General features: G+C 36.2%; 109 protein-coding genes and 1 other annotated feature (2 of these 110 running past the window's edge). Of the genes, 43 read left to right on the top strand and 66 right to left on the bottom strand.

The window, feature by feature from the left end:
- Positions 1-688: the 3' portion of a cystathionine beta-lyase gene (gene metC / locus ACQCPR_RS02840; RefSeq protein WP_427138109.1), read on the top strand. The gene continues 500 nt to the left of window position 1, outside the view; 688 of the gene's 1188 nt are visible here — the last part of the coding sequence; its start codon lies off the left edge, out of view; its stop codon occupies positions 686-688.
- A 151-nt stretch (positions 689-839) separates the two neighbouring features.
- Here the strand turns inward: metC and ACQCPR_RS02835 are convergent, their stop codons facing one another.
- Genes ACQCPR_RS02835 through ACQCPR_RS02825 form a run of 3 tightly spaced genes read right to left on the bottom strand, consistent with a single transcriptional unit; the run spans position 840 to position 4668 of the window.
- Complete coding sequence (locus ACQCPR_RS02835) at positions 840-1430, bottom strand: class D sortase (RefSeq protein WP_427138108.1); 591 nt, start codon at positions 1428-1430, stop codon at positions 840-842.
- Positions 1431-1443: 13 nt separating this feature from the next.
- Positions 1444-3543 (bottom strand): hypothetical protein, encoded by a 2100-nt coding sequence (locus ACQCPR_RS02830; protein ID WP_427138107.1) that lies wholly within the window; start codon positions 3541-3543, stop codon positions 1444-1446.
- A 27-nt stretch (positions 3544-3570) separates the two neighbouring features.
- Positions 3571-4668, bottom strand: coding sequence for a hypothetical protein (locus ACQCPR_RS02825; protein ID WP_427138106.1), 1098 nt, complete (start codon positions 4666-4668; stop codon positions 3571-3573).
- Positions 4669-4826: 158 nt separating this feature from the next.
- On the opposite strand from ACQCPR_RS02825, the gene ACQCPR_RS02820 reads away from it, so the two are divergent.
- Positions 4827-5132 (top strand): hypothetical protein, encoded by a 306-nt coding sequence (locus ACQCPR_RS02820; protein ID WP_090564696.1) that lies wholly within the window; start codon positions 4827-4829, stop codon positions 5130-5132.
- Between the two features lie 103 nt (positions 5133-5235).
- Here ACQCPR_RS02820 and ACQCPR_RS02815 read toward each other — a convergent pair whose 3' ends face one another.
- The 4 genes from ACQCPR_RS02815 to ACQCPR_RS02800 form a co-directional block, all read right to left on the bottom strand.
- Positions 5236-6384, bottom strand: coding sequence for an acyl-CoA dehydrogenase family protein (locus ACQCPR_RS02815; RefSeq protein WP_427138105.1), 1149 nt, complete (start codon positions 6382-6384; stop codon positions 5236-5238).
- 11 nt (positions 6385-6395) lie between these two features.
- On the bottom strand, positions 6396-7547 hold the full coding sequence (locus tag ACQCPR_RS02810; RefSeq protein ID WP_427138104.1) for a thiolase family protein: 1152 nt from the start codon (positions 7545-7547) through the stop codon (positions 6396-6398).
- A 392-nt stretch (positions 7548-7939) separates the two neighbouring features.
- The gene (locus tag ACQCPR_RS02805; protein ID WP_269922201.1) at positions 7940-8710 is read right to left on the bottom strand and encodes a 3-hydroxyacyl-CoA dehydrogenase; all 771 of its coding nucleotides are present in this window, start codon (positions 8708-8710) and stop codon (positions 7940-7942) included.
- A 136-nt stretch (positions 8711-8846) separates the two neighbouring features.
- Positions 8847-9413 carry an NADPH-dependent FMN reductase gene (locus tag ACQCPR_RS02800; RefSeq protein WP_090564706.1) on the bottom strand — a complete coding sequence of 189 codons (567 nt, stop codon included), beginning with the start codon at positions 9411-9413 and terminating at the stop codon, positions 8847-8849.
- Positions 9414-9588: 175 nt separating this feature from the next.
- Here ACQCPR_RS02800 and ACQCPR_RS02795 point away from each other — a divergent pair, with 175 nt between their 5' ends.
- The 4 genes from ACQCPR_RS02795 to ACQCPR_RS02780 all read left to right on the top strand — a co-directional run bounded on the left by ACQCPR_RS02795 (position 9589) and on the right by ACQCPR_RS02780 (position 11688).
- Positions 9589-10497: an AEC family transporter gene (locus ACQCPR_RS02795; RefSeq protein WP_427138103.1), complete on the top strand. Its 909-nt coding sequence runs from the start codon at positions 9589-9591 to the stop codon at positions 10495-10497.
- Positions 10498-10621: 124 nt separating this feature from the next.
- Positions 10622-10840 (top strand): spore coat associated protein CotJA, encoded by a 219-nt coding sequence (locus tag ACQCPR_RS02790; RefSeq protein ID WP_093493636.1) that lies wholly within the window; start codon positions 10622-10624, stop codon positions 10838-10840.
- A complete protein-coding gene (locus tag ACQCPR_RS02785) occupies positions 10837-11103 on the top strand; it encodes a spore coat protein CotJB (RefSeq protein ID WP_090564712.1) in 267 nt (88 codons plus the stop codon). Before ACQCPR_RS02790 ends, ACQCPR_RS02785 begins: the two co-directional genes overlap by 4 nt.
- Positions 11104-11118: 15 nt before the next feature.
- Positions 11119-11688 (top strand): manganese catalase family protein, encoded by a 570-nt coding sequence (locus tag ACQCPR_RS02780; protein WP_090564714.1) that lies wholly within the window; start codon positions 11119-11121, stop codon positions 11686-11688.
- 49 nt (positions 11689-11737) lie between these two features.
- On the opposite strand, the gene ACQCPR_RS02775 is transcribed toward ACQCPR_RS02780, so the two are convergent.
- The 3 genes from ACQCPR_RS02775 to dacB all read right to left on the bottom strand — a co-directional run bounded on the left by ACQCPR_RS02775 (position 11738) and on the right by dacB (position 16311).
- Positions 11738-13828, bottom strand: coding sequence for an MMPL family transporter (locus ACQCPR_RS02775; RefSeq protein ID WP_427138102.1), 2091 nt, complete (start codon positions 13826-13828; stop codon positions 11738-11740).
- Between the two features lie 100 nt (positions 13829-13928).
- Positions 13929-14504, bottom strand: coding sequence for a TetR/AcrR family transcriptional regulator (locus tag ACQCPR_RS02770; protein WP_241597273.1), 576 nt, complete (start codon positions 14502-14504; stop codon positions 13929-13931).
- Positions 14505-14826: 322 nt separating this feature from the next.
- Positions 14827-16311, bottom strand: coding sequence for a D-alanyl-D-alanine carboxypeptidase/D-alanyl-D-alanine endopeptidase (gene dacB, locus ACQCPR_RS02765; RefSeq protein WP_427138101.1), 1485 nt, complete (start codon positions 16309-16311; stop codon positions 14827-14829).
- 217 nt (positions 16312-16528) lie between these two features.
- Here dacB and ACQCPR_RS02760 point away from each other — a divergent pair, with 217 nt between their 5' ends.
- Both ACQCPR_RS02760 and ACQCPR_RS02755 read left to right on the top strand, forming a co-directional pair.
- Positions 16529-16873, top strand: coding sequence for a PadR family transcriptional regulator (locus ACQCPR_RS02760; RefSeq protein WP_090564722.1), 345 nt, complete (start codon positions 16529-16531; stop codon positions 16871-16873).
- On the top strand, positions 16860-17525 hold the full coding sequence (locus tag ACQCPR_RS02755) for a DUF1129 family protein (protein ID WP_427138100.1): 666 nt from the start codon (positions 16860-16862) through the stop codon (positions 17523-17525). The genes ACQCPR_RS02760 and ACQCPR_RS02755 overlap by 14 nt, the downstream gene beginning before the upstream one ends.
- 60 nt (positions 17526-17585) lie before the next feature.
- Here the strand turns inward: ACQCPR_RS02755 and ACQCPR_RS02750 are convergent, their stop codons facing one another.
- Positions 17586-18839 (bottom strand): erythromycin esterase family protein, encoded by a 1254-nt coding sequence (locus ACQCPR_RS02750; protein ID WP_427138896.1) that lies wholly within the window; start codon positions 18837-18839, stop codon positions 17586-17588.
- 317 nt (positions 18840-19156) lie between these two features.
- Positions 19157-19417, top strand: a binding site (T-box leader).
- A 61-nt stretch (positions 19418-19478) separates the two neighbouring features.
- Between ACQCPR_RS02750 and ACQCPR_RS02745 the strand changes: the two genes are divergently transcribed.
- The 3 genes from ACQCPR_RS02745 to ACQCPR_RS02735 all read left to right on the top strand — a co-directional run bounded on the left by ACQCPR_RS02745 (position 19479) and on the right by ACQCPR_RS02735 (position 22253).
- Positions 19479-20684: an MFS transporter gene (locus ACQCPR_RS02745; protein ID WP_090564728.1), complete on the top strand. Its 1206-nt coding sequence runs from the start codon at positions 19479-19481 to the stop codon at positions 20682-20684.
- Positions 20685-20815: 131 nt separating this feature from the next.
- Positions 20816-21502, top strand: coding sequence for a TVP38/TMEM64 family protein (locus tag ACQCPR_RS02740; protein ID WP_093493621.1), 687 nt, complete (start codon positions 20816-20818; stop codon positions 21500-21502).
- Between the two features lie 19 nt (positions 21503-21521).
- Complete coding sequence (locus ACQCPR_RS02735; RefSeq protein WP_427138099.1) at positions 21522-22253, top strand: metallophosphoesterase family protein; 732 nt, start codon at positions 21522-21524, stop codon at positions 22251-22253.
- Positions 22254-22473: 220 nt separating this feature from the next.
- Here the strand turns inward: ACQCPR_RS02735 and ACQCPR_RS02730 are convergent, their stop codons facing one another.
- Positions 22474-22971 carry a flavin reductase family protein gene (locus ACQCPR_RS02730; protein WP_427138098.1) on the bottom strand — a complete coding sequence of 166 codons (498 nt, stop codon included), beginning with the start codon at positions 22969-22971 and terminating at the stop codon, positions 22474-22476.
- Positions 22972-23125: 154 nt separating this feature from the next.
- Here ACQCPR_RS02730 and ACQCPR_RS02725 point away from each other — a divergent pair, with 154 nt between their 5' ends.
- Entirely contained in the window at positions 23126-23446 is a 321-nt protein-coding gene (locus ACQCPR_RS02725; protein WP_090564743.1) for a general stress protein, read from the top strand.
- 954 nt (positions 23447-24400) lie between these two features.
- On the opposite strand, the gene ACQCPR_RS02720 is transcribed toward ACQCPR_RS02725, so the two are convergent.
- The 4 genes from ACQCPR_RS02720 to ACQCPR_RS02705 form a co-directional block, all read right to left on the bottom strand.
- Positions 24401-25096, bottom strand: coding sequence for an ABC transporter permease (locus tag ACQCPR_RS02720; protein WP_427138097.1), 696 nt, complete (start codon positions 25094-25096; stop codon positions 24401-24403).
- Positions 25089-26012 carry an ABC transporter ATP-binding protein gene (locus ACQCPR_RS02715; RefSeq protein ID WP_427138096.1) on the bottom strand — a complete coding sequence of 308 codons (924 nt, stop codon included), beginning with the start codon at positions 26010-26012 and terminating at the stop codon, positions 25089-25091. Before ACQCPR_RS02715 ends, ACQCPR_RS02720 begins: the two co-directional genes overlap by 8 nt.
- A gap of 624 nt (positions 26013-26636) precedes the next feature.
- Positions 26637-27578, bottom strand: coding sequence for a sensor histidine kinase (locus ACQCPR_RS02710; RefSeq protein ID WP_427138095.1), 942 nt, complete (start codon positions 27576-27578; stop codon positions 26637-26639).
- A gap of 1 nt (position 27579) precedes the next feature.
- The gene (locus ACQCPR_RS02705; protein WP_427138094.1) at positions 27580-28275 is read right to left on the bottom strand and encodes a response regulator transcription factor; all 696 of its coding nucleotides are present in this window, start codon (positions 28273-28275) and stop codon (positions 27580-27582) included.
- 465 nt (positions 28276-28740) lie between these two features.
- On the opposite strand from ACQCPR_RS02705, the gene topB reads away from it, so the two are divergent.
- Positions 28741-30870 carry a DNA topoisomerase III gene (topB, locus tag ACQCPR_RS02700; RefSeq protein ID WP_427138093.1) on the top strand — a complete coding sequence of 710 codons (2130 nt, stop codon included), beginning with the start codon at positions 28741-28743 and terminating at the stop codon, positions 30868-30870.
- A 14-nt stretch (positions 30871-30884) separates the two neighbouring features.
- On the opposite strand, the gene ACQCPR_RS02695 is transcribed toward topB, so the two are convergent.
- From ACQCPR_RS02695 to ACQCPR_RS02685, 3 genes are all read right to left on the bottom strand, one after another.
- A complete protein-coding gene (locus tag ACQCPR_RS02695) occupies positions 30885-31427 on the bottom strand; it encodes a hypothetical protein (RefSeq protein WP_427138092.1) in 543 nt (180 codons plus the stop codon).
- Between the two features lie 119 nt (positions 31428-31546).
- On the bottom strand, positions 31547-32596 hold the full coding sequence (locus tag ACQCPR_RS02690; protein WP_090564762.1) for a P1 family peptidase: 1050 nt from the start codon (positions 32594-32596) through the stop codon (positions 31547-31549).
- Positions 32597-32601: 5 nt separating this feature from the next.
- Positions 32602-33990, bottom strand: coding sequence for a bifunctional metallophosphatase/5'-nucleotidase (locus ACQCPR_RS02685; RefSeq protein WP_427138091.1), 1389 nt, complete (start codon positions 33988-33990; stop codon positions 32602-32604).
- A gap of 135 nt (positions 33991-34125) precedes the next feature.
- Here ACQCPR_RS02685 and ACQCPR_RS02680 point away from each other — a divergent pair, with 135 nt between their 5' ends.
- The 6 genes from ACQCPR_RS02680 (at position 34126) to ACQCPR_RS02655 (ending at position 39925) form a co-directional block, all read left to right on the top strand.
- Complete coding sequence (locus tag ACQCPR_RS02680; protein WP_427138090.1) at positions 34126-34614, top strand: TspO/MBR family protein; 489 nt, start codon at positions 34126-34128, stop codon at positions 34612-34614.
- A 539-nt stretch (positions 34615-35153) separates the two neighbouring features.
- Positions 35154-35717 (top strand): helix-turn-helix domain-containing protein, encoded by a 564-nt coding sequence (locus tag ACQCPR_RS02675; RefSeq protein WP_090564767.1) that lies wholly within the window; start codon positions 35154-35156, stop codon positions 35715-35717.
- Positions 35718-35928: 211 nt separating this feature from the next.
- Positions 35929-37197 carry a hydroxymethylglutaryl-CoA reductase, degradative gene (locus ACQCPR_RS02670; RefSeq protein ID WP_090564769.1) on the top strand — a complete coding sequence of 423 codons (1269 nt, stop codon included), beginning with the start codon at positions 35929-35931 and terminating at the stop codon, positions 37195-37197.
- Position 37198: 1 nt separating this feature from the next.
- Positions 37199-37645 (top strand): hypothetical protein, encoded by a 447-nt coding sequence (locus ACQCPR_RS02665; protein ID WP_090564771.1) that lies wholly within the window; start codon positions 37199-37201, stop codon positions 37643-37645.
- Positions 37642-38997, top strand: a complete 1356-nt coding sequence (locus ACQCPR_RS02660) for a tripartite tricarboxylate transporter permease (RefSeq protein WP_427138089.1) — start codon at positions 37642-37644, stop codon at positions 38995-38997. The genes ACQCPR_RS02665 and ACQCPR_RS02660 overlap by 4 nt, the downstream gene beginning before the upstream one ends.
- A gap of 16 nt (positions 38998-39013) precedes the next feature.
- A complete protein-coding gene (locus tag ACQCPR_RS02655; RefSeq protein WP_427138088.1) occupies positions 39014-39925 on the top strand; it encodes a hydroxymethylglutaryl-CoA lyase in 912 nt (303 codons plus the stop codon).
- Between the two features lie 63 nt (positions 39926-39988).
- Here ACQCPR_RS02655 and ACQCPR_RS02650 read toward each other — a convergent pair whose 3' ends face one another.
- The gene (locus ACQCPR_RS02650) at positions 39989-40939 is read right to left on the bottom strand and encodes a methyl-accepting chemotaxis protein (protein ID WP_427138087.1); all 951 of its coding nucleotides are present in this window, start codon (positions 40937-40939) and stop codon (positions 39989-39991) included.
- A gap of 265 nt (positions 40940-41204) precedes the next feature.
- Between ACQCPR_RS02650 and ACQCPR_RS02645 the strand changes: the two genes are divergently transcribed.
- A complete protein-coding gene (locus ACQCPR_RS02645) occupies positions 41205-44933 on the top strand; it encodes a DUF6359 domain-containing protein (RefSeq protein ID WP_427138086.1) in 3729 nt (1242 codons plus the stop codon).
- Positions 44934-45114: 181 nt separating this feature from the next.
- Here ACQCPR_RS02645 and ACQCPR_RS02640 read toward each other — a convergent pair whose 3' ends face one another.
- From ACQCPR_RS02640 to ACQCPR_RS02615, 6 genes are all read right to left on the bottom strand, one after another.
- The gene (locus ACQCPR_RS02640; RefSeq protein WP_090564779.1) at positions 45115-45960 is read right to left on the bottom strand and encodes a DUF1028 domain-containing protein; all 846 of its coding nucleotides are present in this window, start codon (positions 45958-45960) and stop codon (positions 45115-45117) included.
- A gap of 99 nt (positions 45961-46059) precedes the next feature.
- Positions 46060-46917 (bottom strand): MBL fold metallo-hydrolase, encoded by an 858-nt coding sequence (locus ACQCPR_RS02635; RefSeq protein ID WP_090564781.1) that lies wholly within the window; start codon positions 46915-46917, stop codon positions 46060-46062.
- Between the two features lie 135 nt (positions 46918-47052).
- Positions 47053-47973 carry an exonuclease domain-containing protein gene (locus tag ACQCPR_RS02630; RefSeq protein WP_427138085.1) on the bottom strand — a complete coding sequence of 307 codons (921 nt, stop codon included), beginning with the start codon at positions 47971-47973 and terminating at the stop codon, positions 47053-47055.
- Between the two features lie 478 nt (positions 47974-48451).
- Complete coding sequence (locus ACQCPR_RS02625; protein ID WP_340878899.1) at positions 48452-49291, bottom strand: general stress protein; 840 nt, start codon at positions 49289-49291, stop codon at positions 48452-48454.
- Positions 49292-50166: 875 nt separating this feature from the next.
- The gene (locus tag ACQCPR_RS02620) at positions 50167-50604 is read right to left on the bottom strand and encodes a YusW family protein (protein ID WP_090564787.1); all 438 of its coding nucleotides are present in this window, start codon (positions 50602-50604) and stop codon (positions 50167-50169) included.
- A gap of 75 nt (positions 50605-50679) precedes the next feature.
- Positions 50680-50904, bottom strand: coding sequence for a hypothetical protein (locus ACQCPR_RS02615; RefSeq protein ID WP_090564790.1), 225 nt, complete (start codon positions 50902-50904; stop codon positions 50680-50682).
- A 132-nt stretch (positions 50905-51036) separates the two neighbouring features.
- Between ACQCPR_RS02615 and ACQCPR_RS02610 the strand changes: the two genes are divergently transcribed.
- Complete coding sequence (locus ACQCPR_RS02610; protein WP_090564792.1) at positions 51037-51231, top strand: hypothetical protein; 195 nt, start codon at positions 51037-51039, stop codon at positions 51229-51231.
- 79 nt (positions 51232-51310) lie between these two features.
- Here the strand turns inward: ACQCPR_RS02610 and ACQCPR_RS02605 are convergent, their stop codons facing one another.
- A complete protein-coding gene (locus tag ACQCPR_RS02605; protein WP_427138084.1) occupies positions 51311-52297 on the bottom strand; it encodes a YecA family protein in 987 nt (328 codons plus the stop codon).
- A gap of 248 nt (positions 52298-52545) precedes the next feature.
- On the opposite strand from ACQCPR_RS02605, the gene ACQCPR_RS02600 reads away from it, so the two are divergent.
- The 3 genes from ACQCPR_RS02600 (at position 52546) to ACQCPR_RS02590 (ending at position 54782) form a co-directional block, all read left to right on the top strand.
- Complete coding sequence (locus tag ACQCPR_RS02600) at positions 52546-53652, top strand: hypothetical protein (RefSeq protein WP_427138083.1); 1107 nt, start codon at positions 52546-52548, stop codon at positions 53650-53652.
- A 317-nt stretch (positions 53653-53969) separates the two neighbouring features.
- On the top strand, positions 53970-54401 hold the full coding sequence (locus tag ACQCPR_RS02595) for a hypothetical protein (RefSeq protein WP_090564797.1): 432 nt from the start codon (positions 53970-53972) through the stop codon (positions 54399-54401).
- 225 nt (positions 54402-54626) lie between these two features.
- The gene (locus ACQCPR_RS02590) at positions 54627-54782 is read left to right on the top strand and encodes a YfhD family protein (RefSeq protein ID WP_427138082.1); all 156 of its coding nucleotides are present in this window, start codon (positions 54627-54629) and stop codon (positions 54780-54782) included.
- Between the two features lie 66 nt (positions 54783-54848).
- Here ACQCPR_RS02590 and ptsP read toward each other — a convergent pair whose 3' ends face one another.
- The 9 genes from ptsP to ACQCPR_RS02545 form a co-directional block, all read right to left on the bottom strand.
- A complete protein-coding gene (gene ptsP / locus ACQCPR_RS02585) occupies positions 54849-56567 on the bottom strand; it encodes a phosphoenolpyruvate--protein phosphotransferase (protein WP_090564799.1) in 1719 nt (572 codons plus the stop codon).
- Positions 56567-56833: a phosphocarrier protein HPr gene (locus ACQCPR_RS02580; RefSeq protein WP_090564801.1), complete on the bottom strand. Its 267-nt coding sequence runs from the start codon at positions 56831-56833 to the stop codon at positions 56567-56569. The genes ptsP and ACQCPR_RS02580 overlap by 1 nt, the downstream gene beginning before the upstream one ends.
- Before the next feature lie 25 nt (positions 56834-56858).
- Positions 56859-58022: a mannitol-1-phosphate 5-dehydrogenase gene (locus ACQCPR_RS02575; protein WP_090564802.1), complete on the bottom strand. Its 1164-nt coding sequence runs from the start codon at positions 58020-58022 to the stop codon at positions 56859-56861.
- 1 nt (position 58023) lies between these two features.
- Positions 58024-58461, bottom strand: a complete 438-nt coding sequence (locus ACQCPR_RS02570) for a PTS sugar transporter subunit IIA (protein WP_427138081.1) — start codon at positions 58459-58461, stop codon at positions 58024-58026.
- A 15-nt stretch (positions 58462-58476) separates the two neighbouring features.
- Positions 58477-60582: a BglG family transcription antiterminator gene (locus tag ACQCPR_RS02565; RefSeq protein ID WP_427138080.1), complete on the bottom strand. Its 2106-nt coding sequence runs from the start codon at positions 60580-60582 to the stop codon at positions 58477-58479.
- 70 nt (positions 60583-60652) lie between these two features.
- On the bottom strand, positions 60653-62089 hold the full coding sequence (locus ACQCPR_RS02560; protein ID WP_427138079.1) for a PTS mannitol transporter subunit IICB: 1437 nt from the start codon (positions 62087-62089) through the stop codon (positions 60653-60655).
- A gap of 154 nt (positions 62090-62243) precedes the next feature.
- Positions 62244-63344, bottom strand: coding sequence for a Ger(x)C family spore germination protein (locus ACQCPR_RS02555; protein WP_427138078.1), 1101 nt, complete (start codon positions 63342-63344; stop codon positions 62244-62246).
- Positions 63341-64423, bottom strand: coding sequence for a GerAB/ArcD/ProY family transporter (locus ACQCPR_RS02550; protein ID WP_427138077.1), 1083 nt, complete (start codon positions 64421-64423; stop codon positions 63341-63343). Before ACQCPR_RS02550 ends, ACQCPR_RS02555 begins: the two co-directional genes overlap by 4 nt.
- Positions 64424-64447: 24 nt before the next feature.
- Positions 64448-65932 carry a spore germination protein gene (locus ACQCPR_RS02545; RefSeq protein ID WP_427138076.1) on the bottom strand — a complete coding sequence of 495 codons (1485 nt, stop codon included), beginning with the start codon at positions 65930-65932 and terminating at the stop codon, positions 64448-64450.
- Between the two features lie 132 nt (positions 65933-66064).
- On the opposite strand from ACQCPR_RS02545, the gene ACQCPR_RS02540 reads away from it, so the two are divergent.
- On the top strand, positions 66065-66916 hold the full coding sequence (locus tag ACQCPR_RS02540; protein ID WP_427138075.1) for an EcsC family protein: 852 nt from the start codon (positions 66065-66067) through the stop codon (positions 66914-66916).
- Between the two features lie 34 nt (positions 66917-66950).
- On the opposite strand, the gene ACQCPR_RS02535 is transcribed toward ACQCPR_RS02540, so the two are convergent.
- From ACQCPR_RS02535 to ACQCPR_RS02515, 5 genes are all read right to left on the bottom strand, one after another.
- Entirely contained in the window at positions 66951-67370 is a 420-nt protein-coding gene (locus ACQCPR_RS02535; protein WP_093493554.1) for a pyridoxamine 5'-phosphate oxidase family protein, read from the bottom strand.
- Between the two features lie 70 nt (positions 67371-67440).
- Positions 67441-68313: a patatin-like phospholipase family protein gene (locus ACQCPR_RS02530; RefSeq protein WP_090564817.1), complete on the bottom strand. Its 873-nt coding sequence runs from the start codon at positions 68311-68313 to the stop codon at positions 67441-67443.
- A gap of 185 nt (positions 68314-68498) precedes the next feature.
- Positions 68499-68678 carry a hypothetical protein gene (locus ACQCPR_RS02525; RefSeq protein WP_090564819.1) on the bottom strand — a complete coding sequence of 60 codons (180 nt, stop codon included), beginning with the start codon at positions 68676-68678 and terminating at the stop codon, positions 68499-68501.
- Between the two features lie 56 nt (positions 68679-68734).
- A complete protein-coding gene (locus ACQCPR_RS02520; RefSeq protein ID WP_427138074.1) occupies positions 68735-69820 on the bottom strand; it encodes a threonine aldolase family protein in 1086 nt (361 codons plus the stop codon).
- 68 nt (positions 69821-69888) lie between these two features.
- On the bottom strand, positions 69889-70605 hold the full coding sequence (locus ACQCPR_RS02515; RefSeq protein WP_090564823.1) for a gamma-glutamyl-gamma-aminobutyrate hydrolase family protein: 717 nt from the start codon (positions 70603-70605) through the stop codon (positions 69889-69891).
- A gap of 164 nt (positions 70606-70769) precedes the next feature.
- On the opposite strand from ACQCPR_RS02515, the gene ACQCPR_RS02510 reads away from it, so the two are divergent.
- Positions 70770-71648 carry an SDR family oxidoreductase gene (locus ACQCPR_RS02510; protein WP_427138073.1) on the top strand — a complete coding sequence of 293 codons (879 nt, stop codon included), beginning with the start codon at positions 70770-70772 and terminating at the stop codon, positions 71646-71648.
- A gap of 211 nt (positions 71649-71859) precedes the next feature.
- On the top strand, positions 71860-71979 hold the full coding sequence (locus ACQCPR_RS02505; RefSeq protein WP_139175966.1) for a YjcZ family sporulation protein: 120 nt from the start codon (positions 71860-71862) through the stop codon (positions 71977-71979).
- A gap of 206 nt (positions 71980-72185) precedes the next feature.
- Here ACQCPR_RS02505 and ACQCPR_RS02500 read toward each other — a convergent pair whose 3' ends face one another.
- Together ACQCPR_RS02500 and ACQCPR_RS02495 are read right to left on the bottom strand one after the other, a co-directional pair.
- On the bottom strand, positions 72186-73025 hold the full coding sequence (locus ACQCPR_RS02500) for an aldo/keto reductase (protein WP_427138072.1): 840 nt from the start codon (positions 73023-73025) through the stop codon (positions 72186-72188).
- Between the two features lie 17 nt (positions 73026-73042).
- Entirely contained in the window at positions 73043-74233 is a 1191-nt protein-coding gene (locus ACQCPR_RS02495) for an MFS transporter (protein WP_427138071.1), read from the bottom strand.
- A 185-nt stretch (positions 74234-74418) separates the two neighbouring features.
- Here ACQCPR_RS02495 and ACQCPR_RS02490 point away from each other — a divergent pair, with 185 nt between their 5' ends.
- On the top strand, positions 74419-74790 hold the full coding sequence (locus ACQCPR_RS02490) for a winged helix-turn-helix transcriptional regulator (protein WP_090564834.1): 372 nt from the start codon (positions 74419-74421) through the stop codon (positions 74788-74790).
- 151 nt (positions 74791-74941) lie between these two features.
- Here ACQCPR_RS02490 and ACQCPR_RS02485 read toward each other — a convergent pair whose 3' ends face one another.
- From ACQCPR_RS02485 to ACQCPR_RS02465, 5 genes are all read right to left on the bottom strand, one after another.
- Entirely contained in the window at positions 74942-76336 is a 1395-nt protein-coding gene (locus ACQCPR_RS02485; RefSeq protein ID WP_090564836.1) for a SpoVR family protein, read from the bottom strand.
- Positions 76336-77493 (bottom strand): sporulation protein YhbH, encoded by a 1158-nt coding sequence (yhbH, locus tag ACQCPR_RS02480; protein WP_340878888.1) that lies wholly within the window; start codon positions 77491-77493, stop codon positions 76336-76338. Before yhbH ends, ACQCPR_RS02485 begins: the two co-directional genes overlap by 1 nt.
- Before the next feature lie 1087 nt (positions 77494-78580).
- Entirely contained in the window at positions 78581-80476 is a 1896-nt protein-coding gene (locus ACQCPR_RS02475; protein WP_090564841.1) for a PrkA family serine protein kinase, read from the bottom strand.
- A gap of 115 nt (positions 80477-80591) precedes the next feature.
- Positions 80592-82514, bottom strand: a complete 1923-nt coding sequence (locus ACQCPR_RS02470) for an ABC transporter permease (RefSeq protein WP_427138070.1) — start codon at positions 82512-82514, stop codon at positions 80592-80594.
- Entirely contained in the window at positions 82501-83268 is a 768-nt protein-coding gene (locus ACQCPR_RS02465; RefSeq protein ID WP_427138069.1) for an ABC transporter ATP-binding protein, read from the bottom strand. Before ACQCPR_RS02465 ends, ACQCPR_RS02470 begins: the two co-directional genes overlap by 14 nt.
- Before the next feature lie 175 nt (positions 83269-83443).
- Here ACQCPR_RS02465 and ACQCPR_RS02460 point away from each other — a divergent pair, with 175 nt between their 5' ends.
- Positions 83444-84115 (top strand): response regulator transcription factor, encoded by a 672-nt coding sequence (locus ACQCPR_RS02460; protein WP_090564847.1) that lies wholly within the window; start codon positions 83444-83446, stop codon positions 84113-84115.
- Positions 84112-85137 carry a sensor histidine kinase gene (locus ACQCPR_RS02455; protein ID WP_427138068.1) on the top strand — a complete coding sequence of 342 codons (1026 nt, stop codon included), beginning with the start codon at positions 84112-84114 and terminating at the stop codon, positions 85135-85137. The genes ACQCPR_RS02460 and ACQCPR_RS02455 overlap by 4 nt, the downstream gene beginning before the upstream one ends.
- Positions 85138-85616: 479 nt before the next feature.
- Here the strand turns inward: ACQCPR_RS02455 and ACQCPR_RS02450 are convergent, their stop codons facing one another.
- Entirely contained in the window at positions 85617-86495 is an 879-nt protein-coding gene (locus ACQCPR_RS02450; protein ID WP_427138067.1) for a DUF4349 domain-containing protein, read from the bottom strand.
- Positions 86496-86691: 196 nt separating this feature from the next.
- Here ACQCPR_RS02450 and hutU point away from each other — a divergent pair, with 196 nt between their 5' ends.
- The 6 genes from hutU (at position 86692) to ACQCPR_RS02420 (ending at position 92763) form a co-directional block, all read left to right on the top strand.
- On the top strand, positions 86692-88359 hold the full coding sequence (hutU, locus tag ACQCPR_RS02445) for a urocanate hydratase (protein WP_427138066.1): 1668 nt from the start codon (positions 86692-86694) through the stop codon (positions 88357-88359).
- 5 nt (positions 88360-88364) lie between these two features.
- Positions 88365-89624, top strand: coding sequence for an imidazolonepropionase (hutI, locus tag ACQCPR_RS02440; protein ID WP_427138065.1), 1260 nt, complete (start codon positions 88365-88367; stop codon positions 89622-89624).
- A 49-nt stretch (positions 89625-89673) separates the two neighbouring features.
- Complete coding sequence (gene hutH / locus ACQCPR_RS02435) at positions 89674-91200, top strand: histidine ammonia-lyase (protein ID WP_427138064.1); 1527 nt, start codon at positions 89674-89676, stop codon at positions 91198-91200.
- A 226-nt stretch (positions 91201-91426) separates the two neighbouring features.
- Complete coding sequence (locus ACQCPR_RS02430; protein WP_340878879.1) at positions 91427-91600, top strand: hypothetical protein; 174 nt, start codon at positions 91427-91429, stop codon at positions 91598-91600.
- Between the two features lie 25 nt (positions 91601-91625).
- Entirely contained in the window at positions 91626-91841 is a 216-nt protein-coding gene (locus ACQCPR_RS02425; RefSeq protein ID WP_090564861.1) for a hypothetical protein, read from the top strand.
- A 787-nt stretch (positions 91842-92628) separates the two neighbouring features.
- The gene (locus ACQCPR_RS02420; RefSeq protein ID WP_090564863.1) at positions 92629-92763 is read left to right on the top strand and encodes a sporulation histidine kinase inhibitor Sda; all 135 of its coding nucleotides are present in this window, start codon (positions 92629-92631) and stop codon (positions 92761-92763) included.
- Positions 92764-92879: 116 nt separating this feature from the next.
- Here the strand turns inward: ACQCPR_RS02420 and ACQCPR_RS02415 are convergent, their stop codons facing one another.
- The 11 genes from ACQCPR_RS02415 to ACQCPR_RS02365 all read right to left on the bottom strand — a co-directional run bounded on the left by ACQCPR_RS02415 (position 92880) and on the right by ACQCPR_RS02365 (position 101655).
- A complete protein-coding gene (locus ACQCPR_RS02415; protein ID WP_090564865.1) occupies positions 92880-93083 on the bottom strand; it encodes an alpha/beta-type small acid-soluble spore protein in 204 nt (67 codons plus the stop codon).
- Positions 93084-93182: 99 nt separating this feature from the next.
- Complete coding sequence (locus tag ACQCPR_RS02410) at positions 93183-93977, bottom strand: VLRF1 family aeRF1-type release factor (protein ID WP_427138063.1); 795 nt, start codon at positions 93975-93977, stop codon at positions 93183-93185.
- 183 nt (positions 93978-94160) lie between these two features.
- A complete protein-coding gene (locus ACQCPR_RS02405) occupies positions 94161-95255 on the bottom strand; it encodes a DUF871 domain-containing protein (protein ID WP_427138062.1) in 1095 nt (364 codons plus the stop codon).
- Positions 95256-95286: 31 nt separating this feature from the next.
- Positions 95287-96564, bottom strand: a complete 1278-nt coding sequence (locus tag ACQCPR_RS02400) for a PTS sugar transporter subunit IIC (RefSeq protein WP_427138061.1) — start codon at positions 96562-96564, stop codon at positions 95287-95289.
- 49 nt (positions 96565-96613) lie between these two features.
- Positions 96614-96934 carry a PTS lactose/cellobiose transporter subunit IIA gene (locus tag ACQCPR_RS02395; RefSeq protein ID WP_427138060.1) on the bottom strand — a complete coding sequence of 107 codons (321 nt, stop codon included), beginning with the start codon at positions 96932-96934 and terminating at the stop codon, positions 96614-96616.
- A gap of 12 nt (positions 96935-96946) precedes the next feature.
- Complete coding sequence (locus ACQCPR_RS02390) at positions 96947-97258, bottom strand: PTS sugar transporter subunit IIB (protein WP_093494135.1); 312 nt, start codon at positions 97256-97258, stop codon at positions 96947-96949.
- A 212-nt stretch (positions 97259-97470) separates the two neighbouring features.
- Positions 97471-98646: a GNAT family N-acetyltransferase gene (locus ACQCPR_RS02385; RefSeq protein ID WP_427138059.1), complete on the bottom strand. Its 1176-nt coding sequence runs from the start codon at positions 98644-98646 to the stop codon at positions 97471-97473.
- 61 nt (positions 98647-98707) lie between these two features.
- Positions 98708-98977: an HPr family phosphocarrier protein gene (locus ACQCPR_RS02380; protein WP_427138058.1), complete on the bottom strand. Its 270-nt coding sequence runs from the start codon at positions 98975-98977 to the stop codon at positions 98708-98710.
- Positions 98978-99154: 177 nt separating this feature from the next.
- On the bottom strand, positions 99155-99877 hold the full coding sequence (locus tag ACQCPR_RS02375) for a GntR family transcriptional regulator (RefSeq protein ID WP_090564879.1): 723 nt from the start codon (positions 99875-99877) through the stop codon (positions 99155-99157).
- Between the two features lie 369 nt (positions 99878-100246).
- Entirely contained in the window at positions 100247-101197 is a 951-nt protein-coding gene (locus ACQCPR_RS02370; RefSeq protein ID WP_090564881.1) for an MBL fold metallo-hydrolase, read from the bottom strand.
- Between the two features lie 200 nt (positions 101198-101397).
- A complete protein-coding gene (locus ACQCPR_RS02365) occupies positions 101398-101655 on the bottom strand; it encodes a hypothetical protein (RefSeq protein WP_090564883.1) in 258 nt (85 codons plus the stop codon).
- A 158-nt stretch (positions 101656-101813) separates the two neighbouring features.
- Here ACQCPR_RS02365 and ACQCPR_RS02360 point away from each other — a divergent pair, with 158 nt between their 5' ends.
- The 7 genes from ACQCPR_RS02360 (at position 101814) to qoxD (ending at position 107617) form a co-directional block, all read left to right on the top strand.
- Positions 101814-102035 carry a small, acid-soluble spore protein tlp gene (locus ACQCPR_RS02360; protein WP_090564885.1) on the top strand — a complete coding sequence of 74 codons (222 nt, stop codon included), beginning with the start codon at positions 101814-101816 and terminating at the stop codon, positions 102033-102035.
- A gap of 601 nt (positions 102036-102636) precedes the next feature.
- Positions 102637-102993: a hypothetical protein gene (locus ACQCPR_RS02355; protein ID WP_427138057.1), complete on the top strand. Its 357-nt coding sequence runs from the start codon at positions 102637-102639 to the stop codon at positions 102991-102993.
- A gap of 107 nt (positions 102994-103100) precedes the next feature.
- On the top strand, positions 103101-103403 hold the full coding sequence (locus ACQCPR_RS02350; protein WP_090564889.1) for a YunC family protein: 303 nt from the start codon (positions 103101-103103) through the stop codon (positions 103401-103403).
- 420 nt (positions 103404-103823) lie between these two features.
- A complete protein-coding gene (gene qoxA, locus ACQCPR_RS02345; protein ID WP_090564891.1) occupies positions 103824-104756 on the top strand; it encodes a cytochrome aa3 quinol oxidase subunit II in 933 nt (310 codons plus the stop codon).
- Positions 104757-104791: 35 nt separating this feature from the next.
- Positions 104792-106741: a cytochrome aa3 quinol oxidase subunit I gene (gene qoxB / locus ACQCPR_RS02340; RefSeq protein WP_090564893.1), complete on the top strand. Its 1950-nt coding sequence runs from the start codon at positions 104792-104794 to the stop codon at positions 106739-106741.
- Positions 106738-107334, top strand: coding sequence for a cytochrome aa3 quinol oxidase subunit III (gene qoxC, locus ACQCPR_RS02335; RefSeq protein WP_090564895.1), 597 nt, complete (start codon positions 106738-106740; stop codon positions 107332-107334). The genes qoxB and qoxC overlap by 4 nt, the downstream gene beginning before the upstream one ends.
- 1 nt (position 107335) lies before the next feature.
- The gene (qoxD, locus tag ACQCPR_RS02330) at positions 107336-107617 is read left to right on the top strand and encodes a cytochrome aa3 quinol oxidase subunit IV (protein WP_090564897.1); all 282 of its coding nucleotides are present in this window, start codon (positions 107336-107338) and stop codon (positions 107615-107617) included.
- 96 nt (positions 107618-107713) lie between these two features.
- Here qoxD and ACQCPR_RS02325 read toward each other — a convergent pair whose 3' ends face one another.
- The 6 genes from ACQCPR_RS02325 to ACQCPR_RS02300 form a co-directional block, all read right to left on the bottom strand.
- Positions 107714-107947 carry a hypothetical protein gene (locus ACQCPR_RS02325; RefSeq protein ID WP_090564900.1) on the bottom strand — a complete coding sequence of 78 codons (234 nt, stop codon included), beginning with the start codon at positions 107945-107947 and terminating at the stop codon, positions 107714-107716.
- A 238-nt stretch (positions 107948-108185) separates the two neighbouring features.
- Entirely contained in the window at positions 108186-108401 is a 216-nt protein-coding gene (locus ACQCPR_RS02320; RefSeq protein ID WP_427138056.1) for a cupin domain-containing protein, read from the bottom strand.
- A 192-nt stretch (positions 108402-108593) separates the two neighbouring features.
- Complete coding sequence (locus tag ACQCPR_RS02315; protein ID WP_427138055.1) at positions 108594-109697, bottom strand: DUF2812 domain-containing protein; 1104 nt, start codon at positions 109695-109697, stop codon at positions 108594-108596.
- The gene (locus tag ACQCPR_RS02310; RefSeq protein ID WP_427138895.1) at positions 109694-109987 is read right to left on the bottom strand and encodes a PadR family transcriptional regulator; all 294 of its coding nucleotides are present in this window, start codon (positions 109985-109987) and stop codon (positions 109694-109696) included. Before ACQCPR_RS02310 ends, ACQCPR_RS02315 begins: the two co-directional genes overlap by 4 nt.
- 703 nt (positions 109988-110690) lie before the next feature.
- Entirely contained in the window at positions 110691-112154 is a 1464-nt protein-coding gene (locus ACQCPR_RS02305) for a hypothetical protein (protein WP_427138054.1), read from the bottom strand.
- 127 nt (positions 112155-112281) lie between these two features.
- On the bottom strand, positions 112282-115343 hold the 3' portion of the coding sequence (locus ACQCPR_RS02300) for a S8 family serine peptidase (RefSeq protein ID WP_427138053.1). 1390 nt of this gene lie beyond the right edge of the window; the window shows 3062 of its 4452 coding nt (coding positions 1391-4452); its start codon lies beyond the right edge, outside the window — the gene reads right to left on this strand; its stop codon occupies positions 112282-112284.

The raw sequence follows: 115343 nt of genomic DNA, 5'->3' as shown, positions 1-115343 counted from the left end.
AAAATCCAATGCTTGTTTAACCTTCTTAGACAATACATTTATGACACCGTTATATCAGCGTCCATTAGATTTAGGAATTGATATCGTCTTACATAGTGCAACAAAATTTTTATCTGGGCATAGCGATATTATTGCAGGACTTGCGGTTACAAAAGACGAGGAGTTAGGTAAGCGTTTAGCATTTATCCAAAACTCATTTGGTGCTATTTTAGGTGCGCAAGATTCATTTTCTCTCATTCAAGGTATCAAAACATTAAATGTCCGTTTTGAAAAATCCGCTCAGTCTGCCCAAAAAATAGCAAACTATCTAAATGGGCATGATTTGGTGGAGAATGTCTTTTTCCCTGGACTTTCCACTCATCCAGGATACGAAACGCATAACAGACAGTCGAGTAGTGCTGGTGCTGTCCTTTCCTTCTGTTTACCGAATAAATCCACCGCTAAGGCATTTGTTGAAAACGTTAAAATTCCTGTATTTGCGGTAAGTCTAGGCGGAGTTGAATCCATTCTCTCCCATCCAGCTCAAATGTCTCACGCCGCGATGCCCAAGTCGGAACGAGATAAACGCGGAATAACAGATGGTTTACTACGTTTTTCAGTTGGATTAGAGAATGTTAATGATTTAATAGCTGACTTTGAACAAGCGCTAGAAATAGCATCAAGACAAAAGGAGATAGTAAGTATATAAATCTCAAAAGCCCTATTCATAAATACATTAAAGGTTTGGCTCGCACAGTCAAAGTTTAAACAACTCTTTCAAAATGCTAGAAGAATTGGAAATATACTAAAATTAATAAAAGTGTGCATCTAGTAGATAAAACTAGACGCACACTTTTAGTTTATTGATGTTCAACCTGTTTTGCTTGTACCACTAACCGATATTTATTTGACTTTTCTGGATAACAGGTTATAAGAGACAGCATAGTTATTCCTTCCTGACGATTTAATATTTCCACATTGTTTGGTTTAACTATTTGAATATCAAATACTTCGTAAACTAGTGTGTCTGTACTTACATCTAATTCAAATTTATCTCCTAATTGTAATTCGTTTAAACGATTAAAAAAATATCCAAACTGATGCGACTGATGCCCAGCAATAGCGGAACTTCCATTTGGAGTGCCAGGTGCATCCAGATTCTCTATCATTCCTAGAGCACGATTTAACTTATCCGAAGTTGCTCCATCAATTACAGGTGATTCCAATTGGATAGAAGGTATTCTTAAGATACTCGTAGCTATCGAATCCTTTTTGGTTGGTGTGTTCTCCACCTCTACATCTGAAGCCAATGCTGTTTCGTTTTGTATAGCACTAAAGGATTCAATTAACTCTTTTTGGTGTATTTTATTTTCAATCATTCCATAACAAACAGTGATAAATAAGACACATCCAATAATCATTAACATATTCCCTACACTTTTTTTCATCATTTGTAGGTCTCCTTTATGCAAGTTTACGTATAGCCGAACCACTACCTAGTAAACCAAGCGCTATAATTAACAACATCATTCCTGTAAAAAATCCTCCCGTTTGTGGTAACGAAGAACCAGTGAAAAAGTTGTCATCGGTATTATTGAAATTGCCACCAATTCCAGATACATTTTCTTCCTCCGTTACACTTTCATTATCACTCGTTAAAGTAGGATTTTCTATCATAGTATCTTTTGAATCTGACTCATTACCATCAGCGACAATAATTTCTTCATCTGGATAAGGAGTGAGTTCTTCCAGTGCATTTCCTTCATCAACATTGCCATCATTTTGAGCAACTGAATTATCAGTTGTTATATCCTCGTCATTATTAACGTTATCTGTACCAGGAATTAACGTATTGTTTTTCGACGATAATCCCTCTTCTTCCTCGTTAATGTCTAGGTTTTCTATAACTACCTCCTCAGACTCATTGCCGGGTATTGGTGTCACTGGATTGCTTGAAAGTGCTTCGAAGGTTTCTGTCGGAAGAATATCAATGATAGTTTCTCCTAATATATCATTTACCACACCAATAGTTATTGTTTGTCTGTTTCGATAAATTCCCTCTTCGTTTACATACTCATCATTTGCTAGAATATCAGCACTTATTTCATCTGTTAAATCTGATAAAATATCTAACTGTAATACGCCATTAGAAATATAACTTCCCTCGCCCTCTACTTCTTCATGACGATCTAATATCCCTAAGTGAATATCCTCCAGCAAAGGTAAATCTTCTGTATTAAGCTCCACTAGTCCACTACTATTAGAAATATAGTCATCACTATTTACAAATTCAGATAACATAACATCTACAGTAAAATCACCTAAGTTGCTATCATAAAATCCAAGAGAAACAGCAGCATTTTTCTCTTCATTTGAATCATCGCTCCAAGATTGTTCATTCTCTAATAAATTTAATTCCACTTCGTCTAATAGTGAATTTGTTGGGAATGTTTCTGCATCTCCTAGTCCCACAGTAAGTAGCTGAGAAGAATCTTTTAAATTATTTATTTGATCAATAGATTGATTTTCTAATACACCTACATGTAAGGTTTCGAGCAAAGGAATATCATTTAGACTTAGATGTATTCCTTGATACAATTCCATCTGTTCTTGATCACTTTCTGATTCATCATCAGTAAAAAAGTTAAGCTCTAATTGATCCGCAATAACCTCAATTGTTGCTTCAACAACACCCTCATTACTAAACGAACCATTAGCTGAAGTGTTTTTCTCTTGCTTTAACACCTCTACATCTACATCATCAGTTACAATCAGATTTTCTACCGCAGCATCTACTAATGCTGACTCATCTGACTTGGAATGGTCTGAACTGTTTTCCTCTTGTTTTAACACCTCTACGTCTACATCATCAGTTACAATCAGATCTTCTACCGCAACATCTACTAATGCTGACTCATCTGACTTGGAATGATCTGATCTGTTTTCTTCTTGTTTTAACAATTCCACATCTACATCACCTGTTGTCATCAAATCTTCTAGCGCTACATCTACTAATGACGATTCACTGACCTTGGAATGGTCTAAACTATTTTCCTCTTGTTTTAACAATTCTACATCTACATCATTTGTCACAATCAGATCTTCTACCGCAACATCTATTAATGCTGACTCATCTGACTTGGAATGATCTGAAGTGTTTTCTTCATTATTAAGTACTTCAACTGTAACATTGTTAACACTTGGGACATCTTTAATCGCAATGTCCACAACAGCCTGTTCCTTTGATAATACTGTTTCAGTACTAGTCAAAATACCAGCATCTATATCACCACTATCATTATCAGTAATGGAAATACTCGTAATTTCTTCTGTATTTCTATCAATGTTGGGAATCTTCACCTGAATGCTATCAATTCCTAACAAATCGTTAACTTCTGCATCTAAAACTTCTGCATTTTGGGAGTTTTCATCTAAAATATTTATGGCGAGCGACATAGGCGTATCCGAATCTTTCTCCTCTGCAGCTACAAATGTTGGCGCTATCAAAAGAAACGTCCATAGACCGAGTGCAGAACAAACTACTTTCAAACTATTATTTTTCATCACTTTTTCTCTCCTTTTTTATATAAGTTAAATCACGTATAAAAAAGGAGTTGCTTCTGGCGGTTTCCTCAAAGGAGTATGAATCCACTGCACTATCGCATAGCTATTTTGGTGATACCACTTTTTCTTTGTTAATTCCTTCAACATTTCATCAGAGGGTAGGAACCCTTGTAAAACATCGTTTCCAGAGTTCAGAAAAGATAGACCTGTGGAAGATACATTTTTTTGCCCACTCCAAGCTGCTCCCGAGTTAATAATCATTTTTTGTTCAGGACCTAATGGAATTGCAGGAATTACAGGAACTTTTACAGTCTGTTTTTTTGCATCTTTTTCTATTAATTTTATTTCTTTTTCATTTGAATCTGTAAGCTCGCGCGGATAAAAAGTTTCATCATCTTCTACTCTCAACGGAACTGACCTGCTAGCTGACTCATTTTCGGATACTATTGTATCTATGATTGGTTGTGCAGATACTGGTACTTCTACTACCTTCGCATCTATAACTTGTTCCTTAGAGGGTTGCTTTGCTTCCTCTGACACTTCTTGTTCAGAATTATTGCTTGAAGGTTTTTCTCCCGTAGTAGTGCTAATGGTTGTAGGTTTAATATCTGGCTTTGTAACTAGAACAGGAGTTTCCTCTAGTTTCTCTTCTACCACTATATTCACTATGTTTCCAACCGTTTCTTCACTTGTATCAACTATTGTTTGAACGTCAGACGTTACAGCATCTAACGTTTCGGTTGTTTTGTTAAGAACAGGTGTTACAACTGGAATCTCAGGTAGTCTATTGAAAGTTTTTCCGACTCCTTCAACTACACCTGAAAGAGTACTATCGGTTGCTTCTGTTACTCCCGTCACTACATCATGCACTACTGGCAAAGTAACTTTCTCGACTTCTGATACAACATTTGTTACTGGTTTTAAGACTGGAACAGATTTCTCAACCTCAGTCACAGTCTCTTGAACAGAGTCAACAATTTCCTCAGTTGTTCCAAGTAAGTTATTAACAGTATTACTTAACAAACCACTGCGCTTTTCCTCTTGTTCCGTATCTTCCGCCTCCACTTGAAATGGAATGATAGTTAGTAATAAAAAAAACATTAAAGTTACCTTCGTTTTTGACAAGTTTTCACCCCCTTATACATGAGAAATAGCATTCATTATATATTTCCATTACCTAATTGTCTGAATATTAAACATTTTCGACGGACCTCCCATGTTTTAGACATTGAGCTATGGGTATACATTTAGCAGAGGGTACAAATATGAAGGAGGTATTTAAAATGGGAAATCAGCAGTACGAACATGCAACAGATGAGGTAGTAGAAGAAAGTGGAGCCTATACATGTGAGGCCGGAATTACTAAAAGATTAAATAAGGGCGATAAATTCCCTTCTTGTCCAGAATCGGAAGTAGCAACTTATTGGAAACACGCAGAAGGACATCATCACAATTCTGGTGAACCAGTAACTGAATCTGGCACATATATAGATGAGGATGGCGATGAAATGGAGTTAGAAGAAGGAGCTACATTCCCTAATTGTCCAAAAGCAGGAACACCTACACAATGGAGACATGCCGGGAACTAAGCACACATACTTGAGATGAATCTAATAAAGCGTGACACATTGAAATAATCATTCAATGTGTCACGCTTTATTTTTGATGTAATCTCCTTTTGTCAAACAAACCTTATAAACCTAGGTTCTTAGAAATAATCACTTTCATTATTTCATTTGTCCCGGCGTAAATAGAAGCCACTGGAATGTCCCGATATCTTCTTGCAATCTTATATTCTTCCATATAACCATATCCACCATGCAATTGCATGCATTCAATCGAAATTTCTCTTGCAGTTTCGGTAAGCCAATATTTGGCCATCGATACTTTAGTAACTACTTCTTTACCTGCAATATGCTCCTCAATTAATGACTCCAAAAATGATTTTCCAAGCTCGATTTTTGTTGCCATTTCGGCTATTTTAAATTGGGTATTTTGAAAGGATGATATGGGCCTTCCAAAAGCTTTACGAGACTTTATATACTCCATTGTCATTTCTAGCATATCCTCTGAAGCAATTTGGGCGGAAATTGCTACTACTAATCTTTCTTGTTGTAGTTTCTCCATCAAATAACTGAAGCCTTTTCCCTCTTCTCCGATTAAATTAGAAATAGGAATACGACAATCCTCGAAGTATAGCTCTGCAGTGTCTTGAGCATGTAATCCTACCTTTTCTAACTTACGGCCTCTGTTAAATCCTGAAGTCCCCTCTTCCACAATAACTAAACTAATTCCTTGGTATCTTGGTTCTGCTGTAGGATTAGTTTTCACTACTACTAAAAACAAGTTACCATTAACTCCATTAGTTATAAATGTCTTTTGCCCATTTAAAACGTAATCATCTCCATCGCGAATTGCTGTTGTTTGTATATTAGCCAAATCTGAACCTGCTCCAGGCTCCGTCATAGCAATTCCAGTGATATAATCTGAAGTTATACACCCTGGCAGCCATCGTTGCTTTTGCTCTTGCGTGCCAAAAGACTCTATATAAGGAACGACGATATCATTATGCAATCCAATACCTACAAGACTTGAACCGATTCTTTCTAATTCCTCTGAAATAATTACACCAAAACTAAAGTCTAAACCGAGACCACCATATTCTTCCTCTACCTGGGGACACAAATACCCCATCTCTGCTAGTTTCCGCCAAAAACTCTTTGGAATCAGGCGTTCCTTTTCCCATGAATCATAACTAGGGGCAGCTTCTTTTTGAAGAAAATTTTGTAAAGATTTTCGAAATATCACATGCTCATCTGTCTCAAATCTATATCTTCCCACTGCTAAACCTCCTATTCAATTCTTTCAATAATTGTGGCATTTGCCATCCCCATACCCTCGCAAATAGCAAGAAGACCATAACGCCCACCAATCCGTTCTAGTCTGTGAAGCATCGTTACTAATAGCTTTGTTCCTGTAGCTCCTAACGGATGACCTAAAGCTATTGCTCCTCCATCTGGATTTAACTTTTCCGGATTAGCACCTGTCTCTTTAAGCCATACTAATGGTACCTGCGCAAATGCTTCATTGACTTCATATGTGTCCATATCTTCAATTGTAAGACCAGCTTTTAAAAGTACTTTTTTCGTTGCTTCTATTGGACCAGTTAACATTAACGTCGGGTCAGATCCCGTCACACTGCGAGCTATTATACGGGCTTTTGGTTTTAGTCCTAGCTCATCTGCCTTTTTACGAGACATCAAAAGAACTGCAGAAGCTCCGTCACTCATTTGACTGGCATTTCCAGCAGTAATCACCCCATTTTCATCAAATACAGGTTTTAACCCACCCAGTACTTCAACGGTAGAGCCTTCACGGGGGCCTTCATCGGTTGTAAAGCTTTTTAACGAGCCATCTTCTTGCTGCACTTCTACTGGGACAATTTCTTTTTCAAAATGACCTTTTTCTATTGCATCCAAAGCTTTTGCATGGCTTTCAGAAGAATACTTATCTAGTTCCTCACGTGTTAAACTCCATTTCTGTACCATTCGCTCGGACGATAGTCCTTGATTGATAATTTCATATTTTTCTCTCAGTTTTGTACTTACCTTTGTATTTCTTACATTTGAAAACATGGGCTCACGCGTCATACTCTCTACTCCTCCAGCTATGACTATATCCATATCCCCAGAGGCAATTGCTTGCGCAGCAAAATGCACCGCTTGCTGGCTTGAACCGCATTGGCGATCGATAGTAACCCCTGGTACATGTATCGGAAATTCTGCAATTAATGCTGCAGTTCGGGCAATATTCGCACTTTGTTCTCCTATCTGTGTGACACAACCTAAAATAACATCATCTATATCTGCTTTATCCACACCAGCTCGATTCACTAACTCGTCTAAAACAACCGCTGCAAGTTCGTCTGCTCGATACTCTGCAAGAGCCCCTTTTCTTCTTCCTATTGCTGTTCGTACCCCTTCTACTATTACAACCTCTATCATGTTCATCTCCACCCTTCGTTTTTCTTTTTGGTCGCTACTCGTACCAGACTCTCGAGTCGCTTCAGAATTTCGGGAAAGGCAAAGGACGCCTTTTCTCGAAACCCTTCCAGCGATTTTCGAGGCTAGATGGTGCCCTCCGCTTTTCTGTCTGTCCAGCTTCAGCGCCTAGCCCCTCGAGACGTTTCAGAATGTCGGGAAAGGCAAAGAACGCCTTTTCCGTCATTCTTCCAACGTTTTTCGGGGCTTGCATAGGCGTTTCCGCTTTTCTACCTGTCCAGCTCCGGGCACCAGCCTCTCGAGTCGCTTCAGATTTTCGGTAAAGGCAAAGGACGCCTTTTCTCGAAACCCTTCCAGCGCTTTTCGAGGCTAGATGGTGCCCTCCGCTTTTCTGTCTACCTCGGTTGCATTCGAATTGCTCCGTCTAAGCGAATTACTTCTCCGTTGATATATTCGTTTTCAATTATAAAAGCTACTAATGAAGCAAATTCTTCTGGACGACCTAATCGCTTAGGAAATTCCACTATGGATTCTAACTTTTCTATCACCTTTTCATCTAAGCCTGCTGCCATTGGTGTACGGAACAATCCTGGAGCTATTGCATTTATGCGTATTCCAAAAGAAGAAAGATCTCTTGCAATTGGTAGAGTCATCCCTACTATTCCAGCCTTACTGGCACTATAAGCTGCCTGCCCCATTTGTCCCTCAAATGCTGCAACTGACGCTGTATTAATAATGATGCCTCTCTCACTGGATTCGGTTGACATATCATTTTTTGTCATAGCCACAGCTGCTAATCTCAACGTATTAAACGTTCCTATTAAGTTTACATCTATTACTTTTTTGAAATTTTCCAACGGCATTGCTCCAGATTTTCCAACTGTTTTTTGTGGAGGAGCTATACCTGCACAATTTACACAAATATGTAATGCTCCAAGTTTTTCTACTGTTTGCTGAATTGCTTTATTGACAGAGTTTTCATCTGTCACGTTAACTATTTGGTAGGCTACATTTTCTCCGAATTCCTGAATTGCCTTTTTTGCTAATTCTTCATTTACATCAAAAATTACTACCCTTGCCCCTTTTTGTAATAAATGTGCAACAGTTGCAAGCCCCAACCCAGATGCTCCACCTGTTACAATTGCCACTTTGTTATTAATATCCATTGCTCCACCCCATGTTTCACTTTCATTTTCTAAAAATTTATAATATTTAATTTTAATTATAACGCAAAAAATTCAAGGGAAAAGTAAATTCCCCTTGAATTCAATTTCTTTTCTATTGTTACTTAATACATTTATATTAGCGAAGTTTTTTTAAAGCCCCACTCCATGCAAGTATTTGGTCAAGCATTGTATTTGCATTTCCTTCATGATACTCAGCAGGCTTGAATACACTCATATTTTCAAAATCAGTCATTAGCGAGAATGTTACCGCAGTACGAACAACTGCAACCTGTAATTCCCCTAAGATCAAACGCATATTCTCATGTGCACGCACTCCACCTAAACTACCATATCCTACAAAACCAGCTGCCTTATTGTTTAACTCAGGATTTAAGTAATCTAATGCATTTTTTAGCGCACCACCTACTGCGTGATTATACTCTGGAGTCACGAAAATATAGCCGTCATATTTAGCCATACTCTCAGACCAACTTTTGATAGCAAAATTTGCTTCTTCTTTTTGTTCTGAAGGAATCTCTTGCCCAAGAAGAGGTAATTTATAATTTATCAAATCAACTAATTCATATTCTGCATCATTTCTCTTTGTAGCAAAATTATACATCCAGTGTGAAACAGCATCTGCATTACGTCCTTTTCTTACACTTCCAACTACAATCCCAATTTTTAATTTTTCCACTGACATTATTGTTCCTCCTTCTATCACTTTATCAAAGGTTTAGATTTTATAATCTGCCACTACCTTCTCCATCATTTCCATTTGTCAGATTTCTACACACAGGTTGACATTATCTATACAATTAATATGTTATATTGATTTAAATAGTTGGAACAATGAATTACAGAATGAAGGTGTTAAAGTGGAACTGGTTTTAATTATTTTGCCGGTTTTTATTATTTTTTTTATTGGGTTTGTTGGACAAAAGTTAATTGGTTTCGATATTAAATCTATCTCAACCGTAGCGCTTTACTTAATGTCTCCATTTTTAGCTTTCCGGACATTTTATACAAATGCATTAACGATGGAATATTTTTATATCGTTTTATTTTGTCTTATTCTAGCCTTTATTTTACTTATAATCACTTGGGTTGTTGGAACCTTTATGAAGACTACACGCTCAGAACTCTCTGCCATGATTTTAGGTGGAATGTTCATGAATAGTGGAAATTATGGAGCTCCGGTAGTGTTGTTTGCCTTAGGTGCTACCGGATTTGATTATGCTGTAATGATTATGGTTCTACATGGCTTATTCATTAATACATTTGGGATATTTTTTGCATCTCTTGGTGGCGGGGAGAAGGCTACATGGAAGCAGTCCTTGCACCGTGTTATTAGGATGCCTGTCGTGTATGCTGCTGCAATTGGGATTCTTTTACAAGAAACGCAAGTGACTGTCCCACAGGCGGTAATCAACGGAGTTGGACTTGTTGCAGATGCTTCGATACCAACTGTAATGCTCGTTCTCGGAATGCAATTAGCTGTTATTTCGCGTAAAAAGGTTGCCTATCGATATGTTGCTACCGTTTCTGTTATTCGGATAATTGTATCTTCCCTTCTAGCCGTTGGAATTTTATATTTCTTACCGGTTAATGATACGGTCAAACAGGTTGCGATTATTTTAGCCGCTATGCCAACAGCAGCTAATACAACGATGTTAGCATTGCAATTTAATACTGAACCGGATCTTGTTTCGTTTACAACTCTAGTGACAACACTTGTCAGTATCTTCTCAATTCCTTTAGTTCTATTTTTCTTAGGTATTTCCTAAAATAATAAAAGATAAATACTAGGCTAACTCTTATTAGTTTTCATCACTGATAAGGGTTTTTATGTTACCCTCATGAATTAGACAAGTTCTTACTTCATAGGATGGGGAGAAGGAGTGATGACATTTGGAACGTCCAAGTTATCGAGGAAGTTATAAGCCTTTTGTTTCACCACGGGATCCCTGCCCTCCGATTACCGTGAAGTATTTTGTGTTACCTCCGCAAATCTTCACAAATTTCCAGCAGCCCGGTCTACCACAAAATTCTCCCGAGGAGGCACTAATGCAAGGTTCGCTCTGGCCCAAGTTTGTGGATGGATTCTTCAGAGAGGAAGGAATTTCATGAGTGCTTTTGATGAAAGAATGAATCTATTAAAAAAAGTACAACAAATGGATTTTGTTGTTGTCGAATGGACTTTATACACCGACACACATCCAGATGATGAAGATGCTTTAGAACAATGGAGAGAAGCGATTAAAGATGCTGCGGCTGTACGTAAACAATACGAAAATAAATTTGGACCTTTATCTCTTAAATCTATTCCCTCTAGACAGGCACTAGAAGTAGGTTGGCGTTGGAACCAAGATCCTTGGCCATGGCAATTATGAGAAAGGAGAAATCAGATGTGGGTTTATGAAAAAAAGTTGCTTTATCCTGTTGAAGTAACCACCTGTAATCCAATGCTAGCAAAATATCTTATGGAGCAATACGGAGGCGCTGACGGTGAGCTGGCCGCTGCACTCAGATATATGAACCAGCGTTATACCGTTCCGGATAAAGTAATCGGACTACTTACGGATATTTCCACTGAGGAATTCTCACATCTCGAAATGCTTGCGACGATGATTTATAAATTGACTAAAGATGCTACCCCTGAACAATTAGAAAAAGCAGGTTTAGGTGCACATTTTGTAAATCATGGACATTCATTATTTTATGAGAATGCAGGAGGCGTTCCATTTACAGCTACTTATATTCAGTCTAAAGGAGATCCCATCGCCGATTTATATGAGGATATTGCTGCAGAGGAAAAAGCACGAGCTACCTATCAATGGTTAATCGATATTTCAGATGATCCCGGTATCAATGATGCTTTACGGTTCTTAAGAGAACGAGAGAATATTCATTCACTTCGTTTCCGTGAGGCTGTTGAATTGCTTAAAGATGAAAGAGACCGAAAGAAGATTTTCTAAAAAAAACGCATGGTAATTTGGAATAATTCCAAAAGACCATGCGTTTATCTTATTTTTTATCTTTTTCAAATAGAACAATCAATGCAGGTAATAGAATTCCACGAATTAAGAATGTATCCAAGATAATTCCCACCGCTACGATAAATCCAAAAACAAATAGCAGTTGGATTGGCTGTGTCATCAGTACAGCGAATGTTGCAGCAAGTAAGATACCAGCAGAAGAAATAACTCCACCTGTGTGAGATACTGCAATTTGAACTGCTTCTTTAACAGAATGTTTTTCACGTTCCTCTAAATATCTAGATATAAGAATAATATTATAATCGATTCCTAGTGCTACTAAGAACACAAACGAATATAGTGGAACACGATTACTAATCGTATCAATATCGAAGAATAAATTAGTTAAGAACATACCTAGACCTAGTGCAGCCAAGAAGGATAATAGAATAGTACCCATCATGTATATTGGCATTTTAATAGATTTCGTTAATACAATTAATAAGATAAGGATTAATATTGTTTCCAGAACAACAATGAGAATTAGATCTCGACTATTTACTGACCGATCATCCACTTGTGAAGCTGTTTCGCCTGCAAAGTATAGCTCACCCTCTGCATTGCTATTTTTAACAATACTTTTCTTTTCTTCTATCATTTTTTCAAGAGCATTCATCGACTCCGTTGAATACGGACTTTCCTTGAATGTTAATTGGAATTGCACCGCAAGGCCATCATCTGAAATTCCTGTAGCTCTAACAGTACTAACTAAATCTTGCAGTAGCAACTGTTCGACTATGCTTGCTTGCATTTCTTCCGTAATTTTACTTCCAGATTCAAACAAGACATTTGTAGGAGCTAAATCACCTTTTGCAAATTCATTTTCAATAATTTCATAACCTTCACGAGAAGGCATATCATCCGGGAAAGACTTCATGGTATCGAATTCATAATTCAAATTAAATAGATTCAATGCGGAAACAACTAAAACCACTAATATAGAAACAGCAGCAATTTTAGGTTTATTGACAACAATTTCTGCAATTTTGCTCCATAAAGAGTTGGCTTTTACTTCTTTTTCACCATACTTTGGAACACGTGGCCAAAATGATTTTCGACCGAAAAGTGTGAATAGTGCTGGGATTAATGTAACAGAAGCGAACATAATGACAAGCATAGTTGTACCAAAAATTGGTGCGAAATTTCGATAATCTCCAAATGATGCAAAGAATAGTACTAGCATCGCAGCTAAAACTGTACCACCTGCAAAGAATACAGGAATTCCAGTCTCACGCATTGCATACTTCATAGCATCAAATTTAGTTTCGTAATTCTTTAATTCTTCTCTATATCGAGAAAAAACAAACAATGAATAATCAATCGTTGCGGCAAATAATAGAATCGACATTATCGATAACGATTGAGTGGCTAAATCCAAACCATTGGCACCAATCATACCAAGTATCTGATTTACGACTTGATAAACAATCCCTGCTGCCAATAGTGGAATTAATGCTAATAATGGAGAACGGTAAATGACAATTAGCAGAATCAGAATAATTCCTACGGTCGATAAAATTAAAACAAGATCTGCACGTTCAAATAGATTCGTTGTATCTACAGCTATTCCAGCTGGTCCTGTCATATAAGCGGTTGAACCGGTTTCCTCAGTTACAATTTCACTCACCTTATCCAAGCTTTCTTCTAAATCAGAAGTTTCCAAAGAAGTGATAAAACTTATAGGAATAACAGAGGTTTTCTTATCTTCTGAGAAAAAACCTTCCAGCGCTTGGGGTGGTAAACTACTAAAAGGAATCATTTCCTTCAAACCGTTTATATTTGCCGATGCCACTTTATCTAAAGCTGCTCCAAGCGTTTCAATATCTATTACTTCCTTCGACTGAAGCACTAGAATTCCAGGCAAACTTTCTGCATCTTTAAAATGCTCATCAATATTTTCCTGGGCTATAATTGACTGGGCATCCTCAGGTAACGAGGCTACACTAGAAACTTTATAATCGCTTGAACTTGGAGCAAATATTGTCAGAACTGTAGTTAGAGCTATCCAAATACTTAACGTAATCCACATACCTTTGCGAGTTGTAACAAAATCAGTTACCTTGCCTAGTATCTTTTTCACTAAGTCCACTTCCTCTATTTTATTAATGACACAAGTGTCACTTTGACTAAAAAAACACACCTGTCATTTACATTATGTGTAAAAGTGACCTGTATGTCAATTATTCTCTCTGAAACATCCCTTCACTTAAAATTTCTCTAATAGAAGCTACCCATTCGTCCTGAGGAATTCCAAAATGATTAGGAATAGCAATAGTTTGAAATGTCATCCCCAGAATTATAGCATCAGATAGATGACTCTTAATAACTCGCTCCTTCTTTCCCTGCTCGATTAAACTTTGAAATTGTTTATACATATCAGTGTGGTATGTATTTAATTGTGTCTGATTGGATGAAACTCGATTGGAAGACTTTTTAGGAATTTGGTTAATAATCTCCAATATTTGATGAATCTCACTATGTTGAAAAATAAAATCAATAACTAAATAAAACTGCGTTTGGAAATCTCCACTTTTATCTAGTTCATTAAAACCTTTAAGAAATAGATTCATTTCGTACATTAGAAACTCTGAAATCAACTCATCTTTGTTCTCATAATATTTATATATACTCCCACGAGAAACCTCCATTATCGAGGCTAACTTGCTAAATGTAAAGGCATCATAGCCTTCCTCAATTAGCAATGACTTCGTTGCTTTAAATAACTCGTCATCTGTAAATTTACGTTCACGTGCCACTTCTCTCACCTCACTACACCAATAGTATAGTACATAGATGAAAAAAGTTAAACAACACCGTAAATTCACCATTAATCATATTAAATAGGTAAATCAACTGAATGCATAATACACGGAGTCGATGTTCATTTTCGCATTTGGCCCGCATGTTTAATTGCAGCAAACTCAACCGCTTTATCTACTAGTTTACTCATTCCAATCAACCCCCTCAATAAAACTTCTAATGCTATAGTTGCGTATAATTTATCTACGCTAACTGTATACCTGTTTTACTGATAAAAGCGCCACCAATGCTTTTAGCAAAGGTGACGCTTTCCAAATATTAATGATTAGCAATTGTTGTAGCAATTCTATCTATTACGGGAATTGTGCTAGATTTATTTTTTTCTGTTAACACTGTAATTATAAGTGTCTCACCACTTCTAGTTTTTGCGTATCCAGCGAGGGATTTTATATTTTTTAGACTGCCTGTTTTTGCAGTTATATTACCTTTAGCGGGAGCTGTTTTTAATCTATTTTTTAGAGTACCGCCAACAAGTCGGTCTGATGAACCTGCTACAGGTAGACTCTTATTAAATGTCGAGTACCACGGTTCTGAACGAACTAAATATAAGAGCTCAGAAAGCTGACTAGAACTAATTTTATTGGAATATGACATTCCAGAGGCATCCTCGAATTTCCATTTCGTAGCGTCCAGACCAATCGACAATACGTATTCCTGCATAACAAGAAGACCTGCTTCCCAGCTTCCTTCATCATGTACTACTTTTCCCATTTCCTTCGCTAAAACTTCTGCAATAGTGTTGTTACTGAGTTTCATAAATGGAATCATGAGATCCTTTAGTTTCATCGATTTTCTAGATGCTAGAGCTTTCACATTTGCCGGTGTCTTCCCTTGCACAACTTTAGAGCCTGCAGAAAATGTGATGCCTTTTTCGGCTAACGACTTTTTAAATATATCTAGCGTATAGGCTGTTGGATCGGTGACTGAAATCCATTCTTTTTTACCCGAAGTTCCTAATGGAGAATTCCCACTAATAATAACTTTATTAGTACCTACTTTCCGCGTTATTTTCAGGGTGTTTTTATATCCTTTAGGTACGGTTTTTGAGTTATTAACTACTTGTAAAACAGCTGTATCAGGTGTCAATGTAATATTTGTTGCTCGACCATTCTTGCCTGGTCTTGCTGTTACAATAACTGATCCAGCATCATAATCTCCGTTTGGTGAAAGTGTTAACGCCGAGATAGGTGCAGCATAATAGTAGGGCTCGTCCTCAGCTAAAATACCAGCAGAAAGACGAACATTGTCATACCAAGTATCATCTCCTACTAAATTTCCACTAACCTTTTTGATGCCTTGTTTTGCCAATGTTGCAGCAAAACTATCCAAATGTTTTTTTAGTAATGTCGGATCACCTTGGCCTTTTAAATAGAGATTCCCGTTTAATGTACCTTTTTTCACTTTACCTTCAGTTAAAACCGACGTAGAGAAACGATAATTCTCACCAAGTGTTTGCAATGCAGCTGCACCCGTTAATAATTTCATTGTAGAAGCTGGAGTAACCGACTTGTCTGCATAATGTTCATATACGATTTCTCCAGTAGTAGCCTTCCTTACTGTGACACTTGTAGACGCACTTTTCATGCGGTCATCCGCCATGATGCTGTTGATATTTCTTTTTAGGCTACTATACGAATTAGCTGCTGCCTCAACGGTATTTTGTTCACCTTTAGAAATAAAAACAGAACTACTAATCATCACGATTGAAACGACAGAAACTAATAATTTCCTCCAAATCCTCACAATATTCCTCCTAACTAGTCATTTAAGTTACTGTTAGTTTAACATGAAATTGTCAGATAATAAGGGTCTTTTTTAAACCTCACAAGAAATTAGACCATTTACCTACTAGACATTACTTCAAATTATATTTATAATTATTTTAACTACTTTGCAAAGCAAGGTAGTATGTTTTTAAATTACTACTTTGTTTTACAAAATAGTAAAAAGGAGACGACATATGACTATTAGAAGTCAACTGCTTAAAGGTATTCTTGATGGCTGTGTGCTTGCCGTTATCGAAAAAGAGCCAGTATACGGTTATGAATTATCCAAAAAGCTACAAAAAGTTGGTTTAGAGGATGTGAGCGAAGGAACTATTTATCCTGTTTTATTAAGACTTCAAAAAAACAAGCTAATTTCAGGTGAAATAAGGCCTTCAGAATCTGGACCTAATCGTAAATATTATTCATTAACTTCTGCAGGAAAAGAAACCCTTGAAACAATTTCCTTAGAGTGGAATCAGCTATCAGTACCTATAAATGCATTATTATCGAAAGGGGATGAGACCATTGAAAGCAAGTGAGTTAATAGAACAAAATAACCAAAAAAGAGCGTTACTGACAGAAGGAAATGAGAAATATTACACAAATTTACTGCTCTATATCCGAACCAAGTTAACCTTATCTGAGCAACAATCAGAGGAAGTCTTGATGGAAATGTTAGACCATCTTATAGAAGGTCAACAAGAGGGAAAAACTGCGAAAGAAATCTTTGGAAATGACCCTAAGGGTTACGCAGATGAGATTGTAAGTCAATTGCCTCGAGAAAATAAACGTAATAGCCTTATATTTATGGGTGAAATAGCTGTAAATATTATTGGATGGTTTTTAATAATGCGAAGTATAATTATCCCCATAATAGGTGGTAAGGCTTCGGAAAAAGTGTATGTCATATCCTCTCTACTGCTCATCATTTTAATAATGATTATGACAGCATTTGGAGTAAAAATGATTTTTGGATTGATAAGTCAATCTTCCTTTGATGAGAAAGCTACAGACAAAAAAATGATGTTTAAGGCTGGTTTATACGGGGCAGGCGGTTTTTTAATTATTGCTATAATTAGTTTTTTTGTAAAGGAAGTCGGTCCATCCTTCACATTGCCATGGCAAATTTCTTTTGGTATAGGATCCCTATTGTTATTAGTTTCATGGCTAATTAAAAAGTCTAGAATCTAGATAATATAGACAGATGGAGAAATTATTAGCCGCCTCCATCTGTTCATAATTTTCATTCATTTACTTAAAAATTGGTGACAATGCATTAGTTTTGTCTATATAAATAAAGGCATCATATCTGCTTCCTAATCTAGAAGGAACATAATTTCCATAGGCTTCAAACTCTGGATTATATACAACTCCTATAGCCCGATGCCCAATCCAATTATTATTAAAAAATATTCGATTCTCCTCGTCAAAAATCAGAATTTTATTTGTAGCTTCTAAACTATGCAGCATATCTTCCCATGAACCCAATCTTGCAGGTGGCACAGTCATTTTTTTAGGATTAGTCCCCCACTCATCTGCAGCAATAACCTCTCCACTATGGGTACCAAATCCGACTGAAAACACATTTTCTTTCTTGTTCTGTAGACGAAGAATCTCTCCAACGTTTGTTAGACCTTCTTCTTTCATATCCGTTGCGGATGCATCTCCAATATGGGTGTTATGTGCCCAAATTATTATCTTCGCGTCTTTTCCATGATAGTCCATTATTTCATTAATCGCTTCGACCATATGTTCATCACGAACATTCCATGAAAGTTCATCACTCCGAACCATAGCTCGGTAGTATTCTTCTGCATTATGAGCAACTAAAGCATTTATCTTTAAATTTAAATCTGCTTCCTGACCATTCTCATATTGCTTTTCATTTTTACGAATGGAAGAAACTAACTTCGCCACCTCATCCACACAAGCATCCGAAATGTGTATGGATGAAAAAGCATAGGTTTCAGGATGACGATTAAAGGGCTCAAAACAGCTAATTGCTTTCTTTGCAAACGCCATATCTGTTCCTTCCGGATTCGTTTTACGTAAATAGCTTACCACCTCATCAAGAGACTCCCATAAACTATACACATCTACTCCATAAAACCCTATTTTCCTTTTATCTTCTACTTGCTTATTATGTTTTTCTAACCACTTAACCAATTCAGATATCTCTTCATTTGCCCACATCCATGTCGGCCAACGTTCGAACGCATTTAGTACCTTTTGTTTATTTTCCTCTGTATCATATCCTTTTATAAATCTATTTACTCGCTGAGTGGATGGCCAATCTCCTTCTACCGCAATTAGAGTAAATCCTTTTTCTACTATTAGGCGCTTTGATAACTCCGCTCGTACTTTATAAAATTCCGATGTCCCGTGACTAGCTTCCCCTAAAAGAACAATTTTGGCATCTCCAATAGCTTCTAATAGTGGAGTCAAATCCTCTGAAGTATTAAATGGTAGTGCAAACTTTTTTATAGCTTCTATTACAGATTTTATCGTAAACACTCCTTTTCCTTAAAAGTTTGCGTTTCACTAGGACTCTTTATACCGTTTTAATATGTGGAACTGCTAAAGCTTATTGCCTAAGGTAAAAAAAGACTAAGGAGTTGCACATATATTTGTTTTTTATGATCTTCTTGTGTTTTACTTACTAAATGATTTTCCGCAATTGCTTGGTTTTCATTTACCGAGACTTCAGCGAAATAGTGTTATCCTAAGAACCCATTGAAGCATAACTACTAGGATGCTTGCCCATGTCATAAGTTAAATTATGATGTAGCATATGATTAAAAATATGGTATAATAGGAAAAATTAAAAAGCAATGAAGAGAAGAGTAGGTATTCGAATTTCTTAACAGAGAACCCTATTAGCTGCGAATGGGTAAGAATGAAGTTACCGAAACAAGCCTCTGAGCTTCACGTAGGACTTGTACAGTACAAGGTATTATGTGACAGTAGCTCCTGTTATCGAGCTAGGGTATAAGCATGGATACATGCCGTACTTGAAAAGGCCACTAATGGTGACATTAGGGCAAACTAGGGTGGCACCACGACATATTAATCTCGTCCCTAAGACAATAGTCTTGGGGGTGGGATTTTTTTTATTGTTCAAAAAAATATGTCGGAGGTTTTAGCATGAATTCACTTAATTTGAAATTTCCTATTATATATCTGTTCACAGTGGGTATTGCCAATATTGGAGGATGGATATACTTATTAGCGATCAACTTAATGGTACTGGAGGAAACAGGATCGGCATTAGCAGTTTCAGCACTATACATTATTAAACCAATCACTCAATTATTAGTTGGACCTTGGGCAGGTAGTGTCATTGACCGAGTTTCTACAAAGCATATGATGGTGACTTTAGATGTGATTAGAGCAATGTTAATCTTATTTATCCCTTTTTCTGATTCCATTCTAATCATTTATATACTAGTTTTTTTCATCCAAATGGCTGGTGCAATATTTGAGCCTGCATCCTTTACGTATATGACACTATTGTTACCTGAAAATATACGAAATCGTTTTAACGCAATTCTAAGTTTTGTTCATTCCGGTGCATTTGTGACTGGTCCATTAATTGCAGGTGTTTTATTTATGATTGGTTCTCTTAAGGAAGCATTATTTGTAAATGTCATTATTTTTCTAGTTTGCGCTGCTATTACACTTCTCCTCCCAAAGCAAATGTCTACTGTTACTATTGAAAATTCAAAAATAACATGGATGAACATCAGAGATGATTGGCATCTAGTTGTACATTTCAGTAAGAAGGCCATCCCTTTTTTCGTCATATATATGATGTTTCAAACAGTAATGTTACTGACTGCTGCATTAGATTCCATGGAAGTGACATTTGCCAAGAAAGTTCTTCATTTATCCGATACTGCTTACGGATCTCTTGTCACTATTGCTGGAATTGGATTCTTAATGGGTGCTGTCTTCACCAACATATTAGTAAGATTCGCTCCAGCTAAATTATTGATGGGCCTTGGAACACTTTTAGTCTCTGTCGGGTATGTGATTTATAGTTTCTCTTCAACCTACTTATTAGCTAGTATCGGATTTTTTGTCCTATCATTTTTTCTTTCTATCTCGAACACTGGATATATGACGTACATTCAATCCAATATCCCTACCGAAATGATGGGTAGAATCTCTAGCCTATATGAGATGCTATCAAGTTCTATACAAATTGTAGTAATTCTTTTTTTAGGATTGGCCACCCATTGGTTTTCTGTAAAAGAGGTAGTCATTAGCGGCTCTATTCTAATGTTTTGTGTAGCGTTCTACTTAACCTTACTTTCTGCCAACCAAATGAAAAAGAAATTAGTCAAATAGAATGCATCTTTATTGGTCTTTACAAAACTCAAATGAATACCTTGATAAGAAGAGGTTTAAAAGTTTTTTGTAACCTCAAACAATGGTACGATTGGATAATAAATGTGAGAAGGACCAGGTGACGTTAACAAATGAAAAATACAATTCAACATCTTACAAAAAGACAATGGATTATTTGGGGCGGTTTGCTGTTAATTATAGTTTTCGTCATATTTAATAAAGATATTGTTGTGTCTTTATTGCACGGAGATATAAATGAGGTCCAACTATTTTTAGAAAGAAATATTGGCTATGCGCTATTCTTTATGGCGCTAGTCATGCTTATACAAAATTCATTTACTATATTCCCGCTTATTCTAGTGATTACGATCAATATCTCTTTATTTGGATTCATAAATGGCTTTTTATGGAGTTGGTTCACGAGTGTAATTGCTTCTATCATCGTGTTATACGGTGTGCGCTATGTTTTCCAAGAAATTATTATCGAAAAATTCAATATAAGTTTGATCGAAAAGGTAGATGCTAATGGTTTTGCTTATGTACTTCAGGGAAGACTCTTCCCTTTTATCCCAACTAGTCTGATCAATATCTTATCTGGACTTAGTACGATACGAATCGTACCTTTTACTATTGCTACTGCAATTGGAAATTTCCTTTATTTCTTCGTCCTAGCATTAATTCCTGCAGGAATATTATCATCTGATGTAGATGAGTATGTCATCTTCGGCATTATTTTTGCGACTATTCTTATTTATTATTTAGTGAAATACGTAAAACACAAAAAGAAATCTACGGAAAAAGTGGAGTCGTTAGATTAGGCACTAGGAGTGATTATTTTTGAAGATAGCAATTATAACCGATATTCACGGGAATGAAATTGCGTTAAAAGCAGTATTGAACGAAATAGATGCTGGGAGAGATGTGCAGGAAATTTGGTGTCTTGGAGATATGATTGCTATGGGACCAGATACAAATGAGGTTCTAGATATTCTATTTGAACGTCCAGACGTTCGAATGATTACGGGTAACCATGACGAGGCAATACTATCCCTTGTTTTAGGTGATGGACACCCCGATAGCTACAAGCATACCCGCCAGCACCATGAATGGATTGCTAAACGTCTATCAGACCAAAATGTTCAACGGCTTCAACAACTGCCAAGAACTTTAGTAAAAGAAATTAACGGCAACCGTCTATTTGGAATTCACTACCATATTGAAACACATATGCGTGATGCTCATATTAGAAAAGAGCCCTTTTTTTCCATTTTAGAACCAACGCTAGAAAATATGGAAACGATGTTCGGTGATTATCCTGCTGACATCATTTGCTTTGGACATAACCATCCAGAACATCTATTTCAAACTGAGTATAAAATTTACTTAAATCCAGGTTCTCTAGGTGTATCTAAAGGCAATACTGCACCATATGCAATAGTAGATTTAAGTTCTATTACACCAGAGGTTAAAATTCATCACGTAGCCTATGATAAACAGGTCTTTTTACAAAAGTTCGATACACTCCAGGTGCCACAAAGAGAAATATTGTTTAAGCTTTTTTATACATGAGGAATAATTTAGAATTTTTTACGTACTTGCTTTCTTCCTGTGTTTCACTTGCGCTTCTCATTTTGTTACACTTGCTCTCCTTAGGGTGTTTACTATCTTCCCAACTTTATTTACTTGCTCTTAAGTGGCATTTACTTACGAATCGGAACTTTTTTACAATTATAAGCATATCAAACCTAATAAAAAGGACATCCATCAAGATACCCTTTTCACTAATTACTTATTTATAAAAATCTGTCGGGATTGCACCGATATTTCTACGGTGATACAGTAAAGGCTCTTTAGCCGCATTTTGGATATGCAGTACCTCACCAATCATAATTGTATGATCGCCCGCTTCAACTTTGTTAAATACTTTACATTCTAATGTTGCTAAGGAATTAGAGAGCACCGGCAAATTCAATTCTGATTTATACCATTCACACTCAGCAAACCTATCCTCCACTTTACTAGCGAATAAATTACAAATTTCTTCTTGATCTGCTGCTAGAATATTTACTGTAAACTTCTCTACTTTTAAGAACTCTTCGTATGAGTATACTCTTTTATCAATAGACCATAATATTAATAATGGATCCAACGATACAGAAGCAAAGGAATTAACGGTTAACCCCATAGGTTTACCATCGCTGTTATAAGCTGTAACTACAGTGACTCCAGTAGGATAATTCCCCATTGCCGCTTTAAAGCTCGCTACTTGATCTAATTTATTTTCCATCTAAATAACATCCATTCTCTTTTTCTTTTAAGCATATCAAAACCACACATTTCTTTCACATATTTGGATTCATTCGAACCGATTTTGTTTAAAGTCGCTACTACCGGGTAAATATAAACTAGAACACATTACAAACAAAATGGAGGAATTATTCATGACAGTCAAACTAACAGTTGAAAATGCAGTTCAGGCTAAACAAGAAATTGAAAAACTTGAGACCCAAGGATACGTTCGAGACAATATTCATATTTTCGCCCATTTTAAAGAACGAGCAGACGATATCAATGATGCGCTCGACACTTCCGATGTGGGCATGAAAGAACAAGGCTTTTTACAATCTATGAAAAACATGTTCACCTCACGTGGAGATGAGCTTCGTAACAAAATGGAAGCAGCTGGCATCTCTAAACAAGAGGCAGAAGCAGCTGAAAAAGAACTTGATGAGGGCAAATTAGTAATCATTGCTCATAACTAATTAATTGAAGTACATCCCATTCCTACATAGGAATGGGATTTTTATTTTCTAAGAAAAACTATCCGGTTCTTTTCAGCATGAATATGCAAATGTGGTTCACATGTATTCTCTGAAATCCCTACGCTTCGAATTTTTCACCATCATTTACTTTCTCATTTTGGATTAATATAGGGTAAGTAAATAATTGCATCCGTATTTTCAAATCATAAAGCGACATAATTGCCGGTCGAGTTTTCTGCATTAGTATCTGGTGGTCTAAGATCAGGTAATTCATTTCCTTTGGAAATAGAGCATTTGGCCATTTTTTTGTGCTAGATAAGCCTGGTGATAATTCTTTTACGCTTGATTTCCTCCTTGCCCAATAAGGTAGGTACCATCTTAAAAGGGAAAAGTGATTCAATCGCCACATCAACAGTTGAAATATAATACCAAACAAAGGTATAAGTAATGTATATACAGCAAGTGTAAATTTTTGATTGATACTATATATTTTATTCTAAAAGGTGAAGTACGTACTTTGAACAGCAAAGCTATAATGAGAAGTGCTAATAAAAGAATATGGAGATAGTCCTCGACCCAACTCCAATTGACCGATTGAAATATCCAAGCAACTATCGCAATAGTCGTAAGTGCATCGAAAAACCATTCCAATTTACTTTTTAAAAGAATCAGTATACCAACTGAGAAAATAAGTGTAATTAACATTTACATCGTCTCCTTAAAAACCTCTCCTTTTACCCATCAATAGTTATCTACTGGTAATAGCACCATTCCGTAATACTAATTGAATAGAAACCCGATTAATCATTGTTCTTAGTTAAACAACAGATGCACTATCTCACGCATTTACAGGAGGAAAGGATACATTAACTGGATAATCAAATTACTTTTATTGATAAAGATCTTTATCAATAAATAAGAGCCGCAATAATGCAGCTCTCTTCAACTAAATTATTAACATTTTAAATCTGTCTTTTCAATATTACGGATTGCAAAGTAAGCGATACTAATGCCAATTATGGCTAGTGATATTGGAATTATAATAATATCGTTTAATGAAAAATTGCCGCTATTCGAAGAAACGATCATGACAATGAGAATGGAAGAAATAATTGTAGTTGATGCAGAGTACTTTTTCATTCCGAAATATAATGGAATGAGGCTCATTCCTGATGCTGCAATCGCGTTCATCAGCATGGAAGGCGTATGCTGTGTAACCATAGTGATTGATAATGTGCCAGGTATCAGATCAAAATAGTTTGTGACAGAAGAGAACACTATTGTTAAGAATACATTAGAAAGGATAATGGAGCAGAATGTGAAAAGGATTACGATTGCAAGCTTTGCCGTAATTAGTTTTTTTCTATTAATAGGATATAAAAATAATGTGGTAATTGTTTTATTCTTAAATTCACCAATAATGAGCTTAGAAATTAAGCTTGCAGCAAAAATAATAAAGGTTGCCCTTACAATCGTATCAATTATGGCTATGGCTTCTGCATAATTGGTTAAAAATAGGTCACCTTCCACCTTCGCGATGAACAGCATGGCTACCAACAATCCTGCTATAATGATATTTGCAATTATTGCTCCCTTTATATATGAAAATAATTTATACTTTTTCATTTCTAAACGCATTAAATTAGGCACTCATCTCACCTCCGTTAATTAACTTTAAGAAGTAATCCTCTAACGAATTTTTTTTCATGCTAATTTCCTTTATCTCCACGTTTTGCTCAATCAACGCCTTTGAAATAGTGTTCTGTGTGATTTTCGATTCATAGATACGGATACAATGATCCTCTACTAGTTTGTAATTGACGATGGCTAATTTGTCCTCTAAAATAAAAGCTGCTTTTTTTCCATCGTCGACAATCATTTCGATGTAATCTATTTGACTAAGTTTTACATCAGACATTGCAAGCTCACTAATTAATCTGCCGTTATGAATAACACCAATTGTATCTGCAATTTGCTCCATTTCACCTAAAATATGGCTAGAAATAAGAATGGTAATGCCATATTCTTTGCATAACATTTTCAATAAATCACGAATTTCCTTAATACCACTCGGATCTAACCCATTAATGGGCTCGTCTAGAATAAGTAATTCGGGTTTAGTAATAATTGCACGTGCAATGCCCAATCGTTGTTTCATCCCGAGTGAGAAATCTTCTACAGGCTTCCCCTCCGTATTTGACAAATTAACTAAATCAAGTACTTGGTCGATTTCCTTTTTGTCGTAATAGCCCATGTATTCACAATGGAGATCCAATATTTCTTTAGCAGTTAAATTTTCATGGAAAATAGGATATTCAATAATTGTGCCCATTCTTTTTAATACTTCATAAGATCTATGCGTTAATGTCTCTCCAAAAATTTCGATGTAGCCATTAGTTGGTTTTATTAGATTTGTAATCAATTTCATGATTGTTGTTTTCCCTGCACCATTGGAACCTAAAAAACCATAAATTTCACCTTTTTTTACATGCATACTCACTTCGGAAACAACTTCTTTTCCCCCATATACTTTTGTGAGCCGATTTGTTCGGATTAGATATGTCATATGAATTTCCTCCCTCATTTGCTACTTACCTTAGTATAAGAAATGAAGTTCTCTTTTTTCTTACCTGTTTCTTAAGAATTTCTTACGTAAAAAATATGTATGTATATACCTATGTAAGTCTCACAGTTAATCGAAAAAAGAAGAATATTTACAAAATATCTTCTTACAGACTGTAGACAAACTCAATTTTTGGTGCATAGAGTTGTATACTAAAATCGGCAAGGACCACCACTTCGCTTTCCGTGGGCTTGGCTTCAGCCTCCTCGTCACTGCGTTCCTGCGGGGTCTTCTCCTCAAGCTGTTCCCACAGGAGTCTTCGTGGTGGTCCTTGCCTTATAAACAACTCCTTAAAGATATTTATTATTACTCATAGCAGTTTATAAAAACACTTTTGTCGTCAAGCTGAAAGAATAATATTTACAAAATATTCTTCTTATTATTCGCTTTTTAAAATCGAATCCTTTGTTTGACTAATGTCTTTGCGACGAGTAACCGCAGGAGCATATGTTTTCGTAGTGACGAGGAGATTGGAGCCATGCCCGACTAGGACTGAAATCAGCTTTGTTCGAATTTCACTATTGAATATACTTTTACGAAATTGTTTCATATATGAAAGTTAGAGGTTTATTCCATATAGGTTATCCTTTTTAAGGACACGCTAAAGACGGTCTTTTCATAGGGGATACTTGATAAATGAATAGAACCTCCTAACACTTCAACTAGTCGCTTTGTAATTGTCAGCCCAAGACCACTGCCTTGAAACGACTTATTCCTAGAATCTTCGAGGGTGTACATTCTTTCAAAGACATGATCTCTATGATGTTCATCAATGCCTTTCCCCCGGTCCCAAATATCAATAGAAATAGTCTTATCATCATATCCGATAGCTAAGCCTATTACCTTTCCCTCGGCACCGTAAGTAATGGCGTTAGATAGTAAATTGTTCATAATTCTGTCCAGTGCTTCTTCGTTTCCAAGGGCAAAAACTGTTGATTCCGGGATGTCGATTTGCATGTCAATTCCCATTGTCGTTACGATATCGTAGAAAGATAAAATATTTTTCCGACAGATTTCATTCACATTTATCCTTGTAATGGGATAATTCGAATCGCCTGCTTCTATTTTTGCCAAATCAAAGAATTGATGAATTAGTTGAAGGACTTCAAGTGATTTTGAATGAACACCTGAGAGCAAACGTTGCTGTTCTTGTTCACTGATTGCAGTGTTAAGTTGAAGCATTTCCGTATACCCCAAAACAACAGTCAATGGTGTTTTTATATCATGAGAAATATTTGCCAACATTTTCTTAGTCGAGTTTTCTATTTTACGATGGGTAGCAATAATTTTTTGATTATGGTCCAATAACCTATTAATCTCATTGAATAATAGCTGTAATTCCTTATTGGTAGTCATATTTAAAATTTTTTCTCCCGATTGCTCAGCGATGATGGATTGTAATTTTTGAGAAGTATAATAAATGGAAGCATTGTGCTCTTTTTTTTCACGGTACTGGAAAGAAATAACGATGAGTAATAGCAATATAATAATAGAAAGAAATAGTACCATTTTAATCCCCCTCAAACTTATAGCCAATACCCCAAAGTGTTTTAATATAATGTGGATTGGATGGATCGTCTTCAATTTTTTCACGAAGACGTCTTATATGTACATTTAGTATATTTTCGTCACCATAATATTCATCGTTCCAAATCATTTGATAGATTTGCTGTTTCGTAAAGACACGCTGACGATTTGTAGCAAACAATTTCAAAATGGCGAACTCCTTTGAAGTAAGCTTTATAGTTTGCTGGTTTTTCATGACAGAAAAGTTCATAAGGTCAATCGTAAGATCACCGATTATCAACATATCTTGGTTGGAATCTGAATTATTCGAGTAAATTGTTGCTCTCCTAATTGCTGATTTCACTCGTGCTGACAGTTCCAACATTGAAAACGGCTTAGCAATATAATCATCTGCTCCTAATCCCAGTCCTATTGCTTTATCCACATCACTATCTTTTGCTGACATAATTAAAATCGGCAGTGCACTTTTCTCTCTAATTAATTTTAATACTTCTAAACCATCCAGCTTTGGCATCATAATATCTAATATCATTAAATCAAATGAAGTACTCATACACTTATTCAGTGCTTCGACTCCATTTGAAGCAGACGTAACGCTAAAGCCTTCGGTGATTAAATATTTCTCTACCATTTCGCTAATTGATACATCATCTTCAACAAGTAGAATATGCTTTGACATTGTTATGCACCCTCTTTTTATGTTCCTAATCCTATCTAATTATCATAACGAATTCATGAAATGAAATATAGTAAAAGATGGAAGCCTATTCTAGTACATCTATATCTATCGGTATCCAAACGCTAAAAATGCATCAAGTAACATATTGTTGCATGAAAATACAAAAATGCACATAAACAGATTTAAAATCTGGATTTATGTGCATTTCAAAATGAGAAGAAACTAATAATTCCGCTTCTCTAGCTTGTGGGAAATACAATGTATTGACCTAGTATAGTTTTTACTATATTTAAAAGATATGTATCAATTCAATAGTCGAGCCTGTTCAACACCACAAAGTTCATTTGAGTAATCTTTCTTTGATGGTCATAGAAATAAGGACTTCAATTCCATTAGAAAACCTTCTTAATTTATGCGATAATAAAAGATCGAATGTTTCTATTATATCCGAAAAGAGGTGTCCTCATGAAACCGGTCATCCTAGCCGAAAAACCTAGTCAAGCAAAAGCATATGCAGATGCTTTTAAAGTAAAACGTCACGAAGGCTATTTAGAGATCCACCCTTGTTCTATTTTTCCAGAGGGTGCCTATATTACATGGGGAATTGGGCACCTAGTTGAATTAAAAGAGCCCAAAGCATACGATCCAAAATGGAATAAATGGTCTTTAACTAGTTTACCCATTTTGCCAGAGAAGTACGAATTTCAGATTGCTAAAGGGAAATTTAAACAGTTTTCTGTTGTAAAAAAATTACTCAAGTCTACTGATACTGTTATTAACGGATGTGATGTGGACCGCGAAGGATCGAATATCTTTTATAGTATATACAATCAAAGCGGAGCCCGCGGTCAAACGATTAAACGTTTATGGATTAATTCTTTAGAGGTTGATGAGGTTCTGAAAGGTTTCAGTAATTTACAGGATAATCGCAAGGATCTTTTATTATACGACGAAGCCAAGGCTCGGCAAATTAGTGATTGGCTCGTAGGTATGAATGGTTCCAGATTATATTCTCTTTTGTTGCAAGGACAAGGTATTAAGGAAGTATTTCCTATAGGACGGGTACAATCACCAACTATATTTTTGATTTATCAACGTCATCTAGAAATTGAACAATTTGTTTCAGAACCCTTTTATGAGATAGAAGCTACCTTTCAAGCGGAACAAGGGAAATACAAAGGAAAAGCAAAAGCAAAGGAATCCAAAAGAGAAAAGATTCAAGAGCTCCTTTCCGGGCATCTTATTCAGCCGAACTCTCCTGGTGTCATTACTTCTATAGAAAAAATCGATAAACGAACACCGCCTCCTCAGCTCCATTCTTTATCGACATTACAAGCAACTGCCAATCGTTTATGGAAAACGAGTCCAGCAGATGTGCTAAAAACAATGCAGGGACTATATGAAAAAAAACTAGTTTCATATCCGAGAACTGATGCAAGACATATTACACCAAATGAGTTTTCCTATATAGCATCTCAAGTTTCATCCTATCAACAGATTATTGGTCACACTTTTGAAGTTGCTTCATTCGCCCCTAAAAAACGGTATGTCGATAGCTCAAAGGTACAGGAACATTATGCTATAATACCAACGAAGAAGCTTCCAACCCCTGCTAAATTGGGTGGACTCTCGAATCTTGAGAGAAATCTTTATGAAGAAATCATTCGTACTACTTTAGCGATGTTCCATACTGACTACTTATATACCGAGACGAAGGTTATAACAGATGTGAATGGACTAGCCTTTTTTACTACTGGAAAAACGGAACGAGATCAAGGCTGGAAGGCTTTGTTTGTCCGCTCCACTAGCGATAGAGATGAACAACCTCTTCCTCCTTTACAGGAACAGGAAAAGGTCGAGAGCGATATTGGTATTAAAGAAGGTAAAACAATGCCTCCGAAGCCATATACAGAAGGCCAACTCATTGCCATGATGAAAACCTGTGGAAAGCTTGTGGAAGACAAACTAGAAACGGAGATTTTAAAAGAAGTGGAGGGTCTTGGAACCGAAGCAACCCGAAGCGGAATTATCGAAACTATTAAACGTCACGGTTATATAAGTGTTACGAAAAATATTGTTTCCATAACAGATAAAGGACGAGTCCTCTGTCAGGCAATTGACGGTAATCTTCTCGCTAGTCCATCGATGACAGCTAAATGGGAGACCTATTTACGAAAAATCGGTAATGGAGAAGGTTCAATGGATCGCTTTTTGGGAAGTATTGCTAAGTTTATCCATAGTTTAATGCAAGAAGTACCAAATCAATTAAAAACAAAACAAATTGATATAAAGCTAGCGCCTCGTGCATCAAAATATGATTCCAAATTTAAGAGAGACCCAATTGTAATATGTCCAAAATGTCAAAAAGGGTCTATCATAGCACATAAAAGTTTCTATGGTTGCACAGAATATAAAAATGGTTGTACTCAGACATTTAATGGATTCTTTTTAAAGAAAAAAATAACCCCTAGCCAAATAAAAATGCTTTGTACAAAGGGTAAAACAAATATTATCAAAGGATTTGAAGCCGAAAACGGTCAAAAATTAGATGCCTACTTAGCATTTGTTGAAGGTAAAATTAAATTGGAGTTTTAATAACAACAGTATGCTCACTTCTCTTTCTTTGGCCGTTGCCAGATGAAATAAGAAATTGAAATAGCAAAATCAATTCCGAGGATGAATAACCAGAGTTCCAATGTGCCGGATAATACTTTTGTTCTTGTAGTGTCATCTATGAAATAGATCATCGCAACAATAATTACTGCACCAATAGCATAAGCAAGAAAATGCAAAATAGATCCTTTCATAGAGTGATAGGCATAATCCATACCAGTTTTACGGATGGGTCTCGTGCCTTGTTTTTTCACATAATAAAGAAACCGTTCGTCCGTCCATCGAATCATACTTTTACCAAATGCAATCGATACTCCAAGGTAAATCGCTGAAAGTGCATGAAATCGATTGGCTATTGCACCGTTATATAAATCTACAGCTGTAACGATGAGAAGAACAAGATCGATAACAGGCGTCAGTGCCAGAAAGAATAAGCCTAGTTTTTCACGTTTAAACATATAGCGGATTAAAAGGCCTAGTAAGATAACAACCCAAAATCCAATTTCACAGACAACTATTGTCCAAGCAACAAGATTCATCTAAACACCTCCCTTATAATATAATGTTGTTATTTAAAATTCATAACACAATAATGAATTCCAGATTGATATCTTTATTCAAAATAAGGCTGATCTCCATGGAGAGATCAGCCTTCATTTTATTCAAAAGGATATGCATGAACTACCGTTCCATTTCGCCCTGTTGTAGTTACAGCCTGTGACAAAGAATTTAAAATAGCCTCTTCTGTTACCTCTGCCACTCCTTGGAATAAATCATTCATAATTGAGTGGTCATCTCGTAATTGCCGCCTTACCTCCACACTTTCTTGTGAATTATGCTGTATTTGATGAGCAGTGGAAAATGCGATAACTATATCGCCACTTCCATTACTAAAATGACTACCTGTTCTACCTAGGCCTATCCCGCATCGTTTAGCAAGTCGTGTAAGCTGTCTATTACTTAAGGGAGCATCTGTTGCCAATACAATCATGATGGACCCGTCTGCTAGCTTAGGAAAATTAGGTACATCTCTCATTTGATTTACTTGATATTGAGTAGACTGAAATTCTTCTTTTCTTCCGAAATTACTCAGCACCATACAACCGATAGTATATACCGAATCACTATCTTCAATAATACGTGATGAAGAACCGATACCACCTTTATATCCAAAGCAAATCATACCTTTACCTGCACCAACTGCCCCCTCTGGTGAAACATCAGCCGAAGCACTTTGAATACACTCAATCGCATGTTTTGGCTCAACAGGGAGCTTACGAATAGAATTTAACCGGCTGTCATTGCATTCTCCTACCACTATATTAAGAGTCCCCGTAGAATCCCCTATTTCAGGATTGTTTTCTAGCATGTACTCCAGTGTCCCTTGAGTAACTGCTGGAATGCCAAATGTATTCGTTAGCATAATGGGTGATTCAATTAGCCCTAGCTCATTCACTTGTACAAGGCCGGTTGTTTTACCAAAACCGTTTAAAATGTAACTTGCCCCAACTACTTTCTGTTGAAATAAATTACCTCCATGCGGTAAAATAGCGGTCACTCCGGTACAAGCATAATCTTCTCCCCCAAGTGAGCTATCTAATGTAATATGTCCTACTTTCACACCTGCTACATCTGTTATGCAGTTTTTTTTACCAACAGGTAATCTACCAATCTTTATACCACGCTGTCTAATCTTTTTAGGTTCCACTTTTACTACCCCCTTACTTTAGAAACCTCTTTCCACCTATGAAGGAAAGATCCCTCACAAAAGTCTTGTTTTTCTCCATATAATCGAAGAACATCCTTAATCTCTTCTGCTAAGTATTTTTCATTACGATTGTTCATGAGACTTGGATAACCTGACCCTCTTTGTAGATAGTCTGAGCTGCCTACCATGTACCATCTTTCCTCTTCTAACAAATCCCCATTCACATATATTGCATGAATCTTTTTCCCGTCATGTTCTATTTGAAGTCCCGAAGCATGAAGGCTCCCTACAAATCTCCCTCTAAATCCCGGACCTCTCCCATCTGCTAAGCATATTTGTGCATCTAATGACTGCTCCAATGCTTCCTTTAAATACTTCCCTTGCATCTCAAAAGAAGTTGGATTTAATGGAGATGGACATATCTCGATTAGCTTTTTTTGTGTCATTTCATGAAATATTCCCGCATTACAAATACCACTATTGATAAGGCCAATTTCTGTTCCCAGCATATCCTTCAGCCCGTCAGCTATTAAATTAGAAATTGGATTTTCTTCCACAACGTCATGCCACAAAGGATGTTCTATTGTATACAAAGGTTTACTTAATACTTCTATAGCTCTTTCTTTACTAAATCTTAAAATAGATTCTATCTGTTCACTCTCTTTTATATCCTTTGTAGAAATAGTCTCTGAATGGACAAGATGTACTTTACCATCTAGTATATCTAACTCCATAATGCCTATATGTTCCCCGTAATTACCTGCGCTATTCATAATTGTTTGATCTATAATCTTTGCCTGCTCAAATAACTTATGATCATGTGCAGAAATAATAATGTCAATCTCTTTAATCTCTTTAGCAAGAGATTCATCTGCAAAGGTGCCAATATGACTTAACAAAATGCAAATATCATACTTACCTTTGTTTTTATAGATCTCTTCTTGTATAGCTTTTGAATAGTCAGTCATATGAATGCCTAGCCCATCATTAAATACTCCCATATCAGGGGAAGACCCTGTAATAAGGATCCGTAGCCCATTTTTTTCCAAAATAACGCTCGGCTTTACCCCATCAATAGATGAACGATCTTTTTTTAATAAATTATTGCTAATAAACGGAATCGGACTGCTACTTGCCATAAGTTCTAGTGTGTCAATTCCATTGAACATTTCATTGTTTCCAATAGTTATTGCATCGTACCCAGCGGACGCTAATAACTCTATAGCAGCCATTCCTTTAGTGCCTTGGAGCTCAATGCTTTTAAAATCAGCAAAATCCCCTCCGTCTAAAATAATCGTGTCTTCATCTTTCTGTTTGTTAATCAAAGTAACTATTTTTTTGTAGTTTTCAAAATTACTATGTATGTCATTTGTATGCAATATTTTAAGTCTCATAGACGCCCCCGTGTATGTATTTAACTTGACAATTATACCATATTCAAATTTTTCTAATTAATCTATTTTGATAAAACTAGATTATTTTGAAAGGTTTAGGGAATGGAATAATAAATAGAACAAGGAGGCTGTAAAATGGAATTGCTACAAGTAAATGGTCGTATAAATAAAAAAAAATTAGCACTTAGTATTCTTATACCAGTGATTGGAGGCTCAATTACTGGTTGGATTGCTAATAAAAATGCGCAGGAGAAATACAAAAAACTAAAACAGCCATCATTCTCACCCCCTGGCGCTGTCTTTCCTATCGTTTGGACCACTCTCTACACGACAATGGGAATTGCTAAATACCGTGTAGATCAAAAAAAGAAGGACTCTCCAGCTGCTGTTCCCTTGTATGACCTACAATTGGGTTTGAATTTTTTATGGTCCTTTTTATTTTTCCGATGGGGATTACGTGGAACTGCGCTAGTAGAAATTACACTTATGCTAGGATGCATTACATTAACGGCATACGAATTTCAACAAGTAGATAAAACAGCGGGAGCACTAATGGTTCCATATGTTGGATGGGTTGCTTTTGCATTGGGTCTTAATTATGCCGTTTGGAAATTGAATAAATGAGTGCTTAAGACAGGCTATCTTCATTTCTAAACTAAAGGCTTTCAACGACTTCTAGAGTTATAATTTTTACTAAATTTAGATAATAGTTCTGTCTTTTTCTCATTCTTTCGAACAAATTTTGAACTCATTGAATCAACTCATAAAAGCATATTAAAAAGTGAAATACTAACAACTCCGATTTCCGCTGGAGTCGCCGTCTGCTGCTCCAACGGGAACGACTTTTTTAAAAAAGGACAATAAATTTCGATATTAATTAAATGTCAGTTTTTTAAAACAAAACATGTAATTATGAAATTGACTCCATTAATTTGGGTAAAACAATTTATAAGCTACAGGAGTGAATTCAGGTAACATTCGGATTTCCAATCCTTTTTTCCATCTTAAAATTTGGGTTGAGACTCCTTTTAAATATTACTAAGGGAATCTTCCTATGTTGTTTTCTTTTTTCATATGAACTTGCTTTGAAAGAATTACAAATGAGAAAAATTAATGTATTATATGATTATTAATCGCAAGCATACTTTTAGGAGGAGAGCCCAATTTATCTTCAACATAATATCGGTAAAAAAGTTAAGGAAGCTAGGTTAAGCAAGACTTTTACTCAACAAGATCTAGCTGAAAGATGCAACCTTACAAAAAGTCATATTTCAAAAATAGAAAATGGTCAAGCTGCACCCGCTGTAGCGACTCTATCAAAAATAGCACATGAGTTGGATACTCCTTTGTCATGGTTTTTGGAATCCAATCTTCAAAATAAATTATCAATTGTTAAAAGCAATGAAAAAAAATTAAAAATCGGAAATAAAGAGATTGGATATACTTACGAGGCACTTGCCAATCGCCCCCGTTTCAGTAAAGTAGAGCCAGTTATAGTAACCGTCCTACCTGAAGCAGAGTATGTAGAACCATTTACTCATGTGGAAGACGAGTTTATTTATATTCTTAACGGATCTATCAATCTTTATTATGATGGTGAGCTGCATTATTTAGAACAAGGTGATAGCGCCTATTTCGAAGGAAATATACCACATATTTTTCTTTCAGCAGATAAGAACAAAGAAGCAACAGTGTTGACTTTTTTTATACAAAATAATCCCCTTTAATTCGTATCATATCGAAGGAAGCAACAGTATTTCTCTCCTTCCCTACCATTACTAATCTTCATTAATAATTATTAAGCTAATATTTAAAGAGATTTCATATTCTGAATAGATTTTAAATTTGGTATTTACAAGTAATAATTATTAATGTATTTTTGTGTAATAGCATTCAACTAGGTTGAATGCTATTACACAAAAATAAGGGGTGTATATTATGTCAAATACAAGAGTTCCAGGATTTTATCGTTTATCACCTAAAGAAAGATTTGATATTGTAACTGAGGGACGCAACCTAACAGATGATCAATTAAAGTATTTATCTGGGGAGTATCCACTTTCGATGGATTTAGCAGATTCAATGATAGAAAACGTTATTGGTCAGATTGGAATCCCAATAGGGATTGCAACCAATTTTAAAATTAACGGAAAAGATATGTTTATTCCTATGGCAACAGAAGAACCTTCTGTTGTAGCAGCCGCTAGTAATGCAGCAAAAGCAAGCTATGAACACGGTGGTTTTTTCACATCAATAAGCGGAACCATCATGCGTGGACAAATTCAAGTTTTAAATGTAGCAGATCCATATGCTGCAAAAGCTAAGATTTTTGAGCATAAAGAAGAAATTTTAGCTTATTGTAATGAGAAAGATCCAACATTAGTTTCATTAGGCGGAGGAGCTAAGGATTTAGAGGTTCATATCATTCCAACAAACTCTCAAATAATGTTAGTTATTCATCTAATTGTTGATACAAAAGATGCAATGGGTGCAAATGCTGTAAATACGATGGCAGAAGCAGTTTCCCCTACTATCGAGACAATTACTGGTGGTAAAGTTGTATTAAAAATTATATCTAATTTAGCTGACCGTAGATTAGTTCGTGCAAGAGCTACTTTTTCTACAGATGCATTTGGTGGCAAAGAGGTTGTCGATAACATTGTAAGCGCTTTCGAATTTGCCGATTATGATCCTTATCGAGCTACTACCCACAACAAGGGTATAATGAATGGAATTTCTGCTGTAGTTTTAGCAACTGGGAACGATACTCGTGCTGTAGAGGCAGGAGCACATGCCTATGCATCTATATCTGGTCAATATAAGTCTTTAACAAAATGGGAAATAAATGCAGATGGTAATTTATCAGGTTCTATTGAGCTACCGATGGCTGTTGGAATTGTTGGTGGAGCAACGAAAACACATCCTGTTGCACAAGCGGCTCTTAAAATTATGGGAGTAAATTCTGCTGAGGAGCTTGCAGGTTGTATAGCAGCGGCAGGATTGGCGCAGAATGCTGCTGCCTTAAGGGCCTTATCAGCTGAAGGTATCCAAAGAGGCCACATGTCATTACATGCCAGAAACTTAGCAGTAATGGCAGGAGCAAAAAAGGAAGATATAGATAGAATCGTCGCACAAGCAGTCAAAGAGAAAGACCTTAGGTATGACCGTATCTTAGAAATAACTAAAGCAATTCGAAGAGGTGAATAGGATGGTAAATAACGAGAAATCATCAGCTACTAGTTTGAATGAGAACAAAAAAACGTATTTAGAAATACTTGGAGATACCATCCTACCCAATCAATTGCTTCTAGCGGTTTTATTAAGCGTAGGAATTAGTTTAGGAGGGTATAATATTGGTCTTTGGTTGCTTCCTGCTATCGCAAGTGAAAGTATGGTTGCTTCATACTCATTGTTAATCGGAATTTTAGGAAGTGTTATCTCTTTAGTTCTTTGTTCCATTCTATTTAAACCAAAAAGAATATTAGTTGAAGAGGAAACCTCGTCTGAAAGCATGAGACAAGTTTTCGAAGATTTACAACTGGATCCTCAAGAAGAATTAGAACTAATCGAGAATGACCCTATTACTAAGAAAGAACTGGAAGAACTAGGAGTTTTAAATAGTTTTCGGGCACTTGGAGAGGAGCAAAAGAAATGAGTTTACTAGTCACAGCTATTTTATTTGCATTACTTGGTGCTATTGTCTTTTCTTTAATAGGATTAATATCTGGTACTGATGAGACTGCAATTATGGTCCCTCTTACTTTGTTAGTAATTCTATTAGGTGCTCCTCCTGCTGCTGTATTTTCATTTTTCATGGCAGCTGTTCTAGCAAAACATCTTACACATGCTGTTCCAACTGCATTAATGGGTATTCCCGGGGATACTACTGCTGTTCCATTAATAGATCATGCAACTACTTTAAGAAGAATGGGTATGCCTCATATTGCCTTGAGAAAGATGATTTCTGGTGGGATTATAGGCGCATTTATCGCCTTACCAACCGCTGTTCTGTTAGGTCAATTCTTAGGACAATTTGCTGACTTTTTCAAGTCATCAACCGGAATAATTTTTACACTTGCTGCAATTTTAATCGCCTTTTTCTCTAAAGGTAAATGGGTGAGTATTTTAATGATTATTCCATTTGCATTCTTTATTAAAAGTTTAGATTTGATGAGTTTTAGTATATTAGATAAGCATTTATCAATCAGTTTTTTCTTAGGAATTGCAATAGGTCCGATTTTCTGTGATCTTCTATTTGCCACTTCCTCTAGTGCTAAAAAGACAATTGAAAGAGATAAGCCTAAAGAATATCATCTAGCACCAGAAACTAAATCATGGAAGGGATACTTCCCGAATCCCTTGAAGATTTTAACTGGTCGACAACAAATATTCACTTCTATTACTACATTTATATCTTCTCTTACTTTTGTTTTTAGTCCTGTAGGTATGACATCTCTTATGGGTGAAATTGTCGGTTCCCGTACAAAAGGTGCTTATAAGAAGTCTACAACTAGTTTAGCAGTAATGAACGGTGTAACAGAGTCAACATATATTGCAGAGGTAATCATTCCATTAATAGCGTTTGGAATTCCACTAAGTCCTGTCGCTCTAGGCCCTGGTTCACCATTATTTAATGCACCACCTGTTTTCACCGTAGATCCTATTAATAATCTGCATACCTATTTAACTTCATGGGAGTTTTTCCTTTACGGAGCAATAGGTCTTATTGTAGCTTCATTGATCGCTTACCCTTTCTCTATGAACTATGCAAGAAAAGCTTCTGTTCTCGTAATGAAACTTGTAAGTCAAGAAGCTATTGTTGCGATGTTCATCGGGCTTGCTTGTCTACTGGCTTACCATGAAGCACAACTTGTTGGTGTTGTACTTACATTCACAGTAGCAGCAGTTGGTGGTCTTTTAAATCGAATTCTTGGAATCGGGGCTGGTGTGCAATTTATGATTTTCTACGCTTCAACTTGGATTATGATGACCCTATTTGGAATTTAAGAAAGGAGTTTTTAATATGGTCGTACCTAGTTTTCCCGAAAAAGTATACATTAGAGAAGTTGGTCCACGTGATGGATTACAAAATGAGTCTAAATTTATTCAAACAGACGATAAAATTCAATGGATAGACCACTTATCAAATACAGGATTAAACTATATAGAAGTAACTTCTTTTGTAAATCCTACATGGATACCCGCACTTTCGGATGCAGATTATGTAGCAAAACATATAAAGAAAAACCCAGAGATTACTTATGCCGCCCTTATTCCAAATATAAAAGGATTATCCCGAGCATTGGAGAGTAGTATTGATGAGGTAGCTGTTTTCATCTCTGCGAGTGAGTCACATAATAAGAATAATATTAATAAAACAATTTCAGAAACTGAAATTGTTTTATCCGAGGTCGTTAAAGAAAGTATCTCTAATAAAAAAACAGTTCGAGGGTATATTTCAACAGTTTTTGGTTGCCCTTTTGAAGGACATATTGATATTGATCAGGTAATTCGATTAGCAGATTCGTTGTTTGAAATGGGCATAAATGAATTATCATTAGGTGATACCATTGGAATAGCTAACCCATCTCAAGTAAAACAAGTATTAGAGAAAGTTCTCAAACGGTATTCTCCCGAAAACATCGCTATGCATTTTCATAATACCCGTGGAACTGCTTTAGCAAATGTATTAGCTTCATTAGAAATGGGTATTTCTAAATTTGATAGCTCTTTAGGTGGGTTGGGTGGATGTCCATACGCTCCAGGAGCATCTGGTAATTTGGCAACGGATGACTTAAATTACATGCTTACAAATATGGGTATTGTAACAAACATAAATCCCGTCGAACTCAATAGAGCAGCACTTTTTATACAAGAAAAACTACAAAAACCTTTAGATAGTTATAGCGTAAAATACTATGAATCTCAACATTAGTTATTAAGTAATCAGCTAACAAAATAAAAATACCAAGTATCAGCCTGCTGATACTTGGTATTTTTATTTGGATTGAAAACCTTTTACTTTATCAACAGCTTCTAAAAGCTTTTCAGTAACTACTTCTGATTCATCGATATGATTCATCAGCACATCATTAGTTTCATCGAACAATGCCGTTGTCTTTTGGAATTTGTGTATAACATCTTCATTCGAAACTTTTTGATGCTTAATGAAATTTAATAGTTCATTTACCTCTCCTTGAACATTTGTAATAATGTTCAATAAGGAGTTTATTTGCTCGGATGTTTGAGAACTAGTTTTTATGCCTTCACTTACTAAGTTCATGTTGTTTATATTGTCTTCGTACGCTTTTGAAATTTGTTCTTGAATTTTTTGAGTTAGATCTGCAATGTCTGCGGTGCTCTCCTTCGTGCTTTCAGCAAGTTTCCGGACTTCATCGGCAACAACCGAAAATCCTTTTCCATGCTCTCCCGCTCTCGCAGCTTCAATCGATGCATTTAAGGCAAGTAAATTTGTTTGACTAGAAATATCGCTAATCACTTTTACAATTTCTTCAATCTGTTTTGACCGTTCACTTAATTGATTCATACTTGCAGATGTTTTTCTAGATTGATCCCCCAAGGTATCGATAAGATTTTCTACAGCGTGTACAGCTTCCCTACTATCTACGGATAATGTAACCATCTGATCTGATGAAGCGATTAGTGACTCTCCTTTCACCAGCGCTTCCTCTGAAATCTTATTTGAGTTTATCGTACTTTCTTCAACTCGTTTAAACTCTTTTAAGATTTCTCCAACCATTTTCCCTAAAATAGCGTGTTGATTGTTTACAATGTCATGTTGACCGATAGTAGATACTAATTCTTTATGTAAATCATTCAAGAAAATTTGAAACTCATTATCTTTTTTATCCAGCTTTGAGTTTAAATCATCTATCTTTTGTTTGAATTGTTCAATATCTTCTTTTTTCGATTTAAATGCTGTTAACATTTTGTGCTTCACTCCAAATTTTAAGATTACTTAAAAAATACGGTATATATATCTATCATACTACTAATGTAGGATAAAACAAATATTATTTCTGAATCTTTAGATTCAATTAAAAATAGATATATTTTCATAACAAATAATTTTCACCACTTACTTCCCACCTATTTTTATCGGAATATTTAAACTTTTACAACATTTACACAATCCTGTCATTTTCTTTTGCTATAATCTATTCGAAATATAAAATTCATAAGGAGTGGATAGAGTGTCAAAAGAGAGTATTTGGAACCATGCTTATAATAAGGTTATTGTTTCCTTCATATTAGTAGTTTCCATGTTCGTCCCATTTATAATTGAAACTAATGTTCAGGCTGCTGAACCAATTAGCGTGTCAGAAGCAATTACAAACAACACGGGTACAGCAACTGTACAGGGTTACATTGTTGGAACTGCTAACTCGGGATCTTCCTATGATCAGGAAGCCCCTTTTACAGTAGCTACAAATATTGGACTAGCAGATTCACCAAATGAGACAAATCCATCCAATATTTTACCGGTACAATTACCAACTGGTACAATTCGAACTACACTAAACTTAAAGGATAACCCACAAAATTTCAAAGCAGAAATAACGGTGACAGGCTCACTTGAGGCATACTTCTCTGTTCCCGGTCTAAAAAGTCCGACCGCATATACTATAATTTCTGATGGTGAAACACCTCCCGAAATTCCTGAAGCAGAGAACATGGAAAACATTGCTGCTGCTCGAGCAGTTGAGGATGCAAACAAATTGATAAAAGTTACAGGAACTGTAACAACTGGGACGGGCTTTTGGGGTGGAAAAGCCTTTTACCTTCAAGATACTTCCGCTGGAATCTATGCGTTTACCTCTTCAGCTGATGTTAATCCCGGTGATGTTGTTGAACTAGAAGGTAAAGTTAGTCCATATAGCGGTGAATTACAGATTCAACCTAGCAAAATAACAAAAATCTCCTCTGGCAATGAACTACCTGCCCAGCAAATCATTACACCAGCTGGAGTAAATGATGAAACACAGGGTGAACGAATTCTATTAAAAAATGTTGAAATTACTAATTTAACTAAAACAAACGACTATGGAACATTCGAATTTACTGCAACACATGAAAACGGAGAGTCCGTTATAATTCGAAATGACAATCGTAATGGTCTAGATTATGATACATTCACGCAGCGTTATAAAGAAGGTGACATAGTTCAAGTTACAGGTATTTCTTCAATCTTCAACACGACCTACCAAGTTAAAACACTTGGCCTAGAGAGCTTTGATTTAGTAAATAAACCAGCTGTATACACAGATATTTTCCCTGGTACTGTATCAGAGGGAACACAAATTTCATTAATGTCACCAATTGAAGGTGTAGCAATATATTACTCAATAGACGGCTCTACCCCAACTACAGATAGCACGTTATATACTGAACCAATTACCTTATTAGCTGACACAACGATTAAAGCAATCGCTGTAAGTGAAACTACCTCGGACGTATTTACTTTTACGTACAATATATTAAAAACAAACAATCTAACTATACGAGATATTCAAGGACAAGGTCACTTCTCTGACTACGATGGTACAACAGTTCAAAATATTACTGGCGTTGTAACTCATCTGTTTAATTCAGCAAACTTTGTAATTCAAGATATTAATGCTGATGATGACAACACAACATCAGAAGCAATCATAGTCAACAAGGCTTCCAATGGTTTTGCAATTGGAGATTTAGTTACAGTAGCTGGAACCGTGGAAGAATGGTATTACGAGGGTTACTCAGATATGAAAGCAAATGATCTTCCCATTACTAGAATACGTGCCACTTCTGCTACTAAAACTGGAATAGCAGAATTACCTGCACCTTTAGTAATTGGAGAAGATATTTTCCCACCGACGGAAATCATTGATAATGATGATTTAACAACATTCAATCCATTAGAAGACGGAATAGATTTTTGGGAATCTATCGAATTAATGCGTTTGGCTGTACCAAATGCAAAAGTTATTGGACCTCAAGAATATGGAGAAATACCTGTAATTTCAGGGAATTCAACGAATACACAGTTCAATGTACTTGGAGGCGTAAATATTTCTGCTAATGACTATAATCCTGAAAGAATATTAGTATTAACAGGTAATGAAGCATATGATGCAAAATCTGGCGATTATTATACAGGAGATATCGTTGGTGTTATGGGATATGGTTTTGGTAACTTCAAGTTATGGACAGAGGAGGATAATCTTCCTCCAATCACTCGTATTGAAAAACCAACTGTAGTAACCGATATCGAACCTTCAAAAGATAAATTAACAGTAGCAGCATATAATGTTGAAAATTTCTCAACAAACACAAATAACACGCCAGATGAAAAAGTTGAGAAAATCGCAAAATCATTCGTGGAAAATATGAAATCTCCCGATATTATCACTCTTGTAGAAGTACAAGATAATGATGGACCTACTGCATCTGGAAATACAGATGCATCAGCAAGCTATGAACGTTTAATCGCAGCAATTGAGGCTGCTGGTGGACCAACTTACGCTTGGACTGACATTGCACCCGAGTATGACCAAGATGGGGGACAACCAGGCGGAAACATTCGTGTTGGTTACCTTTATAATCCTGATCGTGTATCGCTTACAGAAGGAACAAAAGGCAGTTCGACTGATAAAGTTGCTTGGGATGAAAATGGAGATCTTACCTTGAATCCTGGGAGAATTCTTGACTTACCACAAGAGAATACACGTAAGCCATTAGCCGCACAATTTGAGTTCCGGGGAGAAAAAGTAGTCGTAATTGGGGCTCATTTAAATTCCAAAGGTGGAGATCAACCTTTATTCGGTAAGAACCAACCCCCATTCCTTGGCTCGGAAGCAGAAAGAATTGAACTAGCTTCGATGATTAACAATTTCATCCAAGCTGGCCTAGAAAAGGATCCAGATTTAAATGTAATCGTTGCTGGGGATATGAATGACTTTGAATTCACTCCGACTCTTGCTGCACTAAAAGGTGGCATATTAACCAATATGGTGGAAAAAGTACCAACTGGGGAGCGTTTCTCTTATTACTATCAAGGGAACAACCAGGTACTCGACCATATTTTGGTAACAAATAATTTAGCCAATAAAACAATTGTCGATATGATTCATATCAATGCTAACTATATGGATATTCACGGTCGCGCTTCAGACCATGATCCTATTCTTATTCAACTAAATTTAAACGAACCAGATGCTAAAACTCTTGAAGCAAATAAAACATCCATTGAGTTAGAAAAAGGTAAGCAGTCCAACATCAAACTTATTGAAACAACTACCAAACAGGATGGTACTACAACAACAAAGGATGTTACTTCCGAAGCTACTTATAGTGGCTTTAATAGTAAAGTTATTTCTGTAGACAAAGGGGTTATAACTGCCAAAGCCGCTGGGTTAACTAGTATCAAGGCAGCATACGGCGGTAACTCTGTATCTATTAGTGTAACTGTCCAGTCTGTTAAAGATGGCGAAGCCATTATTACAGAAGGTGAAGTAGACACTTCTAAGAAGGTAATTACTGTGGATGGTTCAGTAATGCATAATGCGGGAGATGTGAATATTCGTTTTACAGAAGCTGCTACTACTAAGATTAATGCAGCAAACAAAGATGTGGTTATCAAACTTATCAACGGAACATTCTTGATAACCGCTAAAAACTTTGATGTTCTTGCAGTAAGTGGACAATTCACCTTATATCTGGATTATCATATTCCACCGGGATTATTAAAGGAAAAAAACAAACACAAGATTAAAGACAATTTAAAACTAAAAGATATGGCTTTCTTTGATAACAATAGAAAAACTATAACAAAAGGCTTTTCTGATTACTTTACCATCACTACAGAAGGTAAAAAAGTTACAAAGGAAGTCGCATACTACGATCAAAAATCAAAGAAGTGGAAGTTTAAAAAGACTAAGTAATAATGAAGAAAAGAGGCTGGGAAGAACCCCAAAACAGCATTTTTCTCTCTGAGAAAAATGCTGTTTTTTTTGCTGTGCACAAAATTGATTTCCATTCCAGGGACGCTTTCCACGGGCGTGGCCTGAGCCTGTAGTCTCAGGCGTCACACTATTCCCGTAGGAGTCGCCCCTTATTAACATTCTATTTATTAATACGCATAAATTCTACAACCTTCTTATCGATAAACCCTCTCTCTTGAACTCTTTCATCAAAATTTTCAATGAGATGATAAGATTGGATAGCATCTAATAAATCATCTTTTTCTGTAAGATCTCGATCTAAAAAGCCATTTTCATATAACATGTTTTGAATCTCATCCGCTAACACACCATCAATAGAGACAATATCCTCTGGAGCTGTTCCTGAAAAATATAGTTGATGAAGTTTCAATAGTCTTCCTAATTCTTTAACTGGGTCGGTATGGTCATCCACTCTAAGGTCGATGTAACGATCAGTATACTCACCGTAACTTCCATTTTCTTTTACTACTAACAAAGCTGCAGATTGTTTCCCCCTGCTGTCTCCCCCTGCAATATCTCCAGCATATAACGCTGCCAATAATCGTTCTTCAAGTGGCCCATCCTGTTGTAAGAAAACTGATTTCATTGCATCCACTGTTTCCTGATTAACCAAGATATTTCCTTGAATCGCAAAGTTTTCTCCAGAGTGTCCTCCTGCCCATTCGAAACAGTCTTCACCCGTAAATGTAACACTGCGACCGACAGCATCTACAATTCCAACTTGTCGAGCACCTGACTTTTCATCATTTACAACTAATTCTTTAAGAACTTCTTCCGGTGACATACCTCTTTGTAGCATGTCCAAGCCATCTATACCATAATTTAAATTTGCCCACGACTGAGTTGCTATTGCTCCTACGCCTGCCTTGGCAAATGGTACGACTGCTCCAACACACAAAAACTTAGACGCAACAGCTACACCTAATTCCTTTGTATGTGGATCGAAACCAACGATAGAAAATGTCATATGTACTCCCCTTTCAGTTAATATATTTACATTTTAACTTTTTATTCTGATAATTAAAAGAAGATCCCGTCATTTTTGGATGAATGGGATCTTGAACTTTTACTGTATTTTTTTATTTACATATTTCCCATGACTAGGTAAGGCAATCGAGTCAAATTCAGTCACTAGTAAATGCAAATTACTTGTAAGTAAATCTCCTGTCATAGGTAAGCCATGTCCCGTAATCGCGACTTTTGGTTTTAGTTCGACAAGTTTATTCACCGATTCCCTAGCGGCTTCCCAATCAGGAGTAAGATATCTTGGCGGACCACTTATTTCCTGCTCCTGTGTGAACACTTTATATAAGTATTCTTGCTTTACAGTAACAAATGCATCTCCAACTATTAATACCCCATCCTCTTTTCTAAATAATGAAATATGGCCAGGTGTGTGACCAGGTGTATGAATCCATTGAAAATCAGACATAAAAGGAACTGCTCCATCTGCAGGCAATACTTCTATGTGATTACCCAAATTTATGGGATCAACAGGAAATATAAAAGACATTTTGGCAACTGATCCACCTTCTACGGTGGGATCAGGCTTAGGGTAGCTTTCTTTGCCAGTTAAAAATGGCAATTCCGCCTCATGAGCATATACTGGAATTTCCCACTTTTTTACTAACTCAATTATTGCTCCAACATGATCAAAATGGCCATGAGTTAATATAATGGCTTTGGGTTTCTTATCTACCCCAAAACGCTCTTCAACTACTGAAATAATTTCTTCTGCTGAGTAAGGCATACCTGCATCTACCAACACAAAGTCATTTGAATTAGGACTGCCTACTAAACAAATATTGACGATTTGTATAGTATGACAAAAAATGTCTGGAAGAATCTCCAAGCCTATTCCACTTCCTACTGAAGTTGCTGGTATATATTTATAATCGTCACCGTAAGATATTGAATTGTCCAAGATGATTCACCCTTTCCTTAACTACTAATAGGATTTCACCCGGATAACTTATTTATACAATTTCTCAGTTATTAAAAAGAAATGCGTTATTATCATTTAATGATCGTAACTATTGTTCATTAATCCCTATCTTTGTCAAAATGGATATCGAACTAACCTTAAAAAATCTTGCTCTCCAACGATTTCAATTGGAAGTCCTTGTTGAATCATGCCTTCTACCTTTTGCATTTTAGAGCTTTTGATGCCTTGTAGGTACTTGGCTAAATCATTATCCCCTACGACTAAGTAATTTGTTTGATGATCCACTGTTCCCTTGCAAACCGCCCCACAATTCACTGCAAGTTGCGCTGCTTTCGATCTAGTCATCGCAAGCATTCTTCCCGTGAAAACAATTTGGGCTCCATAAAACGGATGTTTGGAATTTAGCTCTGTACTTTCAGGTTTTAAATATTCAATAGTCAAATCTGCTTTACCATTACGTTGAGAAGATGGTTGTTTCTTAGTTTGAATCGAGGGATTTATTTTTACATTATGTAGTTTTGCCAGTTGTTGGACTGTATTTGTTTTGGTTTTCTGCATCGCTTCTATCGTAATAATAGCAGCTGCACGGGCATCCTCTAAAGCATCATGATGTCTTAAGCTAATACCTAAATAATTCGCTACCGTTGATAACTTATGATTGTAAAGTTGTGGCCAAACTTTTTTGGCAATTCGATAAGAGCACCCATACTCAAAATTTGGTGAGGGTTCATGAAATTGACGTAAGGATTCCTGTAATACACCCATATCAAAACTAGCATTATGTGCAACGACAACTTGATCTTTAATTAGATTTTTCATATCTGGCCAGAATTCTTCGAAGGTTGGTGCACCATGTACCATATATTCGGTAATTCCATGAATTTTTGTATTATAATAATGAAATTCACTTAAAGGATTTATTAAGGAATGTATTTCTTTATATATTTCCCCGTTCTTAACTTGTACGATTCCTACTGAACAAACACTTGAACGCAGGCTATTAGCTGTTTCAAAATCGATAGCTATAAAGTCCATTATAAGTCACCTCATGTTGTTGGATTGAATCTCATTATCTCATAATAGAATGCAAAGAAGAACCTCTCCAAAAAGAGAGGTTCTGCAGACTGTAGACAAACTCAATTTTGGGTGCATAGAGTTGTATACTAAAATCGGCAAGGACCACCACTTCGCTTTCCGTGGGCTTGGCTTCAGCCTCCTCGTCACTGCGAAAACATATGCTCCTGCGGTTACTCGTCGCAAAGACATTGGTCAAACAGAGTTCGACCAATGTCTTTCCTGCGGGGTCTTCTGCTCAAGCTGTTCCCACAGGAGTCTTCGTGGTGGTCCTTGCCTTATAAACAACTCCTTAAAGGTTTCCACTATATATACTTTTATTTAGATTAAGCAACCTCTTTAAAGATATTTATTATTACGCATAGCAGTTTATAACAATACTTTTGTCGTCAAGCTGAAGAACCTCTCCAAAAAGAGAGGTTCTATAGTTAGGTGTGATTTAGTATAGTCGATTAGTTGGAGGGATATCATCCAGTTTTCTTTGATAGTCCAACTTTTCTTCATACTGATCATGAGAAAGTCTTTCTTCTTCCTCATTTACTGTGTCACTACCATATGCTGCAGGACCTAGATTCGGATCAGCTCCTGGAGAGTGCGTGCCATATGATTTCCCTTCATTCGTAACAGTTTCATCAACAATCGGTCGAGAATCTCTAACTACTCTATCTTCTTGCATAGAGTGGCCTATATGATCCTCTTCTCTAGCTAAGTGTGGATCCGTCGCAAAGGTCTCTCCACGTGCGAAGCGATCCTGAGGTTCATCAAAGCGACTATCTGTTTCATTTACAAATTCATTATTAGATGGTTTAAATCCTTGCTCTTTGGCATAATCACTAATCGGGTCTTCGTTTTCCATAAAACGATTTTGTACTACCTCTGTACCTACTGTATCCGTATACTCTTGCTCAAATTCATTTTCATGGGTACCGTACATTGGCTCGTCGTTTAGCGTGAGAACATCTGTATATAGGACGATACTTCCTCCCGCTACTTCTCCCGCATACCTTGTTCTTTCCTCTTCACTTAAATCTAACTTTCGTAATCCTTCTGCTACTGCATTTTCTCCAGTAAACCAAGATTTGAACTTATCTATAAATGTACCAGCCTCATGGGTAGACACTTCTGAATGACGACTAAGTGCATTTAAATGTACATTTTCAGTTGAAATGACATGTATATCGCTTTCTGCATAACCCTGATTTTGTAGGCCTTCCAATTTTTCATACATTTCTTCTTCCGTACGAGCAATTTCAATTCGTCTATTCGATTCAATGTTCATGGTATTGCCTCCTCAAAATTAGTCTTATTCTGTATGTACCCCCCTTAATATAGAAACTAAACACAATGTGACCATTGTTAATCACTTTGTAATGAAACAGTAATTATATTAGAATCATTTATATATTTATAGATTCTAAGGAAAACCAAGTAAAAAACGCCTGAACCAAAGTACTTTGGATAGGCTTGTTGATGGATTTTTACCGATTGACTATTTGGAGATACTGTCTGTCGCTCAGCTTTTAGAAACAGGTTAGTGCTTTATCGGAACTAGGGAAAGGATGCTTTTCTATTTATAAAGGAAGCCCCCGAAGATATAATTTCGGGGGCTCAGTTTCCTGCTACTTTTTGTCATATGCTTTTTAACTAGTTGAGGAGATTTAATAAGTAATGCCTTTTTATTTTGCATGATCATATATCGTTCAATGTACCAGGAACACTGAATTTTATTTGTGCTCTCAAGAAGTATTTACATCCTTATCTCATGAATGATTCAACTCTATTTTAGCTTTATTTGCTCCGATCTATTATTTACTTGCTCCCAACTGCAGCTTACTTGCGGTCGTATAGAATTTACTTGCTCGAAGCCAATATTTACTTGCGGACTATTACCGTTTACTTGTGTAGTAGATAACATTACCAAATAACTTTACTAATTCTCTACCTAAATGTGTAGATCGAATGACTAAAAGTTGCTTTCTACTCAGTGTCTTTAGATACCCCTACATTTATTAGAAATCTTAATTGATTGAAGCGGAAATTATAGCAGATTATTGTTTGTTTAATTCTCAAGAACCCCTCTATCCAGAGAAACTTATATAAGGTATAAAAAACCTCAAGAAACAACTTTCATTGTCTCTCAAGGTTTTTTATCTTCTATTTTCTATCATTAAATTCTTGTGTGTCTCCGTCAGAGAACTCTACTTCTAACTCGAACTCTGTATACTCCTCTACTCCAAATGCTTGAGTAACTTTTTCAATCACTTCTTCCTTGCTCATATCTTTAGTTAGAGCAATTTCCTTAAAAATAGGCTCTAACTCTGTGTAAGCATCGTTTCCAGAGAGATTTTTGGATTCTAATTGGTTAACGTATTCAGCCTCTGTTTCTGATATATCAATATCAAAAGAAGCGTCAATTGCATCCTTTTGATCTGCCGTATCTACATCCAATTCAAATGACTGAAAACCAAATTCACTTTGAGCAGTCTCTTTATCGGGTGCTTCGCTCACTTCTTCCTTATCTCCACAAGCTCCTAATAATAGGAAAGATGAGATAACAGCACTTCCTATTAGTGGATATTTCCTTAATTTCATTTCGAAAATCCTCCTGTCTTCTATAACAATTAAATTATCACCAATGTTTAGCGAAAATAAACAACTAAAAAGCACTTATCCTGGATAACGCTCTTCACTAGCAGAAGTAGACTTAGTATTTCGCTTATCTTTTTCATCTTTCACTTTTTCATTTAATTCTTCTACTGGGATAGGATCAACCGTCTTCATATCTTCATCTTTATCAAAAATACTTTCCTTCTCTGTATTTAATAAATCAGGATTGTCCATAATACGACCCGAAATATCTTGTTTTTCTTTATCCTTTGAATGCTTTTTCATAGTTACCACTCCCTTAGTATGTTTTAAATTGTTTATCCTTTTTTTCGATTACTAAACATTGGCCAAATGTTTGTTTAACATCAATAAATGCGGGAAAACAATTCATAACAAAAAAATTAGGAGGAAACTATTATGAATAAAAATAAAATGGCACTAACTGCACTAGGTCTTGGAGCTGCATTTTTAATGAGAAATAAGGGATCAAGGGATAAACTAGCAAAGCAATTTGGTAGCTTTAAAAATTCTCCTATTCGTGGAACGAAAGCAGATAAAACATACAGTAACTCATCAAAAGGCAAAGGGATTTTAAGTGGAATGTTTAATTAGTACTTGCCTTAAATTCCATTATTAATAGTTAAAGGTCACCGCTTATAAAAATAATAAGTGGTGACCTTTTATACATAAACTATTTTCCTTTGTAATACTCCGTTATTTCATTGTAGTACTTATTTAGAGAGGAAGTGGAAACCTCAAAAGTCTCTGCAATTTCTTTTATAGTCATATTAAAAGGTTCAAACAACCCATTTTCTTGACCAAATCGAATGGCTCCAGCAGCAATTGCCACTTCCTTGCGTGCATTTGGTTGTTGCTCCACTAAATAATCTTCTACAATTTCTATAAACTTACCATATTCACGATTATTTTTCTCTAAGAAATCTATCGCTACTTGTAATACTCCGACTTCAAAGTGTGTATACTCTCCACCCTCATAGCCATTCTCTCCAAGCAATTTCCATAAGGTTGCTCCCGTATCCTTTAAAAAGGTCGAAGCTGATAGAGTATCTTGCTTTTCAAATTGTTTTTCTATTTTATCAAAGACTTCTTGATGATCAACTGGGAAGAAAACTAAACTTGAAATAGCTAAATAATGATTTTCTTTGTTAGTGCCATCTGGCAAGATAAAACAGTATACATGGACTCCTACTGGCACTGGCTTATCACTTTCTCGTCTAAGCTTAATGCTTTCTTTAGTGAGTATATGAGAAACCGTCATATAGTTCTCATCCACCTCTGCTACTTTACCAACAAACACCACCGGATTATCCCATTGGCTCAAAACACTTAGTGTAGAAGGACGCACCATTTTCTTCTTTTGCTTTTCTAGATAGCCTAACCAAATCTGCTGTTTATAATGGAAAAAGAACTCATCCATTACAATGGCTTCAATCATTTCTAAATCTAAATAGTCGCCAATCGTTTTGCTCCAAGCACGCACTAGATCCGCATACTCTTCCATATCCTTACGCTCTGGATAGTGGTCATAAAAAGATTGCAATAATCGTTCCAATTCCTCCGTTTGTACCTCTTCTATAGAATCAGTCTGCCTTGACTCGCAGCACTTTTTGTATTTTTTTCCACTACCACATGGACAAGGATCATTTCGACCTACCATACTTAACACTTCCTTCTCTTTTGGTAAGTGCTTATTTTAACATGAAAGTAGGAAGAAATTAAGATTAAGTAAAAAATAGTAACATGACGGTAAAATAATATATTTAAAACTATTAAATAAGCAAAAAAATTACCGTTTTATGGATGTATAACCATCAATATTATCTAGTATTTAACAATATAATAACATATTCTTATTAAGGCTTATAAAATACTATTTTATAAGACTTACATTTTAGGAGAATACATATGAAGAAATTATTATCTTATGGATTGATAGCGGGAATTATAAGCGCAAATATATTCATTCCTATTACAAATGCTGAGGCATCTTCTATTTCAAAAGCTGAATCTTTAGTTAAAGTAGCGGAGGAACATGCAGGTGCATTGAAATGGCAAATTTCGTATGAACTGACTAAGGACATTAAATACCCTGATATGAAAATTTTCAACTTAACTAAAAATGCTTATTTGAATGCAAAAAGCGAATTAGAAAAAGTAAATGTTAAGGATAAGGTGAAGTTAGAAAAACGATTAGAAGATAATGCTGGTATTCATTATAAAAGAGCAATGGGATATATCGACGCTATTACTTCTGGAAAGAAAATAGTAGAAAAGGCAAATGAATTTAATGCTCTATATTCTAAAAATCCAACATCTGATGTAACGGAGAAAAGTTACCATAACCTATCTAGTGAAATACGAAAACAAGCAATTTTACTTTACCGTGTTTACGGAAAGTCTACTAGAGATGCCATTTTAACTCAGTTTAAAACTCCGGGTGAAAAAGCTCTTCAATCATCTAAAAACGTAATTACGGCGAAAATGCATATAGACAAATTAGATCAATTAATCATGGAAAAATCCAATCAAAAATTAGTGGAAGAACAGGTTAATACGTTTTTTGACTCACTAGATACTATCAAAGATGATGCAATTATAGAAGATCTATATGAAGCATATTATCAAAGTATTCGCAAAGATGAGAACTTCCTTAAGCAAGAAAACGAAATTAAGGAGTTTTTCCAAAAGGCTGATGAATATGCAAATGCTGAAAATCTAGAGGCAACTATCGGTTTATACAGTGAAGAATTCCCTGGCTATGCTACGCTGTCAGAAACAATAGAAGCAACATTTAAAGACTTCGATGTTCGATACGAAACACTTAATTTTGACGTTCAATATATTCTGAATAACAGCGCTTTAGTTATACAACATCAAAAATCCACAATTGACGAGAAAAATACAATTGAAACTACTATAGGCTATCTTTTAGAAAAAAATGAAGCTGGTGAATGGAAATTCTTTGATGTATTAGAAGAGTCTGATGAATCAGATCTTCTAGAAGTAGAATAATACTTAATATTGCAGTAATTCTCGGTCTACTACCGAGGATTACTGCATTTTTTATACTTTATAACAAAACAATCATAAATTCAGATCCTATCTAAATATAATTAATTACTTTATTACACATCCACTTTTCTTTCCACATCCAGAATCTAGAAATAATCTGTCAAAAAGCTTCACGCAAACTTAGCTTTGCGAAAAAAAGTCCATTTTTTAGCTTTAAATCACTATAAATTAAGTAAATATTCCAAAACGGAAGATATCGACTACAAATTAGGGTATACTTAACATAGGAGTCTGTAAATGTTGAGGAGGTATGGAATATGTCAGTCGCTAGTGAAGCGTCTCAAGTGAACTTAGATTTTCTTATTAATGATTTAGGTCTCAAGCAAGTGTCGAATACAGCCTTGTTCCGTAAAGGGAATATTTTAGTTCTTTCGCCATCTGTTCAAAACAAATCGAATACGTTCGAGTTAGGTGAATCCCTAATGAAAAAATTCAATCCTGAAACAGACGAAGGTTACCTGTTAATTCGTATAAAAGAAAAATTTTTAATGGCTAAGCTGCACCCTTTTCAACGCAAAATGATGACAAAAGATACGGAAAAGAGTACAAAAAGTAAACCATCCTTTTGGAAATTCAATGTAATAGAGTCCATCATTCCACGTATAGAAAACAGTGGTGATCGAGAGTTAACCTACAAAATTCAAGCCCCTACTAAAAAACAACTTACCACCTTTTTCAATAAAAAGTAAAAATGCTCAAGTACGTGGAATGTTTACCCCATGTACTTGAGCATTTTTTTTTAAATAGATGGCATGAATTTTGGGCTCATCGGACTGGAAAGCATGATCCATCGTGGATAAATTACGTAGCTCCTTCAACCTCTTACACATCTTACATATAATTCAGCTTATCCCGTTTAAAAGAGTTTAAATTAGCCATATTAAGTTTGAACGAATAAAGGGAAGGAGATTTATATGGGGAGAGACAATAAGCAAGGAAGAAGTAACAACAAAGATTCACTACCTCAAACGCCAAAAAATCTAAAAATCAAACCAGGCGACATCCGTGAAGAATTTGCCAAAGAATTTGCTGAACTAGAAAAAACTACTCCTAAATCAAAAAGAAAATAAGCTTCATGAATAAGCCCGCTCATAGCAATTGAGTGGGTTTTCATGAAGCTTTTAATCTATGAACTATTAAACTCCTAAAGTTTCTTTTACATATTGCTTAACTTGCTCGGAAGTCTGCATAGAGAGGGCTTTATCCGCAAGCTGTTTCATCTCCATTTGCGTCAGCTGATTGATCTGATTTCTCGCTTTTAGCATAGAAGGAGCACTCATAGAGAACTCATCTAACCCTAAACCTATTAATAATGGAATAGCTATAGAATCTCCTGCCATTTCTCCACACATTCCTGCCCACTTTCCATTGGCATGTGCAGCATCGATTACCATTTTAACTAATCGTAAAATAGCTGGATGATAAGGCTGATATAAATAGGCAACCGATTCGTTCATTCTATCTGCCGCCATTGTATATTGGATTAGATCATTTGTTCCAACACTGAAAAAGTCCACTTCTTTTGCGAATTGATCAGCTAATACAGCAGTCGAAGGAATTTCTACCATAATACCGACTTCTATATGATCTGATACTAGTGTACCTTCCTGCTGAAGCTTTTCTTTTTCTTCTAAAAGTAATTGTTTTGCCTCTCTGAATTCCTCTAGAGTTGCAATCATTGGGAACATTATTTTAAGATTCCCAAAGTTACTTGCGCGTAGTAAAGCGCGAAGTTGAGTTCTGAATATTGTTTGTTCCTCTAAGCATAGTCGAATTGCTCTGAAGCCAAGGAATGGATTCATTTCTTCTGGAAGATTTAAATATGGAAGCTGCTTGTCTCCTCCAATATCCAATGTACGAACAACTACAGGTTTATCATCCATCTGTTCAAGCACTTGCTTATATGCTTGGAACTGCTCTTCCTCTGTTGGTAAAGAATCTCGTTCCATATACAGAAACTCTGTACGATATAGCCCGACTCCTTCTCCACCGTTTTCAAGAACACTTTCTACGTCCTTTGGAGTTCCGATGTTTGCTGCTACTTCCACATGTATACCATCTAATGTGATCGTTTGCTTATTTTTTAGCAACAATAGTTCTTGTTTCTCTACTTCTTGCTGATTTCTTTTTCCGACATAGCTCTCAATAACATCCTTGGAAGGGTTTATAATTACTTCACCATTATCTCCGTCCACAACGATAAAATCACCTTGTTTAATAGCAGATGTAGCATTTTTTGTACCAACAACCGCAGGAATTTCTAATGAACGGGCCATAATAGCAGAATGTGACGTGCGTCCGCCCATATCCGTTGTAAATCCTTTAGCGAATGCTCTATTCAATTGAGCGGTATCTGAGGGTGCTAAATCTTTGGAGATGATTATAACTTCTTCATCTATCAATCCAATATTCGGTACTTCCACGCCAAGAAGTCTTGCTATTACTCGCTTCGTTACATCTCGAATATCAGCTGCCCGCTCACGCATATACTCGTTATCAAGCTGTTCAAACATGACAACTAATGTATCTGCTGTTTCTTGCAAAGCAGCCTCTGCATTTACTGCTTCATCATTTATTTTGCCTTCTACGGTGCCTATTAATTCAGGGTCACTAAGAACAAGTAAATGTGCATCAAAAATCGCAGCGTTTTCCGCGCCTAAGTCAATTTCAGCACGGTCACGAATCTTTTGCAGTTCTAACTTAGCAGCGTTTACTGCCTCATGGAATCGAGTAACCTCTTCTTCCTTATTAGAAACTGTACTTTTTGAAATAGTTAAATCTGGTTCTATCATCAAAAAAGCTTTACCAATGGCTATACCACTGGAAGCAGCAATCCCTATTAAATTTTCTGTCATCACTCAATTATCCCTTCAGATTTAAGAAAGCTTTCGATTGACTCCAATGCTTCTTGTTGATCAGTTCCTTCAGCGAATATAGAAATACTTGCTCCTTGCCCTACACCTAGTGACATAACACCAAGAATTGATTTTAGGTTAACTTTTTTCCCTTTATACTCCATGGAAATGTCTGAAACGAATTTTGATGCAATTTGTACAAGTCCTGTCGCCGGTCTTGCGTGAATTCCTGATTCTGCTACAACTGTGTAAGTGTGGTTTGTCATAATAATCTTCTCCCTTGAATTGGTTTTATTTTATTTTGCTTATAGCCATTCTATCATATTGCTCATGAATCATCTCAAATAGATCTGTACCACGCTTTAAACTAGTCGTTTCTTCTATTGCAAATTGAATTCCTTTTTGTTCAATCATAGTTTGTATTTCATTTGCTTCGGGATCCTCTTTAAAGTCATAATGTAAAGCTGCTGCTATCCCTTTTACTAAGTATAAAGGATTCTCGTTGAACATTTCTACATATTTGGTCGCTGGACGGACAAGTCGATCATTGTTTTTAAGCTTACGCATAGGTGAACGCCCAACTCTAGTTGTATCATCTGAAATATATGGGTTAGCAAAACGATTTATGATTTTTTGTACATATTCAGCATGCTCTTTTTCATTAAATGAGTAGGTTGTAGTAAGGTATCTTCCTGTTTCCTGCAATACTCGCTCTATCATTTCTCTTATTTCCATATTCTCAAGGGCTTCATGCATATTGCGAATTCCAGCTAAATAACCAAAGTAAGCAACAACAGCATGCCCCGTGTTAACAGTGAACAATTTACGTTCAATAAACGGCTCCAAATTCTGTACAAATGTAACTCCTTGAATTGGTGGATTGGTTCCCTTTATCTCTGACTCATCCACTACCCATTCATAAAATGGCTCAACTACTACTGCTAATTTATCGGCATTAGTTTGGTTTGGAACAATTCGATCTACTGCCGCATTTGGAAAGCTGAAATGCGTGTTGAATTGGATTTTTTCATCCGTTGTTAGCTCTTCTAATACTTTTTCCTTTAAGAATGTACTGCCACCAATCATATTTTCGCAAGCAATAATAGTTAAAGGCTTTTTCGATTGTGTCAGTCGTTTTTTCAATCCCTTTGCTATTAATCCTGATATTAAAGGAAGTATATTAGCTCCTACTGCAGCAGTTACGATATCCGCATTCGCTACCGCATTAATGACAGATTCAGGATTCTTTATACTATTAATCGCATGAACATTCTTAACGAGGAACTCTTTCTGAGATTCCTCAGCAAACTTAACAGTATATTGCTTCTTTTCGTTCAATAAATCAACAATTTCTTCATTTACATCGACAAAACAGGTCTTATATCCAGACTGATGCAACAATAAACCGATAAATCCTCTTCCGATATTTCCAGCTCCAAAATGAACAGCATTCATATTAGTTCACTCCTTCAAAAAAGGCAAGTACGTCCTTTGGTGAAGTTGCATTAACTATCTTTTCAACATTCTCTACTTCAGATACAGTAATTGCAATATTAGAAAGAATGTCCAAGTGATCATCGCCTTTGCCAGCAATACCAAAAATTAGTTTCACTATATTTCCATCTCCAAAATCTACACCAGCTGGAACTTGAATAATAGTGATACCTGACTCTTTCACTTCTTTTTTTGCATCATCAGTCCCATGTGGAATTGCAACAAAGTTTCCCATAAACGTAGATGTCATCTCTTCTCTTTCTAACATTTTTTCTATATAACCAGACTCCACATAACCTTTATCTACTAACATTTGGCCCGCTAAACGGATTGCCTCTTCCTTTGTAGCTAATCGTTGACTTAGTAAAATATTTTCTGCTGCTAAAATTGGTAATGCCATTGTAAAACGCCTCCATTAATTTATATTTTCTCTAATAAATGCTTCAAATTCTTCTGCTAAAAATGCTTGAATTTGAGATTCATCTCCTGTTTCAAATAATTGGGTATTTTGTTCATTTTGAATTATTAAGGTACTGATTAAACTCAGCACTTCTAAACCTGCCTTTAGAAATGCCTCAGGTGAAAGTAATACAAGTAGTGTATCCACTTTCATGTCGTTTCCATCCATTCCTTTTGTACGGATGGCCTGTTTAAGTTTGTGAATAGTAAACGATGGTTCTTGAACATATTCGTTACGTGTATGATATAACGCAAGTTTTGTCCCTGGAATACCAATACCACCAATTTTTTCTCTTTCCAATAAAGCTTCTATAACTTTTTCCTTTTCTTCAATGATTTGTCTATCCTCCAACAACACACAAATCTCTTGCATATATTGCTTAACTGTATTTTGCTCTTTTAGTAGACTAAGTTGAAAATTCGATAAAACCTTTAGCATTACTCCTGTGAACTGATTTAATTTTTCTATTTTTTTCGTTAATATTTCTACAGTTGGATGACTTTCCTTTACTAGTGTTTGAGGTTTCTGGATAAGCATTTTCCTTCTTGCATACAGTTGCACTTGGTTAATCTCTTCGGTTGTTAAAAAAGGGTTAACCATAATATATTCCCTGTGAAAATCCTGCAAGTAAATGGTTGAGATAATAAGGTCCCTATCAGTGATAGTGGTCGTCAACTTATTTAATTCGAATACGGAAATATTCGATACCTCTGATATCTCTTCAATTTCCCGCAATAATCTTGATGCCAGTAATTTAGAAGTTCCAATTCCACTTGAACAAATAATATATGCCTTTAGGTCTCCCTTACCTAGTACCCCAATTAAGGCAGATCCAAAATGCATAACCAAATATCCAATTTCTTCATCTGGGATTAGTAGCTTTGGAAAAACTTTTCGTGTAGCAGCCTTTACTTGCTCAAACAACTCTTTATAATTCGTTTGAATTTCCTCTAGTAAGGGGTTCACTATGCCCATATTTTGCTCTACCCTATAGATCGCAGGTTTTAAATGGGTAACTAATCCTTCAAGAAGGGATTCATTATTTGATAAACGAAAGCTAGTTTGCTTCTCCATTTCTTGAATTAACTTTTTCGCCTTTCTATATAATTCTAAATTGGAGGATTCAACTAATACCCCTTCTTGTTGACGAAGTTTAGATCCTTGAAGATGCATCGTTATATAACCGACTTCTGCTTCTGGTATATCAACTTGGAAACGGTCCATTAACATATTAATAATTTTTTTGGCAATCGGGTATTCTGGTTCAAGCGCTATTTGCTTTAAATATGCTTCATCAATAGTAATATTTTCACCTTGTAAAATACGTTCAATAGCCAAGGCAAGATGAACGATTAACCCCACGTAAGCACTATCTGTCATTGATAAAGAGAAGTCTGGATATAAATCCTTCATAGCCTCTTCAATCATCCCTAACTTTTCTCTATCTACAAGGTGCATTAGCCTTTCCGAAATTGGATCTTCATACTTGCTCGTTTTTTGATGAATCTTTTCTTTAATTAAGGAAAAAAGTCCCTCTTCCTTTAAGGTTTTAGATATTGCGTAACTGATAGCTCTACGCTTTGCATTTTCCGTTCCTGAAAGTTCTACTCCATAACCTCTTTTTTTCAATATCGAAAGCTGGACAGGCTGTAGCTGTTCCTCAAGCTTCATCAAATCTGCACTGACGGTTGAAATCGAAACTCCCAAATCTTTGGAAAGGGAATAGAGTTTGACCGGTTCAGCTGATTCATACAAAATACATAGTATCAATGTTAGCCTTTCCTCTAATGTATATTCCCTTTGCCTGAACTGTTTAAGCTGTTGAACTAATTCTTGCTTTCTTTGTTCATTCCCTATGATTTGAACACCAACTCCTGATTTCCTAATCAGTTCAAGCTCGTAGGAATCTAAAATACTCTGAACATTATTTAAATCTCGCTGTATTGTTCGTGAACTCACATCAATTTTTTTAGATAATTCTTTAATCGTTATTTCTTCCTGCTCTACAATTAGTGCTTCAATAATCATCTTTTCTCTGCTCGAAATAAGCATGGTCAACACCTCATTCCTAACGATCCTAAATCATTGGCAAAACTCAGCCTATAAAATAGGCCGAGTTTCGGATGTGTTTTTATTTTTTTAGTTGTTCAATAAGCTCATCATATTTCGGGCTATTCAAGAAATTCTCAACGGAAATATGATAGGCATTTGGCGATTGTTCCTTAGCACGACTCGTCAAATCCTTGTGAGTTACGATTACTTCTGCATCTGACGGAAGATTGCTAATAGCAGTATTCGTTACAGATACATCGAGACCTTCTTTTTTCATTTTGTTTCTTAAAATAGAAGCTCCCATCGCACTTGACCCCATTCCCGCGTCACATGCAAAGATAATATGTTTTACATTAGCAAGGGAAGTTTCCTGAACTAAGTTAGCTGTTGTAGTTGGCTGGATAAATTCTGCAGCTCTACTTTCTTTCCCTTTAAGTGAAGAAGTTTTTTCTGTTGCTTTAACTAAATCATCTTCCGCTATATCTTTAGACGTTTTAAGAATAAGAGAAGCAATTAGGAAGGATACTGCAGTAGCGACTACTACAGCCAATATCACTCCTATATGACTTCCTTTTGGAGTTAACGCTAGTATTGAAAATATACTTCCTGGTGAAGGAGCTGCCACTAGACCTGCATTGAATAATTGCAGTGTAAAGATACCAGAAGCTCCACCGGCAATAGCGGCTACAAGTAAAAATGGCTTCATCAAAATATAAGGGAAGTAAATTTCATGAATTCCACCTAGGAAGTGAATAATAACTGCTCCAGGTGCAGTTTGTTTAGCTGCTCCTTTTCCAAAGATCATGAATGCAAGTAAAATACCAAGACCTGGTCCTGGGTTTGACTCCAATAAGAACAGAATCGACTTACCTGCATCCGCAGCTTGCTCAATTCCCAACGGTCCTAATATTCCATGATTAATAGCATTATTTAAGAATAATACTTTGGCTGGTTCTATGAAAATACTTGCAAGTGGTAATAGACCTGCATCAAATATGAATTGAACTCCAGCTGCAAGGAAATCTGTTAATGCATTAACCGCTGGTCCTATTAATTTGTAAGCAACTAATGTTAGGAAACCACCAATAATACCTGCTGAAAAGTTATTCACTAGCATTTCAAAGCCAGCTTTAATTTTACCCTCTACTAGCTTATCAAATTGCTTAATAGCCCAACCACCTAGAGGTCCTACAATCATAGCCCCAAGGAACATCGGGATATCCGCTCCAACGATTACCCCCATCGTTACGGTAGCACCAACTACTCCACCTCGAATACCATGGACAAGTCTACCACCAGTAAAACCAATTAGGATTGGCAGTAAATAGTTTATCATTGGACCGACTAGCTCTGCAAAATCCGCATTTGGCTTCCATCCTGTAGGTATAAATAATGCTGTAATAAGACCCCATGCTATGAACGCACCGATATTTGGCATAATCATGCCACTTAAAAAGCTACCAAATCGTTGTACTTTAACTTTGAACGCAGATTGTTCTTGTTGTTCTGTACTCATTTTCTCTGTCCCCCTATTTAAATTATTAAGTTATTGTTGTTTACAATATTAAAGCGTTTACATTTAGTATTCAACAAAATGTAAACGCTATCATGTCTTCTTTATTCACGCCAAAATTGAACTTGATTGTTATCATAATTACGTATCTAACGATTTACTTTAGATTACCTGTACTGATAATAGAAGTTTCTACTTTAACATCTACCTGTAATTTACTAATAATATCAATTGTTTTCTCTTTATCCCATTTACCATGATAATGTTTCCGGAATTCTTCCGCTAAACCAATGGGGTCTACTTCTAATTCTTTCAACTTATCTAGAAATTCTTCGACCTGCTTGGAGGTATGTTTATCTATATCCTCTTCCAATTCAGATAATTTTTCCAAACTTTCTAGTTCACCAGCTCTATACCCCACATAATCTACAAGAGTTCCTTCCATTTTTAAAGCAATAGATAACTTTGGTGCTTCCATACTTTTATTACTTTTCATCTTTACCTTATTACTGATTAAATCCAAAACAAGCTTATCTTCTTCTCCATCTCCAAGATCTAAAGCTAACGGTGCTAGGTTTTTTCTCCCCTGGAGTGCTTGTATGATAAGTGCTTCATCATGTGGTATACTTTCTATCATTTCTTTCCCCTTGAAAACAGCAACCTCTTCGATTTTAATTATCCCATCTTTTTTATCAACTATTGGAACAATAGAATCATGGACTGTACTCGTTTGTGTATATATAAAGTCATGAATATTCGTGTTTGGGTTGAAGGCAGTATTAATACTAGGCTGTAATAGATCATTAATATATAAATTGACATTTGGTTTGTCAGGATAATCGGCCTTTAACACTTCTTCTCCACTTTCCTTTACTATTGCAATAAGTACCTTATTGCCAACTGCTGAATCCCGATATAAATGTTGTATTACTTTCCTCATTCTTCCATGCTTTGCAAATTCCTCATTGAAAAGCACTACTCTTAGTTGATTTAAAACAATTTTTTTATCCGATTGCATTTCAATCTCTACAATCCCTTTAGAAATCATATCTGTAGTCACCGAGAATAGTTGCGTATTTTCTTTAGCCTCCGGTGAAAATTGTGGTATTGCAACGGTTAATTTCATCATTTCTTCATCAATATAGTCAAATGAGAGTGTACTAACCATTCCAATATCCTCTAAAGGCACTTTCAACTCTTTATCGGAGCAACCTGTTATAAATATCGTTAAAACGAATAGTATGATACTCTTCTTCATTTTGATTTCACCTGCTTTTTTCTAACTAAATGTATTAGGCATAACAAAATCGGCCATAGAATTACTATATATTCTATATAAATACTTGCATCAAAAAGCTTCTGTTGAAATTCACGGTTAACTGGGAGCATTATAACCCCAAAAATCGCCGCTGCAATAAAGTACACATGGTATCTACTTTTTTTGGATCTAATGGAATCCAATCCCTTTCTTGCGCTCCACAAGTATACCGCTGCCGTCGTTAGTATTAAAGAAACCCAAAACGTAATACCCATGATATCGATTCGTTCTACAAAAGAGAACTCACCTGCTTTAAATAGGTGCAGTACCGAGAATTCAACATGCTCTAACTGCCATTCTGAGTAGTACATCACACTCACCAATGTTGTTATAAATACTAAGGAAATTGTAATCCATATTCCAATCATGGCATGTTTAAATGCCTTTTTTTGATCAATTATATATGGAAAATAAAACATAATTAATTCATAGCCAAGAATTGATAAATAGCCTTGTTGCAGAGCTTTGAAAAACTCCTTTGAAGTAAAGTTAAACAAAGGAAATATATGACTTAGGTCACCTTTTTCAATGCCCCATCTTAAAAAGTACACTATCGGTAAACCTACCCAAAAGGTTAACGTGCAGAAACGTGCAATTGTTTTAATACCACCGTTCACAATATAAGTAAGAAGTAGAAGCACTAATAGTATGGTTACAGTAGTAGTTTGTTCAGGTAACGCAGTGCTTTGTATCAGATTCATATAATTACTAACGACAGCAGAAATCAACAAAGTAAAATGGAGAACTATTAAGACATTAATACCCTTACCTATCCAATTTCCTAATAGTATTTCATTGATACGAAACAAGTTATCCCCTTTATACTGAGAACAAATCCAAACTATAGGCCATATAGTTATAGTTGCTATGATTCCAAAATAGATTGGCATTAGGACCTGACTATAGCCTAATACACTTAATCGTTGAGGAGCGGAGAGAAGCCCAGTTCCAACCATTGTATTTTGCACTAAAAAAATTACGTGGTATACGCCTAGGACTTTTAAGTTCTTTTGACTCAAGTTCTCCCTCCTCCGTTTAAAATATTATTTCTTGGGCGATTTGGAAATCCCCGATTTCTTAGTCAAATACTTAGTCGGAAATCTAATGATGCCATTCAATAAATCCGTTGCCTTTCTAGGAATAACAGGACTCATATAAGGCTTTCCTAGGGAGTCAATTCTTAGTAGATGGACCATTAACCAAGTAAAAGCAATCATTTGCCCAAACAAGCCAAACAATCCGGCTGAAATAATGAAAATATATCGTACAAACCTGCTAGTATTACTAACTAAGAAGATAGGTGGTAAAAAGGAAAGTAATGCTGATGTAGCAACAAGTACAACCAAGATATTACTAATCAGTCCCGCCTCTACAGCTGCAGTTCCAATTACAATACCTCCTACGATACCTATTGTTTGCCCTACTTTAGCCGGCATTCGAGATCCTGCTTCCCTTAGTACTTCAATAATGAGTTCGATAAATAACACTTCAAATAGGGGTGGAAACGGCACCTTAGCTCTAGATTCCTGTAGGTTTAGTAGAAGCTCATAAGGGAGAATTTCTGGATGAAATGTCAAAGCTGATACGTACAATGGAGTGATTGTGATTGTTAAAAAGAACCCAAAAAATCGAAGCATTCTTAGTAAGGAAGCCGTTGTCCAGCGATTATAATAATCCTCTACAGACATGAACATTTCCAAAAAAGTGACTGGACATATCATTACAGCAGAACTATTTTCCATAAAAACAACAATTCTTCCATCATGCAAATAACCACTTACCGTATCTGGACGTACCGTTAAATAGTACTGCGGAAATGGAGATAGAGGGTTATCCTCTATCAATTGTTTGAGAATTGTGACATCTGTGTAGGCCGGGTGATCTAACTTTTCAATTCTTTCTTTCAAAACATCTAGGTTATCTTTGTTTACAATGCCATCCATATAAACTACGGAAATTTTTGTATCCGTTTCAGTTCCTATTGTAAATGTTTCATTTTTCAGCATCGGACTTTTAATACGTCTCTTTACTAAAGAGATATTCGTTTCTAACGATTCTGTAAAAGCATCCTGCGGACCTATTACGGTAGATTCTACCTCTGTGTTTGTGATAGAACGGGTTGGCGCGCTGTATGTATCAATACTAAGTAATTGAAAGGTCTTGTGAAAAAACAAAACGGTTTGTCCAGTGATCACCTTTTTAGTTATCTCTTGTATATCCTTATCCTCAATAGAATCTGAAACCTGATGTATTTGATTGATATAGTTTGTGAGAGGAATGAAAACCATCGTTTGTATCGTCATCTTTTCCACTAATGAATTAGAATATATAACTGTAACTACACCTTCATCTGTAGCAATTTTTTTAAACATAATATCATCTATCTCAGATGTCTGTTTTTTAATATTTTCCAGTCTTTCTGTAACTTGGTCCTTTAGTTCATTTGTTGGTTCTTCGTGCTCTATTTTTGACGTTTTCTTTTGGGATGTACCACTTAAAGTGGCACGCACTAACCTCCCTATTTTCACAAGAACCACTCTCCTACTTAAAGATTTCCTTAGTTTGCCACCCCTTTCATTAATTATGTATTTTAAACAGTAGAAAATCATAGAATGAAACTATTTTGATGAATGGACGTATTAGTAAAAAGAGGTGATTTAATGATGTTAGATTCACAAGAATGGTTACATACTGAGTTAATAAAAGTAGAAGCTTGGGAGCAAGATCAGGGTGACCTATGGTTTTGGGAGAAAATCGGTAGATTACCTTTTAAAATAATGGATAAATGGACTCCAAAATTTATTCAATCAAAAATGGGATCGTTAATCGATGAGCTTGGACAATATGTCCAAACAGGTGGCAGCTATTTAAGTTCAACATCGAAGATCAGATCATATTATCCAACCATGGGAATTGAAAATATAGAAGAAGTCAACCGATTACCCATTGCTACTATGGACAATGCAGTAACAGGAATAGCGAAAAATAGAAAAAACCTAGCTACCGTTCAAGGTGCCGGGACAGGTATTGGAGGTATCTTTACATTATCCATTGATATCCCTTTTCTATTAGGCCTACAGCTGAAAACGTTACAGGATATTGCCATTTGTTATGGCTATGATCCAAATGACAAAAAGGAAAGATTATTTATTATCAAATCTCTTCAATTTATTTCCTCAGATATTGTCGGAAAACAAGCTATTTTATCTCAGCTATCTAAGTTTGACAAACAAGATGAAGAGACAAAGCGAGAGGTATTATCGGAGATACAGGGCTGGCGTGAAGTGGTATTGTCTTATAGAGACCAGTTTGGCTGGAAAAAGCTATTTCAAATGATTCCAATTGCAGGTCTAGTTTTTGGGGCTTTTATTAACCGTTCAGCAATCCATGATATTGCAGAGGCTGGAATGATGCTTTATCGTAAAAGAAGAATTATAGAGAGATTAAGCGATGAAAGTAGTAATCTTATGCTAGATACTTTTAAAATTAGCAGTAAAAGAGACCTAACTTAACAGCAGAAAGGTCTCCGAAAAATAGAGAAGGACTTTAGAGTTCTACAACTTGAGGTTCTTCTCCTTTTGTATTCATCACTCGAATTTTTGTAGGCGTAACTTTTAAGATTAACAAATCTGGATCTTCAGGACCCTCAAACCAACCTTTTAGCGCTTTGTTCCATACTTTTTCTTTCATTGCTTCATCATCTGATTCGATGACTGTCCCCTCAATTTCTAAAAAGCTGTCGCCAAACCCATGCCCATCATAGCCTAATAGTATATGTGTATTGGGATTTTGCTTAAGTTCTTCCGCTTTATGTGTTTTTTTACTAGTTGCTGTATACAGAGTAAGGTTATCGTTAAAAAAAGTCATATATCGGGAATGTGGTTTATTCTGTTGTACTGTCGCCATCGTACCAACCATATTTTTCTCTAAAATTTTTAGTGCTTCTTCTTTTGCATTATTTGCCATGAATGATCCTCTCCTTCGGTTGTATCCTCTTTCTTATTATTCCTTTGTCTGCTCGAATTAAACATTTTACTTACCACGTTTTTAAAAATTGAGTGGCACGATTTCTACCCTTTTCTAGTAATTCGTGTTTTATTTCATCGCTCAAATCAAACTGTGTTGCCTCGTAATCCTCCACTGGAATAAAAATTATGTTCTTTTCAATTTTCCGTGAAATATATCTTTCGTCGTGGGCATTTTTCATTGTTGAGAATAGTGCTTCAAATAAATTTAATCCATTTTTTATTTTGCGAGGTTCCCTGTCTTCTGATTTGCTACTTAGTTTTAAGCCTAGTATCGGTCTCTCTTTGTTACCATTGTCAAAAATCCACATAGGAAAATTACTTAACACACCACCATCGACAATAATCGTATCAGATGAAGTAACTTTTAATTTAACGGGTTCAAAGAAAAATGGGATTCCGCAGCTCATACGGAGAGCTCGCGCTATCGGAAAACTAGATGCTGATATCCCATAACGCTCTAAATCATCAGGGATTACCATTATTTTACCGTTCGTAAGGTCTGAAGCTACTAACTTTAGTGAACCTTGCTCGATGTCTGAAAAGGTATATACTCCTTTCAAAGCAAGCTTTTCTAAAAACCAGTTTTCGAGTGCCTTTCCTTGATATAATCCTAGCCGCCAATATAGATTTATCCACTTCATTAAAGGAAATGGCAGAATTGTATTCCTAGGATCTAAAAGGGCTAATGTATCTAGTTCGTTCAATAATTCTTCTATTTCTTTACTAGTAAAACCAGCCGCAATGAAACTAGCAAGAATCGCTCCTGCACTAGTGCCAGCTACTCGCTTGAATTTATATCCTTTTTCCTCTAATACTTGATGGGCACCAACCAATGCAAAGCCCTTAAGTCCACCTCCTGAAAAAACTCCATCTATTAACAAATGAACATCCCCTTTTTTCTAGCTGTTGTTACACTGTAAGAAACAAAGGGGAAAAATAGAACTCCAAAAGTTGATTTTGTTTTCGTAGTAAAATTAAAGAATGATATATTTTATAAAAATAAAAAAACCCATATACAAAACAATTCTATCGTTTTGTATATGGGTTTATTAAAACTTCAATTCTTTTAACATTCGTTCTCATTTTTATTGCGATTGGCATTGGTATTATTTTCGTTATTATTTTTTTTCTGAGCATTATTGTTTTGTACGTAGACATCTAAATCATCTGGACTGACATCATATCCGAATCCATATTCTTCACGGTCTAATGAGTTACTCTTGTTACTGTTATTTTTCTTCGACATGAAATTTCACCTCCATGAAGAATAACTTGTGTAAGTTATTAGGTTTTATTCATCAATTATTTAAGCTTAACTTGAAGTAATTGAAATACTTCTTCTAATTTATCTTTTGGTATGGAATTGTATTGATCTCCAATACTCACCTCAAAACTATAAGTAGATTGGTTTGTCTCTTTGAGATAACTAGTCAAACCTACTCCAGTTTTGTAGTAAACTTCTTTAAGTACTGCTTCTAACTGCTCCTTTGGTCGAGTTATGTGTACATGGAACATGTTAGATACGGGAACAGTAGGTTTAGTTTGGATGGAAGGGCATGAATTAAATAGCATCGCTAACTCTATTGCATTTTCATAGTATAGCTCCATTTTTGATATTCTCTTATCAAAGTAATAACTAGAGCTTAAGATATACGGATACAGACTTATTAAATCTCCACCATGACGACGCTTCCAGACTTTCGATTGTTGTGTAAACTCTTTGTCCCCTGCAAGAATAGCTCCGGCTAGTCCTCCAATTCCTTTATAAAACGAAATATACACACTATCAAAAAGACCACAAATTTCGGCTGCAGATTTCTGATAATGCGGAAGAATTTCAAAAAGTCTTGCTCCGTCTAAATGCAATCGAATCCCGTTTGCTTTACAATACTCGGAGATTTCTACAATAGTTTTGTAGTCAGGGAGCTGTCCCCCAATTTCTCGCTGAGGCAGTTCTAATAATAGACAGGCTATATCTTGATCTAAATTCAGGACATCCTCTAATCCTATTAAGCCTGCTTCATCACCAAGTAAAACTGTATCAATATGATGCAATTCCTTTAAACCATCTTCTTCATGTATTTCTAAATGGCTTAGTGGATGGTACGCTACTTTCTTAACCCCTTTTTCGTCGCACCAAATTCGTAAGGCTATTTGTTGAGCCATTGTACCACTTGGGAAGAATACTGCAGACTCTTTCCCTAAATACGTAGCCATTTTCTCTTGAAAAGACTCAATGATTTGTCCTTTTCCGTATATATCGCTTTCTTGCTCTCCATCTACCTGTTCAAAGACTTCTTTTATAACTTGCATATTTCTTTTTCCATTTCCAGCTACTTGATACTTTGTTTGTTTAAACGCTTCCACTAAAGAAATACTTTCATTCATATTCTCTGCCTCCTGATATTTAGGAATTATCTATTTATTTTAACACTCCAAGAGGCAAATTATTGGTATTATTTATTCTTGCGTTCTATAGCTGCATCTATATAGGCTTTAAAAATACGCTTTGAAGGCTCGTCACCATCAATAGCAAATTCTTCTGGGTGCCATTGAAAGCCAAATACGAAACTATGGTCCTTACTTTCTAGACATTCAATGATTCCGTCTGCTGCTTTTGCAATTATTTCTAAGCCTCTGCCTACTTTATTGACTGCTTGGTGATGGAATGAATTTACTTTAAATTCTTCCTCCTGCAGAAAGTCATAAAGTCGGTTATCCTTTTTCAGTTTTACAGGATGCGATCTATGCGTCCGAATTGCCTTTTGTAAATGTTGCATTACTGGTTCTTCTCGCTGTGAATGAATGGATTGGTAAAGCGATCCGCCCTGTACAATATTTAACATATGTAAACCACGACATACCCCAATATAAGGTTTATCTAAATCCAACATTTTTTGAATAAGCTTATATTCCATTTCGTCTAATTGGGGTGTAATCTGCTTTAAGTGCACATGAGGAACTTCGTTGTAATAACCTGGATCAATATCCTCTCCCCCTGTAACAAAAAGTCCATCTAACCGTATACTCAATTCATCTATGTCTTCCTCTGGTACTAGAGGGATTAATATTGGAATTCCACCGGCTTGTATAATCGCATTTGCATAAACTGGCGGCATAAAATAACATCCATCCTCTAGAACTTCTGTTGTGATCCCTATTATTGGTTTCATTTATTTTCTCTCTCTTCTCTTTTCATAAGTATATTCTCTCTCTATATACCCACTTATAAATTTCCAGAAACGTAACGGACTATTCGGACAAATGAAGAGTTTTACGTTTGTTTTTATGTATCTAGGGAATAAATGTAACAATCAAGTTAAAGGAGGAATTCATAATGGCAGATAAATATGAAGAACTAGACAAAAAAGTTCCAGGTCAAACACAGCAACAGCAACCAGGCATCGAAGAGGAAATGACTCCACAGCCTATTTTTGATGACCAAAATTATAAAGGATCAGGCAAATTAACTGGAAAAGTTGCCTTAGTTACAGGTGGAGATAGTGGAATAGGGCGCGCAGTGTCTATTGCATTTGCTAAGGAAGGTGCAAATGTTGCTATTGTCTATTTAGATGAAAATGAGCAACAAGATGCAGAAAAAACTACAACGCTTATAGAAAAGTATGGTGGAAAAGCATTAGCAATCAAAACCGATTTGAGCGATGATGAAAACTGTCAACAAGCAGTGGAGCAAGTGATTCAGGAATTTGGACAACTGAATGTGTTAGTTAATAATGCTGGTAAGCAGTTCCCAACGCAAGATTTTCTAGCAATCTCCCCAGACCAATTGCAGGAAACCTTCTCTACTAATATTTTTTCCATGTTTTACTTATCCCAGGCCGCACTTCCACATATGAAAAAAGGCGATACTATCATCAATACTTCTTCTATCACGGCCTACAATGGTTCACCTGAGCTAATCGATTACTCTGCCACAAAAGGAGCAATAACCACCTTCACGCGTTCCTTGGCATTGAACTTAATCGAAAAAGGTATTAGGGTAAACGCAGTGGCACCTGGTCCTATTTGGACGCCACTTATACCCGCTACATTTGATAAAGAGAAAGTGAAACAGCATGGTGCAAATACGCCAATCGGTCGTCGTGGACAGCCTGCGGAGAATGCACCATCCTATGTATTTTTAGCATCCACTGATTCCAGTTATATGACCGGCCAAACGATTCATGTAGATGGTGGAGATTTTGTAGGGTCTTAATTAGGAATTATAAATTCAGCGCTGATATTAGCTGTTGATTGTAAAATAAATAAAATGCTCAGAGTTTTTTCTCTGAGCATTTTATTCTTTATTTTACACATCTACAATTACAGTTCATTTATTTCCAAATATTTTTTTACCTTGAAGCCCTGATATTATTTAAATTTATTAATACTCTAATAATATCTTAAAGAAAGAAGGGATGATTAATATGTCAGGAAATGATGGTGTTAGTGGATACGGTTCCGGTTTTACACTGATTGTTGTGTTATTTATTTTGCTTATTATTGTGGGAGCTGCTTTTGTTGATGGTTACGGTGGCGGTTACTAATTCGAATAGTTGCAAATCGCAAACTAGTTGCTTCAAATCGCTAGATGCACCTATTAAACCCCAAGTAGAGGACTTCAAATCGCTATTTCCACTTGGATAATCGCAAGATGTTTAACTAAATCAACTATTTTTGTATATGCAAAAGACGAGATTCTATAAAGGAAGAATCTCGTTTTTTATTGCAAATATTTAGTTTTATAATTAAATTAAAAATCAAAGTTATCTGGATTTGGTCCTACTCGGTGATTTTTATTCAATTGATTAATTTGATCCATGTCCTCTTTTGTTAACTCAAAATCAAACACATCTGCATTTTCTATAATGCGATGTTCTTTCGTAGATTTTGGAATTGTAATAACATCGTTTTGGAGATCCCAGCGCACAATAATTTGAGCTACAGACTTTCCATGCCTGGATGCTATTTCTTGAAGTTCTTCATTATCAAGCAACTGTCCCGCCATTAGTGGAGACCACGCTTCTAATTGAATGTTTTGCTCCTTACAGAATTTTTGTAATTCTTTTTGTGTCAAACGTGGATGATACTCCACTTGGTTCACCATGGGATTAATTTCAGCATCCATCATTAACTCTTCTAGGTGGTGGATTTGAAAATTACTTACACCAATCGCTTTTACACGCCCCTCCTTGTAAAGTGTTTCTAGAGCTTTCCATGCTTCTTTAAATTTGCCTTCTACCGGCCAATGAATTAAGTATAAATCTAAATATTCTAGACCAAGTTTTGCCAAGCTTTCTTCATAGGCAGCAATCGTTTCTTCATAACCCAACTCGGAGTTCCATACTTTCGAGGTTATAAAAAGCTCCTCTCTAGCAACATTTCCCTCTTCTATACCTTTTCGGATTCCTTGTCCCACTCCGACTTCATTTCCATAAATGGATGCTGTATCGATGCTACGGTATCCATGTTTAATAGCAATTTTCACTGCGTCTATTAATTCTTGTCCATCCTCAACTCTAAATACCCCGAGTCCTAACAAAGGCATTTCTACACCATTGTGTAATGTTTTTGTAGATTTTAAATTTTTCATTTTTAATTCCTCCAATATTAATTATTGTGTTGGTCTTTTCTCTCTAGCATTCGACTAATACCGGTTAAGATAGCTGCAAGCATTACCATTATCGCTCCAATCCAAGCAGTGTGGATGAGGCCGAGAGAATCAGCAACAAATCCTCCTAAATAAGATCCAATCGCAATACCAGCGTTAAAAGCAGCTATATTCATTGCAGAAGCAACGTCAACTGCACTTGGAACAAATCGCTCTGCTAGCATTACTACATATACTTGCAGTCCTGGAACATTCATAAATGCAAATAACCCCATTAAAATGATGGTTATTAACCCTGCTACTTTAAAAGGAGCTGTAAATGTTAATAGAAACAGTACAATTGCTTGTATAATAAACATATAAAAGAGTGAGCCAATCGGGTTTTTATCCGAAAGCTTCCCGCCAATCATATTTCCAATTGCAATTGCAATCCCATAAATAAGTAAAATTACTGCGATAGTTCCTTGTTTGAATCCCGTTACAGACTGTAGCAATGGTGATAAATACGTGAAGACGACAAATGTCCCTCCATAACCAAGTGCTGTAATTATTAAAACCAATAATAATCTACCATTTGTAACAAGCTTTACTTGATCTTTTAACGAGGTCCGTGTGCCTTTCCGTAAATCAGATGGAATAAGTATGCTATTTGCTATAAACCCTACTATTCCTATAACGACAATTGCCACAAAGGCGAAACGCCAACCGAACTGTTGCCCAAGGAAAGTACCAAAAGGGACACCTGTAATAGTTGCCACGGTTAATCCTGTAAACATTATAGAAATTGCACTTGCTCTTTTATCTTCTGGCACTAAGTCAGCAGCTATTGTCGAACCGATGGACATAAAAACACCATGTGAAAATGCAGAAATGATACGTGCAATTAAAAGCACTGTTACACTAGTTGCCCCAGCAGCAATTCCATTACCTATTATAAAAACTATCATTATCCATAGTAGTAAGGATTTACGTGGCATCCTAGAAGTAAGAGATGTTAATATTGGTGCACCTATTGTTACACCTAGCGCATATAAGGAAACGGTTAGTCCAGCTGTAGTTAGTGATATATCCAAATCGTTAGATATTAGCGGTAACAACCCAACACTAACAAATTCTGTCGTTCCTATTGCAAATGCGCTTACTGCTAATGCTAGTAATGCAAAATTACTCCTTTTTTTATCTGAAGTCATTATTTCTCGACCTTTCTTTCGAATTCTGTATAAATATAGTCCATGAGACCAAAACATATTGTAATTCTGCCGGCAAATGTTATTATGGTCCATAGTCACCCAAAAGAAAAGTACGCACTTTAAAGTAATATAGGCACCATAAAGTTATATAGATACTTTTTAGTACCTATAAAAGGAGAAATAGTATGAAACAAAAGAAGTATAATATATCTGTAGAAGCAACATTGGAAGTTATTGGTGGTAAGTGGAAATGTGTCATATTATGTCATTTAACACACGGAAAAAAGCGAACGAGTGAATTGAAACGACTTATGCCTGACATCACTCAGAAAATGTTGACACAACAACTAAGAGAATTAGAGGAAGATGGTGTTATAAACAGAATTGTCTATAACCAAGTACCACCCAAAGTAGAATATGAACTGAGCGAATATGGTTCAAGCCTTGAAAGTATATTAAGTGCGCTCTGTACATGGGGAGAAGTGCATATTACAAAAGTGTATGGAGATAAATTTTCTGTATTAGAGAATAGCATCTTGAACGAAAACTTGAAATAAAAATGCAAAGCACTCTTCTCTAACGTGAATATTGCGTCCAAGTAGAGAATCCCTTAGGAGAATCACAGACTCTTTGCAGAAAGTAGCCTTCTGATTCGAAAATTCTTTTTATAAAAACGAGATTCTCTATATAGAGAATCTCGTTTTTATCTTACATATTCATTTTAGATACTTTTTTTCCATCAAATGTATATAAAACCTGTTTTCCGTCGACTACAGTTTCCATATGAATTGTTCGCCCCCATAATTGGTGAATATATGGGAGAACATTTTCCAAATAGTGAGGATCTAGTTCTGTACCTTCATACCCATGATGTAAATACAACTCTCCAAGCCTCATATAGTCCCCATTTTCTACTACAATATAAGGAAAGCTTCCATTCACTCGCATCGACACGAGCTGATCACGGACATTTTCATAATCCTTATCAGTTATTTCATAGTTGCCATTCTTTTTCTCAAATAAATATAAATCTTCCTTTTTCACTAAGTCCTTTGTTAAGTAATTACGAATAAAAGATATATCTGATTCTATTTCTCTTACTTCAAACATTTTTTCTCTGCCAGAATTAGGTTCTATTCCTAACTCCTTCATTTCCTTTGTTGGATTATTATATCTCATTTCTATATCCTCGAAAATTTTCACACCTAAATAATATGGATTAATGCCAGTTTTGGAAGGTTGAACGACATTCGCATTCAATTTGGCAAATTCGATTGTTTCATCACTCGTTAAATCCATTTCTCTTAGTATTCGTTGGTGCCAATAGGAAGCCCAGCCTTCGTTCATAATTTTTGTTTCCAATTGTGGCCAAAAGTAGAGCATTTCCTCTCGCATCATTGTTAAAATATCTCGTTGCCACTCCTCTAACTCACTGCTGTATTCCTCTATAAAAAGGAGTAGGTCTTTTTCGGGTTTTGGAGGAAATTTTTTTCTATAAGGAAGAACCAATCTTGTTTTATTTTCTCTACGATCCAAATTCCATAAATCATCATAATCTGTTTTTTTTACGACCTCTTCTTCTCCCTCATCCTCATAAACTGGTAATTTAGGTCTCATAATGGATGGGTCGATGTGCTCTTGGATAGCTAATACCGCATCTAAAAAGCTCTCAACCTCTTCTTTTCCATAAAGCATTTCATATGCTGCAATTCGTTCGGCGGTCGCTGTCATACTTTCCACCATATCTCTTCGTGTATTAGAGAAACGAACATTATGTTTGAAGAAGTCACAATGAGCGAGTACATGTGCAATAATAAGCTTATTTTGTATGAGACTATTTGTGTCCAATAAAAATGCATAGCAAGGATCTGAATTAATTACTAATTCATAAATTTGGCTTAGTCCAAAATCATATTGCATTTTCATCTTATGAAATTGTTTTCCAAAACTCCAATGGGCAAAACGTGTAGGCATGCCGTACGCACCGAATGTATAAATGATATCCGCGGGGCATATTTCGTACCTCATCGGATACGTATCGAGGCCGAATGCTGTGGCAATTTCGGTAATTTCCCCAATGGCATGTTGTAGTTTTCTCTCCATTACTTGACTCCCTTTTGAAAAATACTCTTCAGTGCTTCATAAACGTCTTGATTTTCTTTCAATACATAGTACCTAAACTTTGGATTTTCAATTTTTTTATAGGTGTTCATTAATGTGGAATATCTGCTATGGGCGTTTACCTCACCGTAGCCAAAAATACTGGATACTGCCATTAGTTCGTTCACAAGTTGAATACACTTGGCATTATCACTCGTCATATTTTCACCATCCGAAAAATGGACAGGATATATATTATAACGAGAGGGACTATACTTCTCTTGAATAAGCTCTAGTGCTTTCATGTATGCCGAGGAGCAAATCGTACCTCCACTTTCTCCTTTTGAAAAAAACGCTTCTTCCGTTACAACCTTTGCTTCTGTATGGTGGGCAATAAATTCAATTTCCACCGTTTCATACTGGGAGCGTAAAAACCTTGTCATCCAGAAGAAAAAGCTTCTTGCACAATACTTTTCAAAGTTCCCCATCGATCCACTTGTATCCATCATCGCTAAAACTACCGCTTTCGACTCTGGTTTTACTACTTCATCCCATGTTTTAAAGCGCAAGTCATCTTGGTGAATAGGCATTATCTCTGCCTTCCCTTTCATTGCATTTCGCTTAATAGCGGTCATGATAGTTCGCTTTTTATCAATATTGCCCATTAGACCTTTTTTTCGTATATCATTGAACGTAATATGTTCGGTTGTAATTTCTGCCTGTTCCTTTTCTTCTAAATTAGGGAGCTCCATTTGGTTGAAAAGCTCTGTCTCTATTTCTCCAATAGATATCTCTGCTTCATAGTAATCCTGACCTGCTTGATCACCAGCTTGTTTCCCTTGCCCTGCTTTTCCTTGTTCATCTCCTGAACCTTTTGCAATAACATCTCCTACTTGACTATCCCCATCACCTTGCCCAACATGCTTTGATGAATCATAGTTATACCTAATTTTATATTCATCTAGTGAGCGAATCGGGATTTTAATGACTTCTCGTCCATTAGACATAATGATATTTTCTTCACTGATTAAATCGGGCAAGTTGTTTTGAATCGCTTCCTTTACTTTCTCCATATGCCGCTGTTGGTCTTGGTGTCCCTTTCGATGCAAAGACCAGTTTTCCTGAGAAACGACAAATTGTTTTGCTTCTTTATTCTCCATTTTTCTCAACACCTACCTATTTTTTATCATATGCCCGTTTGTCATTCTTATTGCAGATGTAAACGAAAAATAAACTGATAAGAAAAAAGGCATCCAAATACCGAATAATCGGTTTTGGAATTGCCTTTTTTAAAAGAAAAAGAATAGTTGGGCAAAAGACATGCCTGGTCCTTTAAGAACAGAAACGTAGATATGCCGTTGATTGTAGCGAAGGACGGACGCTTTCCGTGGGCACGGCTTCAGTCGCTTCGCTTGCTCCTGCGCAAAGCTCGTCGCAAAAAAGATTTTCTCTACCGCTCAGTACAGAGTCTTCCGCTCGCGCTGTTCCCACTAGTGTCGCCGCTCTGCTTTCCAATCAACTAGGTCCACTTTATATAAAATGAATAGTTGGATATAAAACCACCTAAAAGAATCAATTTCATAAAGAATATTATATAGTTAAATCCGAACAACGCTGATTTCCGCTCTAGGCGGACGCTTTCCGCGGGCACGGCTTCAATCTCCTCGTCACTACGAAAACATATGCTCCTGCGGGGCTTTCAGCTCGCGCTGTTCCCGCTGGAGTCTCCGCCTGCCACTCCAATCAACGGGATCGCTTTTTGAAAAACGAATAATATATTGCGATATTAAGTAAACATTCGTATTTTTAAATGAAACAAGTAATTATGAAATCGACTCAAATATACATGTTCTATCTTCAAATAAGTAAAAATGAAATGGGCTCAGATAAAAGAAAATCCACTTTCTTCTTTCATTGTAAAATAGTATACCTACTCGGGCAGACGGTACTATCCTTAAATAACTTTGACTAATATTATCGTCTTAGCGTTTGGCTTTGCTAACTCATAATGTTTAGTACTATACATATATTGATATTCGTTACAGTTAGCGACTCCGACGGGATGAGTGAGACAGTTGAGTATCACAGCGACGCACTAGAGACGGTGATAGCTCATCGCTCATCGCTCCCCCCTCGGAAAGCGTCCACCTGAAACGGAAATCAGTAGTATCACTAAAAAGATCCTATTCTCCAAAAAACTATTATTCCTTATTAACTTCCTCTTTGTTATTTATCCTTCATCTGCGTCTATCGATTAAGTAAACTACCAACATATTTCAATAGTTCATTGGCTGACGTAGAGTTGTACCCATGTTCGTCTATTAATCTTGCCACAACTTCATTTACTTTTTTCAGATGCGCTTCATCTGGAGTCTTCGCTGAAGTCGTTATTTTCACGACATCCTTTAAATCTGCAAATAATTTCTTTTGGATGGCTTCACGTAGGCGCTCATGCGAATTATATTCAAAACGTTTTCCTTTTCTTGCGTATGCCGATAATCGGATGAGTATTTCTTCACGGAATGCTTTTTTCGCATTTTCAGAAATGCCAATTTGTTCCTCAATGGAGCGCATCAGTTTCTCATCTGGGTTCATCTCTTCACCAGTCAATGGATCTCTCATTTTGTTTTTATTGCAAAATGCCTCGACGTTATCCAAATAATTATTCATCAATGTAATTGCGGACTCTTCATATGAGTAGACAAATGCTTTTTGTACTTCTTTCTTTGCAATTTCATCGTATTCTTTGCGAGCAATTGCTATATAATTCATGTATTTTTCTTTGTCTTCATCTGAGATGGATGCATGCTGATCAAGCCCCTCTTTTAAAGAACGTAACACGTCTAGTGCATTAATCGAGGGAACTTCCTTTCGAATTATCGCAGAGGAAATACGGTTGATCACATAACGTGGATCAATTCCATTCATTCCTTCATTTTGGGACTCTTTCTTCAATTCCTCCACATCGATGTCATTAAAGCCTTCCACATTTTCGCCATCATATAGTCGCATTTTTTTGACGAGATCTATTCCTGATTTTTTGGGTATCTCAAGTCGCGTTAGTACGGAGAAAAATGCAGCTGCCCTTAATGCATGTGGAGCAATATGCACATGTGTCATATCACTTTCCCTAATCATCTTTTCATAAATGCGTTCTTCCTGACTCACCTTTAGATTATAAGGAATTGGCATAACAATAATACGAGAATGTAATGCTTCATTCTTTTTATTGGCTATAAATGACCGGTATTCTGTTTCATTGGTATGGGCTACGATCAATTCATCCGCACTGATTAATGCAAAGCGTCCAGCCTTAAAGTTTCCTTCCTGTGTTAATGATAGTAAATGCCAAAGAAATTTTTCATCCAGTTTCAACATTTCTTGGAACTCCATCATTCCACGATTTGCCTTATTCAACTCTCCATCAAAACGGTAAGCACGAGGATCTGATTCTGAGCCATATTCCGCTATTGTAGAGAAGTCTATAGAACCCGTTAAGTCAGCGATATCTTGAGATTTAGGATCGGAAGGTGTAAACGTCCCAATACCTACTCGTTTGTCTTCTGAAAAGAAAATACGCTCCACTATTACATCCTCGACTCGACCGCCGTACTCTTTCTCAAGCCTCATCGAGTTTAAAGGTGACAAACTACCTTCAATACGAATTCCATATTCAGCAAAGAAATCTTCCCGTAAATGCTGGGGGATTAAATGCAGTGGATCTTCATGCATTGGACAACCTTTTATAGCGTATACCGCACCTTCGTCTGTACGAGAATATTGTTCAAATCCTCGTTTAAGTAGTGTTACAATAGTCGACTTCCCTCCACTTACTGGCCCCATCAATAACAAAATTCGTTTTCGTACATCTAATCTTCTGGCTGCAGGATGGAAATATTCTTCTACTAATCGCTCTAATGATTCTTCTAACCCGAAAATCTCATTTTCAAAAAAAGTATATTGTTTTTTGTTATCTTGCTCAGTAAGTCCAGCATTTTTTATCATGCTATAAACCCGTGCGTGTGCCGTTTGGGCAACCTCTGGACGTTCCTTCACAATCGCTAAAAATTCTTCAAACGTACCTTCCCACTTGAGCTGGTTCTCTTCTTCTCGATAATTTCTTACTTTGTTTAAAATGTCCATGTTTCCCTCCATTCATGGGAGTTATTTATACATAGTATGAAGTTTTAGAAATTATGATACCTTTTTCTTTACACGAATAAAGCATCCCTTGAGAAATCCAGAGATGCTTTCATTATTATTTGTTCGCTATTTTATTGTATGTGTGGACTGTTAGAATATAATATCCGATATATATGACTATAAAGGCAGCCATTGCTGTCGCGATTGGAACTATTACATTTGCTCCAATAAGATCGGATATAAAGTTACTTATAAAATTTAATATTACACTACTATGAACGATGCCAACCGTTAGTGGCAATCCAAATACAAATAGAGTTTGCATATGAATGGTGTTACGAACCGCTCTTTTATTTACACCTATTTTCCGTAGGATTTCATAGCTTGTTTTTGTTTCATTGGCTTCTGTTAACTGTTTAAAATATATAATACTTCCTGTTGCAGCTAAAAATACAAGCCCAAGAAAACCAAAAATGAATAGAGTTAGCGCATTACCTTCTTTTCCTTCCTTATATTCAGTATAAAATGATGGATACACCTGAAAATCTTCCTTACCAACCAATTGATTGATTCTCTCAGAGGTTACCGCTGTCGATTTTTCCCCTTCTACTTCATATACCTTATATAATTTAGGCTTGATATCGTTTGCGATTTCCGTAAAAAATTCGTCACTCACAATGATATAAAAATCTGGATAATCAAAGGGCAGCACACTACCTTCTAGCATGTCTACAAATGTAAGCTCATGCATTTCGTCTGATAGGTGCAATTGTTCACCTTTAAAAAGAGAGGAATTATACTCAGTTAGCCTTGGCTTAATGGCTATAGCCTCATCTTCTGATAAGGACACGACCTCACCTGTCTGTAACGCTTTTACCACTTCATTATATGCTTTCTCAGGAAGCAACTTCATGGCGGTAGCTTCGTAGCTAAATGTAAAAGTCAGTTGTCCTTCTACCTCCACAATAGGAAGTTCCACTTTAGCAGTTATCGGATGTTCTTTATCCGCCTGTATAAGACTTTCTATTTGATCGTCGAGCTCACCTCCTTTTGACTGGTGGGAATAGCTAAAAGGTACCATTTCAAAGGAATTCTTTTCATTCCCATAGTATCCACTATAAGCTGCTCCAAAGAGACTGATTGTCACTGCACTTAATAATGCAATCATTGTAAATGTACGTGCATTGCCTTGAATTCGATGTAATAACTGAGATGTACCTATTAAGTTCGTCCCTTTGTAGTAACGTGCCTTATTTCGTTTGTACAATTTTAAAAGAGAGATAACAACGGAACTAAAAAACAAATGTGTTCCAATCACCATAGAGACTAACGCAATTCCATAATTGGCAAATATGTATCCTTCCGTTAATTCTTCCGGGAAGGATCTTAAAATAAGCCAGTAACTAACCACTAACAATAATAGTCCAAGAACTGTAGAGCCAATTGATACTTTTGGTGTCAGCTCTCCTTTTTTCGCTGCATGAAACAGCTCGACCAATTTAAAACGATAGATCAACCGATATCCTTGAATAGAAGTGATGATAATAATTATCAAAAACACTAAAATTGTTTGACCAACCGCTTCTATGGATATCCCAAACTCAATCTCTGCACTAGATCCCATCAGTTTGACTAAAATCATAGTAAATAGCTTAGAGAGCAGTGTTCCGAATATGATTCCAACAACTAAAGCCAACATACCCATTATAAAATTTTCATAAAAAAGCATTTTTCCGATTGTTTTCTTTTTTAACCCTAGCAAGGAATATAACCCAACTTCTCTTTTACGATTTCGTGTAAAAAAGGAATTCGAATAGAGAATAAATACAGCGACAAACAATAATAGCAATAGAGAGGATGCCATAAATAAAAAGTTCATCGTATTTGATAATAAAATACTTTGTTGTATTTTTTCATTGTATTGGAGGGATACAAAAGTAAAATAAATGATTATACTAAAAACCATTGATAGGAAGTAAACCAAGTAATTACTGAAGTTCCCTTGAATATTTTTCTTCGCCAAATCAAATAATGTCATTTGTACCGCCTCCAAGTGCGGATAGCACATCTAACACTTTTTGAAAAAATTCTTTTCGTGATGACTTCCCTTTTACAAGCTCTGTAAATAACTTACCGTCTTTAATAAATATTACACGCCCACAATAACTTGCCGCATAGGCATCATGAGTAACCATTAGAATTGTTGCTTGTTCCTGCTCGCTTAATTCCTTCAAGCTTTCCAGTAAATCAGTTGCTGACTTGGAATCCAATGCACCTGTTGGTTCATCTGCTAACAATAAGCTTGGTTTTGTAACAATGGCACGAGAAGCAGCGGTTCTCTGTTTTTGTCCCCCTGAAATTTGATATGGATACTTATCTAAAATTGCGGTAATTCCAAACTTTTCCGCTACCGCTTCAACCCGTTCTTCTAGTTTGATAACATCTATTTTTGCTAATGCTAACGGAAGTAAAATATTCTCTTTAACCGTTAACGTGTCTAGCAAATTGTAATCCTGAAAGATGAATCCTAATTTATCTCTTCTAAAGTTGGATAATTGCTCCTCATTCATATTTAAAATAGTAAATCCATCAATTGTAATTTCTCCAGAGGTTGGTTCATCAATTGTAGCTAGCACATTTAATAGCGTGGATTTACCTGCTCCTGAGGGACCCATGACTCCAACAAATTCACCTTCCTGTACAGTTAGATCTATTTCATCCAAAGCAGTAAATAGATTTCCTCTTGCTCCGTATGTTTTTTTTATTTTTCTTGCTTCTACTATCTGTTTCAATATTCCGCTCTCCCCTCCGTATTTTCAACATCTGTTTCTGATTTCATTTTATAATAAGCTACTATAATGCAAACTTACAGTATCCATAGGCTATCTTACAATTTCGTCATGACGATACTATTTACTTCTACTTTTCGTTACTATTAAATCAATATTAAATTACGGAGGTACTACTATGAAATTAATGATAGTGGAAGACGAAGTAACAATACGAAATCTATTAGGAGAAACGATTGAAAAATGGGGACACACTATAGTAAAGGTAGAAACGTTCGATAATATTTTACAGTTATTTATATCTGAAAGTCCTCACTTGGTTTTATTAGACATTAATTTGCCTACGTATGACGGCTACTTTTGGTGCAATAAAATAAGAGAAGTTTCAAAGGTGCCAATTATCTTCATTTCGTCTCGAACTAGTCCAATGGATATGATCATGGCGATGAACATGGGGGGAGATGATTTCATCCAGAAGCCGTTTGATACGGATGTACTTTCTGCTAAAATTAACGCACTCCTTCGCCGAACGTACTCCTATTTGGATTCGCAACAGAGTGTATTGGAACATGGTGGGGTAGTATTAAACCTTGACGATTGGGATGTATCATACGATACGGCTAAAACTTCTCTGACAAAAACAGAATTTACTATATTGAAAATGCTTATTCAGCACAAAGGGGCAATTGTCAGTCGCCATAAACTGATGCGAAGTCTATGGAAAGACGAAAATTTTGTAGACGATAATACGTTAACCGTGAATATTAATCGACTTCGAAAAAAACTAATGGAGCTTGGAAAAGATGACTTTATAACAACTAAAAAAGGGGAAGGATATATCATCCAATGAGCGTTTCAGAATATGTGAGGGATAAACGATACTTTTTACTTTTTTATACATGCCTAATGTTGTTTATATCAATGGTTATGTTGTTTAGTGAAAATGATCAATATAATTTAAGCAATGTTCTTTATATTAATATTAGCTGTGTCATTTTTGTTTGCCTGTATATAACGATTGGTTATTTCTATCGTAAAGCGTTTTTCAAGGGGCTAGTAGAAACGATTGAAAATGCAGAAGAACAGTTTGCCATCCTATTCCCTGAAGTGCAAACCAATCAGCAAAAACGTTTCCTAGAATTATTGAAAAAAATTCATCAAGACAATAGAAACCAATTACAGCATCTAAACGACGAAAAAAAGGATCAACAGGAGTTTATCCTATCGTGGATACATGAAGTAAAGCTACCGATAGCGGCAAGCCGTTTGTTAATGGAAAATAGCGAGAACAAGACAAAGGACTATCTTATCGATAAATTCGAGGATGAGTTAGACAAAATTGATAATTACGTTGAACAAGCACTTTACTATTCCCGTATCGATTCGTTCTCTACGGATTATTTCATTACAGAAGTAACGGCAAACCAAATTATAAAGAGTAGCGTAAAAAAATACTCCAAGCTGTTTATCAATAAAGAAATTCAGTTCCAAATGGATGATTCTACTCAATTTGTTCAAAGTGATAGTAAATGGCTTGGTTTTGTTATCGATCAAATTATTGCAAACTCCATAAAATATACAGAACGTGGCGGTAAAGTTGCTGTTCAATTTGAAGAAGACGATAGGGAAAAAAGAATAAGTATACTAGATTCAGGTATAGGCATTGCGACTGAAGATTTAAATCGTGTGTTTCAAAAAGGTTTTACAGGTTTAACTGGAAGGAATCAGCTTAAATCTACAGGAATCGGACTCTACTTAGCAAAACAATTAACACGAAAGTTAGGTCATACACTGTCCATTCAATCAGAAGAAGGAAAATATACAAAAGTAACAATTCATTTCCCTAAAATTAGGAACTATAGGGATTTATAAATTCCTTGGTATTGTTCAGCTTTGGTAGATTCGCTTTCCATCGTACATCCTTAGACAGTCAGGAAACAGCACCAGTTAATAAATGTAAAAATACTCCTTCCGCAGGTATATTAACATCAAGAGCTAATAGAGGAAATTTACTACCCGAATGTGTAAGTTACACAGATGTTAATAAACATAAAAAAACCGGTAAAAGACATGCACGGTACTTTAAGAATAGAAACATAGATATGCCGTTGAGTATAGCGAAGAGTGGACGCTTTCTGTGGGCACTGCCTCGCCCGCGGAAAGCGTCCACATGAAACGGAAATAACAGGATTATTCGTTCTTTAAAACCCTACGATCCAGTGTTTACAAAACATCTTTTTATACTTTCCTATCTCTTAAGAAAAAACAGGTAAAAGACATGCCCTTTTCTTTAAGTAACCGCTACTTTTTCTCGGAATCTAGGAATCCTCAATAGCAGAACTCCATGATTACTATCCTCTTACTTTTCTTCTCTTTATAATCCAAGCTACCACAACTATAATAACTCCTAAAAGTACTAGAACTGGTAAATTACCGATAACAAACACTATAATTCCCGAGCCTACCGATAACAGTGAATTTGTACTTGTAATAAATTGCTTTTTCGTTTTTTCCCATGTATTCAAGTCTTTGTTTTCTATTTCTGGAATAATGACACGCTTTTCATGCATAGTTAGTTCAATAGTGGAAAAGGATGTTTGGTTTTCTAAATAGTTTATTTTCCCCACTAGTACTTCTATTTCCTCTTGAATCTTTGCCAAATCAGTGGAAATTTTAAGTAGGTCCTCTGTTTTCTGAGCATCTTTCATAAATGCCAGTAAGCGTTCCTCCACTGCACGTTTAGATTTCACTCGAGAGCTTAGATCTACATATTGCTCTGTTACATCCTGTCCAGTTACATTTTTTTCTAGAACTTTGGAAGCTTCTGCCTCTGCTTCAGACAAAAATGTTTCAAAATGCTTTTCAGGAATTCGCACAACCATTTTCCCACTACTTGTTTCATCAGATTCCAAATACACATTGGACTCTACAATATAGCCATCATACTTCTTCACCTTTTGTTCCATATTATGCTGGGCTTTTTCTAAATCTTTTACATTTGTGCTTATTCTAGCCTGATGAATAATCATTCGAGTGCTAGGTGCCTCTATATCCTCTGTTGCACTCTCTTGTTGCACTTCCGCTTCTACACTTTCTTCTTCCGACTTAAATTCTGCCGAGTCAGAAGCTCTATCTTCCGAACTCATCTTAGCTGACTCTTCGTCTCCACTACAGGCTGCTAATAACACGAAAAAGCTTATGGTGATTAAGAATAACCACGATTTTCTCAAAATAATTGCCCCCTTATATATATCTGAATAATCAGACGTTTAATAATGGAAAGAGTTTCATTTCACCTAAACAGTACTCTAGCATGCTAATAAAGCACCCCGTTAGCAGATGAGAAATTTTTACTTTTTTCACAAAAAACCTTAAATATTTTAAAAATTTAGATAGAATAGAGGTAGAAATCGAGGAGGTATTTAAATGGGAAAAGCTAACGATAAGGTTATCCGATATAGAGGAACCAAATTAAATACGAAAGGTTGGCTGCAGGAAGCGGCACTTCGCATGCTTATGAACAATTTAGATGCGGAGGTAGCAGAGCATCCTGACGACTTAGTTGTTTACGGTGGTATTGGAAAGGCAGCTCGTAACTGGGAATCATTTGATGCAATAGTTCGCTCCTTAAAAGAACTTGAAAATGATGAAACATTGCTTGTCCAATCAGGAAAACCTGTGGCAGTATTTAAATCTCACATCGATGCACCACGTGTCTTGATAGCAAATTCAAATCTAGTGCCTGCCTATGCTACATGGGAACATTTTCATGAACTCGATAAAAAGGGATTGATGATGTATGGGCAAATGACTGCCGGCAGTTGGATTTACATTGGCTCTCAAGGAATTGTTCAAGGTACCTATGAAACGTTTGCTGAACTTGCTAAACAGCATTTCAATGGAACGTTAAAGAATACGATTACACTTACCGCGGGGTTAGGTGGTATGGGGGCAGCGCAACCATTAGCAGTTACGATGAATGGTGGAGTATGTATTGCTATAGAAGTGGATGAAACGAGAATAGATAGACGCATCGAAACACGCTATACAGATTTGAAAGCGCATACATTAGATGACGCAATTCAACTAGCAGAAGAAGCAAAGCTAGCTGGGAAACCTCTATCCATAGGGCTTGTTGGAAATGCTGCGGATATTTTACCTGAAATGATTGCTCGTGGTTTTACACCAGATGTATTGACCGATCAAACTTCTGCCCATGATCCATTAAACGGCTACATCCCTTCTCAAACGTCCCTAGAGGAAGCAATACTCTTACGCCAAGAAAATCCTAGCGAATATATAAAGCGCTCTAAGACCTCTATGACCGTGCATGTGCGTGCTATGGTCGAGTTAATGGATAAAGGTTCCATAACATTCGATTATGGCAATAATATACGCCAGGTGGCCAAGGATGAAGGGTTCGATCGTGCGTTTGACTTCCCTGGATTTGTCCCTGCTTATATCCGTCCACAGTTTTGTGAAGGCAAAGGTCCCTTCAGATGGGTCGCATTGTCTGGAGATCCTGAAGACATATATAAAACGGATGAAGTAATTTTACGCGAATTTAGCTATAACACACATCTATGCAATTGGATTAGAATGGCTCGTGAAAAAATCCAATTCCAAGGACTTCCTTCCAGAATATGCTGGTTAGGTTATGGTGAACGAGCACGCTTTGGGAAAATTATCAATGATATGGTTGCCTCTGGTGAATTAAGTGCTCCCATCGTCATTGGACGAGATCATCTAGATTCAGGATCAGTGGCATCTCCTAATCGCGAAACAGAGGCGATGAAAGATGGCTCAGATGCAGTGGCAGATTGGCCAATTTTAAATGCCATGATAAATGCTGTTGGTGGTGCAACATGGGTTTCCGTACACCACGGAGGCGGGGTCGGAATGGGATATTCCATTCATGCTGGTATGGTCATAGTGGCTGATGGAACAAAAGAAGCCGAAGCAAGATTAGAACGAGTCCTCACTTCAGATCCAGGTATGGGAATTGTTCGTCATTTTGACGCTGGATATGAGCTGGCAGAAAAGACAGCTCGTGCTAAAGGCGTCAATATTCCAATGATGGAAAAGGAGGACTAAAGCATATGAGTAATCCTGTATGGATTAAACATGCATCACAATTAGTTACCTTGGCTACCGAGCATAAAGGTCCACGAACGAAAGAAGCCATGAGTAAGCTGTCTATCATTGAAGATGGAAGTATATGGATAGAAAATGAATTGATTCAAGCTATAGGTACAACAGAGGAGTTGCAAAGAAAGTATGCAACTCGTATAGATGAAGCGGAAATCATTGATGCGTTTGGAAAACTCGTCACACCAGGACTTGTTGATCCTCATACGCATGTCGCATACGGTGGAAGTCGTGAGCGTGAATTTGAAATGCGTCTAGAAGGCGCCACTTATATGGATATTATGAACGCAGGCGGAGGTATCCATGCGACTTGTAGGATGACACGAGAAGCAACTGAGGATGATATCTTCGCCCAAACAAAGAAAAGACTAGACTCTTTTTTAGCTCATGGCGTTACTACTATAGAAGGAAAAAGTGGATATGGTTTAAATGTTGAAACGGAGATAAAACAACTTCGTGTTATGCAGCGATTGCAGACAGAACATTTAATAGATATTGTTCCAACTTTTATGGGGGCACATGCTGTTCCCGCTGAATTTAAAGGTAAAGAAGATGAATACGTTGATTTGATAGTGAATGATATGCTGCCCAGAGTAGCCGGTGAAAAGCTCGCTAAGTTTAATGATGTCTTCTGTGAAGTAGGCGTCTTTACCCCTGAGCAATCAAAGCGAATTTTAAAGGCTGGGAAGGCTCTTGGATTGGCACCTAAAATTCATGCAGATGAAATTGAACCTTATGGAGGAGCCGAGCTTGCGGCGGAAGTGGGAGCTATTTCTGCAGAGCATTTATTGAAAGCATCAGATAGCGGTATTGCTGCAATGGCCAAGCAAGGAGTTATCGCATGCCTATTGCCTGCAACAGCTTTGTATTTGCGAGAGAATCCTGCGAGGGGTCGCGAAATGATCGATGCGGGTGTGCCAGTTGCGATTTCAACCGATTGCAATCCTGGTTCCTCACCCACGACTTCCATGCCGCTTGTGATGAATCTAGCCTGTATTTCGATGAGACTTACTCCCGCTGAGAGCTTATGTGCGGCAACATACAATGCTGCCTGTGCTATTCAAATGGAGGATAAAGTCGGCTCTTTAGAAATAGGTAAACAAGCAGATATTGTGCTCTGGAACGTTCCAAATTACCAGCAATTACAGTATTTGTTTGGAGTAAATCATGTGAATAGTGTGTGGAAAAAAGGAGTAAAGGTGGTAGGTTAATTTTTTTGCTTACCTGCATTAATACAACTTAGAAAGAATGTGAAAAATCTTGATTAACCTAAAAGGAAACGGACTTACCCTAGAACATATGCGAGCAATTTTATATCAGAATGAACAAATCAAAATAGATGATTGCGCTAAGGAAAATGTTGTAAAAAGTCGCAAGGTCGTTGAACAGATTGTTGAAGCTGGTCACACCGTCTATGGCATCAACACTGGTTTTGGAAAATTTAGTGATGTGAGTATAAACGAATCTGATGTTCACGCCTTGCAATTACACCTTATTCGTTCCCATGCATGTGGCATTGGGGAACCTTTTGAGGAAGTTGTGTCACGCGCAATGGTAGTACTTCGTTTAAACGCATTACTTAAAGGCTTCTCTGGTATTCGTTTAGAGGTATTAGAGAGATTAACATACATGGTAAACAACCGTATTCATCCTGTAATTCCTCAGCAGGGTTCTCTTGGAGCTTCCGGAGACTTAGCTCCCCTTTCTCACCTTGCTTTAGTTTTGATAGGAGAAGGGTTTGTTTGGGACGGTGACCATCAAATTCCATCTCATAAAGTTTGGGAGAAGCATAATATAAGCCCCATTGTGTTAGAAGCCAAAGAAGGTCTTGCGCTGATAAATGGAACGCAAGCGATGACCGCTCAAGGAGTAATCAACTGGCTTGAATCTGAAACACTTGCCTATCAATGTGAATGGATTGCTGCCATGACAATGGAAGCTCTATATGGTATTACCGATGCTTTCCATCCAGCTATTCATGAAGCAAGAGGCTATCCTGAACAGGTGAAAGTTGCGAAAAGAATGCTCCAATGGCTTGAGGGCAGTCAACTAGTAACTAAACAAGGTGAAAAACGCGTTCAAGATGCTTACTCTATTAGATGTATACCGCAAATTCATGGAGCTAGCTGGCAGGTCCTGAGTTATGTAAAGGAAAAACTTGAAATTGAGATGAATGCAGCTACTGATAATCCGTTAATTTTAGAAGATGGAAAAGAGATTATCTCAGGGGGGAACTTTCATGGTCAACCAATTGCATTTGCCATGGATTTCTTAAAGGTTGCAATTGCTGAACTTGCAAATGTATCTGAACGACGAATCGAACGATTAGTTAATCCACATTTAAACGAAGGATTACCTCCCTTTTTAAGCCCAGAACCTGGATTACAATCGGGGGCAATGATTTTACAGTATGCAGCAGCAAGCCTTGTTTCTGAAAATAAGACCTTGGCCCACCCTGCATCAGTTGACTCTATCCCTTCTTCTGCAAACCAGGAAGACCATGTAAGCATGGGAACAATTGGAGCAAGACATGCCAATCAAATCATTCAAAATAGCCGTAAAGTCATCGCAATCGAAGCAATTTGTGCTGTGCAAGGAGTTGAATATAGAGGAAATATCCACATGTCTCCTCTTTTAAAGAACAAGTGGGAAGAAATAAGAGGGATTGTTCCTTCAATTACAGAAGATCGTGTTTTTAGTATTGATATAGAAAAAACGCACACATATTTAAAAAAGGAAACTGCTCTTAAGTTTCAAGCGTTCGAAAACAATAGAGATAAGTTTTGACCTTAAAAGGACCGGGCTTTTGCCCGGTTTTTCTTATGGCTATTTTACCAAGTTTAAGTTTTTGGGAGTCAAGTTGGAGGTATCTTTTTGAACTACCCTTTTGTTACAAATATATTAATAACATAACGAGCATATGTCATCTCCTAGAAGATGTTTACAACAGAATGCATCTGGGGTAAGTACTTACTAATACACAAGAAATAATTAGAAAATGGAGGAAATTAACATGATTAAAAATACTGTTGCAGGACAAAAATGGTGGAAGGTAGGTGCAGCTGCATTCCTATCAGTAGGTTTATTAGCAGGGTGCGGGGATGGAGAAAACGAGTCTGATGTAGATGATAATATGGAAGAGGATGTAGAGCAAGAGCTTGAAGAGGAAGATAAAGACGGAGAGTAAACTTTAACCTTAGGAGGTAATAAGTATGGCTATCAATTCAATCACAGGACAAAAATGGTGGAAAATCGGTACCGCAGCATTTCTAACAGTAGGATTATTAGCAGCTTGCGGGGACGATAACAATGATGATGACAATCTGGATGATAATCCCGTAGAAGAAGATGTGGATGTAAATATTGAAGACGATGAAAATGTTGAAGATAATGACGTCGAAAAAGATGATGTCGAAGATAAAGAATAACATGGATTAAGATCTTGAATATTATAATCATAAAAAGTCATGCCCCCACTATTATTGTGGAGGCTATGGCTTTTTATTTACATGGACAAGTTCCTTTCCCATTTAATTTGTTGCATTTTTTACACTTTTTATTAGATATACTATTCACTTCCTTTTACTGATTTACACCAAAATATGTTGTCATTGGATTGTCCTATTACACTCAATTTTCGACAAATGCAGTTAATAACTTCTGTGGATAACTTTATACACAGTTTAGATTACGCTATATCTAAATTAGTGTGAATAAAATAACCGTAATCCACATTTTATCCACCGAATATTGTGGATAAATATTTAGATATTAACAAGTTTCTCCTGGCTACATCAAAAACGGATTTTAAATTAGGGTTAATTTAGACAAAACTCAAAATAATTCTATTTTTTTCATAGAAAATGTGTTTTAGAACCTTTTTTATATTGAATTTTAAGGAAATGTTTCGACATAATTCGATTTTTTAATAAATGTGGATAACTTTATACACATAATTCACACTGATATATAAGAGCTTTTAACATCTATGAACAACTTATTAACATATTATCCACTTTTACCTGTGGATATCAGAACAGTTGTTCTTGAATTCAATATTTGTTAAATTAGTCTTATGAAAGATATCTAAAATTCTTATCTAATTGACGACTTATTAAACGCCAGTTTTGAACCTTTTAGTAGTTATACCAACTTACTCAAAAGCAGATACATATTGTTCCATTTTAATTAATAAAAACGGAGGTGCTAGGTTTTATGAGTAAAATGTCTGACGATCTTTTAATCGAGTCTTATTTAGAAGCAAAGAAATTAAAATTAAGTCCAGAATTTTTAGAACTATTAGAAACCGAAATTGCTCGCCGGTGCTTATCCATTAACGCAAGTTATTAGAAATTACCACTGACCTATGTATTGCAAAATTCATTAGCCACTACAAGCTTTGGGAATCTCCTCGGCTTTTTAAAGAACAGAAAAAGCCGGTGGAATTTTCCACCGACCAAATAATTTTAGCTAAATTGATTTCCGTTCATTTGTGATTGGGCTTGAGCTACTAAACGCTTTGTAATTTCTCCGCCAACGGAACCGTTAGCACGCGCTGAAGCTTCTCCTCCAAGTTGAACACCGAATTCTTGTGCGATTTCATATTTCATTTGGTCAAGGGCTTGTTTTACGCCTGGTACTAGAAGTTGATTTGAATTACTGTTTGGCATGTTGTTCACCTCCTTGTAAGCTTATATTGTGTTTTTTTTTATCATTTATACTAGTTAATAAAACAAGAAATTTTGGTAATATCTTTCAAGTGTTGTTGATTACTTTTCAAGTATTTGATGAATCACTTCATTCGCTTTACTATTGTTTAAATTTTTGTAAATACAGCTTGCTGGTGAATCCCTTAGTGTCTCGGTAAATGCATTCGCCATTTCGGCCTCTCCTGCTACATGAAACTCCCTCCACCCTCGTTTTTTCTTTAATTGTTCAATTGTTGTTCTCATCCCTTTATAAAAAGTACTTGCATTGGATCTATATTTTGTGTCTAATACAGCTGTTTTGCTATCTGCTGTTGCGCGTCTTCCTCGACTATCCAATTTAACTTTTTCATTCCATGTTTCGGATACCGGATCAAATTTAAATGTTACATCGTCCCTAACAAATCCTAATGCCGTGTCTAAAATTCGAACTTCTCCAAAGCTAGGCATGATTATACCCGCTTCTGGATATGCTTTATACATATACTCCAGTTGTTCTGTAACAGGGTGGTTTTCCCAATAGAAATTGGTTTTTACAGGTACTTGCACATAATGAACAGACCATAAATCATCATTTGCACTGGCAAAAATAACTGCCCCTTTACGTAACTCCAATGAATTTTTTTCCATTTCATTTTTTATTTTATCCTTTACATGATTAAATGCTTTTAATTCCTTTTCATCACCAGAAGCTTCTATATACTCTCCGATACGCTTCAAACCACTTTTTAGATGAATCCCCCAAGCACCATTTAGTTGCTCTGGATCAGCCGGATTTGTATTCAAATAAATACTCAAAACACTTCGATCTACACTTACGTAAGATTTTAATACTTCAATGTCTTTATTTATCGTCATAATACCTTCCTCCTTCGTCTAACTCTTCGTAGTATCACCTTCCATCAAAGGATTACACAGAAAAATAATGATTAAATTTTGTTAATTTGAAGAAGTATAAGGAGAAAACAAAAATCGAATGCTTGTATTAAAAATGGATAAAATAAAAAGATTGAGCATAAGATATGCCCAATCCCTTCCCTATCATAAATTATGTGACTTAATAAAACCAAACGACTCCCATGGTTCTATGCGTTCTAATAGAAAATGTTCATCCGGGACCACTTTCCCTACAATATTTGAACATCCAGAATTCGGCATAGCTTTTAGAGCTACCTGCAACTCACCTTTGTAACGGACATCCAAGTCGTTGTCAATCGTTACATCTCCTGTCATAATATCAGCTGTATTATGGGCTGGAAAGAAATCATTTTTATACTTTACTCTAGATTGCGTACTACGAATCACATATTCAGAAACGTCACCACGATTAAAATGTAATTCATTAAAAATCACTTTTTCTTCCAAACTTGTTGTTTGTGGAGACGTTACTACTGTCAGCTCTAGTTTACTGCGATTCAAACTACCTAATATTTTTAGTTCTTCCTCGGAAGCATACATATTTCCAATGATTAAGTCATCAATTAAACCAGTATGCCATAAATCTTTTGCCTGAACAGCAATTGGCAGATGACGATGTTCTTCTAATGTTGGTAAACCATGGAGTGTTACTTCCCAAGGACCAAACTTTGCATATTCAGAAGAAATCATTGCCGCTGTCCGAATATGATTATCTTTATATAGCTTTGAAGATTCCAAGAAATGCTTTTTCGAAAGCCCAGTATACTTTCTTGGATAAAAATTATGGCAACCGATGATATTTTCCCTGTTCGGCTTGTACGACAATATATTTTCTACATATTTCGTACCATTACTAATATTAAGCTCTACTTTCAAATTGGAAGCGTCCAGTGACATGAACGCCTCCTCTTGACCTGAGAAACCCATATCTAAGCGTAAAGAATCTAAATAATAATGTTCCTTTAAATAGCCAATATCTCTATAAGTTAGACCTAATTCTTCAAACACTTGCGGTGCAATATCCGCTGAAATATCAAAGCCAAGTTGTTGTGCAAATTGATTGATTTGTTGAAGTTTTTCTCTTTCCTCATTATTTTTCATAGACATTAAACAAGTAAAGATTCGATCAAAGCCATTCTTGTGCGCTAACACAATGTAACTTTGCATTTCTTCTATTGTACTATGTTGAGGATATATCGAAATTCCTAATCTTCTCATTTTGAATACCTCCGCTTACCACCTATATTCCTTATTTGGATGCAGCTTCTTTATTTTCTTGAGCTTTTGTTGTACGATTTGCCATAGCTACGAATGGTAAATAGATACAAACTGAAATAATGATTAGAAGTAAACTTAGTACTGCACCTGCCCACGACTGTGTAACTAAGAACCCATTAATTATCGGTGGTGTTGTCCAAGGGGCTGCAATTGTTGCTGCTGGAACCATACCCCACTTTGTCGCGAAATAAGCAATCGATACATTAACCATCGGTGTCAATATAAATGGGATAAACAGTACAGGATTTAATACAATTGGTAAACCGAACAATAATGGTTCATTAATATTGAAAAGTCCCGGTCCTGTGGATATTTTTCCTACAGTATTATACTGTTTGTTCTTCCTCGCAATTATGAAAATTGCGATAATTAATGCTATAGTAGTTCCTGATCCGCCCATATTAACAAAAGCATCAAAGAACGGTTTATTGATAATATATGGTGCTACTTCTCCTGCTGTAATTGCTGCAACATTCGCATCAATTGCTGGTAGGTTAATAGACTGCATAAATGGTTCGATAATGTTAGCACCATGTACGCCAAGTGTCCATAAGAATACCGGGATGAATGCTAAGATTAAGGCCGCAATCCATGTATTTGTTAAGCCCATAAATGGTTCTTGGATTGCTGTATAAAAGGAGCCAATAATATCTGGAATATCAAATCCTGCTGAGATGATAGTGCGGACTAATGCAAATAACGATACTGTAATAATAGCTGGCAATAAAGCTGCAAATGATCTTGAAACTGCTGGTGGTACAGTTTCTGGCATCTTAATTATTAGTTTACTATTCCCTGATAAACGGGAAAACAACTCAGAAGATAGTAATGCTATAATTATGGCAACAAACAAACCACCCGTTCCGGTTGATAAACCGGATAAACCACCCTCACCGAAAGTACCAAATGTCATATAACTTGATAAACCAATAACCCCTGCTGAGAGACCATCTTTGTTATAGCTTTTTGCTAATTGATAAGCAACACAAAAGGCTAATAAGATGGAAATAATACCAAATGTTGCTCCCCACATATTACCTCCCCATTGTGTCCAAGTGCCATGATCCCAAATGGAATCAAGTGCATTTTGATACATTTTAACAGGTAAGTTGTTAATCAATACAGCAAATGAACCAATAATAGTAAGTGGCATGATGGCAATAAACCCATCACGAATTGCTACTAAATGACGTTGACTACCAATTCGCGATGCAACCGGCACAAAATATTTCTCTAAAAAACTGAACATTCAACACACTCCCCTTTGTTCTTTTATATATTTAACATCATTGCTGATGTTATTCCCCCCGTACTCTCTCATATAATTCTATTATTTCTATTGCTAAATCACGAAAGGTAATAGAATTCATCAAGTGATCTTGCGCATGTATAAGCATCATAGTTACTTCCACCTTCTCACCCCTAGCTTCTTGTGTTAATAAAGCTGTTTGAGAATGATGTGCTTTCACCAGTGATTCATTTGCTGTTTCAACCTTATCTTTAGCAGCTAAAAATTCCCCTTTTTTAGCAAGTTGAATAGCTTCCATACAATCACTCTTTGTATTTCCACTATGCAATATTAACCCCATTATTGATTGCAGTAAAACCGTTTCTTCCATTTGATACACCCCTTATCCCATTAACTCTAGTGCTTGTTTCAATACGTTCGCACCGTTCATCATTCCATAGTCCATCATATTAATAACTTCAATAGGAATATTTTTCTCTTTGTATTTTGATTGATATGTTCCTTTTAAATAACGTACCTGTGGACCAAGTAACATTACATCCACATTTTTGTTTGCTAGAGTTTTATCCACTTCGCTCTCTGCTATAGCAAAAATTTCTGCTTCTAAGTTTTGTTCATTTGCCGATTTTTGCATTTTTGACACTAATAAACTAGTGCTCATCCCTGCCACGCAAACTAACATAATGTTTTTCATCATTAGCACTCCCCTATCAATGTAATCGCTTTCTTTAAATGAGAATATCATTTATCGGTATATACCACAACTACTTTTTACACAATTATTTTCCATATAATTCATAAATTATAATTGGACTACCTTACAAATACTTGAAATTTCTGATTATTTTACAGGGTGGTATAGTCCACAAAAAAAATCAAAAAAAATTAATTTAAGCCTGTTTTTTGTTAGAAATACTCATAAAATGTCGGAGGATCATAATTAATTGCATTCTTCCATTTTTCTTCCGTTTCTTCATCTATCGAATGTTTTGCAAACAATAAAGTTTCTCTTATAGATAAATAACCAACAATCATCGCTGAAAATATAGTGATTGGTAAAGATAAGATATGTTTCTTATCTATTAAACTTTCCTCAATTATGCCGATTTCTCCATTTTTATTTATATGAAATAATTTCTCGTTCCAAGGAGCGAAAGTATCTTGAATGTACAGATATAAAGAAGCATTTAACTTACTCCACGAATATTTCTTAAGGAACGCGAATACATCGACAATTCTTACCATGACATCCTGTGAAACTTCTTTTTTGAATTGTGGCTGTTCAAAATAAAATCCAAAATGACTAGCAGTTGAAGTATCCCCCTCAATTGTATGAACACTACTTTTATGAGATGTAATAAAGCGCCACATTGCCTGTTCAGCTTGCATATCCTTTGTCACAAAGTCTTGAATAGTAAATGTTAAGTTTTTTATCTTATAGCGGATATAGCCCAATATTGTTTCTCCATCAAAATAAGCTGCAAAATGGCAGTCAGGCTCTCTTCTGGCAATACGTTTCCACCAAGAAGCATCTCTTTGCATACCTCCATTGTTTCTGAGTGCTTGTTCGTTATGAAATTGTTGAACCTCTAGAAAAGTAGCTTCATCTATCCATTCAAAACTGAAACGTTTCATTTTATCTATTCTATTACCATACTGTGGGAATGATTCTGCCGGAATCGAATAATGCAGCTTATCAAAAAACAACTCCCAACCAAAATGGCGGTAGAAAGAGACGGAAAATGGAGCTAACACAGATATATATTGATGGTTTTTACGCATTTCTTCTAAGGATCTTATCATTAGATTCTTCGTGATTCCTTGATTTCTGAATTCTGGATAAGTAGATACAAAACCTATCCCACCCATTTCATAGCTTACACCTTGTACCGTGATATTCAATGGGAGTACTAGTAATTGGCCCACTAGCTTTTGGTGGTCGTAGGCACCAATCGTCGTACTATTTTCCATCCAGTATTGAAAATCATCACGACGTGTTCCCTCATATTTGCTTGGAAAACTATAATCTCTTAATTGATGTACTTGTTCATAATCTGTTGCAGGTACTAATTGAATTTTCATATGGCCTTTCACTCCTTACAAACTAAATGTAGTAGGAAGCTAGAATCAATCCCATTATTCTCTAGATTTCTACTCCAATTCCATTTGAAATCATTATTTCAGTTAACTTTATAATTGTTTCTTCTTCATCCATCCCTTCAGCCGAGATTGTCACAACTGAACCTGGTGCGATACCTTGCGCCATTACCCCCATAATTGATTTCAAGTTCACCGATTTATCATTATAGGAAAGTAGTATATTTGAGGAAAAGGCTGTTGCTGCTGAAACTAACAGTGTCGATGGTCTAGCATGTAATCCCTCGGGTGTAGTAATTTTAAATGTTTTTTCCATTCTTAAAACCTCCAGTATTATTATTCAAACTTAATTAGACTTCCTAAATTTAGAAGAAAATGTAAGAACTGTGATTGATTTTTTGAAACGTCAGCACTTTCAAGACTGGTAATACACCATTAATGCATTAACTATAGTGAACCTACCACTGTAGATGAGGGTCCATATTGCATACTGTCACCTCTGGATTTCACTTATGAATTTGTATCGATCCGCACGATATGTGCTACGCACCAATTCAAATGGAACACCATCTGCCAAAAAACTAGTCCTTTTAATAATGAGCACGGCAGAGGAATTATTTATTTGAAGATATTTACTATCCTCTTTTGTAACAATTGCTGCCTCCATTTGTTGAATTGCATTCCCAATTTTCTGACGGTAATTCCCTTCTATTAAGGCATAGAGCGACCCCATAATTTTCTTTTCATCAAGTTCAGGAAACACTTTTACAGGTATATAGGTTCTTTCAATAGCCATGGGTTTACGATCAGCATATCGGATACGAACAACATAGAAGACCAATTCTTCCTGCTCTAATTGCAAGTCCCTTGCAATATCAACAGATGGTATGACCTTTTCGAAATGTATTAATTTACTACTTGGTTGCATACCCCTAGCCTTCATATCTTCTGTAAAACTAGTTAACCCATTTAAAGGCTGTTCTAACTTTGGATTAGCAACATATGTGCCTCTCCCTTTTTCTCTGTAGAGCAAGCCGCTATTCACTAAATTTGTAACAGATTGCCTAACAGTCATGCGACTCACACCTAATTGATCTGATAGTTCTCGCTCCGAAGGTATACTCTCGCCTATTTTAAACTCTTCCATATAAATACGTTTTTTTAATAATTCCTCTATTTGAACATAGATTGGCACATGGGAACTTTTATCTATCAATCTTCTCACCTCCTTCTATTACAGTAATCCACGCGAAAAGATACATATTCAAAATATGGTTTCTTTCGCTCGGTATAGTTGTCTATACCAATTATAAATCTCTTTAACATAAAACAAAAGAATTTATTTTAAATATTCTTACTATTTTGATAGACAAAACTATAAAGAGATAAAATATTTAGCTCTCTATTTTACCTCTTTTTATTATGAGCATTAGATTTCTAAAGAATAAATCCAATAATATCTTCTTTTCAATGCGCTTTTGACAGTCTTATTTTAGTTCAAGAAAACTGAATGATGGAAAAGTAGCAATTCCTTTGTTAAAAGCTAATTCAGTAACTCCAGCCTAAAACTTCTATTTGACAATATTCACCTCTTTTCTTTATTGACTAAATAATCCATCATTCCCATAGCACTCACTTCTAAATCTAGTTCAATTATTCTAAATACATCATGATTTTCTGAAATACCTTGATTCTTCAGGTGTTCTTTTACTAATCTATCGAGCCTATTTGCTAGCTCACGATATCCCTTTGCCTCTGCATACACAGCCTCTGCTTCTGTCACAAAAATATTTAACCACATCGAAACTTGAGAAAGTGCTTCTGAGGGAGAGTTAGTTACTCCAAAATGTCCATAATAAATATATTGAAGATTCATTTGTGCGAAATGATCTATTGCTCTTTGCATTGCAGCTGGATTAAATTGGTTTGGTGAAGTAGATGGTAAAAAGAAAGCAACACCATCTGGTATGAGTTGTTCATAGCGAACACCAACCGTATCACCCGTAAACATACCATTACTAATCGGATCATAAATACTAAAATGATGATTAGCATGACCAGGAGTATCAAAAAATTTTAATATACAAGTTGCTCCTATCTTCAATAAATCCCCATCATTTTTTATAATCATTCGCTCATGAGGTATCGGAATGATGGGATCAAATAATTCCTTAAACTTATTTCCGTAAACAGCCTTCGCTCCAGCTATCAATCTTTCTGGTTCCGCCAGATGCCTTATCCCTTTTGGGTGAACAACAATCCTGGCATTTGGGCAATCCTTTAATAGAAGTCCCGCTCCTCCCGCATGATCCAAATGTATATGAGTAACTATTATGTATTTAACTTGGTCTAATGAAAAACCTAATGATTCCATACCACTTTTTACATGTTTTACCGATGGGCTTGGTCCAGTTTCTATTATTGTAAGTTCTTGTTCATCGATGACATACGTTCCGGTGCGTTCTGACTCTCCCATATCAAATCCATCGATTAAATAAATTCTTTCATTTAACTTTTTCGGATACTTATTTGCCATTTCAATATTCCCTCCATATATATATATTTAGAAAATTGCGTAAATAAACCCCCTTATTATTTTACCATTTATCTGATAAATTACTAAGCAACTACAATAATTAATAGATATATGTATCGGACACGCGAAAGAGCCTCATGCATAAAAACCTACTGCCTTAAATAGCGGCGGTAGGTTTATCGTTTAAAATATAGAACTAACTACTGCAAAGTATTTAGTCTCTCTCTGTTTTGGTCCAACTGTTCCTGTAGTGTACTTATAGGCTCCATCTTCCCTCTACTTTCTAGTGCCATTGCAACAGATCGATTGGCACGTTCAATCATATCCTCTGCATTTTGGATGGACTGTTCTGTAGGATTTGTTAAAGCTTGACCAACAGCGAGCGTGACATTATCCACAGAATTGTGTAATCGTGCAAGAACATTATCTTCTTTCCAACTCATTTGTGTGTGATCCATATTAAAGTCCTCCTTATCTTTTGCTAGCATTAATATGGCAACTTCACCCTATATTTATTCATTCGTAAATTAACATCGGAGTTACATGAATACTCATATTCTTGTTGAATTAGGAAACACTATCTATTGAAAGGTTAAAATTATAAGGAGGAGATATTATGCCAAAAACCAGACGTGGTCCTAATGATCGTTCGAATAGTGAAGAAAGACTAAAGAAAACAATTAGACATATGGAAGCCGCTGAAATAGCTATGGAATATGCTTCTGAAAAAGACGTTGCTGCCATTAAAAAGAAAAATGAACAGCGTGCAGAAAGCGTAGAAGGTTTGGAGAAAGAAATGAAGGCAGCTGAAAAATCCGGATTAAAAGGATACCTATAATCATTTCTAGCTAGCCCAGTATGAAAAATACTAGGCTAGCTATTTCGATTATACAATTGAAACCTATTTTAAGTTATTCCGTAAAGTATTTGAGGTGAGTTAATGAAAAACTTTATGAAAAATACTTATAGGATTAAGTATTGTTATTGCTTATGTTAATTTGCAAAGTTTGCCTGAGAATATCCTAACTTACATACTAATTATAATTTTAGTCAGCTTTCCGCTTTACATAATAGGACACCGATTACGAAGAACTTTAATAATTTTCAAAGAGAAGGTAATAATATGGTCTTTCGCTTATGCATTTGTTGCATTGCTCATACCACTTCTATTTTTTAGCTACACACAATATGAACAATTAAAAACTGATACTTTTAACGAGCACTTCATTTTATTTGAGTCGACTTCCTCGGTTAATGGAGGAGGTATTTCTCTTGGTTTTATGCTCTCTCTGATCTTATTTGTTTCTATACGCATATTCAGTTCGGATATACGTCGGAAATGGATACCTAACTTATTAATCTTAATTACTCTTATTGCATATAGCACCTCTTTGTATGTTCTCTGGGAAGATTATAGAGGAATTCATGCAGACGGAGGTTTGATCACCAACAAATGGAATGGTGTTAAAGAATCTATCCCTTGGGAGAACGTCAGTCGAATTTATATAGATCCTTATGTTCACTATGCCTCCTTAAGCAATACAAGTGATGAAACACATATTTCTTGGGCAATGGTTATAGAATCTTATTCAAATAAAGACGTGCTCTATAGGTTTCAAAATTTGTCGGAAAATGACCTTTACATAGGTAATCAAATAAAAGAAATCGCAAAGGATAATAATATCCCATTCATAGTAAATAGTATGACGGGGGATGAACGCAAATGGTATGAGTTCGAATTGGACTTAGAAAAACTGCCTAAAACAGATTTCCATGAATTCTTTCAATTTAAATAAAGTAAAGCCTTTAATAATGGTAATTACGGCTTAGTTCGCACAAAAAAACACGCTTTTTCTATTGAAAACATAAATTGTAGAGATAGGAAAGGGAGGACTGCTTAGTCATGATTAACATGGAACCAATTAATATTGATGGACATACGTTTTTATCGATTTCTGTAGAGTTACCTAAAACGAACTTACTAGTTGTCACTAATGACAAAGGGTATATAATGTGCGGTGCTTTAGACGTCGCACTATTAAATGAAAAATTAAAGGATAGAAAGGTAGTTGCTGGAAGAGCCGTTGGAGTAAAAACAATTTCTCAGCTTCTGGATGCCCCGCTTGAATCCATCACCTACGAAGCGGAAGAACTCGGTATTACTCAAGGTATGATCGGAAGAGACGCCCTATTAAAAATGGTTTAACACAAAAAGCAATCATTAACTAAGGCCACAGCACATAGTTGTACTGTGGCCTTTTAGCTTGCCCGTTTTCCCCCTAGATTTCCATTATCCCCCTTACACTTCACAATTACGTTACCAATTTACTTTAATTTGTTCACATCTTCATGAACGTTTTGTGAAGTTGCTTTTTTTCATTTTGTTTTTTCAATTCATGGGAATAAGATAGAGGCATACAGAGACAACATCTGTTTGCTATTCGTTTATATAAAGTGAAACTTCAATCAGTGAGGGTTTCCTTTATCCACACTGATTGTTAGTTGAACCATTCGGGCATTTACGGGCAGTTTTCTCCCACTTATACTTTGTTGCTAGACCAATACTTGAAGTGGGAGTATTACTGCCCGTTAATGCGGGATAAATATTCTGGGAAGGGGTAGAACTATGAAATTAAAAATGAAATGGATTCTTTTAACGATGGTTATCACTATTTCCACCGTGTTAACCGGTTGTGAACCATTACTAGTTTTAGATCCGAAAGGGCCACAAGCAAAAACACAGGCTGACGATATTATGTTATCTATTTGGCTTATGTTAGGTATAGTTATTGTCGTTTTAGCTATTTTAGTCTTCGTCTTATTAAAATACCGCGCTTCTAATCAACCGAAAGATTACGAGCCACCACATATTGAAGGAAGTCCGATTGTTGAAGCAATTTGTATTGGTATTCCTATTATTATTGTTATCTTCCTATCTATCGTTTCTGTCAAAAGTAACTATGAGGTCGAAGCAACTCCAGCAGGCTATGAAGATCAAGAGCCTTTAGTTATTTATGCTTCCTCGTCTAACTGGAAATGGCACTTTAGTTATCCGGAAGAAAATATTGAAACTGTTAACTATCTATACATCCCTGCGGACCGCGCAATTGAGTTTAAATTATATTCGTATGGACCCATTACTAGTTTCTGGATTCCCCAGCTAGGCGGGCAAAAATACGCGATGTCAGATATGGTCACAACTTTGCACTTAGCAGCCGATGCACCTGGAGAGTTTAGTGGTAGAAATGCTAACTTCAGTGGAGCTGGATTTGCAGAAAACACTTTTGAAGTTACGGCTATGACACCTGCTGATTACTTAGATTGGGTAGAAGAGGTACATGAAACTGCTCCAGCTCTTACAGAAGATAAATTCGAGGAACTATTAGAGCCAGGACATCTTGGGCGCTCTACCTATACAGGAACTCACTTAGAATTCGCTCCAGCACCAGAACATGACCATGGTTCTACAGATAACAATACGAATGAGTCAGAACATGAACAGCATAACGAACACGAATCTCATGATTCTGATGAACATTCAGAACATACAAATCATTAAAAGGTACCATAAATTCTCGAAAGGAGTGACAAAGCATGGATTTCTTTGATCGTTTTGCAGTACCACATCCAAGCTTTTTAATATATGCATCCATGGTTGGTATCGGGCTAACAATGCTCGCTATAGTTGTAGGAATTACCTACTTTAAGAAATGGGGTTACCTATGGCGTGAATGGATAACGACTGTTGACCATAAACGAATTGGTATTATGTATTTGCTATCAGCGTTACTAATGCTTTTCCGTGGTGGCGTAGATGCAGTTATGATGCGTTATCAACTTTCAATGCCTGAAAATACATTTCTAGATTCACAACATTATAATGAAGTCTTCTCCACACACGGAGTAGTTATGATATTGTTTATGGCTATGCCATTCATTATATTTTTCTTTAACTACCTTGTACCACTACAAATTGGAGCACGGGACGTTGCATTTCCACGTCTAAATGCACTTAGTTTTTGGTTATTCTTTATGGGTATGGGGTTATTCAACATCTCATTCATAGTAGGTGGGTCACCTGATGCAGGTTGGACTTCTTACTTCCCACTAGCAGGGAATGAATTTAGTACGTCTGTTGGGACGAACTATTACATGATTGCTATTCAAATAGCTGGTATCGGTACATTAATGACTGGTATTAACTTTATAACAACTATTTTAAAAATGAGAGCACCAGGCATGAAGCTTATGAAAATGCCGATGTTCACATGGTCTGCTTTTATCGCAAATGTAATCATTGTTTTTGCTTTCCCAGTATTAACTGTATTACTAGCAATGGGAACCATGGACAGATTATTTGGAACTAACTTCTTTACTACCGATAACGGTGGTATGGATATGCTTTGGGCTAACCTGTTTTGGGTTTGGGGACATCCTGAAGTATATATTTTAATATTACCTGCATTTGGTCTATACAGTGAGATTATTTCAACGTTTGCTCGACGTAATCTTTATGGTTATAAGTCAATGGTTGCTTCAATGGTCGTTATTTCTCTACTTTCATTTTTCGTCTGGGCTCACCATTTCTTTACAATGGGTCAAGGTCCACTTGCTAATAGTATATTCTCTATTACAACTATGGCGATTGCTGTACCAACTGGCGTTAAAATATTTAACTGGTTATTCACCTTATGGAAAGGGAAAATCGAATTTACTACTCCAATGCTCTATTCGATGCTCTTTATTCCACTGTTTACCTTAGGTGGAGTTACCGGTGTAATGCTAGCGATGTCAGCAGCTGACTATCAATATCATAATACGATGTTCTTAGTTGCTCACTTCCATAACGTAATTATTCCTGGAGTAGTTTATGCCATGCTTGCTGGTTTAACGTTCTATTGGCCAAAAATCTTTGGCTTTATGTTAAATGAAAAACTTGGTAAATGGACAGCATGGTTGCTTTCAGTCGGCTTTGTATTAGCCTTCATACCAATGTATATTACTGGTTTAGATGGTCAGGCACGTCGTATGTATACGTACTCTGAATCTACTGGGTTTAGTGCTATGAATATGGTTTCATTTATCGGTGCTGCAATTATGGCAATTGCTTTTGTTCTTCTTGTTTATAACATTTACTATAGTATTCGTTATTCTCCAAGAAATATTGGTAGTGACCCATGGGATGCACGTTCGCTTGAATGGGCTACACACACACCAGTACCAGAATATAACTTTGCGATCACACCACAGGTTGAATCTACACAACCATTCTGGGACTCGAAGAAAAATGGACATGAGTTATTTAAAGGCGACATAGAAAAAATTCATATGCCAAATAACAGTGGTTTACCATTTATCATGAGTTGTATTTTCTTTGTGTTTGGATTTGCCATGATTTTTAGCATATGGCCACTGGCAATCATCACATTAATCGGTATTCTAGCTTGTTTAGCTTACCGTTCATTTGAGAAAGACCATGGAAGATATATTTCTGTCGAAGAAATTAAAGAAACAGAAACAAGATTGCGAGGTGCTAAAAAATGAAGGTAGATAACTCGCTTCCACTTGAATATAGTACGGAAGAAAATAACCTGAAGATCCTAGGTTTTTGGATTTTCATAGGTGCAGAAATTATGCTTTTCGCAACACTTTTCACTGCATATTTCACATTAGAGAATCGTACTGGCAACGGACCAACTGGTGCTGACATTTTTGAAATAGCTCCAGTGCTTGTGGAAACCATTTTACTTTTAGCAAGTAGCTTTACTATTGGGCTTGCTATTCATGCTATGCGATTGAATAAGAAAAAGGCAACAATGGGATTCTTTATCGTCACACTGATTTTAGGAGCAGCATTCTTAGGCTTCGAAATCTACGAATTCACACATTATGTACATGTTGGTGCAGGACTACAAACAAGTGCATTTACAGCAGCTTTGTTGACGACCTTAGGAACGCATGGTTTGCATGTGACATTAGGATTTTTCTGGGGATTATTTATCCTTATTCAGATTAAAAAACGCGGGTTGACCCCGGAAACAGCCAATAAATCATTTATTTTCTCACTTTATTGGCATTTCCTAGACATTATTTGGATTTTCATCTTCAGCTTCATCTACTTGAAAGGAATGATGTAATATGAAAGAATTATTCCCTATTAAACAAGTAATGGGCTTTGCATTTTCGTTAATCCTAACAGTCATAGCGCTTTTAGTTTATTTCACAGATATGTCTTACACAGCAGGAATGACAGTACTTTTAATAACTGCTTTTGTTCAAGCGGGACTACAAGTAGTTGTCTTTATGCATGCTGGAGAGACTAAAGATAAAGGTTCTATTTATCTCAATATCTACTACGCTCTACTCATTGCTTTAATTACCATTTTCGGTACGCTACTTGTATTAGTTTGGGATATGTAAAAACAGACATAAAAAGGAGGAACGTGACTATAGATTAGTCATGATCCTCCCTTTTTTATATTATAGCTATTTATAATACAAAAAAGAGAGCGTTTATTAAGCGCTCTCTTTTTTGTATTTATTAGAGTTTAAAATCATTTCTTCTGAAGCCACTAATATCATTCCAATCAGGAATATAAATACTGCTCCCATCACTACACCTATTCCAACGCCTATAACTGCGCTTAACTCACTAAGTAATGCTCCGTATAAAAAGATAGCAATTCCTATCGTTAATAAAGTAGCCCCGACCATTTTGGTAGCGTGCAACATTTTTACGTATGATTCCATATTGTAACACCCCTTCATACTTATATTATTCACTATGTTCACAAAGTTGTCAATTATTATTGTCTTTTTTGTGAACTAGTATGATGGGTAAATAGGGTAAACAAATATCCTCCACTTCTTGATTATCTCGAGATGAGTCTCTCATCTTTTAAAATTAGACCATTAGATTCATTAAAGAAATAACCGGAAATGCCACAAATGAATTATTCGAGTGGCATTTCCGGTTATCTTTTGAAATCTAGATTATATACTTGGAGCAAAGTAAATTCAGCAATATATCGCCCGTACTCAGTTGGAAGTTATCTTGATTAACCCTAATTTCCAATTCGCCTTCAAGCACGAAAAGGATTTCTGTTGCTTCATGCCAATGATAGGGGAAACGTTCTACTGTATGTGTGAAAATCTTAATCGGTATATCAACCTGATAATCTATTTGCTCATATTCGTAATGCATGTTCCCCTGCCCTCTTTCCAATAAATCCTTCTTCGGAAGCCACTATTATCATTCCGATTATGAATACTGTTTCCACCACAACATCTATAACTGGTCAAAATTCGCTAATAATTGCTCCGTAATGATTCCTATTGGTTCCTATTGGTTCCTAAAGCAGCTCTAACAAATTTGATAACATACAACACATCTAAATTACGCTCCACTTATTAATTTCAACTCTTTTCGATAGCCTAGAACAATACGGACAAACATAAAAATCCAAAACACACTCATAACCACAAGCATGATACGAATAACTCCCATGTATGACCAGTCCAAAAATGGTCGGTCAATTGTGACCGTATTCATATATATAGACTGAGCGCAAATTAATAAAATGAATACAGACATTCCACAATTCATAAAAAAAGCCTTTTTAGCAACTTTTCTTCTTTCTAGCTCATCATAGGAAAATGCAGGTTTTTCTTCTCCCTCTTCATAAGACATCCCCCAAATTGTGTAGTTTAACCATGTTATATTGGAAGTGTATTTTAACTCCCACCCAACATCCTTGTGAAACTGAAAGTAATTTGCATTAACTTTCGGTTCAAACGTAACCTCATAAGTAATATTATTTTTTTCCTTTGGTCGGAATGTAAAAATCGTTGCAAAAACAGATTCAAGTTCATAACCCCGTTCTGCCATCTCCTCGAGCCAAATCGTCGTTCGTAACGGTTCATACATCCAAGCAGGACGAATTTTACGGATTTTCTTCGTTCTAGATTTTTTAATGACGTCAGTACCGAGTATTTGCTTTTCAAATGTGCGATAAGCTCTAAAGACGAAAATGGTTAATGCGACTAGTCCCGTATAAATAATTACTGGCAATAATAATGGACCAATTTTAAAAGTTTCACTAAAAATATTCAAAATAAGACCAAATAACAATATAAACGATAAATAAGATGTTAAGTAGAAGGTGGAGATTAAGAAATACAAATAAGCATGTATTCGAGTGCGCTTGAACAATTGATCCCTATTAGGAAAAATGGAAACATCCTGCCCTTCATTTGTGAGCACTTGCCATTTACCCGAATTTGCCATACTTTCCCAACCAGCAGAAGAGAGCTGAGGGGCAATTGTTTTTTCACCATAATGAATACGTACTTTTTTCTTTATTGAATCCCCTTGATCAAACGTAAAAACCCTCGAAAAACGGTTAAGACTTTTTAAGTGAAAACCTTTATTCATTAAATCTTCTAGCCATTTTTCAGTCGAATCAATTCGATAACTCCAAAGCCACCTCATTTTTTTCATTTGAATTTCCCCTCCAATCGTAAGGCATTTGAGTGCAATTCTTTTAAACGACCAATTTCTGCTCTCATCACAGTTTTGCCAAGCTGAGTAATTTCATATATGGTTTTACGTTTTTCATCTGAAAATACGACTATCATTCCATCACTTTGCATTTTTGTTAAAGTACCATAAATCGTACCTGAACCTAACTTTAATCTACAGTTGGTTAATTCCTCCACACGTTTAATAATGCCGTAGCCGTGGGATGGTTCTGTTAAAGAAAGCAGTATATAAAATGCTGTTTCGGTCATCGGTATATATTTTTTAAGTAATTTTTCCAATGTGCACCTCCACTATGTCACGTTACGACTATATCACGACATGACATAGATATGCAATAATTTTCTAACAGTGTGGAATGTATTTTTATAATCATATAAGAAAACCATACAGAAAAGATGCCCGGTCCTTTACGTTCCAAACCAGAGTCTATCGTTAATAAAAGGACTTTGGCGATTACCGAGTAAATTTTTAGTGATATTGGTTATGACATTCGTCACAACCAATATCACTTTTTTTCTGTAATCTTATAGCGTTTGTCTATCCCTCACCCTCCTACAATTTCTAGAAACAGGTAAATACATACTTTAATTACTATTATCATCTAAGCGATAAGCTCCGCTTAATCTTATGTACTACTCACTATATTGATTGGAGTGAAAGGTGGCGACTCTAGCGGGAAAAGCGTTAGGCGAGGACTCCGCATCGAAGACATTGACCGGACTTTGTTTGGGTAATGTCTTTGCGACGAGTAACCGCAGGAGCATATGTTTTCCGAGCGAGAAGGCTGAAGCAACGCCCGCGGAAAGCGTCCGCCTGAAACGGAAATCAGTAGGATCATTCATTCTATAAAGCATCTATAACTCAGTGTTTACGGGACATTTTTTATACTTTTTTATTCTTTTACATAAAAAGAATTGCCCCAAATTGATGACTTGGTAGCAATTCTTTTTATTAATGATAAGAAATATCTTCTCCATAGATAGAAACATTCTGCCTATCAGATATAAATTTTTGCCCATCCCATTTCAGTACTGTTTGAACATACCCAATCGCATCTGCATGATACCTTCCTGCAATTTCTTGAAAAGACATTAGTTCATAGGTAGCGTTTCTATCAAAGTCAATAGGATACAACCCACCGACAGGATCAACCCAGCCTTCTATCGGTTCTTTTAGAATTCCGTCTTCATCATAAATTTCCGATAAATATTCTTTTCCTTTATATGTTAAGTCCAATCTATATTGCTTACTTGGATAAGAGCTAACTACATTGACTTGGTAGTAATTATCAAAATCGACTTCATATTTAGAGGTTTCATTGAACTCTTCCACGTCAAAGATTTGTTGTATATTGCCATGAGTATAGGAAAAGACAAATGCATAAATTGTCCCTCCACTCCCTCCAGTATCTATAACAACTAAAATGTCATCCACTTGGTCACCAGTAAAGTCACCAAGAAAAATGGTCGGATTATATCCAGCACTTTGTTTCAGATAAATTCTCTCTAACGTATTTTCATGTTGATACAAAACATTTAAAGAGATGTTTTGCCAAAACGGACTCCCTTCAGTCTTCTCCCCAGTTAGGTAAACAGTGTCTAAAAAGCCATCCCCTGTCAAATCACCTCTGGAATACACAATAATCTCATCATTTTTATGATTATTATTTTGCATGACCTCTAACACTTGTCGCCTCATATTTAACAAAAATTCCAGAGATGGATACGGTTCACTGAAAGCCAAAGCCTTATTAATAGAAATCATAAACTGTTCTAAATCCCCTGCCTTCTTTTGCGCTTCGGCTAAATAATACCAATAATAGGAGAAATCATTGGATTGTAGCAGTCTTTCATAATAATCCTCAACTCTCTTAAAGTAATACGGATATACATCCTTCGCTAAAACTAGCTTATTTTCTTCAAAACGATATACATCTACTTTGTATGCCTCTCCTGTATCATGGACCCAAATTGCGAGTTCGTATTGACCATCAGGACCGTATAGTCCAGGCATGTCTTCCACTTCCAATTTACTATAAGCTATATTGGAAGTAGGTAATCGAATAATTTCACCGTCCACCCATTGCAACAAATCCAACTTGGACCATTCGCTACCTATCTGCCAGCCAACAATGAGTGTATTCACCCAATTAGTTGTAATTGGCACCGCCATTAGACTTGAAATTCCATAACCGTTTCCTTTTATATGTATTAAAGGCAGCCACTGGTTATGGATATTTTTTAGTATAACTAGGAAATTTTGATCTTTATATTTGTATGCTCCGATTAATTCATTTTTCTGATCACCATCAATATCCGCTAACAACACTGCTAGATTTTTAGGAAGTCCTGACAATTCTAGGATTGTTGCAGTTGGAGGCAGAAAATTTAATAGCACATTTACATACTCATTCAAGTTTACACTCCTTTTACACCATCATATGCTTCAATAAAGTGAAACTTCCATAAGTGATGTTTAGGTTTTTTGCCATATAAAAAATGCCAAAGAGGATATTTTCCTCTCTGGCATCTTTACTATAATGCTATTCTTCTAAATCCTTTATTGATGCTTCATCTTTTACTTCCGTCTCATCTTCTTTAGGTTGTTCCGTTGGTGCTGGAACATTGACAAACAGTTTACCTTCAGCCTTTTGACGTGTTTCATTTCCAAATTCATCTACCACTTTGACCTCGATTACTGCTCCATTTGCAACAGTATCAGCAGGTACTGTCCAGTAACCAACGTAATGACCTGCCCCCTGTTCCATCATAGGTAGCTCGGTTGCATTGTTTACTTGTCCTACATTAGTTAGTGGCATATGGATGACAAATGAAGTTTTTAATCCTGGATTACTATCAAATTCAATTTTAACACTTCTTCCTGTTGCCAAATAAAGATCATTTTCTGGCTTCAGATTAGTAATTTCCGGAGCGTTGTAATCTGCTGTAACAGTGACTGTTTTCGATTCACTATTACCAGCTTTATCACGAGCCTCCACTACGATTTTATTGATGCCTTCATCTAGAAGAATTCGTTTAGAGTATTTACCGTCTGATACTGTTGCAGCTTGACCATTAACATGAACGAAATCTATGTTCTCATCTGTAATAGTACCTTGAACAGTTACAGTTTCACGATTTACTTTTTCTCCGTCTACTGGGTTATCGATAGTTAGTTCTGGCTTAACAGTATCCAAAACTACTGTAACTGGTTCAGATTGCCCCGTTACTCGGTCATCCAATACAGAAACTGCTACAAACTCATTGGATCCTTCTGTTAATTCAGTTGCAATTGAGAACTTCCCGTCCTCTCCGACTACTACTGAACCTGCATCTTCTCCATTTTGTTTTAATTCAATTGTAGTTGTAGGTGAAGCAGTTCCTTCTACATTAAACTGCTTTTCATTTGTTATTAAACCAGCTTCTGGTGAAGTTATAACCGGACCCGATACTTCATAGCTAACACGAGCACGAATCATATAATTCCCTTCTGTTGCAGGAGATGGTGACCATGCTCCGGATACACCTTGATAACTTCTTTCTGCATTTACTCCGTTTTCATCAGTTGCAAGTCCAGGTGAATTAGGATTTGCTGCGGTTTGACGATATACCATAAAGAAGTCACCATTCACTGTAATATTGTGTTCCGTAAGATCAACTACAGTCCATTCACCATTACGAAGCGCTGTTGCATCAATAGGACCAGCTAGTTTTTTACCAGGTGTTCCATCTGCACCCTTAGCATCCCAAACCTCTACAGCAAACTCCGTACCACCTGGAATTGGCCATTCTGTATCCCAGAAACGGAAAACTCCATCTGTAACAATTCCATTCTCTTTGCCTTCAGGAAGTGACATTTTCACAGCCCAAGCGTTGCCTGCTGCATTGAATGCCCGTGCATTTTCCGCTGTTCCATCATCATATCCAATTTCTCCACCTGGATATGTGTAGAAAGGTTCTAAGGCAATATTTTGTGTAGTCGCATCCGAACCGATTGTGATCGACACTTCTTGACTATGATAACCTCGAGCGATTATTTTAAGAGTGTATTCTCCCTCATATGCAGTCAATGAGTAATTACCAGATGCATCCGTTAATACAGGCGTTACATTTGCATCCTCAACCAGGATAATGGTTGCTCCTTCAATCCCCTCTCCCGTCGATTGGTCAGTAATTACACCACTTACCATATTTTCTGCCATTTCCATTAACGTAAAATTAGCAGTTGTAACACCATCTGCTTCAATAGTTACAGATTTTTCTTCCGACTCAAATCCGTAAGCTTCTGCTTTAGTAGTAAAAGTACCCGCACCATGAGTAAGTGAATACGAACCATCTGCTGGGTTTGAATAAACCGAGCGGCCAGATTCTAATATGCTTACCTGAGCACCTAATGGTAAAAGTGTCGGATTAACAATTGTATCTACCACTGGAGGTGCTTCTTTAACAGACATTACAGGTCTAATTGTTTTAGGGTCTATTGCTTCTTTAAATGACTTTTTGTCTGTTTCTTTATTATTGTCTTTGTTTGCTTTGCTTCCACTATTTCCAGCTTTACTGCCGTTATTACTTTTGTTTGCACTATTTCCTTTCGATACTTTCCCAGTTTGGGAAATATCCGCTAAAACAACGTCATCTAGATACCAGCCATTTTTTACAACACTTCCATCTGAGAAAGCGTTATATCCGATATATACACGTTGTCCTGCATATGCCGATAGATCAACTTCTGCATCGATCCAACCAGCTGATGTACCTTGAACCTTCAATAATTGTGTCCATTCTACTTGATCTGTAGAAACAAAAACATGTCCATAATCATATGCTCTTCCTGCTGAAGACTGTTCGAACTCATGCCATTGCTTAAACTGCAAGTATGAATTTCCTTCTGGCAAATCTACTGGAGGCATAACAAGCGTAGCATTCATAGAGCTTTCATATGTTCCATCTAAATTGGTAGCGTACACTTTTTCTCCGGACGCTGCACCTTCAGGACCTACTGTTGGAATACCCCATTCCCAACTATTTTTCTCTCCAAATGAAGTCCAACCAACTGGTGTAGCTTCAAAGTCTTCAGAATATCCAACTGCTATACCTGGATTCACTTGAATCACATAATCTTCACTAACTACTTCATTGTTACCAAAATCATTTATTGTCCATTTGTACGTAAATGTTTCCCCTGTAATAAATTCTCCAGGTACTACTACAGTGTATTCACCATCCGTATAGTCTCCAGATGTGCGCCCAGCCTCAATTGATTGCCATGCACCATCTGCATCTTTATAGTTTAAGTTAACGGAAGAAATACTAATGTTATCAGTAACTGAGATTGTTAGAGGTAAAGCCATTCCTTCATACGTCTCACTTGGAGCAGCATGTTCAAATACTGGAGCCTCCGTATCATCACCTTGCTGTGAAACTTGTCCTTTTAATGTTCCAAGACCTGTAATAATAGACGCCACTGCTTCATATGCATCTACTAAACCATGGCCATATCCGTGATTCGGAACCGTTGTATACTCCGAATCTGTCAAAGGATTTGCTGTGTTTAGGAGAATCTCTTCCATCTCATTTACAGTTAGATCAGCATCCACTTGTCTCA

This window comes from Psychrobacillus psychrodurans, assembly GCF_050209195.1.
Taxonomy (GTDB): Bacteria; Bacillota; Bacilli; order Bacillales_A; family Planococcaceae; genus Psychrobacillus; species Psychrobacillus psychrodurans.
This window is presented reverse-complemented; position numbering and strand designations above follow the sequence as displayed.

Bases quoted from the DNA above. Each gene is read 5' to 3' on its own strand.
- ACQCPR_RS02835 (WP_427138108.1), bottom strand. From the start codon at position 1,430: ATGATGAAAAAAAGTGTAGGGAATATGTTAATGATTATTGGATGTGTC.
- ACQCPR_RS02830 (WP_427138107.1), bottom strand. From the start codon at position 3,543: ATGAAAAATAATAGTTTGAAAGTAGTTTGTTCTGCACTCGGTCTATGG.
- ACQCPR_RS02820 (WP_090564696.1), top strand. From the start codon at position 4,827: ATGGGAAATCAGCAGTACGAACATGCAACAGATGAGGTAGTAGAAGAA.
- ACQCPR_RS02810 (WP_427138104.1), bottom strand. From the start codon at position 7,547: ATGATAGAGGTTGTAATAGTAGAAGGGGTACGAACAGCAATAGGAAGA.
- ACQCPR_RS02805 (WP_269922201.1), bottom strand. From the start codon at position 8,710: ATGGATATTAATAACAAAGTGGCAATTGTAACAGGTGGAGCATCTGGG.
- ACQCPR_RS02800 (WP_090564706.1), bottom strand. From the start codon at position 9,413: ATGTCAGTGGAAAAATTAAAAATTGGGATTGTAGTTGGAAGTGTAAGA.
- ACQCPR_RS02785 (WP_090564712.1), top strand. From the start codon at position 10,837: ATGAGTGCTTTTGATGAAAGAATGAATCTATTAAAAAAAGTACAACAA.
- ACQCPR_RS02780 (WP_090564714.1), top strand. From the start codon at position 11,119: ATGTGGGTTTATGAAAAAAAGTTGCTTTATCCTGTTGAAGTAACCACC.
- ACQCPR_RS02760 (WP_090564722.1), top strand. From the start codon at position 16,529: ATGACTATTAGAAGTCAACTGCTTAAAGGTATTCTTGATGGCTGTGTG.
- ACQCPR_RS02745 (WP_090564728.1), top strand. From the start codon at position 19,479: ATGAATTCACTTAATTTGAAATTTCCTATTATATATCTGTTCACAGTG.
- ACQCPR_RS02740 (WP_093493621.1), top strand. From the start codon at position 20,816: ATGAAAAATACAATTCAACATCTTACAAAAAGACAATGGATTATTTGG.
- ACQCPR_RS02730 (WP_427138098.1), bottom strand. From the start codon at position 22,971: ATGGAAAATAAATTAGATCAAGTAGCGAGCTTTAAAGCGGCAATGGGG.
- ACQCPR_RS02725 (WP_090564743.1), top strand. From the start codon at position 23,126: ATGACAGTCAAACTAACAGTTGAAAATGCAGTTCAGGCTAAACAAGAA.
- ACQCPR_RS02715 (WP_427138096.1), bottom strand. From the start codon at position 26,012: ATGACATATCTAATCCGAACAAATCGGCTCACAAAAGTATATGGGGGA.
- ACQCPR_RS02710 (WP_427138095.1), bottom strand. From the start codon at position 27,578: ATGGTACTATTTCTTTCTATTATTATATTGCTATTACTCATCGTTATT.
- ACQCPR_RS02705 (WP_427138094.1), bottom strand. From the start codon at position 28,275: ATGTCAAAGCATATTCTACTTGTTGAAGATGATGTATCAATTAGCGAA.
- topB (WP_427138093.1), top strand. From the start codon at position 28,741: ATGAAACCGGTCATCCTAGCCGAAAAACCTAGTCAAGCAAAAGCATAT.
- ACQCPR_RS02695 (WP_427138092.1), bottom strand. From the start codon at position 31,427: ATGAATCTTGTTGCTTGGACAATAGTTGTCTGTGAAATTGGATTTTGG.
- ACQCPR_RS02685 (WP_427138091.1), bottom strand. From the start codon at position 33,990: ATGAGACTTAAAATATTGCATACAAATGACATACATAGTAATTTTGAA.
- ACQCPR_RS02680 (WP_427138090.1), top strand. From the start codon at position 34,126: ATGGAATTGCTACAAGTAAATGGTCGTATAAATAAAAAAAAATTAGCA.
- ACQCPR_RS02670 (WP_090564769.1), top strand. From the start codon at position 35,929: ATGTCAAATACAAGAGTTCCAGGATTTTATCGTTTATCACCTAAAGAA.
- ACQCPR_RS02665 (WP_090564771.1), top strand. From the start codon at position 37,199: ATGGTAAATAACGAGAAATCATCAGCTACTAGTTTGAATGAGAACAAA.
- ACQCPR_RS02660 (WP_427138089.1), top strand. From the start codon at position 37,642: ATGAGTTTACTAGTCACAGCTATTTTATTTGCATTACTTGGTGCTATT.
- ACQCPR_RS02655 (WP_427138088.1), top strand. From the start codon at position 39,014: ATGGTCGTACCTAGTTTTCCCGAAAAAGTATACATTAGAGAAGTTGGT.
- ACQCPR_RS02650 (WP_427138087.1), bottom strand. From the start codon at position 40,939: ATGTTAACAGCATTTAAATCGAAAAAAGAAGATATTGAACAATTCAAA.
- ACQCPR_RS02640 (WP_090564779.1), bottom strand. From the start codon at position 45,960: ATGACATTTTCTATCGTTGGTTTCGATCCACATACAAAGGAATTAGGT.
- ACQCPR_RS02630 (WP_427138085.1), bottom strand. From the start codon at position 47,973: ATGGACTTTATAGCTATCGATTTTGAAACAGCTAATAGCCTGCGTTCA.
- ACQCPR_RS02625 (WP_340878899.1), bottom strand. From the start codon at position 49,291: ATGAACATTGAATCGAATAGACGAATTGAAATTGCTCGTACGGAAGAA.
- ACQCPR_RS02620 (WP_090564787.1), bottom strand. From the start codon at position 50,604: ATGAAATTAAGGAAATATCCACTAATAGGAAGTGCTGTTATCTCATCT.
- ACQCPR_RS02615 (WP_090564790.1), bottom strand. From the start codon at position 50,904: ATGAAAAAGCATTCAAAGGATAAAGAAAAACAAGATATTTCGGGTCGT.
- ACQCPR_RS02610 (WP_090564792.1), top strand. From the start codon at position 51,037: ATGAATAAAAATAAAATGGCACTAACTGCACTAGGTCTTGGAGCTGCA.
- ACQCPR_RS02605 (WP_427138084.1), bottom strand. From the start codon at position 52,297: ATGGTAGGTCGAAATGATCCTTGTCCATGTGGTAGTGGAAAAAAATAC.
- ACQCPR_RS02600 (WP_427138083.1), top strand. From the start codon at position 52,546: ATGAAGAAATTATTATCTTATGGATTGATAGCGGGAATTATAAGCGCA.
- ACQCPR_RS02595 (WP_090564797.1), top strand. From the start codon at position 53,970: ATGTCAGTCGCTAGTGAAGCGTCTCAAGTGAACTTAGATTTTCTTATT.
- ACQCPR_RS02590 (WP_427138082.1), top strand. From the start codon at position 54,627: ATGGGGAGAGACAATAAGCAAGGAAGAAGTAACAACAAAGATTCACTA.
- ptsP (WP_090564799.1), bottom strand. From the start codon at position 56,567: ATGACAGAAAATTTAATAGGGATTGCTGCTTCCAGTGGTATAGCCATT.
- ACQCPR_RS02580 (WP_090564801.1), bottom strand. From the start codon at position 56,833: ATGACAAACCACACTTACACAGTTGTAGCAGAATCAGGAATTCACGCA.
- ACQCPR_RS02575 (WP_090564802.1), bottom strand. From the start codon at position 58,022: ATGAATGCTGTTCATTTTGGAGCTGGAAATATCGGAAGAGGATTTATC.
- ACQCPR_RS02570 (WP_427138081.1), bottom strand. From the start codon at position 58,461: ATGGCATTACCAATTTTAGCAGCAGAAAATATTTTACTAAGTCAACGA.
- ACQCPR_RS02560 (WP_427138079.1), bottom strand. From the start codon at position 62,089: ATGAGTACAGAACAACAAGAACAATCTGCGTTCAAAGTTAAAGTACAA.
- ACQCPR_RS02555 (WP_427138078.1), bottom strand. From the start codon at position 63,344: ATGAAGAAGAGTATCATACTATTCGTTTTAACGATATTTATAACAGGT.
- ACQCPR_RS02540 (WP_427138075.1), top strand. From the start codon at position 66,065: ATGATGTTAGATTCACAAGAATGGTTACATACTGAGTTAATAAAAGTA.
- ACQCPR_RS02535 (WP_093493554.1), bottom strand. From the start codon at position 67,370: ATGGCAAATAATGCAAAAGAAGAAGCACTAAAAATTTTAGAGAAAAAT.
- ACQCPR_RS02525 (WP_090564819.1), bottom strand. From the start codon at position 68,678: ATGTCGAAGAAAAATAACAGTAACAAGAGTAACTCATTAGACCGTGAA.
- ACQCPR_RS02520 (WP_427138074.1), bottom strand. From the start codon at position 69,820: ATGAATGAAAGTATTTCTTTAGTGGAAGCGTTTAAACAAACAAAGTAT.
- ACQCPR_RS02515 (WP_090564823.1), bottom strand. From the start codon at position 70,605: ATGAAACCAATAATAGGGATCACAACAGAAGTTCTAGAGGATGGATGT.
- ACQCPR_RS02510 (WP_427138073.1), top strand. From the start codon at position 70,770: ATGGCAGATAAATATGAAGAACTAGACAAAAAAGTTCCAGGTCAAACA.
- ACQCPR_RS02505 (WP_139175966.1), top strand. From the start codon at position 71,860: ATGTCAGGAAATGATGGTGTTAGTGGATACGGTTCCGGTTTTACACTG.
- ACQCPR_RS02500 (WP_427138072.1), bottom strand. From the start codon at position 73,025: ATGAAAAATTTAAAATCTACAAAAACATTACACAATGGTGTAGAAATG.
- ACQCPR_RS02495 (WP_427138071.1), bottom strand. From the start codon at position 74,233: ATGACTTCAGATAAAAAAAGGAGTAATTTTGCATTACTAGCATTAGCA.
- ACQCPR_RS02490 (WP_090564834.1), top strand. From the start codon at position 74,419: ATGAAACAAAAGAAGTATAATATATCTGTAGAAGCAACATTGGAAGTT.
- ACQCPR_RS02485 (WP_090564836.1), bottom strand. From the start codon at position 76,336: ATGGAGAGAAAACTACAACATGCCATTGGGGAAATTACCGAAATTGCC.
- yhbH (WP_340878888.1), bottom strand. From the start codon at position 77,493: ATGGAGAATAAAGAAGCAAAACAATTTGTCGTTTCTCAGGAAAACTGG.
- ACQCPR_RS02475 (WP_090564841.1), bottom strand. From the start codon at position 80,476: ATGGACATTTTAAACAAAGTAAGAAATTATCGAGAAGAAGAGAACCAG.
- ACQCPR_RS02470 (WP_427138070.1), bottom strand. From the start codon at position 82,514: ATGACATTATTTGATTTGGCGAAGAAAAATATTCAAGGGAACTTCAGT.
- ACQCPR_RS02460 (WP_090564847.1), top strand. From the start codon at position 83,444: ATGAAATTAATGATAGTGGAAGACGAAGTAACAATACGAAATCTATTA.
- ACQCPR_RS02455 (WP_427138068.1), top strand. From the start codon at position 84,112: ATGAGCGTTTCAGAATATGTGAGGGATAAACGATACTTTTTACTTTTT.
- hutU (WP_427138066.1), top strand. From the start codon at position 86,692: ATGGGAAAAGCTAACGATAAGGTTATCCGATATAGAGGAACCAAATTA.
- hutI (WP_427138065.1), top strand. From the start codon at position 88,365: ATGAGTAATCCTGTATGGATTAAACATGCATCACAATTAGTTACCTTG.
- ACQCPR_RS02430 (WP_340878879.1), top strand. From the start codon at position 91,427: ATGATTAAAAATACTGTTGCAGGACAAAAATGGTGGAAGGTAGGTGCA.
- ACQCPR_RS02425 (WP_090564861.1), top strand. From the start codon at position 91,626: ATGGCTATCAATTCAATCACAGGACAAAAATGGTGGAAAATCGGTACC.
- ACQCPR_RS02420 (WP_090564863.1), top strand. From the start codon at position 92,629: ATGAGTAAAATGTCTGACGATCTTTTAATCGAGTCTTATTTAGAAGCA.
- ACQCPR_RS02415 (WP_090564865.1), bottom strand. From the start codon at position 93,083: ATGCCAAACAGTAATTCAAATCAACTTCTAGTACCAGGCGTAAAACAA.
- ACQCPR_RS02410 (WP_427138063.1), bottom strand. From the start codon at position 93,977: ATGACGATAAATAAAGACATTGAAGTATTAAAATCTTACGTAAGTGTA.
- ACQCPR_RS02405 (WP_427138062.1), bottom strand. From the start codon at position 95,255: ATGAGAAGATTAGGAATTTCGATATATCCTCAACATAGTACAATAGAA.
- ACQCPR_RS02400 (WP_427138061.1), bottom strand. From the start codon at position 96,564: ATGTTCAGTTTTTTAGAGAAATATTTTGTGCCGGTTGCATCGCGAATT.
- ACQCPR_RS02395 (WP_427138060.1), bottom strand. From the start codon at position 96,934: ATGGAAGAAACGGTTTTACTGCAATCAATAATGGGGTTAATATTGCAT.
- ACQCPR_RS02390 (WP_093494135.1), bottom strand. From the start codon at position 97,258: ATGAAAAACATTATGTTAGTTTGCGTGGCAGGGATGAGCACTAGTTTA.
- ACQCPR_RS02385 (WP_427138059.1), bottom strand. From the start codon at position 98,646: ATGAAAATTCAATTAGTACCTGCAACAGATTATGAACAAGTACATCAA.
- ACQCPR_RS02380 (WP_427138058.1), bottom strand. From the start codon at position 98,977: ATGGAAAAAACATTTAAAATTACTACACCCGAGGGATTACATGCTAGA.
- ACQCPR_RS02370 (WP_090564881.1), bottom strand. From the start codon at position 101,197: ATGGCAAATAAGTATCCGAAAAAGTTAAATGAAAGAATTTATTTAATC.
- ACQCPR_RS02365 (WP_090564883.1), bottom strand. From the start codon at position 101,655: ATGGATCACACACAAATGAGTTGGAAAGAAGATAATGTTCTTGCACGA.
- ACQCPR_RS02360 (WP_090564885.1), top strand. From the start codon at position 101,814: ATGCCAAAAACCAGACGTGGTCCTAATGATCGTTCGAATAGTGAAGAA.
- ACQCPR_RS02350 (WP_090564889.1), top strand. From the start codon at position 103,101: ATGATTAACATGGAACCAATTAATATTGATGGACATACGTTTTTATCG.
- qoxA (WP_090564891.1), top strand. From the start codon at position 103,824: ATGAAATTAAAAATGAAATGGATTCTTTTAACGATGGTTATCACTATT.
- qoxB (WP_090564893.1), top strand. From the start codon at position 104,792: ATGGATTTCTTTGATCGTTTTGCAGTACCACATCCAAGCTTTTTAATA.
- qoxC (WP_090564895.1), top strand. From the start codon at position 106,738: ATGAAGGTAGATAACTCGCTTCCACTTGAATATAGTACGGAAGAAAAT.
- qoxD (WP_090564897.1), top strand. From the start codon at position 107,336: ATGAAAGAATTATTCCCTATTAAACAAGTAATGGGCTTTGCATTTTCG.
- ACQCPR_RS02325 (WP_090564900.1), bottom strand. From the start codon at position 107,947: ATGGAATCATACGTAAAAATGTTGCACGCTACCAAAATGGTCGGGGCT.
- ACQCPR_RS02320 (WP_427138056.1), bottom strand. From the start codon at position 108,401: ATGCATTACGAATATGAGCAAATAGATTATCAGGTTGATATACCGATT.
- ACQCPR_RS02315 (WP_427138055.1), bottom strand. From the start codon at position 109,697: ATGAAAAAAATGAGGTGGCTTTGGAGTTATCGAATTGATTCGACTGAA.
- ACQCPR_RS02310 (WP_427138895.1), bottom strand. From the start codon at position 109,987: ATGACCGAAACAGCATTTTATATACTGCTTTCTTTAACAGAACCATCC.